The sequence below is a fragment of the Pseudomonas sp. NY15364 genome (genome assembly GCF_048068235.1).
GTDB lineage: Bacteria > Pseudomonadota > Gammaproteobacteria > Pseudomonadales > Pseudomonadaceae > Aquipseudomonas > Aquipseudomonas mendocina_D.
Map to the genome: position 1 here is coordinate 1 of NZ_JBLUPX010000005.1, position 110,440 is coordinate 110,440.

Sequence of the window (110,440 nt, forward strand, 5' to 3'; positions counted from 1 at the left end):
GAAACCGGTAACGAGTCCTATCGCCTGCAACACAGTAGCTTGGCGGCCCAGGCCAAGATCAAATCACGGGAGCGAAAGCGTAAGGGCGGCCAGGAACCGGAGGACGATGAGTCGTTCTGATTTCATGGTGACGACGGCCTGCTGCATGGCTGCATGTGGCAGGTCTTCAACAGCTGAACTGGGACAGCGAGGGAGTGGGTTCAAAAGCAGCTGCGCTGGTAGACTTATCCACAGTTGCTGGTAACAAAATCAGCAATCCGCCCTGGGTCAAATTTCAATCGGCAGGGTGGGTCAATTTTCCATCAGCGCCAACACCATAACCACTCCTTAGTAACTGTTTAGAATGCGACGACTACTCCAACGCCGCAGAGTGCAGATAACATCAACGTGACATCATTGGTCAATAGACGATAGTCGAAAAAGTGTCGAAATCAACGGGCGACAAAGTGCCGCAATGGGCAGTACGCATGAGGCGAAAGCCCCGGTTTTGCTGGCTTTGGGCAACGATGGGCAGCAATGGGCACCAGCAAAAACGGGTTCGATTCCCCCAACAATGAACGAACCCAAACCGCTCAACCATTTCCCCGGAACTTCTGCCCCCCAACGCCACCAGAACCCTATATGTCTTTTTTCTGGAGGCCCCTGGCGATGGAACAGTGGAATATCTGGCTTGAACGCGATGTCTGGCTCAACGTGGCGATTGTCCTGGTCGCCACGGCGCTGATCTACAGCGTGCTGCGCACCCTGGTGAATACCCTGCACAAGCGCCTTAAGGCTGGGTCGGCGGAACAGGAGAGCAGTTGGTCACACTTCATCGCCATGGTCATCGGCCGCACCAGCCGCGTGTTGTTGTTGGCGTTTTCCCTGCTGTTGGCGTTGCGTCTGGCGGACTTGCCGCTCGCCTGGCAAAGCGCGCTGAGCCATACCTGGTTCGTCGCCCTGGCCCTGCAGATAGCGTTGTGGGTCGATACCGGCGTGCGTCTGTGGTCGCGCAGCCTGGTGATGGGCAAGAGCGGCGGCAGCTACAACCCGGTGATGACCACCATCATCAGCATCATGGTGTTGATCGTGGTGTGGTCGGTGATGCTGCTGTCGATCCTGGCCAACCTCGGTGTGGATATCACCGCGCTGGTGGCCAGCCTGGGTGTGGGCGGTATCGCCGTGGCGCTGGCGGTGCAGACGGTGCTCAGCGATGTGTTCGCCTCGCTGTCCATCGGCGTCGACAAGCCGTTCGAGATCGGTGATTTCGTGGTGTTCGGCGAAGTCGCCGGGTCCATCGAGCATATCGGTCTGAAGACCACGCGTATTCGCAGCCTCAGCGGTGAGCAGGTGGTGTGCGCCAACGCCGATCTGCTGCGGCAGATCGTGCACAACTACAAGCGCATGAATACCCGCCGCATCGTCTTCAAGTTCGGCATCAACTACGACACGCCCAGCGCCAAGGTGCGCCAGGTGTCGGAAAAGGTCGGCGATATCATCCGCGCCACGCCCAAGGCCCGCTTCGACCGCGCGCATTTTCTCGGCTTCGATGAAAGCCAGCTGACCTTCGAGGTGGTGTATATCGTGCTGACCTCGGACTACAACCAGTACATGGACATCCAGCAGGAGATCAACCTGCAACTGCTCGATGCCCTGCGCGAGCTGGACGTGCGCTTCGCCCTGCCCCGCCGCGATCTGCGCCTGGTGGGCGAGAGGATGCCGGTACTCAAGGTCGACGGCCTGCCGCAGCCGGCCCAGAGCGAGGGCAACGATTCGGATCAACGCCTGCCAAGGTTCAGCTGACGGCAATGGCGGGAGGGCGCGAGAGCTGCTTGCAGGTTGACGAGCCGAGCAGCAACCAGTGCGCCATCCCGCCCGCCATCAAGGCTTCTTGCCATCACCCAAGCATTTGAAAAACCTGACATTTTCATCTTCACATCGACAGCGGTGACGGCTACTCTGCCGCCCCATGATTCGACGTCTACTGCTCCTGCTCTGCTGTTTCACAGCCCTTTCCCTACACGCCGCACCCGCCACTTTCGCCGAGGCCAAGCGCCTGGCCTGGCCGCTGTATGAGCAGCAATCCACCGAGTTCTATTGCGGCTGCAAGTACAGCGGCAATCGGGTCGATCTGCGCTCCTGTGGCTACACGCCACGCAAGAATGCCAATCGCGCCCAGCGCATCGAGTGGGAACATATCGTCCCGGCCTGGGTGATCGGCCATCAGCGTCAGTGCTGGCAGAAAGGCGGGCGCAAGAACTGCGCGGCCAACGATGCGCAGTTCCGCAAGGCAGAGGCCGACCTGCACAACCTGGTGCCGAGCATCGGCGAAGTGAATGGTGACCGCAGCAACTACAGCTTCGCCTGGCTGCCGCAGAAACCGCATCAGTACGGACGTTGCGAGACGGTGGTGGACTTCAAGGCGCACAAGGTGATGCCGCGCCCGGCCATCCGCGGGATGATCGCGCGCACCTATTTCTACATGTCCGACCGCTACAAGCTGCGCCTGTCGAAACAGGACCGGCAACTCTACGAAGCCTGGAGCAAGGCCTACCCGCCCAAGGTCTGGGAGCAGCAGCGGAACCAGCAGGTGGCTTGCGTGATGGGTTGGGGCAACCCCTATGTGGGCAAGGTGGATATGAGCCGCTGCGCGCGCAAGCGGGCGTAGGCAAACCGGACGCCAGCCACGTAGGGCGGACTCAGGAGCCTAAGCGAACAGTCCGCCGGGCCATGCCGAGTTCGGCACTACAATCCCCCAATTAAGCCCCAACGGCGGCGTAACTTGGCCCAGATGCACAACCGCATCGCGGCTGAAGCCGCTCCTACGGGTTTGCGTCGCGGCGCTCTATGCCAACCGCTGCAACTCGCGACGCACCATGTTGGCAAACTCCGGCGGGCTGAGCTGGTACAGCTCCTGCGCCACCCAGGGCAGCCAGCGTCCTTGCAGCTCGGCCTTGCGCGCCAACAGGCGCTGGGCCTCGGCTTCGGCGCGAGCCTGGCGCTCGCGGTGGTAGTCGGCGCGGCTCGGTTTTTCTGTGCTCACGGTGCAGCCCTTTTCCTCATATCGAGCAGAGCAGGCATAATCGCCGCCTGTTCGCCCATTTCGACCATCATCAATGCGCATCCACGTCAGTTTCATCGACCGCGTCGGCATCACCCAGGAAGTCCTGGCGCTGCTTGGCGGGCGTAATCTGAACCTCGATGCGGTGGAGATGGTACCGCCAAACGTTTATATCGACGCACCGACCTTGAGCGCCGCCGTGCTCGAGGAGCTGCGCGGCGCGCTGCTGCAGGTGCACGGCGTGCAGAGCGTTGAGGTGGTGGACATTCTGCCCGGCCAGCGCCGCCGCCTGCAGCTCGATGCCCTGCTGGCGGCCATGCCCGACCCGGTGCTGGCGGTAGATGACCGCGCCACCGTGCTGCTGGCCAACCCGGCGCTGGTGGACATGTGCAACCGCCCGCCCGAAGGCCTGAGCATCGCCGCGCTGTTCGCCGATGACGCGTTGCAGCAATCGCTGCTTGCCGCCGGTTTTCATCAGCCGCTGCGCGAGGTGCACTTCGCCGGTCAGCCGCTGCTGCTCGATGCCCAACCGATCACCGAAGACGGTCGCCTGACCGGCGGCCTGCTCACCCTGTATGCCCCGAGCCGCATGGGTCAGCGTTTGGCTGCACTGCATCACGACCATGCCGAGGGCTTCGATTCGCTGCTTGGCGAGTCAGCACCAATCCGTGCGCTCAAGGCCCGCGCCCTGCGTGTGGCGTCGCTCGATGCGCCGCTGCTGATCCACGGCGAAACCGGCACCGGCAAGGAGCTGGTGGCGCGCGCCTGTCACACCGTCAGCGTGCGTCGTACTGCACCTTTCCTCGCGTTGAACTGCGCCGCCCTGCCAGAGAACCTGGCCGAGAGCGAGCTGTTCGGCTACGCCCCCGGTGCCTTCACCGGCGCCCAACGTGGCGGCAAGCCAGGGCTGCTGGAGCTGGCCAACCAGGGCACGGTGTTTCTCGACGAAATTGGGGAGATGTCGCCCTATCTGCAGGCCAAGCTGCTGCGCTTTCTCAGCGATGGCAGCTTCCGCCGCGTCGGTGGCGACCGCGAAGTGAAGGTGGACGTGCGCATCCTCAGCGCCACTCACCGCGACCTGGAAAAGATGGTCGCCGAAGGCAGCTTTCGTGAAGACCTGTTCTACCGCCTCAACGTCCTCAACCTGGAAGTGCCGCCGCTGCGCGAGCGCGGCCAGGACATCCTGTTGCTTGCCCAGCACTTCATGGCCCAGGCCTGCGCGCAGATCCAGCGCCTGCCCTGCCGCCTGGCGCCGGCTACCTTCCCGGCACTGCTAGCTGGGCGCTGGCCGGGCAACGTGCGTCAGTTGCAGAACGTGATCTTCCGCGCGGCTGCCATCTGCGACAGCAACTGGGTGGAGATGGACGACCTGGATATCGCCGGCACCGAAGTGGCGCCAAGGGTGGAAGGGGAAGTCGCCAGCCTGGAACAGGCCATGGACGAATACGAGAAGGCGCTGCTGGAAAAGCTCTACGACAGCCACCCTTCCAGCCGCCAACTGGCCGCACGCCTGGGCACCTCGCACACCGCCATCGCCAAACGCCTGCGCAAGTACGGGATACCGGGCAAGCACTGACGCACTCGCTCCGTGGGTTAGGTGCCTGTTTTGAGCCTTGATAACACCGCAGATTCCGACGCGCCGTAACCCACCATCGGCGCAACGCGGAAGATCGCCCGGTGGGTTACGCGGCGCACCACCACCGCGCTGTCAGCTCGCTCATCGATCAGCGCCGCTAACCCACCCGGTTCTCGGCGTTGAATCAGATCGGCGTGGTGCTGGTCGGTACCTTGATCACCCCGCAGGCTACACGCGCCCCACCACCGCCCAGCGGCTGCGGATGATCGGCGTGGTTGTCGCCGCCAGCGTGAATCATCAGCGAACGATTATGCAGGTCTTCCAGACGCTTTAATCGCGGTGCCAGCACCGGCTGGCTGGCGCTGCCATCCTCGGTGACGAGCAACGCCGGTAGATCGCCAAGGTGGGCGTTGTCTTCCCAGGGGAAGCCATGGCGACCGGCGTTCTGCGGGTCCCAGTGGCCACCTGCTGCGCCGGCCGGTGTCAGCTTGCCGTCCACTTCGGCTGCATTGCAGTTGGCCTCGGCGTGTACGTGAAAACCATGCGTACCCGGCTCCAGTCCCTGCAGATCAGGGGTAAACACCAGCCCGTAGGGTGACTGACTAATGGTCAGGGTGCCGACAGATGCACCAGTACCTTTTTCAGTGGCCTGCTCGAGCGTCACCGTAACGGTCTCGCTGGCCTGCAGGCTGGTGGCGCCGAGCAGTGCGAATGCCAGGGGGATCAGGGGTCTCATGGTCGGTCTATCTCCTTGTTTATAAAGCCTCCCAGTTACCGACCCCAATGCCCTTGAGCGGTTCCAGCCAGATGACGTATCGATATCATTACACCGTAACGATTAAGCAACAATCGAGCGAAAGCCGCTCCGCGCCTGGTGTGACTTCGAATTTTCCATTTACGACGCACGGTTTCGTAACGATAACGTTCCGGGTTACTACTAGAGAATATCCAGAATATATTTAAGTCATTGATTTTATTAACATTTTTATCATTGGCACTCACATTGCAATCACCTTTCCACCTGCCCGCCACCTAGAAGCGGACACCTTTACCTCTGAGGATTTGACATGAGCGAGTTGCGTTTCACCGCCGATCACGAATGGCTGCGTCTGGACAACGATGGTCTGGTTACCGTCGGCATCACCCATTACGCCCAGGACGCGCTCGGCGACGTGGTGTATGTGCAACTGCCGGAACCCAAGTCCTACGCCCAGGGCGAGGAAGTGGCCGTGCTGGAGTCGGTGAAGGCCGCCAGCAACATCGCCATGCCGCTGGACGGCGAGATCGTCGAGGTCAACGCTGACCTGGAAGGCAGCCCGGAGCTGGTCAACGAATCGCCGCTGGACAAGGCCTGGTTCTTCCGCATGCGCCTGGCCGACAACGCCGTGCTGGCCGATCTGCTGGACAAGGCCGGCTATGATCGTCTGTTGAACGCCAACGCCGACGCCTGAGTGACCGCCATGACCAAGCTCGATACCCAGAACGAATTCATCGCCCGCCACATCGGCCCGCGCGATGCCGACACCGCAGCCATGCTGCAACTGCTCGGCTATGACTCGGTGGACGCGCTGACCAATGCGGTGATCCCCGAGTCCATCAAGGGCACCAGCATCCTCGGCGAACAGCCGGGCCTGTCGGAAGCCGACGCCCTGGCCAAGATCAAGGCCATCGCCGCCAAGAACCAGCAGTTCAAGAACTACATCGGCCAGGGTTACTACGGCACTCACACGCCGAGCCCGATCCTGCGCAACCTGCTGGAAAACCCGGCCTGGTACACCGCCTACACCCCGTACCAGCCGGAGATTTCCCAGGGCCGCCTGGAAGCGCTGCTGAACTTCCAGACCCTGGTCAGCGACCTCACCGGCATGCAGATCGCCAACGCATCGCTGCTGGATGAAGCCACTGCTGCTGCCGAAGCCATGACCTTCTGCAAGCGTCTGTCGAAGAACAAGGCTGCCAACACCTTCTTCGTTTCCCTGCACTGCCACCCGCAGACCCTCGACGTGCTGCGCACCCGTGCCGAGCCGCTGGGCATCGACATCGAAGTCGGTGACGAAGCCGCCATCACTGACGCCAGCGCCTACTTCGGCGCGCTGCTGCAGTACCCGGCAAGCAACGGCGACATCTTCGACTACCGCGCCCTGGTCGAGCGTTTCCATGCCGCCAACGCCTTGGTCGCCGTAGCTGCCGACCTGCTGGCTCTGACCCTGCTCACCCCGCCGGGCGAGTTCGGCGCCGACGTCGCCCTGGGCAGCGCCCAGCGCTTCGGTGTACCGCTGGGCTTCGGTGGCCCGCACGCTGCCTACTTCGCCACCCGCGACGCGTTCAAGCGCGACATGCCGGGCCGCCTGGTCGGCATGTCGGTCGACCGTTTCGGCAAGCCGGCCCTGCGCCTGGCCATGCAGACCCGCGAGCAGCACATCCGCCGCGAGAAGGCCACCAGTAACATCTGTACCGCCCAGGTGCTGCTGGCCAACATCGCCAGCATGTACGCCGTGTATCACGGCCCGAAAGGCCTGACCGAGATCGCTCAGCGCGTACACAGCTTCACCGCCATCCTCGCCCTGGGCCTGACCAAGCTGGGCCACAGCGTCGAGCAGCAGCACTTCTTCGACACTCTGAGCATCAAGACCGGCGCCAAGACCGCCGAGCTGCATGCCAAGGCCCGTGCTGCCGGCATCAACCTGCGTGAGATCGACGCCGAGCGTCTGGGTCTGTCGCTGGACGAAACCACCGACCAGGCCGCCGTCGAGGCGCTGCTGGCGCTATTCGCCGCTGATCAGGTCGCCCCTGCCGTCAGCGAACTGGCCGCACAGATCGCCAGCCGCCTGCCGCAAGGCCTGCTGCGCCAGTCGGCGATCCTGCAGCACGAAGTGTTCAACCGCTACCACAGCGAAACCGAGCTGATGCGCTACCTGCGCAAGCTGGCCGACAAGGATCTGGCGCTGGATCGCAGCATGATCCCGCTGGGCTCCTGCACCATGAAGCTCAACGCCGCCAGCGAGATGATCCCGGTGACCTGGCCGGAGTTCGGCAATCTGCACCCATTCGCTCCGGTCGAGCAGGCCGCGGGTTACACCCAGCTGACCACTGAGCTGGAAGCCATGCTCTGCGCCGCCACGGGCTACGACGCCGTGTCGCTGCAGCCTAACGCCGGTTCCCAGGGCGAGTACGCCGGCCTGCTGGCCATCCGTGCCTATCACCTGAGCCGTGGCGACGATCAGCGCGACATCTGCCTGATCCCGCAATCGGCCCACGGCACCAACCCGGCGACCGCCTCCATGGCCGGTATGCGCGTGGTGGTGACCGCCTGTGACGCACGCGGCAACGTCGACATCGCTGATCTCAAGGCCAAGGCCGAAGAGCACAAGGATCGTCTGGCTGCGATCATGATCACCTACCCGTCCACCCACGGTGTGTTCGAGGAAGGTATCCGCGAGATCTGCCAGATCATCCACGACAACGGCGGCCAGGTTTACATCGACGGCGCCAACATGAACGCCATGGTCGGCCTCTGCGCCCCAGGCCAGTTCGGCGGTGACGTCTCGCACCTGAACCTGCACAAGACCTTCTGCATCCCGCACGGCGGCGGCGGCCCGGGCGTCGGCCCGATTGGCGTCAAGTCGCACCTGGCGCCGTTCCTGCCGGGCCATGCGCACATGGCACGCAAGGAAGGTGCCGTCAGCGCCGCGCCGTTCGGCAGCGCCAGCATCCTGCCGATCACCTGGATGTACATCACCATGATGGGCGGCAATGGCCTCAAGCGTGCGTCGCAGATGGCCATCCTCAACGCCAACTACATCGCCCGTCGCCTGGAAGAGCACTACCCGGTGCTGTACTCCGGCGAAGGCGGCCTGGTGGCGCACGAGTGCATCCTCGACATCCGCCCGCTCAAGGACAGCAGCGGCATCAGCGTCGACGACGTGGCCAAGCGCCTGATCGACTTCGGCTTCCACGCCCCGACCATGTCCTTCCCGGTGGCCGGCACCCTGATGATCGAGCCGACCGAGAGCGAGTCCAAGGAAGAGCTGGATCGCTTCTGCGATGCCATGATTGCCATCCGTGAGGAAATCCGCGCGGTCGAGCAAGGCCGTCTGGATAAAGACGACAACCCGCTGAAGAACGCCCCGCACACCGCCCTGGAGCTGGTTGGCGAGTGGAACCACGCCTACAGCCGCGAGCAGGCCGTGTACCCGCTGGCGACGCTGATCGAGGCCAAGTACTGGCCGCCGGTTGGCCGCGTGGACAACGTCTACGGCGACCGCAACCTGGTCTGCGCCTGCCCGTCCATCGAGGCGTATCAGGACGCGTAAGCACGGTGAACGTCCCCTCTCCCACTTGCGAGAGAGGGGACGGTTCAGTAGCTAGCCTCCCCTATTTTCGGCTCCCCTTACCGGGGCGAGCCTGTTCATCCCGAGAAAAACGATAAAGAGGGCCTCACCATGTTCAGCAAGCACGACCAACTGCAGGGCTATGACGACGCCCTACTCGCGGCGATCCAGGCCGAAGAACAGCGCCAGGAAGACCATATCGAGCTGATCGCCTCGGAGAACTACTGCAGCCAGCGCGTCATGCAGGCGCAAGGCAGCGGCCTGACCAACAAGTACGCCGAAGGCTATCCGGGCAAGCGCTACTACGGTGGTTGCGAGCATGTGGACAAGGTCGAGGCACTGGCCATCGAGCGCGCCAAGCAGCTGTTCGGCGCCGACTACGCCAACGTCCAGCCGCACTCCGGCTCTTCGGCCAACAGCGCCGTGTACCTCGCACTGCTGAACGCGGGCGACACCATCCTCGGCATGAGCCTGGCCCACGGCGGCCACCTGACCCACGGTGCCAAGGTGTCGTCCTCGGGCAAGCTGTACAACGCCGTGCAGTACGGCATCGACGAGAACGGTCTGATCGATTATGACGAGGTCGAGCGCCTGGCCGTCGAGCACAAGCCGAAGATGATCGTCGCCGGCTTCTCGGCCTACTCGCGCGTGCTGGATTTCCCGCGTTTCCGCGCCATCGCCGACAAGGTCGGCGCACTGCTGTTCGTCGACATGGCTCACGTTGCGGGCCTGGTCGCGGCCGGTCTGTACCCGAGCCCGGTGCCGTTCGCCGATGTGGTTACCACCACCACGCACAAGACCCTGCGCGGCCCGCGTGGCGGCCTGATCCTGGCGCGCAAGAACGAGGAGATCGAGAAGAAGCTCAACTCCGCCGTGTTCCCCGGTGCCCAGGGCGGCCCGCTGATGCACGTGATCGCGGCCAAGGCGGTGTGCTTCAAGGAAGCACTGGAGCCGGGCTTCAAGACCTACCAGCAGCAAGTGATCGACAACGCCCGCGCCATGGCGGCGGTGTTCGTCGAGCGCGGCTATGACGTGGTTTCCGGCGGTACCGACAACCACCTGATGCTGATCAGCCTGGTCAAGCAGGGCCTGACCGGCAAAGCGGCCGACGCGGCGCTGGGCGACGCTCACATCACCGTGAACAAGAACGCCGTGCCGAACGACCCCCAGTCACCGTTCGTCACCTCCGGCATCCGCATCGGTACCCCGGCGGTGACCACCCGCGGCTTCAAGGAAGGCGAATGCCGCACCTTGGCCGGCTGGATCTGCGACATCCTCGACGACCTGGAAAACCCGGCCGTGATCGAGCGCGTGCGCGGCCAGGTCGCCGACCTGTGCACCACCTTCCCGGTCTACGCTGACTGACACACAACGTACAACGGGCCGCACCGCGGCCCCAACCGGTGCGCGCGGCGCACCCAACAGGAAATCGACATGACCACTGAAACTCTCGCCAAGACTCCGCTGCACGCCCTGCACCTCGAACTCGGCGCGCGCATGGTGCCCTTCGCCGGCTATGACATGCCCGTGCAGTACCCGCTGGGCGTGATGAAGGAACACCTGCACACCCGTGAGGCCGCCGGTCTGTTCGACGTCTCGCACATGGGCCAGGTCCTGCTGCGTGGTGAGAACGCTGCACGTGCTCTGGAAACCCTGGTGCCGGTGGATATCATCGATCTGCCGCTGGGTACACAGCGCTACGCCATGTTCACCGACGCCCAGGGCGGCATCCTCGACGACCTGATGGTCGCCAACCTGGGTGACGACACCCTGTACCTGGTGGTCAACGCCGCCTGCAAGGATCAGGACCTGGCCCACCTGCAGAAACACATTGGCGAGCAGTGCCAGATCGAGAGCCTGTTCGAGGAGCGCGCCCTGCTCGCCCTGCAAGGCCCGAAGGCGGCTGAAGTTCTGGCCCGCCTGGCACCGGAAGTGAGCAAGATGACCTTCATGCAGGTTGCCCGCGTGCGTCTGCTGGGCAGCGAGTGCATCGTCAGTCGCAGCGGCTACACAGGTGAAGACGGCTTCGAGATTTCCGTCGCCGTCGATCAGGCCGAAGCCCTGGCGCGCAGCCTGCTGGCCGAAGTGGAAGTCGAGGCCATCGGCCTGGGCGCGCGTGACTCGCTGCGCCTGGAAGCCGGCCTGTGCCTGTACGGCCATGACATGAGTAGCGCCACCACGCCGATCGAAGCCAGCCTGCTGTGGGCGATCTCCAAGGTGCGCCGCGCTGACGGCGAGCGTGCCGGCAACTTCCCGGGCGCCGAGCGCGTATTCGAGCAACAGCAGAAAGGTGTAGCGCGCAAACGTGTCGGCCTGCTGCCGCAGGAGCGCGTGCCGGTGCGTGAAGGTACGGAAATCGTCGATGCCGACGGCACCGTGATCGGCCAGGTAAGCAGCGGCGGCTTCGGTCCGACTCTCGGCGCACCGGTCGCGATGGGCTACGTCAATGCCAGCCACACCGCCATCGACAGCGACGTCTGGGCCGTGGTTCGTGGCAAGCGCATTGCCATGAAGGTCGCCAAGACCCCGTTCGTGCCACAGCGCTACTACCGCGGCTGATTTGCTCACTTTCCCGTTCGAGGGAAAGGGCAATGGCGTAGGGCGGGTGAAACCCGCCGTATGGATCTGGCGGGTTGCACCCGCCCTACGCGCCGCCAATCTCGTAGCCCGAATGCAGTCCGCGGATGCCCTGAAAAGCTCCCCGATTGCCTCCGGGCTGCGTCGTTTCTACCCCCTGATCCGCTCGTAAGGCACCCGCTCGCGCCCGGCACGCAGCGTCTGTGCCCACCAGTTCAACTGCACCAGCGTATGCGCCAACGCCGAGTTGGCGGGCCGTGGTTCGCTCAACTGGCCCTGCTCATCGAACTGCTCCCAGGCATTGGTGAAGCACACCGAGCTACGCACGGTCATCGCATGCAACTCCGCCAGCACCTGACGCAGTTGCTCCACCGCGCGCAGCCCGCCGGACACCCCGCCATAACTGACGAACCCCACCGGCCGCGCTTCCCAGGATGCCGGCACCTCGTCGATGAACTGTTTGAGCGCCGCCGGATAGCCGTGGTTGTACTCCGGGGTGACAATCAGAAAGGCATCGGCGCGCAGCAACTGCTGCAGCGACTGATGGCGTTGCGCGGCGAGCTCCTGCGCCTCGCCGGGCTGGCGAAACATCACGGCCGGGTCGACCAGGCTCAGCTCGAGATGGACGCGCACCGCTCCTTCCACGAACGCCCGCTGACTGTCGGCCAGGTTGCCGAGCGCAGTGGCGTAGCGGTTTCCACGCTGCATTTCTACGAGACCAAGGGGCTGATCCACAGCCAGCGCAATGCTGGCAATCAGCGGCGTTATCGGCGTGATGTGCTGCGCCGCGTCGCGCTCATCAAGGTGGCGCAGCGCCTGCGCATTCCCTTGGCCGATATTGGTTTGGCGCTGAGCACACTGCCTTGCGATCACATGCCCACGGCAGCGGACTGGCAGCAACTGTCGGCACAATGGCAGCGCGATCTGGACGCGCGTATCGAGCAAATGACGCGACTGCGCGACCAGCTCACCGGCTGTATCGGTTGCGGTTGCCTGTCGATGCAGGACTGCCCACTGCGCAACCCCAGCGACGAACTCGGCGCACAGGGTGCTGGCGCGCGTTTGCTCGAAACGGATTAATCGTCCAGGCAGTTGCGCCTGTTGCTGAACACCTCGCGGCGGATGTCGCGCACATCCAGGGAGATCGCCGGTACCTGCGGCAGACGCTCGACCAGTGCGCGCACGACGCGCCGCGACAGCGCCCGCTTGTCGTCATCGCTGCGCCCGGCCAGCACGTAGAAGATCAGGTGCACGAACATTCCCTGCTCGCCGCCGACGCAGTGGTGCTCGTACAAACTCAGACGCACCTTGACCTCGCCGGGTTGGAACAACCCCGTGGCAGCCGCCTGGTCATGCACCAGTTGCACCAGCTCCTGCGGCGCGATCAGCTCACTCACCTCGCGGGCGGCTTCGATCAGGCAATGCGGCATGGATAAACCCTTGATGTAAGTGAACTTGTCATACGTTATCACACAACAAATTCGATACCAGATGGTTTACCCGCTCTGCGCTGAACGCCCTCGGCATAACCGATAGCGCAGCTACACCGGGAAAGACTACTCAGACTTTCGTCTAGCCATACGTTGACAAGCGATAAAAAGGCTGTCGATAATCCAGAAAGTTGTATGACGACATATGACAACGATAACAACAATAATCAGGGCCATAATATGACTGTCCTCGCCTCTCTCTCAGTACAGCAGCCCCTCGCCTGCTCGCCCCCCATCGTTGCCACACGCCACAGCACCGGATTCGCCGGCGGCTGACTTCAGCCACCAGCAATGACCGGCCGCGTTCGGCCGGGCTATCGCCCTCTACGGGGCAAACACAACATTCCCATCATGCAGGTCCTGATGCAGACCGGCAGGGGATGGTTCGTTCAAAAACTGGGAGCACAACAACAATGACCGCACGCAACATCATTCCATTGGCCCTGCTCGGCAGCACGGCTCTGGCCCTGGTTATGCCGACCGCCACGCACGCCGCCGGCTTCGTCGACGACGCCAAAGTCACCCTCGGCCTGCGCAACTACTACTTCAACCGTAACTACCTGAATAACACGGATCCGCGGATCAACGGTGAGCGCCAAGGTCAGGCCTCGGGTTGGACCCAAAGCTTCATCTTAGATGCTCGCTCCGGCTATACCGAAGGCACTGTCGGCTTCGGTCTCGACGTACTCGGCATGTACAGCATGAAACTCGATGGCAATGCCAACAGCAGCAACAGTGGCTTGCTGCCGGAACACGGCCCAGCGACTAACCGCAACGTGCCGGACGAATTCGGGCGCACTGCCGTTGCCGCGAAGGCCAAATTCTCCAAGACTGAACTGAAGGTCGGTGAGTGGTTTGCAGTGCTGCCGGTCCTGCGTGCTGACGACGGCCGTTCTCTGCCGCAAACCTTCCAGGGCGCGCAGATCACCTCCAGCGAGATCGATGGCCTGACCCTGTACGGCGGCCAGTTCTGGAAAAACAGCCAGCGTCACGATGCCAGTCGTGAAGACATGTCCTACAGCGGTGTCGAAGGCGGCGACTTCAACTTCGCCGGCGGTGAGTTCCGCTTCAACGCCAACAACACCATGGTCGGCCTCTGGCATGCTCGCTTGGAAGACATCTACAAGCAAAGCTACCTGCAATTGACTCACAGCCAACCTGTGGGTGACTGGGTACTGGGCGCCAACCTCGGCTACGTGACGGGTAAAGATGAAGGCGCCGCTAAGGCCGGCGACTTGGACAACAAGGTCTATCAGGGCGCGCTCAGCGCCAAGAAAGGCAACAACACCTTCACCGTGACTTACCAGAAAATGGGCGGCGACACCAAGTTCATGCGCGTCGATGGCGCCAGCGGTGGCACCCTGGTCAACGACGGTTTCACCAACGCTTTTGACGCCCCCAACGAGCGCTCCTGGCAGCTGCGCCATGATTACAACTTCGCTGGCCTCGGCGTTCCGGGCCTGACCCTGATGAACCGCTACACCAGCGGCTCCAACATCCACACCAACGGTCGTACCGATGTAGAAGAGTGGGCACGCGAATCCGAGCTGGCCTACACCATCCAAGAAGGCACGCTGAAGAACCTGAGCGTGCGCTGGCGTAACTCCAACCTGCGTCGTGATGGCACCGGCCAGGACTTCCACGAGAACCGTCTGATCATCAACTATCCGCTGTCGATTCTGTAATACCGGACGCTTCACTGCGTCCTATTGACTCCTGTGTGTTAACGGCACTTTACGCCCGTCCTCGTGACGGGCTTTTTTTGCCTGTCTCCCAGGCCCCTCTCGGGCTGGGACCTACGCCGCTGAACGGCTGTAGGGTGCGCCGTGCGCACCGGATTGTTGCGTGAAGAAGCGGTGCGCACAGCGGCTATCAAGCACGACAACCTCCACGCCTGCGCTCCGAGGCGTACTGCTGCGCGAGTACGCCCTACAGGCGTGTACCACTTTTTCGCCTGGCAGGCCGATGCGCACAGCGCACCCTACCTCAGGGTCGCAGCCATCTGCGCCAACACCGTGAGCACATCTCGCCCCAGCTTCTGCGAGCGCGCGCCGTTCCAGCCGGTGCGTGGCTGCGGACTATCGTCATGGTCCTTGAACGGCATCTCGATGGTGAACGACAGACAATCGAAGGCCTCGCCCACCGCATTGCAGGCCAGGGTCAGGTTGGCCTGGCCCGGCTCATCTCGCGGATAACCGAAGCGGGTCTGAAACTCGGCGCCGATAGCAACCAGACGACTGCGGAAGTCTTCTTCCAACGCTGCCAACCGTGGCGTGTAGCCCGGATTGCCTTCGCAACCGGCGGTGAACACATGAGGAATTTCCTCGTCGCCATGAATGTCGAGGAACAGGTCGACGCCAATACGTTGCATATGCTGCAGCACGAACAGCACCTCGGGACTGCGCTCGGAGCTGGCGGACTGCCAGGCACGATTGAGGTCCTGCCCGGCATAGTTGGTGCGCAGGTGACCGCGATAGGCGCCGTCCGGGTTCATGTTCGGCACCAGATAGAACTCGGCCTCGCGCAGCAAGGCGACAACCTCGGCATCCTGCGGGTTCTGCAGGCGCTTGATCAGTCCTTCCATGAACCATTCGGCCATGTGCTCGCCCGGATGTTGTTGGGCGATGATCCATAGTTTGCGCGGCGCGCCCGTCTGGCCAGCGATACGTAGCAACTGGATATCACGGCCTTCCAGGCTTCTGCCGCTGGCCACCAGTTCAGCGCCGCGCTCCAGCGCGTTAACAATCAAACGTTCATGCCGCGCTCGCGGGTAGGGCTCGAAATAAGCGAACCAGACACGTTCATGCTCGGCCTGCAACTCGAAGTGCAGCTGACCGTCCTGGTAACGGGTCGGCACGCGAAACCAGTCCTGCTGGTCGTAACTGGCCACGGCCTGGTAACCGTCCCAGGCGCGGTTGTAGGCCGACTGCCCGGCATTGGTCAGGCTGAAGCCGTGGCGTTGCCCCAGCTGGAGGCCCTCGACCTGAAAGTGAAACCACTGGAAATGGTGGCTGTTGAGGTCCGGGCGCATGGCCAGCAAGACGCGCTGCGGGTCACTGGCGTCGATGACCTGGATGTTGCCACTGTCGAAATCCGCACTGATTTTCATGACTGCCTCGTAAGCGAAATCAGCGCTCAGGATTGCAGTTCATGGCGCGAGTGTGAAGTCGCACCGCGACAGACTGATCAACGACAGCGAACTATGGTGGCAAGGGTCAGCCTAATAGCGACTTGCCCTGTTTCTCGCCTACGGAGTTTCTGCCATGCCCAGCCCGATAAACCTGCGTCACGCCACCACCGCCCTGCTCGCTCTCGCTCTACTGGCGGGCTGCGCCGGGCGTGAACCCGATTCCAGCGCGCCGGAAGAACAGCCGCAGGTCGACCAGCCCATCACCCAGACCGAACAAGACCAACTGCGCCAGCAAGCCCAACGCGGTGATCTGGAAAGCCAGTTCCAGCTCGGCAGCAGCTACTTCGTCGGCCAGCCGGAAAAGAACATCAAGCAAGCCGAGTACTGGTGGAAGCAGGCCGCAGACAAGGGTCACTCCATGGCTGCGGTCAGTCTTGCCTGCCTCTATACCGGGCGTGACGCACCGGAGTTTGCCAACCAGCGCGACATGCTCAAGTACCTCAACCAGTCAGCCGCTGCGGGCAACCCGATGGCGCAGCATGTTCTGGGTAACCTTTACCGACGCGGCGAAGGCGGCGTAGCGCGTGACCCCGACCAGGCCCAGCGCCTGTACCAGAGTGCCTGCCAGCAGAACTACGAGCTCTCCTGCACGGCGCTGGGTCGTCAGTAACGCTGCCGCAGAGCCAACTCGCGCGCGAGCCCTGTTACAACACAGCATGGCCAACGCGCAGCAGGCTTTGAACGGGTTATCAGGGCTGCTAGTCGAACAGCGCATTGCCGCTTTCCATATCGCAAGGCGCGGAGAAGTGCTCGTGAAAGATCAGCCAGCGACTGCCTCGGCGGCGCAGGCACTGAGTCACGCGCATCCAGCAGGTTTCCAGTTCGCCCTTGTCATTGGTGCCGCCGCAGCGCAGCAGGTAATGAGTGACGCCAAGATCGCCCTCGGCGGTGAACGAACGTCGGCTCGTGCGGTTCGAAACGCCCTTCGCCGCTGCACATTTCCATGCAGGCCTGCCAATGCGCCTGGTATGCCGGGCGCCCCTGGAAGCGCAGCGGCCCCACAGCATCGTAGGCGACCACGCCTTCCACGTAGTGACCCATGATGCGTGCCACAGCTTTGCTGCGGCAGGCGTCGGTCCAACTGCTCAGTGCATCTTGCAGTTCATGCTGGCTCATATCGATTTTCCTTCGTGCGTGGATTGGGTGACTCAATGGCCAGCTTGCCGCCACGCATGCGCACCGTGGTGGCGCTCTGCACCGACTGCAACGCCTCGGCTGCAAGCATGCGCCCGCTCTCCCGCACACGCTGGGCGTAGGCGTGGCACTCACTGTCATGGGGGGGCTTTCGGGGGAGCTGTGCAGCTCCTGTTCGTTGGCGTAAACAAGGCAGAGGTATTTAATGGCGCGCTCCAGTTCCTGTGCGGTGGGTACTGGATAGTCGAATGCGACGAAGGTATTTCGACATTGGCCGGAAAAACATCGTCGAGGCCGACGAACGGTCGGGGTCGCCGCGCATCGGACTCCGAACTGCACCCTGCGCAGGGGTGAGTCGAAGCCAGCCCCACCCTATTCTGGGACTTCGACGCTGACGTGAATGGCGTCGTGGCGCCAGAACTCCAGGTCGCAGTCGATGATGCGCCCGTGCTGGTCGCGGTTGACCCGGGTGATGCGCAGCGCCGGACTGCCCGGCGCCACCTTGAGGCTGGCAGCAGCCTCGGCATGTAGCGCGGTGGGCACCATGTCGAAACGCACGCGGCCATAGTGAATGCCGTACTCGCAGGCATAGAGGTCGGTCAGCGAACGCGTCAGGTCGAACTCGAGAATGCCGGGGAAGTAGGCCGGATTCAGATAGTGCTCGACATACAGCACCAGACGCCCATCGATACGCCGTGCGCGGCACACCTGATAGACGCTCGACAACGCCGGCAACTCCAGCACCTGGCAGATCTGCGCGGGGGCCGGCATCAAGCGCGCACTCAGGACGTCGGTAGCCGGCACTCGCCCCTGCTCGGCGACCATGGCATGAAAGTGGGTGCGCACCAGGGGGTTGTAGGCCACCCGCGTAGGTGAAACGAACCAGCCACGACGCTCCTCGCGATAGACCAGCCCCTGCGCCTCCAACTGGCCGAGCGCCTCGCGCAGGGTAATGCGCGTGGTATCGAACAACTCGCTGAGCTTACGCTCGGCCGGCAACTTGCTGCCAGAGGGCAACAAGCCGCGGTCGATCTGCTCCTGCAACGCGCGGCAGATGATGGTGACGGCCCGTGGCGCTTCTTCGCGCATCAAAACTTCCCCTTTTGGACTAGTCCAGCCCCATCACAGGGCAAAAACCGCTCGCTCAGATGGGTTACAAGCCTAGGCAGTCTAGATGACTGATAGATGACAGCCATGCAGCAAGCACGCCGCATGCCACTGCCTGCCCCCCCTTTGCAGCCCGCGAAATCAGCTACTTATCCATGGTCTACGCTTGTGAAGCGCGCCAGCCGCTTACACCTAGACATCTGCCTCACCATGGCTGGACATAAAACTGTCATTGAAGGCGCTTAGATTGGCTCGGGTATTGCTGATCTAGACCAACACTCTCACTGCAAAGGAGTTTCCAATGAAACAACTGCTGCTGGCTTCACTGATGGGTTCGGCCATCGCCCTGGCGACTTCCGCCATGGCCGAAGGCACCGACTTGCAGGCACTGGAACAGGCTGCACGCGCCGAAGGCGTGGTGAATAGCGTGGGTATGCCCGACAGCTGGGCCAACTGGAAAGACACCTGGGCGGATCTGGCCAAGCTCTATGGCCTCAAGCATCAGGACACCGACATGAGCTCGGCACAGGAAATCGCCAAGTTCGCCGCCGAGAAGGACAATGCCACCGCCGATATTGGTGACGTCGGTGCCGCCTTTGGTCCTATCGCCGTGCAGCAGGGCGTGACCCAGCCGTACAAGCCGAGCACCTGGGAGCAGATCCCGAGCTGGGCCAAGGACGCCGATGGCCACTGGATGCTGGCGTACACCGGCTCCATCGCCTTCATCGTCAACAAGCAACTGGTCAAGGACGCTCCGAAATCCTGGGCTGACCTGAAGAACGGCAAGTACCGCGTCGCCATCGGTGACGTCAGCGCTGCAGCCCAGGCCGTCAATGGCGTGCTGGCTGCCGCCATCGCCAATGGCGGTGACGAGAAGAACATCCAACCCGGCCTGGACTTCTTCGCCACCATCGCCGAGCAGGGCCGCCTGTCGCTGTCCAACCCGACTATCCAGACTCTGGAAAAGGGCGAAGTGGAAGTCGGCATCGTCTGGGACTTCAACGGCCTGTCGTACCGCGACCAGATCGACCCCAACCGCTTCGAGGTGCTGATCCCTTCCGATGGTTCGGTGATCTCTGGCTACACCACCATCATCAACAAGTACGCCAAGAACCCCAACGCGGCCAAGCTGGCGCGTGAGTACATCCTCTCCGACGCAGGCCAGATCAACCTGGCCAAAGGCAATGCCCGACCGATCCGCGCCGAGCACCTGACCCTGCCGGCCGAGGTGCAGGCCAAGCTGCTGCCCAACGAGCAGTACGCCAAGGTCAAGCCAATCGCCGACGCGGCTGCCTGGGAGGCCACCTCCAAGGCACTGCCACAGATGTGGCAAGAGAACGTGATCATCAATATGGAATAACCGGGGCTCGGTGGTAGGCGCTTCAGCGGCGACAGTCGCGGCTGAAGCCCCTCCCACAAGCTGCTCCCGCAGCCAATACCTGTAGGAGCGGCTGGGCGGCATACCGCTTCAGCCGCGAAACGCTTCCATCGTTTTCAGGATTCCCCATGCCTTCCAAGGTCATCCTCGTCGTGCTCGACGGCCTCAGCCACTCGGTCGCACAACACGCCATGGGCCATCTGCACGCTTGGTGCGACGCCGGGCGCGCGGCCTTCTACCGCCTCGACTGCGAGCTGCCGGCGCTGTCGCGCCCGCTCTACGAGGCCATCCTCACTGGCGTGCGCCCCATCGACAGCGGCATCGTGCACAACGATGTTTCGCGTCTGTCGCGCGAAAGCAGCCTCTTTCATTACGCCCGCGATGCCGGTCTGAGCACCGCCGCCGCGGCCTATCATTGGGTCAGCGAGCTGTACAACCGCTCGCCCTTCGTCGCCGTGCGCGACCGGCATACCTGCGATGAATCGCTGCCGATCCAGCATGGCCACTTCTATTACGCCGACCACTACCCGGACTCGCACCTGTTCGTCGACGCCGAGAGCCTGCGTTTGCAGCACACGCCAGACCTGCTGCTGGTGCACCCGATGAACATCGACGACGCCGGCCACAAGCACGGCCTGGACAGCTCCCAGTACCGCAACGCCGCGCGGATGGCCGACGTGCTGCTGGCCGACCATCTGCAGAACTGGATCGATGCCGGCTATCAGGTGCTGGTCACCGCCGACCACGGCATGAACGTCGACCGTTCGCACAATGGCCTGCTGCCAGAAGAGCGCCAGGTGCCACTGTTCGTCATCGGTGATGCCTTCAGCCTCGATGCCAATGCGCGCCCACGCCAGCTCGAGCTGTGCGGCAGCATCTGCCAGTTGCTCGGTGTCCCGCACGACAAACCCTACTGCGCGGGGTTGCTGAAATGAGCGCGCCATCCTCCCTGCGACGCTGGCTGCCGCTGTTGTGCCTGCTGCCCTTCACCCTGTTCTTCGTGGTGTTCCAGGTGGCGCCACTGGTGTGGGTGGCGGTCAATAGTCTGAACAGTCCCGCTGGCTGGGGCCTGGGCAATTTCGAGAAGATCTTCGCCTCCAGGTTCTATATGCAGGCGATCAAGCACAGCCTGGAAATCGCCTTCTGGTCGAGCCTGTTCGGCATGGCCATCGCCATCCTCGGCAGCTACTCGCTGCGCCAGGTGGACTCGAAGCTGCGCGACTTCGTCATCGCCTTCTCCAACATGACCAGCAACTTCGCCGGGGTGCCGCTGGCCTTCGCCTTCATCATCCTGCTCGGCTTCAACGGCGCGCTGACCCTGCTGCTGATCCAGCTTGGCCTGATCGAGAGCTTCAACCTCTACTCGAAGAACGGCCTGATCGTGCTCTACACCTACTTCCAGATTCCGCTCGGCGTGCTGCTGCTCTACCCGGCCTTCGACGCCCTGCGTCAGGACTGGCGTGAGTCCGCAGCCTTGCTCGGCGCCGGCACCTGGGACTTCTGGCGCCATATCGGCCTGCCGGTGCTGACGCCTGCGCTGCTCGGCACCTTCGTCATCCTCCTGGCCAATGCTCTGGGCGCCTACGCCACGGTATATTACCTGACCACCGGCAACTTCAACGTACTGCCGATCCGCATCGCGACGATGGTCTCCGGCGACATCTCGCTGGACCCGAACCTGGCCAGCGCCCTGTCGATGATCCTGGTCGGGCTGATGGTGCTGATCACCGCCGTCCACCAGTTGCTGCTGAAAAGGAGCCAGCATGTCACGCGCTAACAGGCCGTTTAAAAACGTAGGCGAGGCCGCCGATGCGAGGCAAAAACAGGCGAAAAAGCGGAGTTTACAAGCTGTAAATGAGCATTTTGAGCCTGGTTTTAACGAAGCAGCGGCAACGCAGGTAGTGTTTAAACCGCCTGTGAAAGCCCCCACCGCCAGCCTTTACCACCGCATCGTGGTCTGGTTGCTGTTCCTCATCCTGCTGCTGCCGCTGGCCGGTACCCTGCTTTACTCGCTATCCACCAGTTGGTCGGCGACCATCCTGCCGGACGGCCTGACGCTGAAGTGGTACGCCGCGCTGTGGAGTGATGAGCGCTTCCTGCGCGCCTTCGGCCAATCGCTGCTGGTGTGCTTCGGCGCCCTGGCGTTGTCGGTGGTGTTGATCCTGCCGCTGATGTTCGTGGTGCATTACCACTTCCCCAAGCTCGACACGCTGATGAACGTACTGATACTGCTGCCGTTCGCCGTGCCGCCGGTGGTGTCCTCGGTGGGCCTGCTGCAGCTCTACGGCTCCGGGCCGCTGGCGATGACCGGCACGCCGTGGATTCTGCTTGGCTGCTACTTCACCATTGCCCTGCCGTTCATGTACCGCGCCATCGCCAACAACCTGCAGGCGATCAACCTGCGCGACCTGATGGACGCCGCTCACCTGCTCGGCGCCAGTACCTGGAAGGCGGCCTTCCTGGTGGTGCTGCCGAACCTGCGCAAGGGCCTGATGGTGTCGTTGTTCCTCTCCTTCAGCTTCCTGTTCGGCGAGTTCGTCTTCGCCAACATGCTGGTGGGCACCCGCTATGAAACCCTGCAGGTGTACCTGAACAACATGCGCAACAGCAGCGGCCACTTCAACAGTGCGCTGGTGATTTCCTACTTCTTCTTCGTCCTGGTATTCACCTGGGCGGCCAACCGTTTGAACAGGGACAAGGCATGAGCTTGCTGAGCATCCAGAACCTGCATAAAAGCTACGGCGACACCCGTATCTTCAGCGACATCAACTGCGAGATCGGCCAGGGCGAGTTCGTCACCCTGCTCGGCCCCTCCGGCTGCGGCAAGTCCACCCTGCTGCGTTGCATCGCCGGGCTGACCGACGTCGACGGCGGGCAGATCAATCTCGGTGGCGAAGACCTGGTGCCCCTGCCGCCGCAAAAACGCGGTATCGGCATGGTGTTCCAGAGCTATGCGCTGTTCCCCAACATGAGCGTGGCGCAGAACGTCGCCTTCGGCCTGCGCATGCAGAAAGTGGCCAGGGACGAAAGCGAGCAGCGCGTGCGCGAGGCACTGGCCATGGTCGAGCTGGGCGACTTCGCCGCACGCTATCCGCACCAGCTCTCCGGCGGCCAATGCCAGCGCGTGGCCCTGGCCCGCTCACTGGTCACCCGCCCGCGCCTGCTGCTGCTCGACGAGCCGTTGTCGGCCCTCGATGCACGTATCCGCAAACACCTGCGCGAACAGATCCGCGCGATCCAGCAGGAACTGAACCTGACCACCATCTTCGTCACTCACGATCAGGAAGAAGCGCTGACCATGAGCGATCGTATTTTCCTGATGAATGCCGGCCAGATCGTCCAGAGCGGCGACGCCGAAACTCTCTACACCGCGCCGGTGGATGCCTTCGCCGCTGGGTTCATCGGCAACTACAACCTGCTCGAGGCCGATGCCGCCAGCCGCCTGCTGCTGCGCCCGGTCAACAGCCGAGTAGCGATCCGCCCGGAGGCAATCCAGATCGGTGGGGTGGGAATCGAAGGCACCATTGTCAGCCACAGCCTGCTGGGTAACGTCGTGCGCTACCGGGTCGAGGCCCGCGGCGTGCAACTGCTGGTGGACGTGCTCAATCGCTCTGCCGCCGACCTGCACCACAATGGCCAGAGTGTCAGCCTGGCCATTGGTGCCGATGCAATCCGGGAGGTGGCGTGATGGCCCTGGCGATTTTCGACCTCGACGAAACCCTGATTCACGGCGATTGCGCCAGCCTGTGGACACAGGAAATGGTCAAGATCGGCTGGGCCGATGGCGACTCCTTCCTGGCCCACGAGCAGGAGCTGATGCGCCAATACGCCGCCGGCACCCTGGCCATGGAGGACTACATGGCCTTCACCCTGTCGCCGCTGGTTGGCCGCACGCCCGAGGAGGTCGCCCATGTGGTCGAGCCCTTCGTCGAGGACGTGATCGAGCCGATCTTCTACAGTGACGCCAGCCGCACCCTGGCCGCGCACCGCGCCGCCGGCGACCGCTTGCTGGTGATCTCCGCCTCGGCGCATTTTCTGGTCAGCGCCATCGCCGAACGCTTCGGCATCGACGAGGTGCTGGCCATCGATTTGGAGCTGCAGCACGGCTTCTACAGTGGTCGCACCGAAGGCGTACTGACCTATCGCGAAGGCAAGGTGACACGTCTGCATGCCTGGCTCGCCGAGCAGAACGAAAGCCTCGTTGGCGCCAGCTTCTACTCCGACTCGCGCAACGACCTGCCGCTGCTGCAGGTGGTCGACAAGCCCTTCACCGTCAATCCCGACCCGACTCTGCGCGCCCATGCCGAGCAGGCTGGCTGGCCGATTCTCAATTGGCGCTGATCCTGTCGTAAGGTGTGGCGGGGCCGCCCAGTTTCAAGGTGCGCATAGCGCACCCTACCCAGCCCCGTGACGCCCTATTGGCTCATGATCCCTTCGCAGGCCTCGATCAACGCCGCCGCCAATTCCCTTGCATAGCCGGGCAACTGGTTGCGCGCATGCAGGGCCACTTCCACCGGCGCAACCGGGGCGAAGCCTTCAGCCTCACCCAGTTCGCGGTGTGCAGCGGTGATCAAGCGGCGCGGCAGCAGGGTCAGGCCCAGGCCACCTTCAGCCGCGGCGCTGACGCCAGGCAAACTGCTGCTGACATAGGCGATACGCCAGGGCTTGCCCATGGCATCCAGCGCGTGGGTCATCTCCAGGCGATACAGGCCGTTGGGTGGGAATACCGCCAGCGGCACGGGGTTGCGCGCCAGTACCGGGCGCGCGCGGCTGTCGAGCCAGGCCACCGGCTCAGCCCAGCTGGCCAGGCCTTTGGCACTGCCGGCGCGCTGCTTGATCAACGCCAGGTCCAGTTCGCCGGCATTGAACGCGCGCCAGACGTCATGACTGAGCCCACTGGTGATCTCCAGGCGAATGCCCGGATGCGCGTCGGCGAAATCGGCCAGATAAGGGGTCAGGCTATTGGCGGCGAAATCGTCCGGCACGCCGAGGCGCACCTCGCCTTCCACCGCACTTTGCCCGAGCGCCAACATGGCTTCGTCCATCAGTGCGACGATGCGGTTGGCGTAACCCAGCAGGCGTTCACCCTCGGTGGTGGTCACCACGTAGCGACCACTGCGGTCGAGCAGCTCAGCGCCGAGCTGCTCTTCCAGGCGCCGCACCTGCTGGCTGACCGTGGACTGGGTCAGGTGCAGGCTGGCAGCGGCGCGGGTAAAGCCACCGGTCTGCACAACGGTCAGAAAACTGCGTAACAACACCGGATCGAGCATAGCGCTACCCATCATGAAATCCACTGACAGGCATTCTACTATTTAATTTCCGAATCAAGCCGCGAATTCCTATAGTGCATGGGAGCCAATTTTCCGCTCAGGGATCGAACCCCGAGCCCTTCACCCGCCGAGGCAACCTCTCGATGAGCAAATCGCCCTACTACTACGCACCGCATGGCGGTCACCCAGGTCAGGATCAACTGCTGACCGACCGCGCCATGTTCACCGAAGCCTACGCCGTGATCCCCAAAGGCGTGATGCGTGACATCGTCACCAGCCACCTGCCGTTCTGGGACAACATGCGCATGTGGGTCATCGCCCGCCCGCTGACCGGCTTCGCCGAGACCTTCTCGCAATACATCGTCGAAGTCGGCCCGAACGGCGGCAGCAACAAGCCTGAGCTGGACCCAACCGCCGAAGGCGTGATCTTTGTCGTCGAAGGCACCTGCGACCTGAGCCTCAACGGCACCCAGCACGCCCTGCGTCCTGGCAGCTACGCCTTCATCCCGCCAGAAAGCGATTGGTCGCTGCGCAACAACGGCAGCGAAGCCGTGCGCTTCCACTGGCTGCGCAAAGCCTACCAACCGGTCGAAGGCGTGCCGTATCCGGAAGCCTTCGTCACCCACGAGCAGGACATCGAGCCAATCGTCATGCCCGGCACCGAAGGCCGCTGGAGCACCACGCGCTTCGTCGAGATCAGCGACATGCGTCATGACATGCACGTCAACATTGTCAACTTCGAGCCGGGCGGCGTGATTCCCTTCGCCGAAACCCACGTCATGGAACACGGCCTGTACGTGCTGGAAGGCAAGGCGGTGTATCGCCTGAACCAGGACTGGGTCGAGGTCGAGGCTGGCGACTTCATGTGGCTGCGCGCCTTCTGCCCGCAGGCCTGCTACGCCGGCGGCCCGAGCCGCTTCCGCTACCTGCTGTACAAGGATGTGAACCGCCAGATGCCGCTGACCCTGGGCGGCCTGAAGCGCTGAGCGCGTCGCCCCAGGGGCGGGGCGTAACTGTGGGAGCGAGTTCTGCTCGCGAATCGCTTGGATTGCGATATTCGCGAGCAGAGCTCGCTCCTACGGATGTCTTAAAACGCAAAGGCCACCCGAAGGTGGCCTTTGTCGTTCCAGCGTTGCGATCAGCTATGGCGGATCAGGTGGTCGAAGGCGGATAACGAAGCCTTCGAGCCCTCGCCCATGGCGATGACGATCTGCTTGTACGGCACGGTGGTCACGTCACCGGCGGCGAACACACCGGGGATGTTGGTAGCGCCCTTGGCATCGATGACGATCTCACCGAAGCGGCTCAGCTCGACGGTGCCCTTGAGCCAGTCGCTGTTGGGCAGCAGACCGATCTGCACGAAGATGCCTTCCAGCTCGACGGTGTGCAGCTCCTCGGTGGTGCGATCCTTGTACACCAGGCCGGTGACCTTCTGGCCGTCACCCTTGACCTCAGTAGTCTGCGCGCTCTTGATCACGGTCACGTTCGGCAGGCTGTTAAGTTTTTTCTGCAGTACGGCGTCGGCACGCAGGGTGTCGGCGAATTCCAGCAGGGTCACGTGAGCGACGATGCCGGCCAGGTCGATGGCTGCTTCGACACCAGAGTTACCGCCGCCGATCACCGCCACGCGCTTGCCCTTGAACAGCGGGCCGTCGCAGTGCGGGCAGAAACACACGCCCTTGGCCTTGTACTCCTGCTCGCCGGGTACACCCATCTCGCGCCAGCGCGCGCCAGTGGAGAGAATTACGGTCTTGGCCTTGAGCGAAGCGCCGTTCTCGAACTTCACTTCGTGCAGGCCGCCTTCGCTGCTGGCCGGCACCAGAGCCGACGCACGTTGCAGATTCATCACGTCGACGTCGTATTCCTTGACGTGTTCTTCCAGCGCACGCACCAGTTTCGGGCCTTCGGTTTCCTTGACCGAGATGAAGTTCTCGATAGCCATGGTGTCCAGCACCTGACCGCCGAAGCGCTCGGCAGCGATAGCGGTGCGAATGCCCTTGCGCGCAGCGTAGATGGCCGCTGCGGCGCCAGCCGGGCCACCGCCGACCACCAGCACGTCGAAGGCTTCCTTGGCACTCATTTTCTCGGCATCGCGATTGGCGGCACCGGTGTCGATCTTGGCGAGGATTTCCTTCACGTCCATGCGACCGGAAGCGAAGACCTCACCGTTCAGGTAGATGCTCGGCACGGCCATGACCTGGCGACGCTCGACTTCTTCCTGGAACAGCGCACCGTCGATGGAGACGTTGCGGATATTGGGGTTGAGCACGGCCATCAGGTTCAGCGCCTGAACCACGTCCGGGCAGTTCTGGCAAGAGAGTGAGAAATAGGTCTCGAACTCGAACTTGCCTTCGATGCTCTTGATCTGCGCGATGGTGTCGGCATCCAGCTTGGAAGGATGGCCGCCCACCTGCAGCAGTGCCAGCACCAACGAGGTGAACTCGTGGCCCATGGGGATACCGGCGAAGGCAACGCCGGTGTCTTCGCCCGGACGATTCAGGGCGAAGGACGGACGGCGCGCATCGTTGCCGTCGGTCTTGAGAGTGATCTTGTCGGTCAGGCCGACGATGTCTTGCAACAGCCCGAGCAGTTCCTGGGATTTTTCGCCGTCATCGAGGGACGCGACGATCTCGAACGGCTGGGTGACCTTTTCCAGGTAGGCCTTCAACTGGGCTTTAAGATTGGCGTCCAACATGGCGGAAATTCCTCAAATATGAAAATTCGGGCAATAAAATGCCCGGACGGATCGCGCCCGGGCATCGGGCACCACAAGGGCCGGTAAATGGCCCAAACAGCGCAAAGTTGGTCCTTTCCAACCTGAGACAGGCCGGAAAGGAAGTCGGCAAATTTAGATCTTGCCAACCAGGTCCAGCGAAGGAGCCAGAGTCTTCTCGCCTTCCTTCCACTTGGCCGGGCAAACCTGACCCGGGTTGGCGGCGGTGTACTGAGCAGCCTTCAGCTTGCGCAGGGTCTCGGAAACGTCACGAGCTATCTCGTTGGAGTGGATTTCCAGAGTCTTGATCTGACCTTCCGGGTTGATGATGAAGGTGCCGCGCAGAGCCAGGCCTTCTTCCGGGATGTGCACGCCGAAAGCGTTGGTCAGCTGGTGGGTCGGGTCACCGATCAGCGGGAACTGAGCCTTGCCAACGGCCGGCGAAGTTTCGTGCCAGACCTTGTGCGAGAAGTGAGTGTCGGTGGTCACGATGTAGACCTCGGCACCAGCCTTCTGGAACTCGGCGTAGTTGTTGGCAGCGTCTTCGATTTCGGTCGGGCAGTTGAAGGTGAAAGCAGCCGGCATGAAAATCAGCACGGACCACTTGCCCTGCAGGCTCTGCTCGGTGACTTCGATGAACTCACCGTTGTGGAAAGCATTGACTTTGAACGGCTGAACTTGAGTATTGATGAGGGACATCTCTGACTCCTTCTGAGGTTTCTGTGAGGGTTGAAATCTACGGTCGCTATATTAGCCACCTAACGGAAAAAAGCTTATTGATTACGGGCATGATATCGATTGAATGCACCAATCGATAGCACAGCCCACGCCAGGCGCGGGCTGCAGCACTGGCTCAGGCCAGGCTGGGGTCAATCAGCAGCGCCAGTTTACCCGCGACCTGGTTACCGGCGAGTGTCTGGAATGCTGTTTCACTGTCTTCGATGGCAAAACTGCGCTCAAGTTGCGGCTTCAGCCGCCCTTCCGCGAACAACGGCCAGACCTGTTGCTGCAGATCGCGCAAGAGGTCAGCCTTGAACTGATCGTCGCGATTGCGCAAGGTCGAACCAGTCAGCTCAATGCGCTTGCCCAGCACCTGGGCCAGGTCCAGCGAGGCCTCGCGCCCGCCCATCAGGCCAATGTTGATCCAGCGTCCGTCCAGCGCCAACAAGGCCAGATTGAGCGCCGCATACTGTCCGCCGACCGGATCGAGAATCACATCGAACGGCCCGAAATCGCGCAGCGCGTGCAGATCCTCACCACGCAGAGCACCGCCCTGAGCACCGAGCGCCTCGCAATAGGCCAGCCGTTCTGGCGAGCCAACGCTGACCCAGCACGGGCTGCCGAATGCCTTGCACAGCTGGATCGCTGCCGAGCCGACACCGCTGGCGCCGGCATGCAGCAGGACTTTTTCACCCGGGCGCAGGGCGCCGAGCTGGAACAGGTTGAGCCAGGCCGTGGCGTAAACCTCCGGCACCACAGCGGCCTCGACCAGGCTCAGCCCCTCGGGCACCGGCATGGCGTGGCGCGCATCGAGCACCACCTCCTCGGCCATACCACCGCCAGCGAGCAGACAGCAGACCCGATCACCCACCTGCCAGGCGCTGCCGGCGCCGACTTCGACAACTACACCCGAACATTCCAACCCGAGCGCCTGGCTCGCGCCTGGAGGCGGCGGATAGAGCCCGGCGCGTTGCAACAGATCAGCCCGATTGAGCCCAGCGGCGGCCACCTTCACGCGAATCTGTCCTGCGTCACAGGTCTGCGCCGGCTGTTCCAGCCACTGTGCACGCCCTTCGACGCCTTGCAATGCCTTCATGCTGCCTCCATAGTGCAAGTGAACCGAGCCCAGCGCTGACCGCTGGGCTTTTGTCTAGCGCCAACGGAACCTGGCGCCCTCAGATACGGCCTAATATGCGTTATCACCTGCCACTACGTCGAATCAGCATGAAGCGATCTCTAGCAAGCACCGCCCTCGCCCTCGTACTCGGCTTCAGTGCCCTGCCGCTGGCGGCCAAGACCACCACAGCGACCAGTTGGGACTACCTGCAGCCGGACCGCGACCAGGTGATTGCCAGCCTCAACGTAGTGGAACTGCTCAAGCGCCACCACTACAACAAGCCACCGCTCAATGACGAGCGTTCGATTCAGATCTATGACAACTACCTGAAGTTGCTCGATCCGTCTCGCAGCTATTTCACCGCAGCTGATATCAGCGAATTCAACCAGTGGCGTACCAAGTTCGATGACCTGCTCAAGAGCGGCGACCTCGAGCCGGGCTTCACCATCTATCGCCGCCACCTGACCCGCATGGAAGAGCGCCTGAACTACGCGCTGGCGGAACTCGGCAAGGGCGTCGACAAGATCGACTTCACTGTCGACGAGCAGTTGCAGGTCGATCGCGAGAAAGCACCCTGGGCCAAAGATCGCGCTGAACTCGACGAGCTGTGGCGCAAACGCGTCAAGGACGAAGTGCTGCGCCTGAAGATCGCCGGCAAGGAAACCAAGGACATTCAGGAGCTGCTGACCAAGCGCTACAAGAATCAGTTGGCGCGTCTCAAGCAGACCCGCGGCGAGGACGTGTTCCAGGCTTACATCAATGCCTTCGCCACCACCTACGACCCGCACACCACTTATCTGTCGCCGGATAACGCAGAAAACTTCGACATCAACATGAGCCTGTCGCTCGAAGGCATCGGTGCCGTCCTGCAAAGCGACAACGAGCACGTCAAGGTAGTACGCCTGGTGCCTGCCGGCCCGGCCGAGAAGAGCAAGCAGATCGCTCCAGCCGACAAGATCGTCGGCGTTGCCCAGGGCAACGACGATATGGTCGACGTGATCGGTTGGCGCCTGGATGAAGTGGTCAAGCTGATTCGTGGCCCGAAAGGTTCCACCGTACGCCTGGAAGTGATCCCGGCCAGCAATCCGCCCAGCGACCAGACCAGCAAGGTGGTCACCATCACCCGTGAAGCGGTCAAGCTGGAAGAGCAAGCCGCCAAGAAAAAGGTCCTGGAACTCAAGCATGATGGTCGTGACTACAAGCTTGGCGTGATCGAACTGCCAGCCTTCTACCTCGACTTCAAGGCTTTCCGCGCTGGCGACCCGAACTACAAGAGCACCACCCGTGACGTCAAACGCCTGCTCGATGAACTGCAGGCCGAGAAGGTCGACGGCGTGGTCATCGACCTGCGCAACAACGGCGGTGGCTCGCTGCAGGAAGCCACCGAGCTGACCAGCCTGTTCATCGAGCAAGGCCCCACCGTACTGGTGCGCAATGCTGACGACCGCGTCGACGTGCTCGCTGACGAGAACAAAGGCATCTACTACACCGGCCCGCTGGCCGTGCTGGTCAACCGCCTATCCGCGTCGGCCTCGGAAATCTTCGCCGGTGCCATGCAGGACTACCACCGCGCGCTGATTCTCGGTGGCCAGACCTTCGGCAAGGGCACCGTGCAGACCATCCAGCCGCTCAACCATGGCGAACTGAAACTGACCCTGGCCAAGTTCTATCGCGTGTCCGGCCAGAGCACCCAGCACCAGGGCGTGATCCCCGACATCCTCTATCCAGACGTCATGGACACCAAGGACATCGGCGAAAGTGCCCTGCCCGCTGCACTGCCCTGGGACAGCATCCGTCCGGCGATCACCCCCGAACTGGACCCGATCAAGCCCTTCCTGACCGAGCTGAAAGCCCGTCACGATCAGCGCACCATCAAGGACCCGGACTTCGTCTTCACCCGCGATCGCCTTACCCTGGCCAAGAAACTGATGGCAGAAACCACCGTCAGCCTCAACGAGCAAGCCCGCCGCGCGCGCCAGGCCGAAGTCGAAGCCAAGCAACTGGCACTGGAGAACAACCGCCGCCAGGCCAAGGGTGAAGAGCCACTCAAGGAACTGGCCAAGGAAGACGAAGATGCACTGCCAGTCGCCGATGAGAAGAGCACGCCGGAAGACGACGCCTACCTCTCGGAAAGTGGGCGCATCCTGCTCGACTACCTGGGTCTGAACCCCTCGTTGGCGCTGCACTGAGACGACTCATCGAGCGTCATCATATCGTCATCGAACTGTCGTGAAATGAAGGGCCGGCCATAAGCCGGCCCTTCGTTTTTCTACAGATCGAGAACATCATGACCGTCACCGAGCAGTTGAGCGCGCTGGGCAACATCCTCGCTCACGGCGACCTCAGTAGCCTGTTCCAGCCTATCGTCTCGCTGTCCGAACAGCGCATCCTCGGCTATGAGGCACTGACCCGTGGTCCTTCCAACAGTCCACTGCACTCGCCATTGACGCTGTTCGCTGTCGCCCGTCACGCAGGGCGCCTGAGCGAGCTGGAAATGGCTTGCCGCAAGAGTGCCTGCAGAGGCTTCAGCGCACAGGGCCTGGACGGCAAGCTGTTTCTCAACGTCTCGCCGGAGTCGCTGCTCGACCCCAGCCACCAACCAGGGCGCACCCTGAAATTGCTGCAGGCTTTCGGCATCCCGCCCAGCCAGGTGGTGATCGAACTCACCGAACAGTCGCCCACCGAAGACTTCGCCCTGCTCGACAACGCCCTGCACCACTACCGCGCCATGGGCTTTTCCATCGCGCTGGACGATCTGGGCGCTGGATACTCCAGCCTGCGCCTGTGGTCGGAACTGCGCCCGGAGTACGTGAAGATCGACCGCCATTTCATCGATGGCATTCATCAGGATGCAGTGAAACGCGAGTTCGTCGGCTCGATCCTGAAAATGGCCGAAGCGTCGCGGGCCCAGGTGATTGCCGAAGGGATCGAGCTGCCCGAAGAACTGGCCGTACTGGCGGAAATGGGGGTCGACCTGGTGCAGGGCTACCTGCTCAGCAGGCCACAGGAAAAACCGCCACGCGATGCTCGCCAACTGCTGCCCCAGGTGCAAAGCAATCAAGCCAGCCTCGGTGAAGACAGCCATGACCTCAGTGCCCTGCTCAACGACCAACCCGCAGTCGACCAGCACACAGCCATCGCCGAGGTATTGGATGTCTTCCGTGCCCAAGCCAACCTCAACTCCCTGGCGGTACTGGATGCGCAGCGTCAGCCGGTGGGTATCGTCCACCGCCACTCGCTGTCCGAGGCGCTGCTCAAGCCCTTCGCCACCGACCTGTTCGCACGCAAACCCATCAGCCGCCTGATGAGCCAGGACTTTCTCGCCGTCGAGCTGACGCAATCGCTGCAGAAGGTCAGCCGCCTGCTCACCAGCCGTGCACGCCAGCGTATCGAGGAAGACTTCATCATCATCCAGAACGGCCGCTATCTGGGCCTGGGCAGGGTTATCGACGTACTCAAACTGATCACCGAGCAAAAGCTGCAGCAGGCGCGTCACGCCAACCCGCTGACCCTGCTGCCAGGCAACGTGCCGATCCAGCAATGCCTGAGTCGCCTGCTGCAACAGCAGCGCGAAGCTGCGGTGTGCTACGTGGATCTCGACAGCTTCAAACCCTTCAACGATCTCTACGGCTACGCCAAGGGCGACGAGGTGTTGCTGTGCCTGGCGCAATGCCTGAACGAGCGAGTCGACCCTGCGCGCGATTTCGTCGGGCATATCGGCGGCGACGACTTCATGCTGGTGCTTGGCTCCCCCGACTGGCGCGAAAAGCTCGGCAAACTGATCGAAGACTTCCAGAATCAGTGCCGACGCTTCTACCGTGACGAGCATCTGCAGGCCGGCTGCTTTATCGCCCACAACCGCCACGGCCAGCGCCAGGAATACGCGCTGCTGTCACTGTCGATCGGCGTGGTACACGTGAGAACGGAAGACTGCGCGCAGCTCGATGCCTCGCGTCTGGCCGAACTGGCTTCCGAAGCCAAGCGCCAGGCCAAGGCCGTGCCTGGGTACAGCCTGCATATCCTCGAAGGCTCAGCGGCCTGAGGGAAGCCCCTGGTTGGTCATGGCGGCATAGCGCTCGGCTGCTTGCGGGTCCGGCTCAAGTCCCGGCGCACCGTCGCGGTAGAGCAGGCTCAGGCGGTTGGCAGCCAGAGGATGACCGGCAGCCAAGGCCATCTCCCACCAACGCACTGCTTGCGAGGCATCCGGCGCCTGCCGTGTGTCGCCCTGTAACGCCTGCACACCTAACTGATAGGCGGCCTTGCCGTCACCGCCATTAGCGGCCAAACGCAGCAACCTCAGCCCCTCCTCGCGCGCGCCAAGACCCTGGCCGCGAAACAGCAGGATATGACCGTAGAAACTCTGCGCAGCGGTGTCACCGAGATTGGCCATGCGCCCGTACTGGCCCTGCATCCATTGCCACAGACGCGGCTGACGCAACGCCGCCGGCCAGTGAAACAGACGCCGTGCCAGCCAGTAGCCTAGTTGCGCGCGCAGTTGCCAGAGCCACCTAGACATCGGCGGGGTAGTCGAACTCGAACACCCTGACCACCTCGGCAGCGTGCCAGGAGGCGGCTGCCACGCCATCGGAGGCGCCGCTGAAACGTCCCAGACGTGTCACGCAGTCGAAGAATCCGGTACGCGGCAGCCGGCTGGCGCCTTGGCTGATCACCAATGAGCTGCGCAGCGGCCGTTCGGCTCGCGCATCCAGTGCAGCCAAGTGCTCCAGAGCGGCAGTCAGGGTCTGCATGGCTGGCGTCGGCAGATCGAGACGCTCGATTAGTGCCCGATAGGTGAGCAGGTGGCGCTGACGACGGGCGTCGTCCAGCTCGGTCAGCAATGCCTGCCAGTGTTGGCGACTGATACGCACGCTCAAGACCAGCCCTCCAGCCCCAGTTCCCAGGCCAGCGAACGCAGAATCGCAGCGTCAGGTTGACGTTCGCCACTTTCGATCATGGCTAGATAGTGAGGGCTGATGCCGACGCTGCGAGCCAGCGCTTCCGCGCTCAGGCCCTTGGCTTCGCGTAACGTTTGCAATTGCGCCAGAGGTGCGCGATTGGCTGAAGGCGTTGGCGATGGCGCAACGGTCGCGGCAACCTCCTGGCGACCTGCTGCTTGCAACAAGGCCTGATAATCGGCCCAGGGCAGCACGGCGTATTCCGGCTCGCCGTCACGGGCAATGATTTGCACACTCATGAGTCTCTCCGTTGGAAAGCAGGGCCGACAGCCTCGACCCCTTCCTTGCATGCGGCCATCTTAACAGGCGTCTGCCGCCGGGGCGTGATCCATGCTGCCAAGGTAGCAAGATGCGGTACTCGCCATGACCGAGTGAGTCGGCAGCCCGCCGGACGCATGGCCCGAAAGACTCAGAGACTCAGCCGGCAGGCCCCGCAATGGCCGAACGAATCATCAGGAATGCAGCGGATCGACCCGCTCCGCAGCCGGTAATTGCTCGATCAGCGCCAGGCGCTCCGGACTCTGCCTGTCGCGCCACGCCTTGAACGCTTCGAGCTCGCCATGCCAGGTGCGCATCACCCAGGCCAGCACGGCCAGGTCATCGACGAAACCGACCCCGACCAGCCAGTCGGGAATGGCATCGAAGGGGGTGATGAAGTACAGCAGAGCAGCCACCACCATCAACAGCGCCTGACTGCTGATCTGCCGGTATTCGCCCTTGAACCAGGCCAGGCTGAGTCCACGCAGCAGTTGCAGGTCCTCTTTGAGGGCGGCGAAGCGTTGTCCTTGCGGCGTGCGCTTGTCTGCCAGGTCGCGGAGCAACTCCGGTAACCGGCCTTCACGCAGAAAGCGGGCAGCCAGCGGCAGGTAACGCGTCAATTTCCAGGGAGTTTTCATTCAGCCTCCTCGGCAAGCCACGCTGTATAAGGGCTTGCCTCGCTTATCCACCGAAGCTGTGGATAAATCTGTGCAAAGTCTTTCGACAAGCTTATCAAAGCCCCGTGCCATGGGGCCTGAGCTCAGATCGGATATTTTTTATACAGCATATAAAATCCATGAAAATCAACAAGTTGCTGATTGACACGAGTACGACTCAGTTGTAGCTCAGACTTGTTAGGAATGTTTCGCATGATGTGCATAAGCGTAACACCCTGCCCAGCACATCCTGGTTTACAGCTCCCCAGAAACGACAACGCCCCGTCAAGACGGGGCGTTGTACGGCAGTACCGAGTGTTACTGCTCGGTCGGCTCGGCGGCGGCCTGATCCTTGATGCCGATCAGTTCCAGATCAAACACCAGTACCGAGTTGGCCGGGATGGCTGGAGACGGGCTCTGCTCGCCGTAGGCCAGCTCGCTGGGGATGTACAGTTTGTACTTCTCGCCAACATGCATCAGTTGCAGACCCTCGACCCAACCCGGGATCACGCCGCCGACCGGCAGGTCGATGGGGCTGCCACGAGCAACGGAACTATCGAACACGCTGCCGTCGGTCAGTTTGCCTTCGTAGTGAACGGTCACTACGTCGCTTTCCTTCGGCTGGGCACCGTCGGTTTTCTTGACTACTTCGTACTGCAGGCCAGAAGCGGTGGTGACAACACCTTCGCGCTTGCCGTTCTCTTCAAGGAATTTCTTGCCGGCTTCAGCGGCTTCCTTGTTCAGCGCAGTCATGCGCTCTTCAGCACGGTTCTGCAGGAAGGAGAAGGCCTCGACCATCTCTTCGTCCTTGATGCGCGGCTCCTTCTTCGCCAGCGCGTCCTCGATACCCTGAGCGACGGCCTTGGAATCCAGATCATCCATGCCTTCCTCGGACAGACTACGCCCCATGTTCAGGCCGATGCCGTAGGAGGCTTTTTGCGCCGGGCTCTTGAGTTCGACTTCGCTGGTTTGCGAATCGCAACCGGCAAGCACCAGGCCCACCAGAGCGACTGCTGCCGCCAAACGATGCTGTTTCATGCTTGTTCCTTGTAGATGCGCCCGAAGGCCGTCGTGTGAAAGCGCGAGCTTAGCAGTACGCCGCGATCACTGGCTACGGCATAGGAGCCGAGCAATGCGCATAAGTTCAAGCAAACAAAGGATTTTTTCGAAGATTTCAGCGGATGCCGAAGAGTTGTCACAGGAGGGGATGAAGCGAGTAGAAGAATGGCGCAGCGGACGGGACTCGAACCCGCGACCCCCGGCGTGACAGGCCGGTATTCTAACCGACTGAACTACCGCTGCGCGTAACTGCGAGATTGGTGGGTGATGACGGGATCGAACCGCCGACCCTCTGCTTGTAAGGCAGATGCTCTCCCGGCTGAGCTAATCACCCTTCACTCTCGAAGTGGGGCGCATTCTAGAGAGCGATCCGGGCCTTGGCAAGCCCTCTTCGCAAAAAAATTTACCGGCGCAGCAAGAACTTAGGCGAGACCAGCGAATTTCCTCAGTGGCTCGTTGTCAGGGTTGGCCTGAGCACGCCAGCGGAGAATAATGCGCGCTCTGTGCCGGCGGACCGATCATGATCCTGTTGATGGCCCGCCACCTTCATCCGTCGCTGCGCGCCGGCTCGAGAGAGCCTAAGGATGGCGCCACCCTGCGACTTCATCATCAATGGAGAATCACCCGCTCATGTGGTTTCGTAACCTGCTGGTTTACCGCCTCACCCAGGACATTCCTTTCGACGCCGAAGCGCTGGAGACCGCACTGTCCAGCAAACCGGCACGTCCCTGCGCCAGCCAGGAGCTGACCACCTACGGCTTCACCGCTCCCTTTGGCAAAGGCGCCGATGCCCCGCTGGTGCATGTCAGCGGCGATTTCCTGCTGATCGGCGCACGCAAGGAAGAACGCATCCTGCCGGGTTCGGTAGTGCGTGATGCGCTGAAGGAGAAGGTCGACGAGATCGAAAACACCCAGATGCGCAAGGTGTACAAGAAGGAGCGCGACCAGATCAAAGACGAGATCGTCCAGACCTTCCTGCCGCGCGCCTTCATCCGTAAATCCGGTACCTTCGCCGCCATCGCGCCGAAACAGGGCCTGATCCTGGTCGACAGCGCCAGCGCCAAGAAAGCTGAAGACCTGCTGTCTACCCTGCGTGAAGCCATCGGCTCGCTACCGGTGCGCCCGCTGTCGGTGAAGATCGCGCCGACCGCCACCCTCACCGACTGGCTGAAGAACCAGAGCGCCGCCGAAGGCTTCTTCGTCCTCGACGAGTGCGAGCTGCGTGACACCCACGAAGATGGCGGCGTGGTGCGCTGCAAGCGCCAGGACCTGACCAGCGAGGAAATCCAGCTGCACCTGTCCACTGGCAAGCAGGTCACCCAACTGTCGCTGGCCTGGCAGGACAAGCTGTCCTTCGTGCTCGACGACAAGCTGACCATCAAGCGCCTGCGCTTCGAAGACGTGCTGCAGGAGCAGGCCGAACAGGATGGCGGTGACGACGCCCTGGCTCAGCAGGACGCCAGCTTCATCCTGATGATGATGACCCTGGTGGAGTTCCTGCCGGAGCTGTTCACCGCGCTGGGCGGCGAAGAGATTCCGCAGGGGATCTGATGACCCGCAGGGTGGATCGGGGCGCGCAGCTGACGACCTTTTCATCCACCGCTCGGATCGACGGTGGACAAGCTTCGCGTTGTCCACCCTACCCGCTCAGACCAGCGACTCGAGGCTCTCGGTAAAGGCACTGGCGCCCTGCTCGGCCGTACTGAAGTTGTGGCGCATGAAGGCGAACAGCTCGCGCCCACAACCACTGGCCGGAGCAGGCCGCGCCGCCGGCTGGCGCGAGGCGAACTCCGCTTCGTCGACCCGCAGCAGCAGTTCACCGTTCTGACCATCGACGCGAATCAGATCGCCATCGCGCACCCGCGCCAGCGGCCCGCCATCGAAGGACTCCGGGCAGACATGAATGGCCGCTGGGATCTTGCCTGAGGCGCCGGACATGCGCCCATCGGTGACCAGCGCCACCTTGAAACCACGATCCTGCAGCACGCCCAGGTATGGCGTCATCTTGTGTAGCTCCGGCATACCGTTGCTGCGCGGCCCCTGAAAACGCACCACAGCGACGAAATCGCGCTCCAGCTTGCCGGCCTTGAACGCTTCGACCAGATCCAGCTGATCCTCGAACACCAGCGCCGGCGCCTCAACCACCTGATGCTCGGGCGCCACCGCGGACACCTTCATCACCCCACGACCGAGATTGCCCTGCATCAGGCGCAGGCCGCCTTCTGCCGAGAACGGTCGCGCCACGGGGCGCAGCACACTTTCCTCCAGGCTCTCGGTCGGCCCGTCGCGCCAGACCAGCTTGCCGTCCTCGAGGAAGGGTTCACGGGTGTAGCGCGACAGACCGCGCCCGGCCACGGTATTGACCTCTTCATGCAGTAATCCGGCGTCGAGCAGCTCGCGGATCAGGAAGGCCATGCCGCCGGCAGCCTGGAAGTGATTGATGTCGGCCTTGCCATTGGGATAGACGTGCGCCAGGGTCGGCACCACTTCGGACAGATCGGCCATGTCCTGCCAGGTCAGCAGAATGCCGGCGGCGCGGGCGATGGCCGGCATGTGCAGGGTATGGTTGGTGGAGCCGCCGGTGGCATGCAGGGCGACGATGGAGTTGACCAGGCAGCGCTCGTCGACAATCTCGCCGATGGGCATGAACTGAACGCTCTGCTTGGTCAGACGCGTGACCTGCCGCGCAGCCTCGCGGGTCAGCGCATCACGCAGCGGCGTGCCCGGATTGATGAAGGATGCGCCCGGCAGATGCAGGCCCATCACCTCCATCAGCAGTTGATTGGTATTGGCCGTGCCGTAGAAAGTACAGGTACCTGGCCCGTGATAGGCGGCCATTTCCGCCGCCAGCAGCTCGTCGCGGGTCGCCTTGCCTTCGGCGTAACGCTGACGCACGTCGGCCTTCTCCTTGTTGGACAGGCCCGAGGTCATCGGCCCGGCCGGCACGAACATCGACGGCAGATGACCAAAACGCAGCGCGCCCATCACCAGACCCGGCACGATCTTGTCGCACACGCCCAGATACAACGCGGCGTCGAACATGTTGTGCGACAGCGCCACCGCGGTAGACATGGCAATCACCTCGCGACTGGCAATGCCCAATTCCATGCCCGGCTCGCCCTGCGTCACGCCATCGCACATGGCCGGTACGCCACCGGCGAACTGGCCTACCGAACCCAGGTCGCGCAGAGCCTGCTTGATCTGCTCGGGAAAGGTTTCGTAGGGCTGATGGGCCGACAACATGTCGTTGTAAGCAGAAACGATGGCCACGTTGGCGGCATCCATCAGGCGCAGGGTCTGCTTGTCGTCACCACTGCAACCGGCGACGCCGTGAGCGAAGTTGGCGCACTGCAGCTTGCCACGCTGCGGCCCTTCGCTGGCGGCGGCACGGATCATCTCCAGGTAGCGCTGGCGCGTGGCGCGGCTGCGCTCGACAAGACGTTCGGTAACTTCAACAACGCGGGGGTGCATGGGGAATCTCCAGGCTAGCTTCTAGCGTCTGTTCGTATTTACAACAAAATACTGCCACTCAGCGGGCTTGATTTCTATAGCAATGGGAATAATCTTGTAATTACAACAACAAATTGACGAGACCCTCACCATGACACTACGAATCGCCATCAATGGCTTCGGCCGTATCGGCCGCAACGTGCTACGCGCACTCTATACCCAGAATTATCGCCAGCACCTGCAGGTCGTGGCCATCAACGACCTGGGCGACAGCGCGATCAATGCCCACCTGCTGCAATATGACAGCGTCCACGGCCATTTCCCTGAAGAAGTTAAAGTCGACGGCGAAAGCCTGTGGATCAAGGGTGATCGCATCGCCGTCAGCGCCATTCGCAACCCGGCAGAGCTGCCCTGGAAAACCCATCAGGTCGATGTGGTGCTGGAATGCACCGGGCTGTTCACCGAGCGAAACAAAGCCGCCGCACACCTCGCAGCCGGGGCGCGCAAGGTGCTGATCTCCGCACCGGCCAAGGGCGCCGACGCCACCGTCGTATATGGCGTCAACGAGAAGGTGCTGACGCCTGACATGCAGATCATCTCCAACGCCTCCTGCACCACCAACTGCCTGGCGCCGGTGGCGCAGGTGCTGCACCGCGAACTGGGCATCGAGCAGGGGCTGATGACCACCATCCACGCCTACACCAATGATCAGAACCTGTCCGACGTTTACCACAGCGACCTGTACCGCGCTCGCTCGGCGACCCAGTCAATGATCCCGACCAAGACCGGCGCCGCCGAAGCCGTAGGTCTGGTGCTGCCGGAGCTGGCTGGCAAGCTCACCGGCATGGCGGTACGGGTGCCGGTGATCAACGTCTCGCTGGTCGACCTGACCCTGCAAGTCAAGCGCGAGACCACCGCCGAGGAGGTCAATGCCCTGCTCAAGGCTGCCAGCGAGCAGTCCCCGGTGCTGGGCTACAACGCGCTGCCGCTGGTGTCCTGCGACTTCAACCACAACCCGCTGTCATCGATCTTCGACGCCAACCACACCAAGCTCAGCGGCAAGCTGCTCAAGGTCATGGCCTGGTATGACAACGAGTGGGGCTTCTCCAACCGCATGCTGGACAACTGCCTGGTCCTGGCCCGCTTGCACTGAACGAGGAGGCTCGATGAGTCGTATCAGCTTCACTCATGCCCAATTGCCGGCGCGCAAGCGTATCGCCCTGGTGGCGCATGACCACTGCAAAGGCTTCCTGCTGGAATGGTGCGAGCGTCAGCGCGACAAGCTGGCGCGCCATGAGCTGCTGGCTACCGGCACCACCGGCCTGCTTCTGAGCAAACGTCTGGATCTGACGGTGGAGAGCATGATCAGCGGACCGCTGGGTGGTGACCAGCAGATCGGCGCACGCATCGCCGAGCAGCGCGTGGACATGCTGGTGTTCTTCTGGGACCCCTTCGAGCCGCAACCACACGACCCGGACATCAAGGCCCTACTGCGCGTGGCGGCGGTGTGGAACATCCCGGTCGCCTGCAACGAGAGCAGTGCCGACTACATGCTCAGCAGCAGGCTGCTGGAACAACAGCACGAGTATCGCATTCCCGACTATCAGGCTTATCTGGCGGCTCGCGGATAGGGTGTCGCAGGGCCGCCCAAACCATCACCATTCAGGTGCGCATGGCGCACCCTACGTGAGGCCGCCGTTATCCTCTAAAAATCCACCTTGCCCCGCCCCGCCTTGATCGCCCCGCGCTTGCTCTTGCCGTCCAGACGACGCTTCTTCGAGCCGAGGGTCGGCTTGGTTGGGCGGCGTTTCTTTTCCACCTTGCCGGCACTACGAATCAACTCGGTCAGGCGCTCGAGGGCGTCGGCGCGATTCTGCTCCTGGGTGCGATACTGTTGCGCCTTGATGATCACCACCCCGTCAGCGGTGATGCGGCTGTCAGCAAGCGTCAGCAAACGCTCCTTGTAGAACGGCGGCAACGACGAGGCCTGGCTGTCGAAGCGCAGGTGCACGGCACTGGACACCTTGTTGACGTTCTGCCCACCGGAGCCCTGGGCGCGGATGGCGGTCAGTTCGATTTCTTCATCGGGAAGGTGAACACTGTTGGAGACGATCAGCATGGCCATGAGTTCTTGGAAAGCATGACCATCAGGATACCCGCCATAGCTGTAATCTTTGCTTGAAATTTCCCCACGGCATTCGCGCGGTGGCTCGGCTAACGTAGCGGCCTGTCTTTTTTCGGAAGCACTCGATGGACTCCATAACCCAGGCGGTACTCGGCGCCAGCATCCAGGGCGCGTTGCTCGGCCGCTGGCAGGGGCGCAAGGCGCTGCTCTACGGCGCGATGCTCGCCACCGTTCCCGACCTGGATGTGGTCATGGAATACGGCGATGCCGTGGCCAACATGACCTACCATCGCGGTTTCAGCCACTCGCTGTTCGTTCTCAGCGGCTTTGCCCTGCTGCTGACCTGGCTGGCCAGGCGCTTTCGCCCTCACCCGGGTTACTCGGCCAATCGTTTATTGCTGACGCTGTGGCTGGTGCTGATCACCCACCCGCTGCTGGACGCCTTCACCAGCTACGGCACCCAGCTGTTCTGGCCGCTAATGCCGACACCTACGGCCTGGTCGAGCCTGTTCATCATCGACCCGCTGTACACCCTGCCGCTGATTGCAGCGGTGCTGATCAGCCTGTTCACCGGGTTGCGCGAACAGAGTTGGCGCGTACCTGCCGTGGCACTGGCGGTCTCGACGCTGTACATCGGTTTCAGCCTGGCCGGCAAATTCATGGCCGAGCAGCGCGTGGAACGCGAGCTGGCGCGCCAGGGCATCCAGGCCGAACAGCTGTTCACCACGCCGACACCACTCAATACGCTGCTGTGGCGCGTCATCGTGCTCGATGGCGAGGACTATCACGAGGCCCTGGTCGGCTGGTTCGACGACCAGCCACCGCAACTGCAACGCCTGCCGCGCGGCACGCACCTGCGCGAGCAGTTGACGGCCTCGCCCATGCACCAGCGGCTGGAGTGGTTCACCGGCGGCGTGCTGCGCTACGACCAGGTCGACGACCGACTGATCGTCACCGACCTGCGCCTGGGCATGACCGGTTTTCATCCTTTCCGCTTCGACTTTGCCCACCTGCAGGACGGCCAGTGGCAGGTGCATGAACGCATCGACCGACTGCCCTTCGAACGCGGCGAGGTCGAACACCTGGCACTGCTGTTCAAACGCATCTGGCAACCGCAGCTGGAGATTCCATTGCTGGCCTGGGCCGGAGAGCTGCAGAAACCGCTTTTAACTGAGACTCGCTTGCAGTAACGGCGTTACTATCGACGTTTACTCTGCCGAGGCAGGACGCCTGCAATGTTGTTTCGCCGCTTCGAATCCCTGATCGACGTCTTCAAACCCAGCCCTGACGTCGCACCGCCCGCCGGCATGCTGCGCTTCTACGGTCACTACCTGAAACAGGTGTGGCCGCTGATGCTGGCCGTGCTGGTGATCGGCTTCTTCGCTGCCCTGATCGAGGTCGCGCTGTTCGCCTTCCTCGGCCAGTTGATCGACATGGCCCAAGCCAGCACGGATGCCAGCAGCTTCTTCAGCGAGCACCAGAACGAGCTGCTGTGGATGCTACTGGTGGCGCTGGTCATCCGCCCCGTGGTGTTCGGCCTGCACAATCTGCTCACGCACCAGGCGGTCAATCCGGGCCTGACCAACCTGATTCGCTGGCAGAACCATCGCTACGTACTCAAGCAGAGCCTGAGCTTCTTCCAGAACGACTTCGCCGGGCGTATTGCCCAGCGCGTGATGCAGACCGGCCCCTCGCTACGCGACTCGGCGATGCAGGTGATCGACGCACTGTGGCATGTGGTGGTCTATGCCGGCAGCGCGCTGTACCTGTTCGCCGCCGCCGATCTGCGCCTGGTGGTGCCGCTGGCGTTGTGGATCGTCGGTTACAGCGCGGCGCTGTGGTACTTCGTGCCGCGCATCAAGGCGCGCTCGGCCGCCGCCTCCTCGGCGCGCTCGAAAGTCATGGGCCGGGTCGTCGATGGCTACAGCAACATCGCCACGCTCAAACTGTTCGCCCACTCGCAGGAAGAGGAAAGCTACGCCCGCGAAGCCATGCAGGACCTGCTCGACAAGTTCCGCCTGCAGTCACGCACCATCACTGCGCTGGACTTTCTCATCACCTGCCTCAATGGCGTGCTGATCGTCGGCACCGGTGCGCTGGCCCTATGGCTGTGGAGCCAGTCGCTGATCACCACCGGCGCCATCGCCCTGGCGCTGGGCCTGGTGATCCGCATCAACAACATGGCCGAGTGGATCATGTGGGTGGTCAACGGCATCTTCGAAAACGTCGGCACCGTGCAGGACGGCATGCAGAGCATCGTGCAGCCACGCCAGGTACTTGACCGCGCCGACGCCAAACCGATCCAGGTGCAGCAGGGCAGCGTGCGCTTCGACGACATCCACTTCCACTACGGTAAGCGCGGCGGCGTGATCGCCGGCCTCAGCATCGATATTCGCCCCGGCGAAAAGATCGGCCTGGTCGGCCCGTCCGGCGCCGGCAAGTCGACCCTGGTCAACCTGCTGCTACGCCTCTATGACCTGGAAAGCGGCCGCATCCTGATCGACGATCAGGATATCGCCACGGTGACTCAGGAGAGCCTGCGCGCCAACATCGGCGTGGTGACCCAGGACACCTCGCTGCTGCACCGCTCGATCCGCGACAACCTGCGTTACGGCAAGCCCGCAGCCAGCGACGAGGAGCTGTGGGAGGCGGTACGCAAGGCCCGCGCCGATGCCTTCATCCCCACCCTCGACGACAGCCAGGGCGGCCGTGGCATGGATGCGCAGGTCGGTGAACGCGGCGTGAAGCTGTCCGGCGGTCAGCGCCAGCGCATCGCCATCGCCCGCGTACTGCTCAAGGACGCGCCGATCCTGGTGCTGGACGAAGCCACCTCGGCACTGGATTCGGAAGTGGAAGCGGCCATTCAGGAAAGCCTGGACAGCCTGATGGAAGGCAAAACGGTGATCGCCATCGCCCACCGCCTGTCGACCATCGCGCGGATGGATCGCCTGGTGGTGATCGACCAGGGCCAGGTTATCGAAACCGGCACCCATGCCGAGCTGATTGCCCACGGCGGTCTGTATGCACGCCTGTGGCAGCATCAGACCGGTGGTTTCGTCGGGGTGGAGTAAAACTGTGGGAGGGGCTTCAGCCGCGACTCGCCGCTATGACTGCATGGATGCAGGAGGTAGAGCGAAGCAGGATGCCAGAGCCGAAAGCGCCTCCCACAACAGCCAGATTACTCCGCAGCCGGCTTCTTGCGCTTGAGCGGCGCGCTGCCATCTTCACTGACCAACGACGATGGCTTGCCAGCCGGTCGTGGGCCGGTCTTGCGCTTGGGTGCGGCGGCCTTCTTCGGGTCTTTCTTCTCGGTCTTTTTCTTCTTGCTGCCGGCAGCCTTGCCGGACGCCTTGAGGTTCTTCGGCCCCTGGTAAACGCCTTTCAGCTCCTTGATGGTGCGACGCTCGAAACGCTGCTTGAGGTAGCGTTCGATGCTCGACATCAGGTTCCAGTCGGTGTGGCAGATCAGCGACACCGCCAGGCCTTCGCCACCGGCGCGGCCGGTACGACCGATGCGGTGCACGTACTCGTCGCCGGAACGCGGCATGTCGAAGTTGATCACCAGATCCAGACCTTCGACGTCCAGGCCACGCGCCGCCACGTCGGTGGCCACCAGCACCTTGACCGCGCCCTGGCGCAGGCGCTCGATGGCCAGCTTGCGATCCTTCTGGTCCTTCTCGCCATGCAGCACGAACGCCTTGACCCCGGCGGTCACCAGCTTGCCGTACAGGCGGTCGGCCTGCACACGGGTGTTGGTGAAGACGATGGCCTTGTCGTAGGCCTCGTTGGTCAGCAACCAGTCGACCAGCTGTTCCTTGTGGTAGTTGTGGTCGGCCGTGATGATCTGCTGGCGGGTACCCTCATTGAGCTGGCTGACGCTGTTGAGCATCAGGTGCTGCGGGTCCTTAAGTACCTTGGCGACCATCTCGCGCAGGCCATTGCCGCCGGTGGTGGCGGAGAACAGCAGGGTCTGGTGCGGCCCGCAAGCCTCGGCCAGACGCTGGGCGTCTTCGGCAAAGCCCATGTCGAGCATGCGGTCAGCCTCGTCGAACACCAGCACTTCGACCTCGTCCAGCGGCAGGTTGCCGGCGTTGGCGTGCTCGATCAGGCGGCCCGGCGTGCCGATCAGGATATCGATCTTGCGCATCATTGCGGCCTGCACCTTGAAGTCCTCGCCACCGGTCACCAGGCCGGCCTTGAGGAAGGTGAACTGGGCAAAGCGCTCGACTTCCTTGAGCGTCTGCTGGGCCAGCTCGCGGGTTGGCAGCAGGATCAGCGCGCGAATGCTCAGGCGCTGCTTGGAGTTGCCATCACCGAGCAGGCGATTGAGCAGCGGCAGAACGAAAGCGGCGGTCTTGCCGCTGCCGGTCTGGGCAATCACCCGTAGGTCCTTGCCCTCCAGCGCAGGCGGAATCGCTGCCGCCTGCACCGGAGTCGGCTCGACGAAATTAAGCTCGGCCACGGCTTTCAGCAGGCGTTCATGCAGGGCGAATTGGGCAAACACGGGGGCACTACCTCAGAGAAATCGACAAAACGGTGCATAGCCTAACGGTTTCCGCCGCCGGGGCCGAATTTCTTTGCATGAAACTCGCGTTCAGGCGACGACGGGCGGCTGCCTGGAGTCACTATCCGGCAGGAGCAGATCGGCCGCGATGTCGTGCTGGTCGCCATCGCGACCGGGATCGTCTACGAAATCCTGCGTAACGTGCTGGACTGATCAGCGAACGCGCCGACGAGTGGCACGACCTCTGCCGAACTTGTTCTGCGGCCATCGATCTATCTCTCAGATAACCCGCGTGCGGAGGCACCATGAACGCTTCGCTGATCTACCACGTCACGTCGAGCCTTGACGGCTATATCGCGCGTCCCGATGGCCGCATCGACTGGTTCGATTCGCCACGGCAGGCCGATGAAGAGTATGCCTTTCAGTACTTCTATTCCGGCATAGATGCCCTGCTGATGGGCCGCGGCACCTACGAGGCGTTGCTCAAACGGGGCGGTCCCTGGCCTTACCCCGGCAAGCCCTGCGTGGTGCTGACTCGCCTCGCGCTACCGCGCGCCGCGGACGAAATACAGCTGACGCACTGCACACCGGCTCAAGCCGTAGCTGCACTGAAGGAGGCCGGTTTCCAGCGCATCTGGCTGGTCGGCGGCAGCCTGCTGGCGGGTAACTGCTACACCGCCGGACTGATCGACGAAGTGGTGATCAACCTGGTACCGCACCTGCTCGGCGCCGGTATTCCACTGCTGGCCACCGGCATCGAACGCAGCCTGACGCTGAGCGAGCAACGCCGCTTCAACAACGTCACGTTGCAAGTGCACTACCAGGTGCAGAAGCAGGCCAGCATACCAACGCAGATCCCCGCGCCGCGAATCAACGCGGCCTGATGTTCTCGCGCTGCTGCTTGCGCAGCAGCCGGGCACTGTCCCAGCCGACCAGCAGCACAGCCGCCCAGATCGGCAGGTAGGTCAACCACTGCCCCGCATCGAAAGTCTCGCCCAGCACCAGTAGCGCCACGGCGAACAACAGCACTGGCTCTACATAGCTGAGAATGCCGAACAGCCCCAGGGGCAGCAGCCGGCTGGACGCGATGTACGCAGCGAAGGCCAGCGTACCGATCAGCGCCATCACCGGCACCAGCAACCACAGCAGCGGCCGCTCAGCGAATGCGCCAACCGGCCCGTAGGCAACGATCAGCCAAATCGCCAACGGCGCCAGCATCAGCATCTCCACCACGAAACCGGATAGCGCATCGAGGCGCATCCAGCGGCGCAGCATGAAGTATGGCGGATACCCCAACGCAGTGATCAGCGTCAGCCAGGAGAACGCCTGGGTGCGCCACAGTTCGTGCAGCACGCCGAGCATGGCGCAGCTCACTGCCAAGCGCTGCAGCGGGCGCAGGCGCTCGCCGTAGAACAGCCGACCAGTCAGCACCATTGCCAACGGCAGCAGGAAGTACCCCATGGACACTTCCAGCATATGCCCGGCCAAGGGCGCCCAGAGAAACAGCCCCCACTGCACGCCGATCAAAGCCGCCGCCAGCGGGCAGGCAGCCAACAACAGCGGCTCGTGGCGCAGACGCACGAAGGTTTCGCGCAGCAAGGTGGTCTGCCCTGCCAGCAGCACCAGCAGCAGCACCAACGGAATCGACCAGAGCACGCGCTGAGCGAATATCTGCACGCCATCGAGCGGCGTCAGCCACTGCACGTAGCCAGGCAGCACGGCAAACAGCATCGAGGCGCCAACCGATAGCGCCACTCCCCGCCCGGACAATTGCATCAGCGCACCTCGGCAGGCGTGCGACGCGTACGCCCCAGATTGACCAGCGGTAGCGACGCCGCAATCACCGCACCGCCCAGAGCCAGGCGCAGCAGATCGGCGTCGTGATTCCAGATCAGCAGATTGACCAGCAAACCGGCCGGCACCAGCGCATTGTTCATCACCGCCAGGGTGCCACCATCGACCAGGCTGGCGCCTTTGTTCCACCAATACAGTCCCAATCCGGACGCCACCACACCAAGCCAGACCAGCACGCTCCACTGCAGTGCGTTGCTAGGCAGACGCTCGCCGTTACCCAGCAGCAGGAACGCGGGCAGCGCAATCAGCAAGGCGCCCAGATAGAAGAAGCCGAAGCGCCGGTACTGCGGCTCGCTCGAGGGGTGTTTGAGCAGCAGATGCTTGTACAGTACCTGCCCGGCAGCGAAGGTGAAGTTGGCGACCTGCAGCAACAGGAAACCGAGCAAAAAGCCGCTGCTGATACCGTCGTAGCGGATGATCCCGGCGCCCAGCACGGCCACCAGAGCGGCGACCAGCGCCCAGGGGTTGAATCGACGATTGAGGGCATCCTCGATCAGCGTCACGTGTAGCGGCGTGAGGATGGTGAACAGCAACACCTCCGGCACCGTCAGCACCGAGAAACTCAGGTACAGGCACACGTAGGTGATGCCGAACTGCAGCGCGCCGATCAGCAGCATGCCGCGCACGAAGGCCGGGGCATGGCCGCGCCAACGGGTCAGCGGCACGAACAGCAGACCGGCGATGACGATGCGCGTCAGCACCGCGAAGTAGCTGTCGACCCGGCCGGCAAGGTACTCACCGATCAGGCTGAAGGAAAACGCCCACAGCAGGGTCACGATCAACAGATAGCGCATGGTCACCTCAGGAACAGGCGGCGACCTTAGCGCGTTCATCGCGGGCGTACAATCGACAGTAGGCGAACCCCACCGGCCTCACGTGCAAGCCGTCGCCACCGGGCAAGAGCTTGTCGCCAGGCCCAGCCGGTCATTGCTTGCGCAATGCCCGGCAGAAGCGCCCAGGAGCCCAGGCGCCAGGAGAGTTTCGGATCAGGCCACTTCAGCCAGCTTGGCTTTGGCCTGGGCCAGGCCTTTTTCGCTGAACTCGGCGCCCAAGTTCAGGCCTTCGGCATGAATGAACTGCACATCGTGGATGCCGATGAAGGCCAACGCCTGACGCAGGTAGGGCTCCTGATGATCCAGGCCGCTGCCGGCGTAGATCCCGCCACGAGCCGTGAGCACGAAGGCACGCTTGCCGGTCAGCAGGCCCTGTGGCCCGGTTTCGGTGTACTTGAAGGTGACGCCAGCGCGCAGCACATGGTCGAGCCAAGCCTTGAGGGTGCTGGGGATGGCGAAGTTGTACATCGGCGCAGCCAGCACCAGCACATCGGCAGCCAGCAGCTCATCGGTCAGTTGATTGGAGCGGGCCAGGGCAGCTTTCTCGGCATCGCTCTGCTGCTCGCTCGGGGTCATCCAGCCACCCAGCAGCGTGGCGTCGAGATGCGGCACCGGCTCGGCCGCCAGATCACGCACCAGGACCTGATCAGCCGGGTGCGCAGCCTGCCAATTGGCGATGAATTGCTGGGTCAGCTCGCGGGAGACCGAACCTTGCTGGCGGGCGCTGCTTTCGATTACGAGAATACGGGACATGTCTGAGGCTCCATCGAGATGAACAAGAGTCGATGGAGCAGAGAATAGAGATGCGACTTTCGATAAAAAAGCGTAAATATCCGCTTACATATATCGACTAATTTGATTTATCGACGGGTCGCATCTAGGCTTCCATCACTTCAGGTTGCAGGTCAGCTTGATCCGCAGACGAATCACGCTACGGGTGAACTTGACCGCCATGTTGTTGCTGGCGCCAGGCGCCAACACGGTACGCCGGATGCGCGGTGCCTCGGGGCCATTTTGGAACACGGCACTGCACTCGGCTTCGCTCTGACCGTAGTTGTAGAGCATCAGAGCCGCCATGTTGTGGTCGATTTCCTGAGTGGTGGCGGAGACCTCGGCGCCGTTGAACTGTTTTTCCACCTCGATGGGGTAGGCATAGGCAGCCAACGGCATACAGGCCAGCAGCAAGCAGATTATTTTTTTCATCGGTGCTCTCCAACATGGGATCGCCAGTGTAGGTGGAGATCGTCGGCGATAACAGCCGACTCAGGCAGGATGATGTGATGAAAGCTCCTCGCGTAACCCTGGATCAATGGCGCACGTTGCAGGCCGTGGTGGATCAGGGCGGCTTCGCCCAGGCCGCCGAGGTGCTGCACCGCTCGCAGTCCTCGGTCAGCTATACCGTGGCACGTATGCAGGAACAGCTCGGTGTACCGCTGCTGCGCATCGACGGTCGCAAGGCCGTGCTCACCGAAGCCGGCGATGTATTGCTGCGCCGCTCACGGCAACTGGTCAAGCAGGCCAGCCAGCTGGAAGACCTGGCCCACCACATGGAACAGGGATGGGAAGCCGAAGTGCGCCTGGTGGTGGATGCCGCCTACCCCACCGCCAACCTCGTCCGAGCCCTGACCGCCTTCATGCCGCAAAGCCGCGGCTGCCGCGTACGCCTGCGCGAGGAAGTGCTGTCCGGCGTCGAGGAAGTGCTGCTCGAAGGCACCGCCGACCTGGCCATCAGTGCGCTGAACATCACCGGTCACCTGGGCATCGAGCTGGGTGAAGTGGAATTCGTCGCCGTCGCCAACCCGGAACACCCACTACATCGCCTGCAACGCGAGCTGAGCTTTCAGGACCTGGAAGGCCAGATGCAGGTGGTCACCCGTGACAGTGGCCGCTTGCAGCCGCGCGACGCCGGCTGGCTGGGCGCAGAACAGCGCTGGACAGTGGGCAGCCTGCCGACCGCACGCACCTTCGTCAGCAGCGGCCTGGGCTTCGCCTGGCTGCCACGCCACCTGATCGTCCGTGAACTGCAGGAAGGCCTGCTGAAACCCTTGCCCCTGACCCAGGGCGGTCTGCGCAAACCGCGCTTCTTCCTCTACAGCAACAAGGAGCGCGTACTCGGTCCGGCTACACAGATTCTCATCGAGCTGATCAAGAACTTCGACGCGGCGCCGCTGGACGCCGCCTTCGCCGCGCCGCAGTCGCCCAACTGAGAGCCCGCCCATGTCCTACTTCGACAACGACGGTTGCCAACTGCATTACGAAGACTACGGTCACGGCACGCCCCTGCTACTGGTGCATGGCCTGGGCTCGAGCACGCGCGACTGGGAATACCAGATCCCGGTGCTCGCCCAGCACTATCGGGTCATCGCCCTCGACGTGCGCGGCCATGGCCGTTCGGACAAGCCGCGCGAGGCTTATCGCATCGCCGATTTTGCCGAGGATGTCGCCGCCCTGATCGACCACCTGCAGCTTGCACCCGTGCATCTGGTGGGCATCTCCATGGGTGGGATGATCGGCTTCCAGCTCGGCGTAGACCGCCCCGAACTGCTGCGCAGCCTGACCATCGTCAACAGCGGTCCAGAGGTGAAGGCCAAGAGCGCACGCGACTGGCTGGAAATCGGTAAACGCTGGACGCTCTCGCGCCTGCTCAGCCTGGACACCATCGCCAAGGCGCTGGGCAAGCTGCTGTTCCCCAAACCGGAGCAGGCCGAACTGCGTCGCAAGGTCGAAGAACGCTGGCCGCAGAACGACAAACGCGCCTACCTCGCCAGCCTTGACGCGATCATCGGCTGGGGCGTGCGTGAACGCCTCGATCGCATCACCTGTCCTACCCTGGTGATCAGCGCCGACCGTGACTACACGCCCATTGAACGCAAGCGCGAATACGTGGCAGAAATGCCCAACGCGCGCCTGCTGATCATCGAAAACTCGCGCCACGCCACACCACTGGATCAACCAGAACGCTTTAATAACGCCCTGCTCGCCTTTCTCGGCGAGACCGCCAACAAGGAAAACTGACCATCATGCTCAAGCAACTCGTTCTCGCCATCGGCGCCCTGCTGCTGTCCTCCAGCCTGCTGGCCGCAGAAAATCCCAAGGTCCTGCTGACCACCAGCCTGGGTGAAGTGGAAGTAGAGCTGGCCGCCGACAAGGCGCCAATCAGCACGCAGAACTTTCTCAAGTACGTCGACAGTGGCTTCTACAACGGCACCCAGTTCCACCGGGTGATTCCGGGCTTCATGGTCCAAGGCGGTGGTTTCGATGCCGACATGCGCCAGAAGGACACCAACGCGCCGCTCAAGAACGAAGCCGACAATGGCCTGCACAACGTGCGCGGCACCCTGGCCATGGCCCGTACTCAGGTACGCGACTCGGCCACCAGCCAGTTCTTCATCAACCACAAGGACAACGCCTTCCTCGACCACAGCTCGCGTGACTTCGGCTACGCCGTATTCGGCAAGGTCACCCGCGGCATGGACGTGGTGGACAAGATCGCCCAGGTCCCCACCGGCAACCGCGGCATGCACCAGAACGTACCGCGCGAGCCAGTGCTGATCATCGACGCCAAGCGTCTGTAAAGTCCCGTAGGGTGCGCCGTGCGCACGGCGCACCCTACAACTGAAACGACAAAGCCGCCCATTGGGCGGCTTTGTCTTTTAACGGAGGCGCTTATTTTTCGACGAAGGCGCGCTCGATCAGGTAATCCCCCGGCTCACGCATGCGCGGGGAAATCTTCAGGCCGAAGCTGTCGAGCACTTCGCTGGTCTCGTCGAGCATGCTCGGGCTGCCGCAGATCATGGCGCGGTCGTCCTGCGGGTTGATCGGCGGCAGGCCGATATCGGCGAACAGTTTGCCGCTGCGCATCAGGTCGGTCAGACGGCCCTGATTCTCGAACGGCTCGCGCGTCACGGTCGGGTAGTAAATCAGCTTGTCCTTCAGCGCATCGCCGAAGAATTCGTTCTGCGGCAGGTGCTCGGTGATGAATTCGCGGTAGGCGACTTCGTTCACGTAGCGCACGCCGTGGACCAGGATCACCTTCTCGAAGCGCTCGTAGGTTTCCGGGTCCTGGATCACGCTCATGAACGGCGCCAGGCCGGTGCCGGTGCTGAGCAGATAGAGGTGCTTGCCGGGGTTGAGGTCATCGAGCACCAGCGTGCCGGTGGGCTTCTTGCTGATGATGATCTCGTCGCCTTCCTTCAAGTGCTGCAGTTGCGAAGTCAGCGGGCCGTCCGGCACCTTGATGCTGAAGAATTCCAGGTGCTCTTCCCAGTTCGGGCTGGCGATGGAGTAGGCGCGCATCAGCGGGCGGCCGCTGTCCTGCTGCAGGCCGATCATCACGAACTGACCATTCTCGAAGCGCAGACCCGGGTCGCGGGTGCACTTGAAGCTGAACAGCGTATCGTTCCAGTGGTGGACGCTGAGCACGCGCTCGACGTTCATATTGCTCATGATGATTTCCTCGAAGAACTTCAGCGCCAAAGGCGCGATTGCGCGGCATTCTATTCGCGGCAACAATATCTGTTAAGTGGATTATCAAGATATAGGTTATCGGTTATATCGATATGCGATTTACTCTCAGACAACTTCAGGTGTTCGTTGCCGTGGCGCAGCATGAAAGCGTCTCGCGCGCCGCGCAATCGCTCGCATTGTCGCAGTCTGCGACCAGCACTTCGCTGACCGAACTGGAACGCCAATCCGACTGCCAGTTGTTCGATCGCGCCGGCAAGCGCCTCGCGCTCAATGCCCTGGGCCGACAGCTACTACCCGAGGCGGTGGCGCTGATCGACCAGGCGCGCGAAATCGAACGCCTGCTGGGTGGCAAGAGCGGTTATGGCTCGCTGAACGTCGGCGCCACCCTGACCGTGGGCAACTATCTGGCCACCCTGCTGATTGGCAGTTTCATGCAGCGCCACCCCGAATGCAGGGTGAAGCTGCAGGTCCACAACACCGCCCATGTGGTGCAGCAAATCGCCCACTACGAGCTGGACCTGGGCTTGATCGAAGGCGACTGTCAGCACCCGGATATCGAGGTGCAACCGTGGGTCGAGGACGAACTGGTGGTGTTCTGCGCGCCGCAACACCCGCTGGCCCAACGCGGCAGTGCCAGCCTGGAAGAGCTGACGCACGAAGCCTGGATTCTGCGTGAGCAAGGGTCGGGCACACGACTGACTTTCGATCAGGCCATGCGTCATCACCCGCGCAATTTGAACATTCGCCTGGAGCTGGAACACACCGAGGCAATCAAGCGCGCCGTGGAATCCGGCCTGGGCATCGGCTGCATCTCACGCCTGGCGCTGCGCGACGCCTTTCGTCGCGGCAGCCTGACGCCAGTGGAAACTCCGGAGCTGGATCTGCGCCGGCAGTTCTACTTCATCTGGCACAAGCAGAAGTACCAGACAGCGGCGATGCGCGAATTTCTTGAACAGTGTCGTGCGCTGACCGCCGGCGTCAGTCGCAGCGATCAGATCGTTCTGCCGCCGATCGTCTGAGCGTCAGCCAAGCAGGATGACTGCCCAGACCGAGGCGATCATGCACAGCGCCACGAACTGCGCGGCGCTGCCCATGTCCTTGGCATTCTTCGACAGCGGATGGCGCTCCAGCGAAATGCGGTCGATGGCTGCCTCGATCGCCGAGTTGAGCAACTCGACGATCAGCGCCAGCAGACAGACGGCCACCATCAGCGCACGCTCACCGCGGCTGACGTCAAGGACGAAAGCCGATGGAATCAGCACCAGATTGAGCAACACCAGCTGGCGAAAGGCTGCTTCGCCGAAGAACGCGGCGCGCAGGCCATCGAGCGAATAGCCGGCAGCGTTGAGGATACGTTTCAGGCCGGTCTGACCCTTGAATGGCGACATGCGCCTCACCCCTTATGGACGAGGCGCGCAGCTTACTGCATCCGCAGCACGAGCACCTATATGCGAGATCGCGAGCTATACGATAGCAAATGAGCCGGCGCAGTTTACGGGCTGTAAATGAGCAGGCCGAGCCTGCTTTCAACGCAGCCCCGATGCGCAGCTCACTGCGCGGGGATCGATTCCATCTGCTGCAACAGCAACGCCGCCTGAGTGCGGGTGCGCACGCCCAGCTTGCGAAAGATCGCCGTCACATGCGCCTTGACCGTCGCCTCGGACACGCTCAGTTCATAGGCAATCTGCTTGTTCAACAGCCCTTCACAGACCATGGTCAAGACGCGGAACTGCTGCGGTGTCAGGCTGGCCAGGCCGGCACTGGCCGCCTTGGCCTCGGCGGAAACCGGCGCCCCCTCCTCGGCCAGCGGCGGCCACCAGGTGTCACCATCGAGTACATGTCGCACCGCTTGCTGCAAGGTTTCCAGTGGGCTGGATTTGGGAATGAAGCCACTGGCCCCGAATTCGCGGGAGCGGTTGACCACGGAGGCTTCTTCCTGAGCGGAGATCATCACCACAGGGATCTGCGGGTACTGCCCACGCAGCAATACCAGACCGGAAAAACCGTAGGCACCGGGCATATTGAGGTCAAGCAGGACCAGGTCCCAATCACTCTTGGCGGCAAGGTGGTTTTCAAGCTCGGCGATACTGGCAGCTTCTACCAGATGCACTTCAGGCCCCAGGCCCAGGGTCAGAGCTTGTTGCAGCGCGCTGCGAAACAGCGGGTGGTCGTCAGCAATCAGGATTTCGTAGGCGGCCATTGGCAGATCCTGTTCTTGTTATAAGTGGCACTGAGGTGAGTATGGCAGTGCTTTTCGCCTGACGACCCGCTCAAGCCTGCTCAATGAGCATCACAGACTCCCCACTCGGACCGACGGCGGCGCTCAGCATGCCGAGCTGTGACGGGGTGGTCAAGCTCAATGCTTTGCGGCAGGATGCGCAACTTTCCCGCCGAGACGCCCCAATGCGAAGCCAAGCCCTGCGCGCCGACCTGTTGATGCTGATTACCGCGATGATTTGGGGCAGCGCCTTCGTCGCCCAGCGTCTGGGCATGGATAACATCGGCCCCTTCCTTTATACCGGCCTGCGCTTCACCCTCGCCTGCCTGGTTCTGTTGCCGGTGCTGGCGTTGCTGCAGCGTCGCCAACAGCGGCCCGCTGCACCACTGAATCGCAACCTGCTGGTGGGTGGTGTGATCATGGGGCTGGCGCTGTCGCTAGGGATCAACCTGCAGCAGGTCGGCCTGCTGTTCACTACGGTGACCAACTCCGGCTTCATCACCGGTTTGTACGTGATCGTGGTACCGATTCTCGGCCTGCTGATCGGCCAGCGCAGCAGCGCCGGCATCTGGTTGGGCGCCAGCCTGGCAGTGGTCGGCATGTTCCTGCTCAGCGTCGGCGAAGGCTTCACCGTGGCCTCGGGCGACTGGCTGCAACTGGCCGGCGCCTTTGTCTGGGGTATTCATGTGCTGCTGGTAGGTTTCTTCGCCGGCCGTCATGACCCGTTGCGCCTGGCCTTCATCCAGTTCGCCACCTGCGCGGTGATCAGCCTGGCCCTGGCCCTGGTGTTCGAGACCGCGACGCTGGACGGCATTGTCAAAGCTGCCCCGGCCATTCTCTATGGCGGCGTATTCGGCGTGGCGATCGGTTTCACCCTGCAGGTGGTGGCGCAGCAACATGCCATCGCCTCGCATGCAGCGATCATTCTCTCGCTGGAGGCGGTGTTCGCTGCCATCGCCGGCGCCCTGTTGCTCGGCGAAGTGCTGGCGCTGCGTGGCTACCTGGGTTGCGCGCTGATGTTTGGCGGGATGTTGCTGGCTCAACTGTGGCCCAAGCCACTGCAAAGTGAACTCAGCGGTACGTCTGCAAACGCTGGTGCAGAGCGTCGTTGAGATCCAGCGGCAAACGCCGTTTGGCGGCCAGATAATGTTGGCTGAACACATCGAGATAATCGTCCAGCGCCTCGCCGGCACGCAGGTCGCCAGCCAGTTCCAGGCACATGGCGGCCACCTCGGCGGTGCACAGGTGCTCACCACGGGTAGAACGACGCAGGCGATAGCGCGATAGTTGCGCTGGCGTCAGGCTCAGCACTGGCAGCGCATCCAGATAGGGGCTCTTGCGAAACATCTTGCGCGCCTCGGTCCAGGTGGCGTCGAGTAACACGAACAGCGGACGCTTGCCGGGCGCAAGCCGCACCTCCTCTACCACGCGCTGTGGCGCCACATATTCGCCGGGAAAGACCAGATACGGCTGCCACTGCGGATCGGCCAAAAGCTCCAGCAGCGCCGGATCGACGGCCGTGCGCGTCCAGCCGAAGGCGTGGGTTTCAGGCACCACATCAGCGATCAGCCAACCGGTATTGCTCGGTTTCAGCGCCTCGATGTCATGCATCACCAGGCACATGGCGGCATTCGCCTCGACCTGCGGGCGCCAGGCACACAGGCAATGGGTCGGCTGCACCCGACAGTGCAGGCAACGCTCGGCACGCGAGCCACGGGCAACGAAGGGTTTGAGGCTGCGCGCCAGGCGCTCTGTGCGCAGGCGGGCGACGGCATGTGGGGCTGGATGAGTCATGGAAGGCGCAACGGCGATTGGGCGCGCGATTCTAACACCTCACCCGCACCGCTGGCGGGCCAGAACCAGTAGACTGCAACCGTCACAGGCCAATGGCCACTGCCGCGAACATTCACGACCGTGGCCTGTCCAAGGCTGTCCACGCTTTCAGGAGTTACATCACATGCTGCGTTACATCCTTCCTGCCCTCGCACTCAGCCTGATGCTTGCCACCGCCCAGGCCGCCTCTCTGAAGGAAATGGAGCTGACTCGTACCCTGGAGCAGGTCGCCCGACAGAGCAGTGAGGGCACGCCACGGGCGATCAACGAGGACATTCTCGATCAGGGCTATACCGTGGAAGGTCACACGCTGATCAACCACCTCAGCGTGCGCCCGGCGCATGCGGCAAACATGCGCGGCAACCCGGACATCGTGCGCAGCCAACTGGCGGCCAGCGTCTGCCGCAATCCGGGCTATCGCAGCCTGCTGGCCCAAGGCGCGCAGCTGCGTTATCAGTTCAGCGAGTACCGCAGCAACCTTCCGGTTACCGTCGAAACCTTCGACAAGGGTGATTGCGGCCTGTAAGTACTGGCCAGGCTCAGCCTCGCTGCGCCCGGCGCTGGGCGTCATCGGCGCGCAACTCGGCGAGCAGGGCCTCCATGTAGCGTGAGCGTCGCCTACCCCCTTCGAGGCGACGCACGCACTCCTCCTGCAGACTCAACTGGTTGATTCGTGCCGCCTCCTGCAGCATGCGATAGAGGTCGGTGTCGAACTCCACAATCAGCCTGGGCATACCTGCCCCTCCCTTGCAATTGCCCCAACCCGATCATTCAGCGCAGGATATTGGGATCTCCCGTGCCGGCCAGCGCGGCCCGTTCCTCGGTAGTAAGCCAGGCATCGACCGCTGTGCCCAGCACCTCGGCGACACTCTGCAACACATGCGCCCAGGTACAGCCGTTGGCGAACAGCATGCCGGCTTCGTCGAAGGTGCCGCCACGGTTGCGATAACCCAGTGCCCGACAGAACGTGCCCTCGCCCAACACCGTGGACAAATGCCCCCGTGCCACCTCCGGGCGCATATGGCTGAGCAATACGCGCCGCCGGTACGCAGCGGGAAACAACGCTTCATGCTCTGCAGGCGTAGCCAGCGCCGGTGCTTCCCAGGCATCACGCGCCCCCCGAAAACGTCCCGGCTCCTGCAAGTAAATCAGACGCCAGGCCACCGCATGCTGACTCAGACGAACGGCAGCACGGCGCATCGCGTGCAACTGGTAACTGCCGCTGGCGATCAGCAGCACCGGCTCGCCCTCGCCCTCGGCAGCCACCAGCAAGGCACCATCACGGGCCAGCTGCTGCGCCTGCGCGGCCGTGAAGCTGCAGGGCTGCTCGCGCTTGGCCACCACCAGGCAAGCCAACCTGCCGCGCTCCTGATAGATGCCTGGCAGCAGCGCCAGCAGCGAATTGTGGTCGGCCGGCAGCAGCACGCGCATGACATCGTGCATCTCGCCCAGCAGCGCCTCACAGAAGGTGGTGTCCTGGTGCGATTGCTGGTTCTTGCCGTTCTCCCAGGTGTGCGAAGTCGCCACCAGCGGCCAACCCAGCCAGCCAGCCGGTCGCCCGGCCTCTTTCTGCTGGCGGGCGAAGATCAGGCTCTGACGCACCGCGCCGAGCATCTTCACGCAGAACGCCTCGTAACTGGCCACCAGGTTCAGACCGCCCTGGTTGGCCAGACAGGCGGAAACCACGGCCTCCTCGTTGAGCGCCGTGATCACCGCGCCATGCACTGATTCCAGCTCGCTTTCCGGCTGGCTGACACGGTGCTTGAGCGCCTTCAGCACGCCACCCAAGCGGTTGCTGGCCAGTTCGTCCGGGTTGCCGACACGGGCACGTAACTGCGGATTGGCCCGTACCAGATCGACAAAGTAGCGATCCAGCGCACTCATGGGCGAACAGGCCTTGTCGTGAAAATGCAGCGCTGGCTGTACCGGCTGCGCGGGTTGACGACGGGCCAGTGGATTGTCTCGTTCAGGCTCACGCCCCTTGCCGGCAGCGAATAGGCTGCAGGCCTCAGCCAATGCCTGGGGCTGCACCCACAACGCCGCCGCATGCTGGTTGAACAGTTCGCGTGCGTGCGCATCGAGCGCCGGGCTGGCCGGTAGCGGCAGGTTGTGCGCGGCATTGCTGCCAGCGCCATAGAAGCCATAGCCCTTGGTGGTTTCGGCAATGCCGTAGGGCATGGGCAGGGGATAGTCGATCAGTTCGCGATTGCGCTCATCGACCCGATGCGCCAGGCGCTGCTCCATTTCCCACAGCGCACAGACGAAAGCTGCCGGGTCACGTCCATCGAAGCTCAGCGGATCGAAACCACAGCCGCGCAGGTGCCGGCGAAAGCCCTCCAGCCCCTCCAGCGTGCCGAGTTCGGTACGCTGCTCGATACGCCGACCGTTGGCGATCATCACCGGCAGCGCCACACCACAATCCTCGGCACGCCACCAGCGCGGCATCCAGTCACTGCCGCGCTGCTCCTCGGCAGCACCGTCGGAGAGGAACGCCACCAATTTTTCGCCCGGCAATGGCAGATGCGCGTACTGCAACTCGGCAAAGCCCAGGTAACCGCCTTCGGCGATGCCACCAGCGGTATGCGGATTGACATGGCTGCCCAGCGGCACGCCAGGGCGGCCGTCCGCTGCCTGCGCATAGCTGTAGAAATCTGCCACCAGGCGGCTCATGCCCGTTTCATCACAGGCATAGCGCTCAGCCTGCTCGGGATGCTGGTTGCCTGTCAGCAGGTTCAGCGCCTCGATTGCCGCCACGCAATGGCCCTGCCCCATCAACCAGCCACGTGTCTCGGCGGTCAGGGCATTGAGTGCCAGGTAACCGGCGTAGGCAGGCACCATGTTCAGTGCGCCACCGGTATGACCTTCCGGCACTGGTTTGAAGTCCTCGGCCTGCAGCGGCTGGCCATCGAGTCGAACGCGCTGGGCATAGGTCATGTGCACCACCAGCCAGAGGCCGGCTGCGGTCAGCGAATCCAGGGCGCGAAACAGGCGGTAGACGCTCGGCAAGTCGGGCTGCAAGCCGCTCTGCACCAGCTGATGGGCCAGACGAAAGACCGCAGCGCTGGTCTGCGGGCTATGCTGAACAGGTCCGTGGCCCGCCTGCCAGTGGGCGAAGCCGGGGTATTGCTGGGCGTGTTGAGCCAGAGTCGCGGCATCGGGCAATAGCTGAGGCATGGGTCATCTCCTGAAAATTCGCTTGCAGTTTAGGCACCCGGAGCCCTACATCGAGTGACCTGCATCAAACCACGCGGCGCTTCAAACCGGCAGACTCGCCACATCATCACAACAAGGATAGAACCATGGCCCTGCTCACTTTTCTCGGTGCAATCCAACAAGTTACCGGCTCCTGCTACCTGGTGGAGAGTCGCGACGGGGCCAAGGTCCTGCTCGAATGCGGCATGCACCAGGGGCGCCGCCAGGAAGAGGACCAGAACCGCAGCGCCTTCCCCTTCGACCCGCGGGAGCTGGATGCGGTGGTGATCTCCCATGCCCACCTCGATCACAGCGGGCTGCTGCCACGCCTGGTCGCCGAGGGTTATCGCGGCCCGATCCACGCCACCGAGGCCAGCAGCGAACTGCTCGAACTGATGCTGCTGGATTCGGCCTTCCTCCAGGAGAAGGACGCCGAGTGGGAGAACCGCTGGCGTGCGCGCCAGGGCAAGCCGGCCATCACGCCGCTCTACACCATCGCCCATGCCGAGCAGGCGCTCAGCCAGCGCCGCGCGCATGCCTACGGCACAACGATCGAGGTGGCCAAGGGCGTGCAGGTCACCTTCCACAATGCCGGCCACATTCTCGGCTCGGCCATCGTCGAAATGCAGGTGCAGGATCACCACCTGCAGCGTCATCTGGTGTTCTCCGGCGACCTGGGCAATACCTGCTCGCCACTGATGCAGGCGCCGACCCAACTGAACAAGGCCGACGTACTGCTGATGGAGTCGACCTACGGCGACCGTGATCATCGCCCCAGTGACGAAACCCTGGAGGAGCTGGCCGAGATTCTGCAGCAGGCGCACAAGGAAGGTGGCAACGTGCTGATCCCCTCTTTCGCCGTCGGCCGCACCCAGGATCTGATCTACTACCTCGGCCGCTTCTATCAGGAAGGCCGCCTGCCGCAGCAGGCGGTATTCCTCGACAGCCCCATGGCCATCCGCGCCAATGCCATCTACAGCCGCTTCCATGATCAGTTCGCCGCCGAAGACCGCGCTGCACTGGCTGCCAAGGGTGTCACCCGGGTAGAGGACTGGCTACCGATCCTGCGCTGCACGCCAACGGCGGAAGAGTCCATGGCGATCAACCGGATCAAGAGCGGCGCGATCATCATTGCCGGCGCCGGCATGTGCAACGGCGGGCGTATCGTCCACCACTTCAAGCACAATCTGTGGCGCGAGAACTGCCATCTGGTGTTCCCCGGTTTCCAGGCCAAGGGCACGCTCGGCCGCCTGATCGTCGACGGCGCAGAAACGGTCAAAGTGCTGCACCAGCGCATTGCGGTGAAAGCCAGGGTGCACACGCTGGGCGGTTTTTCTGCGCACGCCGGTCAGTCGCAGCTGCTCGACTGGGCGAGCCAGTTCGAGCACCACCCCGAGCTGTACCTGGTGCACGGCGAACTGGATAAGATGCAGGCCCTGCAAGCCACCCTGCGCGAACGCCTGAACTGGATCGCCAACATTCCCGAACCCGGTGAGCAGATCGCCCTGTAACCGGCGCTTACGAAAAGCAGGCAGCGAAACGGCAACCTGGCTGTGGCAAGCGTCATGAAACGCCATAATCACTGAACCGGTACGGGCGCGAGCCGCATCAGCCTCTCGCCCGTCTCAGAACAGGAGAGCCTTCATGCCTTACGAAGCGGACGACTATCTGTCGCGCCACGTGCAAACCAGCGAAGTCGACCTGACCCGCAAGGTCGACGAACTGGTGGCACTGGCAGCCCCCGGCAACAGCCCGAACCTGCAGCTGTACCGGGAAATGCTCAGTACCGTGATCCATATGGCCCAGGCGGACCGCAACCGCTGGGACGCCAAGATCATGCTGCAGACCCTGCGCGAGATGGAAAATGCCTTCGGTGTACTGGAACAGCTCAAGCGTCGGCGCAAGGTCACCGTCTTCGGCTCGGCCCGCACGCCAGCCGATCATCCGCTGTACCTGCAGGCTCGTGAACTGGGCGCACGGTTGGCGCAGCGTGACCTGATGGTGATCACCGGCGCAGGCGGCGGCATCATGGCCGCCGCCCATGAAGGCGCCGGCGTGGACAACAGCCTGGGGTTCAACATCACCCTGCCCTTCGAACAAACGGCCAACTCGACGATGCGCGGCAGCAACCACCTGCTGTCATTCCATTTCTTCTTCCTGCGCAAGCTGTTCTTCGTCAAGGAGGCCGACGGTCTGGTGCTTTGCCCCGGCGGTTTCGGCACGCTCGACGAGGCGCTGGAAGTGCTGACCCTGATCCAGACAGGCAAAAGCCCGCTGGTACCGGTGGTATTGCTCGATCAGCCGGGTGGCAGCTACTGGAAGGACGCCCTGGGCTTCATGCGCCGCCAGCTTGAAGACAATGGCTACATCCTGCCCAGCGATCTGAACCTGATGCACCTGGTGTACAGCGCCGAAGAAGCGGTAGATGAAATCGTCCACTTCTATCGCAACTTCCACTCCAGCCGCTGGCTCAAGGATCGCTTCGTGATTCGTCTCAACCACCCGCTCAACGAGCAGACACTCGCTCGACTCGACGAGGAATTCAGCGGACTGTGCAAGAGCGGTGGTTTCACTCAGCAGCCCCATTGCGAGCTGGAAAACGACGAGCCCGAGCTGTGCCACCTAACGCGCCTGGCCTTTGCCTTCAACGGTCGTGACTATGGCCGCCTGCGTGCGCTGCTAGACGTGGTCAACGAGCCGGAGACCTGGGCAAGCTGAAGTAGCCCGGATGCAATCCGGGCTACGTGTTTGCCTCCCCCTCTCCCACTTGCAGGAGAGGGAGCAGGCCGTGCAAGGACAAGGCAAGTCGCTTGCCTAAGCAGGCGCTACAGCGTGTGAGTTGAAGCTGGTCGCTGCTCCTCTCAGGCGTTACCCGCGACCTTCATTCGCGCAGCCTGGGTGAAATCCAGCATACGCTTGAGCGGTTTGATCGCCTTGGGGATCAGTGCCGGATCAACATGAATCTCGCCAGACCCCTGACGCAAGCCGGTCAGCACGCGCTCCAGCGTATTCATCGCCATCCACGGGCAGTGCGCGCAGCTGCGGCAGGCGGCACCGTTACCGGCAGTTGGCGCCTCGATAAAGGTCTTGTCCGGGCACAGCTGCTGCATCTTGTAGAAGATGCCGCGGTCGGTGGCGACGATGAAGGTCGAGTTGGGCAGGGTCTGCGCCGCCTTGATCAACTGGCTGGTGGAACCCACGGCATCGGCCAGCTCCACCACGTTCTGCGGCGACTCCGGGTGCACCAGAATGGCGGCGTCCGGGTACAGGGCTTTCATGTCCAGCAGCTGCTTGGACTTGAACTCCTCGTGCACGATGCAGGCGCCGTCCCACAGCAGCATGTCGGCGCCGGTCTCGCGCTGGATGTAGTTGCCCAGATGCTTGTCTGGCGCCCAGATGATGGTCTCACCGTTGTCCATCAGACTCTCGACGATCTCCAACGCGCAGCTGGAGGTCACCACCCAGTCGGCGCGCGCCTTCACGGCGGCCGAGGTGTTGGCGTAAACCACCACGGTGCGCTCCGGGTGCTGGTCGCAGAAGGCCGAGAACTCATCCACCGGGCAGCCCAGGTCGAGCGAACAGGTCGCCTCCAGGGTCGGCATCAGCACGCGCTTTTCCGGGTTGAGGATCTTCGCCGTCTCGCCCATGAACTTGACCCCGGCTACCACCACAGTCTGTGCCGGGTGCTGATTGCCGAAGCGAGCCATTTCCAGGGAGTCGGAAACGCAGCCACCGGTTTCCTCAGCCAGCGCCTGGATGACCGGATCGCAGTAATAGTGCGCTACCAGCACCGCGTTCTGCTTCTTCAGCTCGGCGGCGATTTCACGGCGATAGAAAGCTTCCTCCTCGGCAGTCAGCGGTTTGGGCTGCTTTGCATCGAGGTGGGCCTGGACCAGAAGGCGTTCGGAAATTTGCGTCATATCATCGAACCTGCGGCGCTCTTGAGCGAGCTGCGAGTATACCCCCTGGCTGCCCATCGCCACAGGCAGGGCAACATCGGCAAGAGGGCTTTTCCGAGAGCAAAAAAAAGCCAGTCTTGCGACTGGCTTTTGCGATCTGGTGGGTCGTGTAGGATTCGAACCTACGACCAATTGGTTAAAAGCCAACTGCTCTACCAACTGAGCTAACGACCCAACGCGAGGCGCATGATACTGATTTAATTCAGGAAATCAACACTTCGCGAAAACTTTTTCACACATAGCGCGTAGCGTCAGGCACACCGGCTGCGGTGAAACCGGCTGCACGCAGGCGACAGCTGTCGCACTTGCCACATGCGCGGCCGTCATCATCGGCCTGGTAGCAAGATACCGTGAGTGCGTAATCCACGCCCAGGCGCATACCGGCCTGGATGATCTCGCCCTTGCTCATCTGCTGCAGCGGTGCGCGAATGACAAAGCCCTGCCCCTCCACACCCGCCTTGGTCGCCAGGTTGGCCATACGCTCGAAGGCGTCGACGAACTCGGGGCGGCAATCCGGGTAGCCCGAGTAATCCACCGCGTTGACGCCAATGAAGATATCGCGCGCCTCGAGCACCTCGGCCCAGCCCAACGCCAGCGCCAGGAACACCGTATTGCGTGCCGGCACGTAGGTGGCGGGAATACCTTCAGAGGGCGATTCGGGCACGGCAATGCTGCTATCGGTCAATGCCGAACCGCCGATGCCGTTAAGGTTCAGGCCGATCACCTTGTGCTCGACCACACCCAGCTGCCGCGCCACACGCTCGGCTGCCTGCAACTCGGCTCGATGGCGCTGCCCGTAATCGAAACTCATGCTGTAGCAGCTGTAGCCTTCGGCCTTGGCCATGGCGACCACGGTGGCCGAGTCCAGGCCACCGGAAAGGAGGATGACCGCTTTCTTCTCGTTCATATTCAGTGTCCCGGCTCGTCGTTCCAGAGAATCTTGTGCAGTTGCAGTTGCAGGCGTACTGGCAGGTTATCGGTCACTATCCAGTCGGCCAGCGCACGTGCATCGACCTGTTTGTGACTGGGCGAGAGCAGCACCTCGCCGGCACGCGCGGCCAGGTCATACTCGATCAGTTTGGATACTGCCCAGTCGTAGTCTTCACGCGAGCAGATGACGAACTTGACCTGGTCATTACGAGTCAGCCACTGGACATTCTCATAGCGATTGCGCTGCACTTCGGCAGAGCCCGGGGTCTTCAGGTCGAGCACCTTGCTGACGCGCGGATCGACTGCCGATACATCGAGCGCGCCACTGGTTTCCAGTGATACCTCGTAACCGGCATTGCACAGATGCGTGAGCAAGGGGATGCAGTTCGGCTGGGCCAGCGGCTCGCCGCCGGTTACGCACACGTAGCGCGGCCGATAGGCAGCCACTTGGTCGAGGATACTGCCCAGGGTGACGACCTCGCCGCCACTGAAGGCGTAGGCGGTATCACAGTACTGACAGCGCAGGGGACAGCCGGTCAGGCGCACGAATACCGTCGGCAAGCCGGCGGTACGCGTTTCCCCCTGCAACGAGTAGAAAATCTCGGTGATGCGCAGGGTTTCTTGCATGGTAGCCACGGGCGTGATGACGAAACAGGCCATCCGCCTCCGTTGCGTGAAAGACAGGAACGCCGGCGTCGACCGACATTCGACAAGGCATGGCGACAAGGACATCAGCCGAGCTGAAACCCCGCCTCGCATGCGAGCGCGCATTCTAATGGATCACGCGAAGCCAGATAAGAAAAACCCGCGACGGGCGCGGGTTTATTCATCGAGTGTCGATCTACAGCCGTTGCAGGTCGCGCTGAGCCAGCTGGGCGGCCGAGCTACCCGGGTACTGCGCGATGACTTGCTGAAGAATGCCACGAGCCTTGTCGTTGTGACCCAGGCGACGTTCGACATCGGCCAGCTTGAACAGTGAATCTGGCACCTTGGCGTGACTCGGATAAGCCTGGCTGACCTTGGCAAAGGCTTGACCGGCTGCCTGCAAGTCACCCTTGGCCAGATTCACCTCACCCAACCAATACTGGGCGTTACCCGCATATTGGCTGCTGGGATAACGGTTGAGAAAGGCGGTGAACGCCTGCGACGCCTTGTCGAAATCCTTGGCCTTGATCAGGTCGAAGGCGGCGTCGTAATAGAGTTTTTCCTTGGCCGGATCACCCGGCTCGGCACTGGCCTGCTGCTGTGCGGCAGGTGGCGTCGGGGTGCCATTGGCGTTTACCGCGCCATCGGCTGAATTCTGTGCGGGAGCTCCACCGGCAGCAGCACCGGAAGAAATGCGTTGATCCAGATCCTGGTAACGCTCCAGGCCTTCCTGCTTGAGGCGCTGGATTTCATTCTGCTGCTCTTCGACCATGCCCCGCAGTTGCGCAATTTCCTGCTGCATCTGCTCGAGTTGGTTGAACAGCATACCCTGCGCAGAAGCAGGTGCTTGCGCACCCGCTCCGGCGGAGGAGCCGGCCGTACCATAACCCGCCGGTGGATAGCTGCTGCCCTGTTGCATGGAGCTGCTTTCCAGTACGGGAACCTCCGCCATCGCCGCGAGCGGCAAGGCGAGTGTCAGAAGGGTCAGGATACGGCGGCAATCTCGCATGGCAGCTTACTTACGCAGCTCTACGCGACGGTTCTGAGCCCAGGACTGCTCGTCGTTGCCAGTGGCAACCGGACGCTCTTCGCCGTAGGAAACCAGTTCCAGCTGAGCCGGGGAAACGCCCTGCAGAACCAAGTAGCGTTGAACGGCCTTGGCACGACGCTCGCCCAGAGCCATGTTGTACTCACGGGTACCGCGCTCGTCAGCGTGGCCTTCCAGAACGACGCGAGCGCCGTTACCTTTCAGATCCTTGGCGTGTACGTCCAGAGCGCGCATGGCTTCGGCTTTCAGGTCGGAGCTGTCGTACTCGAAGTAGAAGGTGGTGATAGCGCGCAGAGCAGCTTCTTCGCTCAGGCTGCCATCAACAGCGCCAGTGTTGGCACCGTAGCCAGCGTTCGGGTCAACAGCGCCTTCGCCAGCAGCGTCGCCGCCTTTGGAGGAGCAACCTACAGCAACGGCGAGAGCCAGGGACAGTGCAGCGAACTTACCGAATTTCAGCATTTCCATCATATAACTCCTAATGAACCCCAGTTGTGTTAAGCAAAAAGGTGTAGCGCCGCATCAGTTCAGGTAAGGGGACCAAGAAGGCTCTCGAACTTCGCCTTGAGCGGTAGGAAGAGGGAGCCTCACACGTCCATTGGTGGACGCTAACATCAAGACTCCCCGGCCCTGCTGGCGGGTGGCGTAGATTAGCATGGTGCCATTGGGCGCAACAGTGGGCGACTCATCCAAACTTGTGTCTGAAAGTATGCGCAAACGGTTGGTTTCCAGGTCCTGTGCAGCCACCTTGAACACGGTAAAACCATCCTGGCGATGAATCATCACCAGGGTCTTCTCATCAGCCGACAATTTCGGGTTGGCGTTGTAGTTACCGACGAAGGTCACACGCTCCACTGCCCCGCTATTGATATTTGTCTTGTAGATCTGCGGACGTCCCGCACGATCCGAAGTGAAGTAAAGGGTCTGACCGTCCTTGCCCCAGAAGGGTTCGGTATCAATGGCGTAATGGTTGGTAATGCGGCGCATCTGCCGGCTGCCCATGTCCATCACATAGATTTCCGGGTTGCCATCGCGAGACAGCACGAAGGCCAGGCGGTTGCCGTCTGGCGACCACGCCGGCGCACCGTTGAGGCCTTCGAAGTTGGTGATTTGCTCACGACGACCGGTGTCGATGTGCTGCACGAAGATGCGCGGGCGACGCTGCTCGAACGACACGTAAGCGATACGGCGGCCATCCGGCGCGAACGACGGCGACAGGATCGGCTCACGCGATTGCAGCAGGGTTACCGCACGGGCACCGTCGTAGTCGGAGCGCTGCAGGGTGTAACGGGTGTTGTTGGTGCCCATGCGCTCGGCAGTGACGTACAGCAGGCGCGTGGAGAATGCTCCCTTGACGCCGGTGAGCTTCTCGAACGACTGATCGGCGATATGGTGCGCCATGTCGCGCAACTGATCGGTACCACCACCGACATTACCGGTCATAACCTGCTGCTCGGTGTTGACGTTGAACAGCGCGTACTGAATCTGCAACCGGCCACCGTTGGGCACGATGTTACCGACCAGCACGTACTGGGCGCCCAGTGCTTTCCAGTCACGGTAAATGACTTCGCTGGCCTGGGTCGGCAAGCTGATCATGTTCTGCCGCGGGATGGGCTCGAAGTAGCCGGAGTTGCGCAGGTCGTTGCCGATGATCTGCGACATGTCCTCGGGCAGCACCGAACCACCCTGCCAGCCGAACGGCACGACGGCGATGGGGGTCGCACGGTCAGCGCCTTGGGAAATCACCAGCGGATCGGCCGCCTGGACACTTCCGACCAGCATGACCAGCCCCAGCAGGGCGATACGAATCAGGGTATTCACAGAGCTCAATCCTCCGGTTTGAAAATGACACGACGCTGCCTGTACCGACTGTCGAAGGTAGCGCGATCCAATTGTTGCATCTCGGGAATACGCCCGACGTTACGTACAGCTGCAACGGCCGAGTTGTCGAACGGCGCATCGCCACTGGAGCGCGATACACTGGCGTTGGTCACGGTGCCGTCGGGCAGCATCTGGATCAACAACTCGACACTCATGCCACGGCGCGCCGACATCGGTCGCTGCCAGTTCTCGGTAATCAGCTTGATGATCAGATCATCGAGGTTACCGGCCACCTGATCCCCATGGGTTTCGGCCAGCGCCTGCTGGTTCTGTACGTTGTCCGACAGCAACTCGGCCAACGCTGCCGCTTTCTGGTCTTCGGCCGCCTTGCGTCGGGCATCTTCAGCCTTGCGCTTGGCATCCTCGGCAGCCTTCTTCTTAGCAGCTTCGGCAGCAGCCTTTTTCTTCGCCTCTTCAGCCGCTTTCTTTTTCGCTTCCTCGGCAGCCTTCTTCTTGGCGTCCTCTGCGGCTTTCTTCTTCGCCTCTTCCTCGGCGCGCTTCTTGGCGATATCGGCCTGGCGCTTCTGCTCAGCGGCCTTCTCGGCTTCGGCTTTCTTCGCCGCTTCGGCCTTTCGAGCTTCTTCGGCTTGCTTTTGTTCCTCGGCTTTCTTGGCCGCGGCTACCTTCTGCGCTTCGGCCTGGGCCTGCTTCTGCTCTTCGGCTTTCTTCTGTTCCAGTCTTTCGGTCTCGAACTGCGGCGCCGAAGTCTTCTGCGCTTCACCCGCAACCTTCTGCGTGGTTTGCGTAGTGGCCTGACTCTGCGACTGCAATTGATACAGCGTAGCCTGTACCACCGGGCGCGCCGGCGGCAGTTCCGGGGTGAAGGCGAAGCTGACGAACAGCATGGCGAACATCAGGACGTGCAGACCTACAGCCCAGACGATAGGCCAGAAGTAGCTTTCCGATTGCGAACGCTCGGCTTGCTGCATCAGGGAGCCTCGGTAATCAATCCGACGTTACCGACGTCGGCCTGCTGCAAGCCGCCCATGGCAGCCATCACGGTGCCATAGTCCACCGATTTGTCGCCGCGCACGAACACCTGCACCTGCTTACCCTGACGGCGGTTCTCGGCAATGATCGCCGACACGGCCTGAGTCATCTGCTCGAGGGTCGAAGCACGCTCCTGCTCGGTATCGACGTCGACCTCGCTGCCCATATTCCAGTAGTAGGTCTTGTCGGCCTTGATGGAAATGGTCAACACCTGAGCGTCGTTGTCCTGCGGCAGCGCTTCACTGCTGACCTTGGGCAGATCGACCTTGACGCCCTGATTAAGCATCGGCGCGGTGACCATGAAGATGACCAGCAGTACCAACATCACGTCGATGTAGGGCACCACGTTCATCTCGGCGACCGGTTTGCGTCTGTTGCGAATTCTCGCCATGGTTAAAACCTGTCCTCTTCGCTCGCCTTAGTCTTCCGAGGTGTGCACTTTACGGTGCAGGATGGCCTGGAACTCGTCGGCGAAGGTGTAGTAACGACCGATCAGCATCTCGCCACGGGCCGAGAAACGGTTGTAGGCGATGACCGCCGGGATTGCTGCGAACAGGCCGATGGCGGTAGCGATCAGCGCTTCTGCAATGCCCGGTGCCACGGTAGCCAGAGTGGCTTGCTGCACCTGAGCCAGACCGCGGAAGGAGTTCATGATGCCCCATACGGTGCCGAACAGGCCGATATAGGGGCTGGTGGAACCGACGGTTGCCAGGAACGGCAGAGCGGTCTCCAATTTTTCCTCTTCACGGGAGATAGCCACGCGCATGGCACGGGCCACGCCGTCCATCACCGCATCCGGGTCGACGCCCTGCTGCTGACGCAGACGGGAGAACTCCTTGAAGCCGGCACGGAAGATCTGCTCCAGACCGGAATCCGGATCGGGGTTGCTGCCGGCCTGGCGATACAGTTTGGACAGGTCGATGCCGGACCAGAAGCGGTCCTCGAAATTGTCCAGCGCGCGCTTGGCGGCGCGGATGGCATTACTGCGCTGGAAGATCATCACCCAGGAAATGACCGAGGCGGCCACCAGAGTCAGCATGACCAGCTGAACCACAAAGCTGGCGTTACTGATCAGACTCCACATCGACATATGGTCAACGGCGTTAGCTTCCACGCTTACTCTCCTGCTGCAATTAAACCCGGCGCCTGCGTCCCGGCGAACGCATGTCGCAGGGTTTCGGGGATAGCCCGGGGTTTCAAGTTGTCGGCGCGCACACAGGCCACCAGAAACTGCCCTTCGCAGAGCAGCACATCATCCGTAGCCCGCCTGACCTGTTGACGAAAGCGCAGGCTGGCACGGTTCAATTCGATCACATCGGCGCTGATCACCAGCTCATCATCCAGTCGCGCCGGCGCGTGGTAACGCGCTTCGGTCGAGTGCACGACGAACAACAGGCCCTCACCGGCAAGCGTCGACTGGGCATAACCCAGCTCACGCAGGCGCTCGGTGCGAGCCCGCTCCATGAATTTGAGATAGTTGACGTAGTAGACGATGCCGCCTGCATCGGTGTCTTCGTAATAGACCCGGCAATGGTGGCTGAACGGCTGGACTCCGTTTTGCGCGCGCATACTCTAGTCCCCGGCCTGCTGCTTGCCAATCCGGGCTGGTAACAATTTTTTCGTCATTCGTCACCTGCCGCGAAAAGATCGCCAGCGACCTGCTCGCCAGCGCGCTTGGGGATGTTCAGCCCGAAGTGCAGATAGGCATGACGAGTGACCACGCGCCCGCGCGGCGTGCGCATCATGTAACCCTGCTGAATCAGATAGGGTTCGAGCACGTCCTCGATGGTATGGCGCTCTTCACCTATCGCTGCCGCCAGGCTATCGAGCCCCACCGGACCGCCGTCGAACTTCTCGATCATGGCCAGCAGCAAGCGGCGATCGGAATGATCGAAACCGCGTTCGTCGATATCCAGCAAATTCAGCGCCTGATCGGCGATCAACTGCGTGATATGGCCGTTACCACGCACTTCGGCGAAGTCGCGCACACGGCGCAACAGACGGTTGGCGATACGTGGGGTGCCACGCGCACGACGGGCTATCTCATAGGCGCCCTTGGCTTCGATAGGCAGGCCGAGAATCCCCGCAGAGCGCGAGACGATAGTGGCCAAGTCGTCGATACCGTAGAACTCCAGGCGCTGGACGATACCGAAGCGGTCCCGCAGCGGATTGGTCAGCATGCCGGCACGGGTGGTGGCGCCAACCAGGGTGAAGGGTGGCAGATCCAGCTTGATCGAGCGGGCCGCTGGGCCTTCGCCAATCATGATGTCGAGCTGGAAATCCTCCATCGCCGGATACAGCACTTCTTCGACCACTGGCGACAGGCGGTGAATCTCGTCGATGAACAGTACATCGCCGCTTTCCAGATTGGTCAGCAGCGCAGCCAGATCGCCCGGGCGTTCGAGCACCGGGCCGGAGGTGCTCTTGATCGAGCTGCCCATTTCTTCAGCGATGATATTGGCCAGGGTGGTCTTGCCCAGCCCTGGCGGGCCGAAGATCAGCGTGTGGTCAAGCGCTTCGGCCCTACCCCGCGCGGCCTGAATGAACAGCGCCATCTGTTCACGCACGACGGGCTGACCGATGTAATCGGCCAGGCGCAGCGGGCGAATGGCCCGGTCCTGCTGTTCTTCGCGCTCACGTGGGCTGGCGGTAATCAGGCGATCGGCTTCGATCATCAATAGGGTTCCACTAAACCATGCCGCGCAGGGCGCGCCGGATCAAATCTTCACTGTTCATGCCATCTTCCTTGACGGCAGCAACGGCTCGACTGGCTTCCTGCGGTTTGTAACCGAGGGAGATCAGGGCGCTGACGGCGTCATTCTCCGCGCTTGAGACTGCCTGAGCCAGTTGAGGTTCAACCACCAAGGGCGCAATGGACGGGATCGACTCCCAGGCCTTGAAGCGATCCTTGAGCTCGACCAGCAGGCGCTCTGCGGTTTTCTTGCCGACTCCAGGCACCTTGACCAGCGCCGCGGTGTCCTGAGCCTGTACGCAACGCACCAACTCATCCACCTCCAGCCCCGACATCAATGCAAGCGCCAGCTTGGGGCCGACACCATTGAGACGAATCAGCTCGCGAAACAGCTCACGCTCGCGCTTTTCGAAGAAGCCATACAACAAATGCGCATCTTCACGCACGACAAGGTGGGCATGCAGGGTTACCGGCTCGCCCACCGCAGGCAGACGATAAAGGGTCGTCATCGGTACTTCCAGCTCATAACCGACGCCATTCACATCCAGAAGCAAATGCGGCGGCTGCTTCTCCGCCAGGGTGCCGCGCAAACGTCCGATCACCGCTGTTTCCTTTGATTCGATTACAAACGAAGGCGACCACCGCGCCGCTTGGCGCCGGCCAGCCCATGAGGAATGAGACTCTGTCGATGGTGCGCATGGCACAAGGCGATACCCAGGGCATCGGAAGCGTCGATCTGCGGCTTCTGCACCAGTTTGAGCAGGTGCATGACCATCATCTGCACCTGCTGCTTGTCCGCTGCCCCGGTGCCGACCACAGCCTGCTTGACCTGAGTGGCGGTGTATTCGCTGATTTCCAGCCCAGCCTCCACTGCGGCGACGATAGCGGCACCTCGCGCCTGTCCCAACTTGAGCGCCGAGTCGGCATTGCGCGCCATGAACACCTGCTCAATGCCCATGGTCACCGGGCCATGGGTGCGAATAACTTCGCTGACGCCGCGAAAGACGATCTGCAGGCGCTCGGCCAGCGGCCCGTTGCCGGTACGAATGCAACCCGACGCCACGTACTCGCAACCGCGCCCGGTATCACGCACCACGCCATAGCCGGTAATACGCGAACCCGGGTCGATGCCTAGAATCAGGGTCATATCAGCAACTGTCTATTTATCCAGTTGGTGAGTATACGGAGGTCCTAATGCGCCGTCACTCGTGACGCACTGGTGAAACCAGAGAAAACCGCAGGCTGGGCTGGGCGGTGATCCGCTTCAGCCCAACATGTAGCGCGCCCCTGGCGTGCTGAGGCCCACCCTACGCATCCGGCGATAAGCTGCTTAGCTCAGCTGCTCCATGATCTCGTCGGCCACTTCGGCGTTGTGGTAGACGTTCTGCACATCGTCCAGATCTTCGAGCATGTCGATCAGCTTGAATACCTTCTGCGCGGTTTCCAGATCGGCGATCGGCGCACTGATCGAAGGGATCATGGCGATTTCCGCTTCCTCGGCCTTGAAACCAGCTGCGCTCAGCGCTTCGTTGACGGCATGAAACTCGGTGAAGCTGGTCGACACCAGGCCTGAACCGTCTTCGCCCATTTCCACGTCGTCAGCACCAGCCTCCAACGCAGCCTCCATCAGGGCATCCTCATCGACGCCCGGCGCGAAGCCGATCTGACCCTTGCGGTCGAACATGTAGGCGACCGAACCATCAGTGCCCAGGTTGCCACCGCACTTGGTAAAGGCATGGCGCACTTCGGCGGCAGTACGATTGCGGTTATCGGTCATCACCTCGACGATGATCGCCACGCCGCTTGGCGCGTAACCTTCGTAACTGAACTCGACGACGTTGTCGGCCTCGTTGTTGCCGGCACCGCGAGCGATGGCGCGGTCGATCACGTCACGCGACATGTTATTGGTCAGCGCCTTGTCCACGGCCAGGCGCAGACGCGGGTTGTCCGCCGGGATCGGGCCACCATGCTTGGCCGCGACCGTCAGCTCACGAATCAGCTTGGTGAAGATCTTGCCGCGCTTGGCGTCTTGACGCCCTTTGCGGTGCTTGATGTTGGCCCATTTGGAATGACCAGCCATAACTCACTCCATCTATAAGGTTTCACGATTACCAGGGCGTAAGTGCTTGAGTCTCTGCGCCCCATAACGAAGAAGCCTGGAATCTCCAGGCTTCTCGGGCAGGCTTATTCGGCCTTGGGTTGCTCGCGCAGGCGAATGTGCAGCTCGCGCAGCGACTTGTTGTCGACGATACCCGGCGCCTGAGTCATGACACAGGCCGCGCTCTGGGTTTTCGGGAAGGCAATCACTTCGCGGATCGACTGTGCGCCAGTCATCAGCATCACCAGGCGATCCAGGCCAAAGGCCAGACCACCATGGGGCGGCGCGCCGTACTTGAGGGCATCGAGGAGGAAGCCGAACTTCTCCTGCTGCTCCTCTTCGCTGATGCCGAGCACGCGGAACACGGTCTGCTGCATGGCCTTGTCGTGGATACGGATCGAACCGCCACCCAACTCGGTGCCGTTGAGCACCATGTCATAGGCACGCGACAACGCGGCGGCCGGGTTGGCTTCCAGTTCCTCGGGGCTGCAGCTCGGCGAGGTGAATGGGTGGTGCATAGCGGTCAGGCTGCCGTCGTCGTTTTCCTCGAACATCGGGAAGTCGACGACCCACAGCGGCGCCCACTCAGAGGTCAGCAGGTTCAGATCATGACCCAGCTTGATACGCAGCGCGCCCAGGGCCTCGCTGACGATCTTGGCCTTGTCGGCGCCGAAGAACACGATATCGCCATCGACAGCGCCAACGCGATCGAGGATGACATTGATGTTGTCCAGCGGGATGTTCTTGACGATCGGCGACTGCAAACCGTCAACGCCAGCAGCACGCTCGTTGACCTTGATGTAGGCCAGGCCCTTGGCACCGTAGATGCCGACGAATTTGGTGTAGTCGTCGATCTGCTTGCGCGGCATGCTCGCCCCGCCCGGAACGCGCAGCGCGGTGACGCGGCATTTCGGGTCGTTGGCCGGGCCGGCGAAGACCTTGAATTCGACGTCCTTGAGCTGATCTTCCACATCCACCAGTTCCAGCGGAATGCGCAGGTCCGGTTTGTCCGAACCAAAGCGGCGCATGGCTTCGGCCAGGGTCATGTGTGGCAGTTCGCCGAATTCGACGTCCAGCACTTCCTTGAACAGGTTGCGCACCATGGTCTCGGTGATGTCCATGATGTCTTTTTCATCGAGGAAGCTGGTCTCGATGTCGATCTGGGTGAATTCCGGCTGGCGGTCGGCACGCAGGTCTTCGTCGCGGAAGCACTTGGCGATCTGGTAGTAACGATCGAAGCCCGCGACCATCAACAACTGCTTGAACAGCTGCGGCGACTGCGGCAGGGCGAAGAAACTGCCGGCGTGGGTGCGGCTCGGTACCAGATAGTCGCGCGCACCTTCAGGAGTAGCGCGGGTCAGGATCGGCGTTTCGACGTCAAGGAAGCCGTTGTCGTCGAGGTAGCGACGGATGCTCGAAGTGATGCGCGAGCGCAGCTTGAGCTTCTCGGCCATTTCCGGACGACGCAGATCGATGAAGCGATAGCGCAGGCGGGTTTCTTCACCGACGTCGGTGTATTCGTTGAGCGGGAACGGCGGGGTTTCCGCCTCATTGAGCACTTCCAGCTCGTAGCCCAGCACTTCGATGGCACCGCTGGCCATGTTGGCGTTGCGCGCGCCTTCCGGACGCAGGCGCACCTTGCCGGTGATCTTGACTACATATTCGCTACGTACACGGTCGGCCTTGGCGAAGGTCTCGGCACGATCAGGATCGAATACCACCTGAGCCAGGCCTTCACGATCACGGATATCGAGGAAAATCACCCCGCCATGGTCACGGCGACGGTGTACCCAGCCGCAAAGGGTGATTTCCTGGCCATCCAGGCTCTCGTTCAACTGGCCGCAATAGTGGCTGCGCATCATGATCGTGTTTCGCTTCTCTGAGGTCTTGGATAGGTCAGGCAGCCCCCAACGCCCTGGGCAGGAGCTACACCGCAGCGAACGTCCAACCGCACGCCGCGCTTCGATAAAGAGCGGGATTATATAGCGTAAATCGTCATGACGCAGCCGCCCGGCAGATGCCTTCTATAAATGAAGAGCGCCTCTCGCCTAGAGAAAGACCATGGACCAAGCCCCTCGCAACGAGCAGCCCCAGCGCTCTGCAGGAGGATTTACGCCCTGCCCCAGCCAAGCAGTTTCAGCGCAGCAAGCATTTTGCCGCACACAAGATTGACGCCCAGCCAGGGACAAGCTTTATTGGCCCCAGCTGAACCGTCCGCTATCAATAGCCTCTAATCATCGCTTTCATTGATATAAGCCAAGATCACCCCGACGCCCTGCGTGTTAAGCTCTCGTCAACATTTCGGGATAGACACCCTGGGCTCACCTGAAAGGAGAAAAGCCATGGAAATCAATATCGGAATCGCCGAACAGGATCGCGCCGCCATCGCCGAAGGTCTCTCGCGCCTGCTGGCTGACACCTACACCCTGTATCTGAAGACCCATAACTTCCACTGGAACGTCACCGGTCCGATGTTCAACACCCTGCACCTGATGTTCGAAGGTCAGTACACCGAGCTGGCGCTCGCGGTTGACGCTATCGCCGAACGGATCCGGGCACTGGGCTTCCCGGCGCCGGGCACCTACGCCGCCTACGCCCGCCTGTCCTCGATCAAGGAAGAGGAAGGCGTACCCAGCGCCGACGATATGATCAAGCAGTTGGTACAAGGCCAAGAGGCTGTCGTACGCACTGCGCGCGGCATTTTCCCGCTACTGGACAAGGTCAGCGACGAGCCGACTGCCGACCTGCTGACCCAACGCATGCAGGTGCACGAGAAAACTGCGTGGATGCTGCGCAGCCTGCTCGCTGCTTGAGATGCTCAGAGGCCCGGTAATCCGGGCCTTTTCTTAGGCATGCAGCCCTGCCCTGATCTATGCTCTGGCCAATCGTCATTGAGTTTCCGACATTCATGAGCCAGCCAGCCAAACCGCCCAGCATCATCGACTTGTACCCGGAGGAAACCCGCGAAGCGGCGGAACTCCTGAAGCAAGCCGTGCCATTGATGATGCGTCACGACATCCCACCAAACCCGGTGCACTATGCGCTGTGGTACACCTACAGCAGAGGCAGTGAACCCGAGCTCAACCGCCGCCTGGACAAGGTGGTCGAAGACTTCGACGTGTTCCCGCCGGAAACCGCCAGCCGGCTGTTCCGCGACTACATTATCCGCGGCGAGCTGGAAGTAGCTCGCGCAGGCCAGCAGCAGGTAATCGAGCTGGTCGATGACATCGAAGGCGACGTCTCACGCAGCGTGATCGGCGGCCAGCATTACCAGCAGAGCCTGAGCCATGGCCTGAGCGCACTGCAGGAGCCCATCATCGATGACCTACCCAGCGTGCTCAGCGAACTGCAGGAAAGCACCCAGCTGATGCAGGACCAGCAGGAAAAATTCCTCTATCGCCTGCGCTCCGCACAGCAAGAAATCACTCACCTGCGCAGCCAGTTGGAGCGCGCCCATCTTGCGGCAACGCTCGACAGCCTGACCCGCGTATTCAACCGCCATGCCTTTACCCGCTTACTGGAACGCGCACTGGACGAATCACAACAGGGCCTGGCTCTGGTGATTCTGGATATCGACCATTTCAAACAGTTCAACGACCAGTACGGCCACCCACTGGGTGACCGCGTACTGCAACACGTCGGACAATTATTGCGCGATCTGCTGCCACCGCAGGCCTTTGCCGCACGCTACGGTGGCGAAGAGTTCTGCGTGGTGCTGCGCAACTGCGCCAACCTCAATGAGGTTCTCAATTTCGCTGAGCAACTGCGCCACAAGATTCAGTCGCTGAGAATCAAGGTCAGGCGCACAGACCAGGTCCTGGACAGCATCACGGCCTCCTTCGGCTGCGCCATGGCCGCCGAAGGCGACACATTCGAATCGCTGCTCACCCGCGCCGATGACGCCCTCTATCAGGCCAAACGCGCCGGGCGCAATCAGGTTCACCCGATTACCAGCGAAACGATGCTAAGCGCTTGATTTGAGAAGCCCTCGGCTTTGCTGTTAAATAGCCTCGCGCGCCGCGTTACCATCCTGCGGCGCCACCAACCTTGTTTACAGGCGCGCCACGGCCGTTCAGCTGGCCATTAGCAACGTGCGCTCTCTCCGTAGCACCGTGAGTCATCATTCGATCAGTGAGTTCATCAAAGATGTTGAAGATTGCCCATCTCGTGACAGGGTTCGCCGCCCTACTGCTGTCTGCCGTACCCGGTTTGTCCACTTCCTTTCTTACCACGCCGGATGCCATCTATCTGGCCCTGACCGGCTTGCTCAACCTGCTTGCCGCATCGCAGCAACAGACTCTCCCCACCGCTCGCCAACAACTACTGGGGCTGTCCTCGGCTCTATTGATATTGGCTGCCGTGGTACAGAGCTTGATCCTGCTTGCCCCGCTGCCCAGCATCGGCAGCCAGCCCGCCATCTGGCTGCCGCTGCTGACCCTGGTTATCGCCGTGGCGCTGAGCCTCGCAGCACAACTGAGCAGGCAGCCGCGTAGCGCAGAGCAACGCCCGGCCGCACCACAAGCTAGCGCCAGCACCAGCGCTCCCCAGGATGATCGCGAGACCGGCACGGTCAAGTGGTTCAATACCTCCAAGGGCTTCGGCTTCATTTCCCGCGACTCGGGTGACGATATCTTCGTTCACTTTCGCGCCATTCGTGGCGAGGGCCACCGCGTCCTGGTCGAAGGCCAACGCGTGGAGTTCTCGGTCATGCAGCGCGACAAAGGTCTGCAGGCGGAAGACGTGATCGCAGCAGCCCCTTCGCGGCGCTGAGCGGTACGCAAAGAAAAGCCCGGGAAACCGGGCTTTTTCATATCAGTAGTGCGGCGGCGGCGCTTCGTCTTCGGCAATACCCGCCTGGCCACTCAGCTCTTCCTGGCGTCGCGCCAGAACAGTCAACTGCAACTGCATCCGCTCGATGCGCTTGCTCTGCTCAACCAGTTCATCGTTAAGCGCCTGAATGGTGTCATCCTGAAAAGCCAGACGACTCTCCAGCTCCATGATTCGCGATTCGAGGCTCATGCAAAGGCTCCGGCGAACTGAAAGTCCTCAGCCAACACCGAGCGCAGCTTATCGACGACCTGACCCGCCTGCTGCTCACTGTAAGGCTGCGCCGGATGCCGCCCCCATACCGGAGCAGGCCAGGAAGCATCCTCCCGCCGACGCACGATCACATGCATATGTAACTGACTGACGACATTGCCAAGCGTGGCGACGTTCATCTTGTCGGCCGCAAAGATGTCCTTCAGCGTTTCGGCCAGAAGCGTGGTTTCCTGCCACAGTTGTCGCTGATCATCAGCGTCTAGCTGAAACAACTCACTGACCTCCTCACGCCGAGGAACAAGGATGAACCAAGGGTAATTGGCGTCATTCATCAGCAGCAAACCACACAGGGGAAAGTCCCCGATCACCAGACAATCCTGCTGAAGGCGTGAATCCAGAGCGAACATGACGATCCTCCTTATTAATAGAGCGTAACCCCAGAGGGAGGGGAGCAATGGCGCGCAGCATACGCTGGCTCAGCCGAGAGTTCACCCGACGACCACGCACCAACCCAAGGCAGCTTGAACACATACGCACCGTAGGCGTGCACCATTTTGTTTCTTCCCGTAATGGACAATGCCAAGCGTTACCGGTTAATGCGCAGGCAATAAGCTAACGGCACCTGCTGACAGCTAACCGCAGGCCTCGACAACCCCTGACGAATCAGCACCAAAAGCAGCGCCGGCGCTACCACGAGCGCTGCCCTGCGCCTAAAAATCAAGGTTTTAGCAAGACAAGCAGGTTTTGAGCACGACTTTTGCTAACTGTAAAAGCAATGCCCGGCAAGCCGTGCAGTCGATCAATCAAGCGGTCCCAGGCCCCTCAGAACCGCAAAAGCGTCGGTGCGACGAGACGCAAGTGCAGAACTATAGATTTGCGACATTTTTCTTCACGCGATGCGACACAAGCATGAACGAAGTCGTAACGAATAGACTGCAACTATCGCCAATATTGGCTGCGTGCTATAAGTTATCGCCGACACAAAAAGAAAGAGCTGTCCATATAACAAAACAGTGGGCAGCGCAACTCTTCTAAACCCAAGGAGCAATCACGATGCAAGTGATGAAGTGGAGCGTAATCGCCCTGGCAGTAGCCGCGGGCACCAGCCAAATGGCCGTGGCGTCCAGCCAGTCCGAGTCCAACGGCTTTATCGAAGACAGCAGTTTCAACATCTTCAATCGCGTTCTGTACATGAACCGCGATTTCCGTAATGGTCCGAACGGCGCAAGCACCTCCGCCAACCCGGCTGGCTACCGTGAAGAAACCGGCCTGGGCATCCGCCTGCTGTACGAGTCCGGCTTCACCCAAGGCACTGTAGGCGTCGGCGTGGACGCTCACTCGCTGAGCAGCATCAAGATCGACAGCGGTCGTGGTCGCTACGGCACTGGCCAGTTCGCTCAGACTGACGACGGTCGTGGCGATGACACCCAGAGCGAAGTTGGCGGCGCCATCAAGTTCCGTATCTCGGACACCGTACTCAAATACGGTAACCAGTTCGTTGCCAGCCCCGTATTCTCCACCGACGACAGCCGCATCCTGCCGGAAGTCGCTACCGGTACTTACCTGGTCAGCAACGAAATCGACGGCCTGGAGCTGAGCGCTGGTCGCTTCACCGCCATGAGCAGCCAGACCGGAACCAGCCGCGACGATATCAATGGTAAGGGCGAAGCTGGCCTGAAGTATGCCAATATCGTGGGCGCTTCCTACTCCTTCACCGACGACCTGAGCGCAGCTTTCCACGCATCCGATGTGGAAGATTACTGGAAAAAGTACTACGGCAACGTCAACTACAACTTGGCGCTGGCTGAAGAACAAGCTCTGAACTTCGACTTCAATATCTACAAGACCGACTATGACAAGCAGTACACCAACACTGCTAGCGACGAAGACAACACCATCTGGAGCCTTGCAGGTGCCTACTCGCTGGGCGCTCACACCTTCACCCTGGCCCACCAACGTGCGTCCGGCGACCGTGGTTACGACTACGGTGTAGACGGTGGCGGCACCATTTGGCTGGCCAACTCGGTTCAGTACTCCGACTTCAACCAGAAAGACGAGAAATCCTGGCAAGCTCGCTACGACATCAACATGGCATCCTACGGCGTACCGGGCCTGAGCTTCATGACCCGCTACATCCGTGGTACTGCTGCTGATAGCTACACCGAGCGCGAGCTGGATATCGAAGCCAAGTACGTGATCCAGGAAGGTGCGGCCAAGGATCTGTCCTTCCGTATTCGTAACGCCTTCTACCGCGACAACGCTCAAGGCGACGTGAACGACTTCCGCCTGATCGTCGAATACCCGCTGAGCGTTCTGTAACTTCAGCGCTACTCGATAGCGGTATAAAAGAAACCCGGCCCAGGCCGGGTTTCTTTATTTAAGTCTCGGTACTTTAAAGGGGCAAAGCATAAGTCCCCGTCACATGTGCCACCAATTCACTCTCATTACCAAGCGAATATAACGAGACTTCGCAAACTGCCTGGCGCCGGCTCAAGCGCAGTATTCGCGCCTCTGCCAACAAATCCACCGGTTTGGGTTTGACCAGAAAGTTGATATTGAGATTGGACGTCACTGCCATCTCCACGCGGCCGAGACGCCCCAGCACCACCGCATACATCGCCGCATCTCCCAACGCCATGATGGTCGGTCCGGAAAGCGTGCCGCCCGGACGCACCAATTTGGCATGAAAAGGCACGCGTGCCAGCACACCCTCCTCGTCCAGCCGGTCGATCCGCAGATCGATATCCTCGGCCATCGGCAGCCCCATACGAATCAGGTTCTGAACCTCAAGTGCAGTCAATCCCACTCTTTACTCCTCCCGGCACGCGCAGTAGCACTTTCGCGCCTGCGCCCGTCCTGTACGCCACTGTATAGGCACCGTACAATGCCGGCCTACTCCAAGCCCTCGCAACCGACAGAACGGCCAAACATGCGTACCAGTCAGTTCCTGCTCTCGACCCTGAAAGAAACCCCCTCCGATGCCGTGGTGATCAGCCACCAGCTGATGCTGCGTGCCGGCATGATCCGCAAGCTGGCCTCCGGCCTGTACACCTGGCTGCCGATGGGCCTGCGCGTGCTGCGCAAGGTCGAGACCGTGGTGCGCGAAGAAATGAACGCAGCCGGCGCACTGGAAGTGCTGATGCCAGCCATCCAGCCTGCCGAACTGTGGCAAGAGTCCGGTCGCTGGGTGCAGTACGGCCCCGAGCTGCTGCGGGTAAAGGATCGTCATGATCGTGAGTTCTGCGTCGGCCCGACCCACGAAGAAGTGATCACCGATCTGGCCCGCAACGAGCTGAACAGCTACAAACAGCTGCCGATCAACATGTACCAGATCCAGACCAAGTTCCGTGACGAGATCCGTCCGCGCTTCGGCCTGATGCGTGGCCGCGAGTTCATCATGAAGGACGCCTACTCCTTCCATGCCGACCAGGCTTCCCTGCAGGAAACCTATGACCGCATGCACCAGGCCTACTGCAACGTATTCAGCCGCCTGGGCCTGAACTTCCGCCCGGTACAGGCCGATACCGGCTCCATCGGCGGCACCGGCTCGCACGAATTCCACGTACTGGCCGACTCCGGCGAAGACGATATCGCCTTCAGCAATGTCTCCGACTACGCTGCTAACATCGAGAAGGCCGAAGCCATCCCGCGTGAGACAGCGCGCGGCGCGGCGACCGAAGACATGCGCCTGGTCGATACGCCCGACACCAAGACCATCGACGCACTGGTTCAGGGTTTTGGCCTGGCCATCGAGAAGACCATCAAGACCCTGGTGGTGCAAGCTGCCGAGGAAGGCAAGCTGATCGCCCTGATCGTGCGTGGCGACCACGAACTGAACGAGATCAAGGCCGCCAACCTGGAACAGGTGGCCAGCCCGCTACAGATGGCCAGCGAAACCGAGATTCGCGCAGCCATCGGCGCCGGCCCCGGCTCGCTGGGCCCGGTCAACCTGCCGATTCCCTGCATCATCGACCGCAGCGTAGCGCTGATGAGCGATTTCGCCGCAGGTGCCAACATCGAAGACAAGCACTATTTCGGCGTCAACTGGGAGCGTGACCTGCCGCTGCCTGAGGTTGCCGACCTGCGCAATGTCGTCGCTGGCGACCCTAGCCCGGATGGCCAGGGCACCCTGGAAATCAAGCGCGGCATCGAAGTCGGTCACATCTTCCAGCTCGGCACCAAGTACAGCGAGGCCATGAACTGCCAGGTGCTCGGCGAGAACGGCAAGCCGGTGACCCTGACCATGGGCTGCTACGGCATCGGTGTATCGCGCGTGGTGGCTGCTGCCATCGAGCAGAACTTCGACGAGCGCGGCATTCGCTGGAACGACGCACTGGCGCCCTTCCAGATCGCCCTGGTGCCGCTGCGCTATGAAACCGAGCAGGTTCGCGAAGCCACCGACAAGCTGTATGCCGAGCTGACTGCCGCCGGTTACGAAGTGCTGCTGGATGATCGCGACAAGAAAACCAGCCCCGGCATCAAGTTCGCCGACATGGAGCTGATCGGCATTCCGCACCGCGTGGTCGTCAGCGACCGTGGCCTGGCCGAGGGTAACCTCGAGTACAAGAGCCGCGCCGAAACCGAAGCGCAAGCGGTGCCGCTGGCCGACATTCTGTCCTTCCTGCAAGCCCGTATCAGCCGCTGATAACGCCTTACCGAGACATCATGCACACGAGCAACAACCTTCGCCTCATCGGCGCCGCCCTGTGCGGCGCCCTCTTTCTCAGCGGCTGCGCCAACCAGCTGCCGCAGCGTAGCGAGCATGAGGAGCGCGTCGAGCGCAAGCTGCTGGATCACCAACTGCAGATCGATGCCGGCGAACCCAAGGTTCTGGAGCTACCGCAGCGCCGCGTGCGTGTGCATGACCAGAAGAGCTACGAGGTCACAGCTTTCGAAGTGACCCGTCGTTACGACCGCTACACGCCTTACCAACCCTGGCGCGAGATCTATGAAGTGCCGATGGGGGCAGTCGCGGTGGTGGCCGGCGTGGGCGCCAACATACTCAACGTGGTGTTGCTCGGCAGCCTGCCGGAAACCGCGACCCGTGACTGGATCAGCTACGGCATGGCCGGCCTCAACCCGTTCATGAACGTCGAGTCCAACGGCCGCGCGGAACAGAACCTGGCAAGTATCGATGAGCTGCAGCGCGACCGTCGCATGGAATACACCAACCTGCCCTGGTCCGAGCGTCCTGTGCAGGTCAAGGCAGGTGATCAGCAGTTCGAGCTGCTCACCGACAGCAGCGGCGTGCTGCGCCTCAATCTGCTGGACAGCCCCTTCACCGAACAAGACATCACGCGCCTGAACACACTGCAGCTAAGCGTCGAAGACCGCCTCGGTGACGATGTCGCACGCGCCGAAACGACCCTCATGGTCAGTCACACCTTGCGCGGCAAGCTGCGTGAAGCGCATGACCTGATCTTCGACGACCTCGAGGGAGACGACGTCGCCCAGTGGGTACACCGGGTCAAGCGCCTCTCCGATCTTGGCCTGGAGGAGGAAGCCAGCGAGCTGGAACAGAGCCTGATCGAGCTGACGCGCAACGATCCCGAATTGCAGGACGCCTTCCTCAAGGCTCTGCTCAAGGACGCCGGACGCTTGGCCGCCGATCCGGCCAACTGATTCCGAACGACACGCCTCGGCCGATTGGTCAGTGATGGCCTTTCAGACCATCTCCAGCGGCTGCTTGCCACGTGGTGGCGCAAAGACCTCATCCAGCAGGTTCAAATCATCCACATTCAACGCGATGGCAGCCGCTGCAGCGTTATCGCGTAAATGCGCGCTGCTTGCGGCCTTGGGAATGGCAATCACACCGTCCTGCCTGAGTGTCCAGGCCAACGCTATCTGGGCAGCGGTAGCCCCATGTCGCTCAGCCACCTGCCGCATTACCGGCTCATGCAACAAGGCACCCGCCTGACTTAGCGGACAGTAGGCCATCAGCGGCATGCCGGCACGCTGTTGCCAAGGCAGCAGGTCATACTCGATGCCTCGCGCCTCCAGGTTGTACAGCACCTGATTGGCCTGGCATGCCGGCTGATCCAGCTCCAGCAGATCGTCCAGGTCGAAGTTGGAAACGCCCCAGGCGCCGATCTTGCCCTGCGCTCGCAGCCGCTCGAAACCTTCGACCGTCTCGGCAAGCGGATAGCGCCCACGCCAGTGCAGCAGGTAGAGGTCGATACGCTCGCATCCCAGGCGCTTCAGGCTGCGCTCACAGGCGGCCTGAACACCCTGCAGACTGGCGTTGTGCGGGTAAACCTTGCTGACCAGGAACACCTCGTCACGACGACCGGCGATGGCCTCCCCCACCACCTGCTCCGCGCCACCCTCGCCATACATTTCGGCGGTGTCAATCAGGCTCAAGCCCAGGTCCAGCCCTTCACGTAGCACTGCCACCTCACGCGCGTGCTGGTGCCGGTCTTCGCCCATGCGCCAGGTCCCCTGGCCTATCACCGGCACCTGTATGCCGGCTAACTCAATTCTGCGCATCGATTTCTCCCGTCAGCTGCATGATCACAGCGGCTTGAGCAACAGCAGCAGGGACACCGGCTGAACACTCTCGGGGTGCAGCGGCTCCTGCAGCCATTCGAGACGCCAGCCGGTTTCAGCGATCAGCGTCAGCCAGGATTGCAGAGTGCGGAAGAACCAAGGCATGGGCGCCTGAAAGCCCTCTCCGAAGCCGACGAAGTCCTCCACCCGCCAACCGTCCAGGTAAGGCTCGCCATGACTGGCACGCCACGGGTGCAGGGTCTGGATCAGCAAGCTGCCGCCAGGCGCGAGGAACCCGCGCAGACTACGCAGAATAGGCTGTAGCGGCTCTTCGAGCAGGGCGAAGTTGCAGACCAATACCTCGAAACGTCCAAGTTGCTCGGCGTGTTCTTCCAGTTCGGCATAGCCACAGACGCGATACTGACTACGCCCATCGCACGCAGCGCGAGCCGCCTCGATCAGCGGCGCCGAAGCGTCCACACCGACCGGTTCGATACCATGTTCGGCCAGCCCGCGGCACAGCCAACCCTCGCCGCAACCGATATCCAGCACGCGCTTGGGTTGCAGCGCCAGCACAGCCTGGATTATCGCGGCATCGGTTACCAGGCGTCGACTTTCGATGCGCTGTTCACGCACTGCGGCAGCCCAGGCATCGGCATTGGCCTGCCAGCTTTGCTGGAGCTGTTCTCGGTGGTCGCGCTGCATGCCGATACCCTGCATTTGTGGGTTGCAGCGAGTCTAGCAGGCCAGTCCATCATCCAGGTACAACCCAGGCAATGAGTGGAAACGGCCAGCCAGACGGCGCGCAAGGGTCTAAGCTGATAACAAGACAGACGAGACAACCGCAGCCCAGCCGGCCCAAGGTCAGCATCCGGCAAGAGGCAATCTCGCGGCTTCGAATGATGCTGACAGGCCAGGCCGGTGATTTATGGGCGCATCATGGCAACGTAATCCACAGCAACCTGACCTCACCACCTCGGCGAGCACGCAGGACAGGACGAAGTCGGCCAATGTTGGAAGGCATCACTGGCGCCTGACACTCTATCTGTTACTGGTCCTGCTGGTGCTCGCGGTTACCGCCCTGCTGGTGTTCGAGTCACGCAGCGCCCACTTTCAGTCACGCGAGCTCAGTCGCTATGCTGCTGACCTCACGTACAAGGTCGAACCAGGCCCCAGCGAGCGGATCATCTACCCGACCGATGGTCCCTTCGACAAACGCCAGGGCTATGCCTACCTGCCACTGATGCTGGAGCGCCTGCAGCAGCGCGATTATCAGGTCACCGAGCAGTCGCGCTTCTCCGAACAATTGATGGCCTACAGTCGCCGCGGCCTATTCCCGCCGTTTACCGAGAAGAGCCAGAGTGGCCTGAGCATTAGCGATTGTCGCGGTACGCCGTTCTACGAATTTCGCTACCCGCAACAGGGTTATGCCGACTTCGCCAGCATCCCGCCGCTGGTGGTCAGCAGCCTGCTGTTCATCGAGAACCGTCAGTTGCTCGACCCCGCGCAACCGCTGGCCAACCCGGCGGTGGACTGGCCGCGCTTCGCCATGGCGGCGCTGTCGCAGCTTGGCAAGATGCTCGACGTGCAGGATCAGTCTGCCGGAGGGAGCACTCTGGCCACGCAACTGGAGAAATACCGCCACTCCCCGGATGGGCTGACGCTGTCAGCCGGGGAAAAGTTGCGGCAGATGATTTCCGCCAGCGTGCGCGCTTATCAGCACGGCCCGGAAACGCTCGAAGCGCGTCAACGCATCGTCCGCGACTACCTCAATAGTGTGCCGCTGTCTGCAGCACCCGGTCATGGTGAGGTGAACGGCCTGGCTGATGGCCTGCGCATCTGGTACGGCGCCGACTTCGAGCGCAGTAACGCCCTGCTCGATCCGCGTCGCTCGCCCGACGCCAGCCTTGCCGAGCGCGGCCTGGCACTGCGGCAGATGCTGTCATTGATGATCGCCCAACGCCGGCCCTCCTACTACCTCGCACAAGGGCGCCGTGACATGGAGGCGCTGACCGAAAGCCACATACGCCTGCTCGCCAGCGGTGGTCTGATCGATGCTGACCTGCGCGATGCCGCTCTCACACAGAAACTGCAGTACCGCGACTGGCAGCAGGAGCCCAACCTTCGCGCCGTGGAAAGCGACAAAGGCATCAGCGTGGCGCGCTCGCGTCTGTCCAATCTGCTGGGTATGCCACTCTACGATCTTGATCGCCTCGACCTGTCCGCACGCAGCACCCTGCAACGCGACCTGCAGCAGCAGACCAGCACCTACCTGCTGAACCTGGCCGATCCGGAGTTCGCCGGCAAGATCGGCCTGTTCGGCGAGCGCCTGCTGTCACCGGAGAAAACCGCGGAAGTGCGCTACAGCTTCACCCTGTTCGAACGCACCCCAACCGGCAGCCGGGTACGGGTGCAGACCGACAGCACCGACCAACCCTTCGACATCAACGAGGGCAGCAAGCTGGAGCTTGGTTCCACCGCTAAACTTCGCGTATTGGCCACCTATCTGGAGATCATCGCCGAGCTGCATCAGCGCCACGCGAACAAGAGCCCAGCCGAGTTGCGCCAAGTGGACATCGCCGAGCAGGACTACCTGAGCCGCTGGGCCGTGGGCTACCTACAAGCCAACCCGGGGGCGGACCTGGCCAGCATGCTCGACGCCGCGCTGGAGCGGCGCTACTCGGCCACCCCGAACGAGCGCTTCTTCACTGGCGGCGGACTGCACACGTTCGGCAACTTCCGCCGCGAGGACAACGGCCGTAACCCGACCCTGCGCGAATCCCTGCGCGAGTCGATCAACCTGCCCTTTGTACGCCTGATGCGTGACCTGGTGCGCTACAGCACCTACCAGAACAGCGCCGAACTGCTCAAGGACGACAAAGACCCACGCCGCCAGGAATACCTGCAGCGTTTTGCTGATCAGGAAGGACGCACCTTCCTTCTGCGCTTCTGGCGCAAGTATCAAGGCCAGCCGGAGCCGCAGCGCCTGGAGACGTTCATCAGCGGCCTACGGCAGACCTCGGTACGCCTGAGCGCCGTGCACCGTTACCTGTTGCCGCAGGCTGACGAAGCCACCTTTGCTGCTTTTCTACGGGCGCAACTGCCACAGGAAAAACTCACCGACCAACGCATCGCGCGCCTGTATCAGGACTATGGCCCGGGCGCTTACAGCCTGCCGGATCAGGGCTATATCGCCCGCGTCCACCCGCTGGAACTCTGGCTGCTGGGCTACCTGATCAGCAACCCGCAGGCGACCTTCAGCGACGCTGTAGCCGCCAGCATCGACGAGCGCCAGGAAGTCTATGGTTGGTTGTTCCGTAGTCGACACAAGAGTGCCCGCGACAGCCGCATCCGTATCATGCTGGAGGTCGAAGCCTTCTCCGACATTCATCGGCGCTGGCAGAACCTGGGTTATCCCTTCCAATATCTGGTGCCCTCGCTGGCCACCGCACTGGGCAGCTCCGGCGACCGGCCCGCGGCGCTGGCCGAGCTGATGGGCATCATCCAGAACGACGGTATTCGCCAGCCAGTGCTGCGCATTGACGAACTGCATTTCGCTGCCAATACGCCTTATGAGACACGAGTCGAACGGGATATCCACGTCGGCAAACGGGTGATGCAGTCCGAAGTGGCTGCGGCATTGCGCAATGCCCTTTCACAAGTGGTGGAAGGCGGGACCGCGCGGCGTTTGCAAGGCACTTTCCAGTTACAGGACGGCCATAGCCTGACGCTGGGCGGCAAGACCGGCACCGGCGACAACCGCATCGAGAGCGTGGGGGCGGGCGGCCGGGTAATCAGCTCCAGGGCGATGAACCGTACGGCGACCTTCGTGTTCTTTCTCGGTCCGCGGCACTACGGCACCCTGACCGCGTTCGTGCCAGGACGCGAGGCCGAACGCTTCACCTTCACCTCGGCGTTGCCGGTACAGGTGCTCAAGGGCATGGCGCCGATCCTTGCGCCCTACCTCGAACCCGGCAGCGCCACCCTGTGTGATACGCCGATGAGCCCACCACAGATCAGCCGGCGGTAATACCTGGTAACCACAGCGGCCGGCCCCTGGCGAAACCCGGCATCGGATATGCAGTCCATGGCTGCATTATCCGTTGCCGTTCATGAGTACGCCGATGCCCTCACCCTGGTTAGCCCTGCTGCGCCGTCGTCGCCTGAGCCTGATGTTTCTGGGCTGCCTACTGGTATTGCTGCCGATAGGCTGCGCCAAACTGGAGCAGACCGAGCGCGAGCTGGTGTTTCGCATCGAGCCCGGCACCGCCCGCTGGTTCAGCGGCCTGCCTGCAGGCGTCGAGGACGTGCAACTGCAATCGCCCGATCTCACTGCCGAGGAGAGCCTGCACGCCTGGTGGTGGCCGGCCCCCCGCAAGGATGCCCCGACGCTGCTCTATCTGCATGGTTCACGCTGGAACCTGACCGGCCAGCTGTTTCGCATCGAACAGCTGCATGCCATGGGCTTCTCGGTCTTGGCGGTGGACTACCGCGGCTTCGGCGAAAGCCGTGGCGCCTTGCCCTCCGAGCGTAGCGTCTACCAGGACGCCCTGATCGCCTGGCAGCATCTGGTGCGCCTACAGCCCGAGGCGAACAAACGCTTCATCTATGGTCATTCACTGGGTGGCGCCGTAGCCGTCAACCTGGCGCACGAACTGGCCAGTGAAGAGGAAGCCGAGCAGGCCGCCGGCCTGATCGTCGAATCCAGTTTCACCAATCTGGGCGACGTGGCGGCCGCGGTTACCAACACCTCGCTGCCGGTGCGCTGGCTGCTGTCGCAGGAGTTCGATTCACTGAGCAAGATCGGCGATGTCGGCATCCCGGTGCTGATCGCTCATGGTCGCGATGACCGCTACGTACCGTCACGCTTCAGCCAGGCGCTGTTCGACGCGGCCAGCGAGCCGAAGCAGTTACTGCTGATCGACGGCGCCAACCACAACAACAGCCTGCGCATGGCCGGTAACAGCTACCGCCAGGCCCTACAGGCTTTGGGGCTCGAACTTAACTGAACGTTCAGGGCTTGAAGTGCTGCAGATAGAGCTGCTCCACCTTGGCCCGTGCCCAAGGCGTCTTGCGCAGGAAGGTCAGACTCGACTTGATGCTCGGCTCATGTTTGAAACAGCGCACGTCGACCTGATGGGCAAGGCCATCCCAACCGATGCGGTCCACCAGGGCGGTGAGAATCGCCTGCAAGGTCAGGCCATGGAGCGGGTCATTGCTGGTCATGAGAGCATCCGTTAACAAAAGTGCGCCTATCTTAGAGCCAGAAACGAAAAAGGCGATGACTGCCTAACAATCATCGCCTTCGGTTCAAGCCAGCAAGCTTACGCCGACTTGTACTCGCTCTCGGCCTTGTCGAAGCGGCTCAGCATCGACTGGCTCGGCGCCTGACCGATACGGCTGAAGATGACGATGGCCAGGGTGGCGAGGACGAAGCCCGGAATGATCTCGTACAGGCCCAGACCGATCCAGTTCTTCCATACGATCACGGTGGCAGCACCGACCAGCATACCGGCCAGGGCGCCGTTGCGGGTCATGCCCTTCCACAGCAGGGAAAGGATCACCACCGGACCGAACGCAGCGCCGAAGCCGGCCCAGGCGTAGGACACCAGGCCCAATACGCGGTTTTCCGGGTTCGCCGCCAGAGCGATGGCGATCAGTGCGACCAGCAGCACCATGGCGCGGCCAACCCAAACCAGTTCGGTCTGCGAAGCGTCTTTACGCAGGAAGGCCTTGTAGAAGTCTTCGGTCAGCGCACTGGAGCACACCAGCAACTGGCAGCTCAGGGTGCTCATCACCGCCGCCAGGATGGCGGACAGCAGGATACCGGCGATCCACGGGTTGAACAGCAGCTTGGCCAGCTCGATGAACACGCGCTCCGGGTTTTCAGCGACCGGGCCGGCGACTTCAGGGTGCGCCGCGAAGTAGGCGATACCGAAGAAACCGACAGCAACAGCGCCAGCCAGGGTCAGGATCATCCAGGTCATGGAGATGCGGCGGGCAGCCGGGATCGACTTCACCGAATCAGCGGCCATGAAGCGCGCCAGGATGTGCGGTTGGCCGAAATAGCCCAGGCCCCAGGCCATCAGCGAGATCACGCCGACGAAGGTCGCGCCCTTGAGCATGTCGAAGTTGGTCGCGTCGACCGCCTCGATGGCGACCATGGCCGGATCGAAACCGCCGGTGGCGATCATCACCACGACCGGGGTGAGGATCAGCGCGAAGATCATCAGGGTGGCCTGTACGGTATCGGTCCAGCTCACTGCCAGGAAGCCGCCGATGAAGGTGTAGGCGATGGTCGCAGCAGCACCGGCCCACAGCGCGGTCTCGTAGGACATGCCGAAGGTGCTCTCGAACAGGCGAGCACCGGCCACCACGCCGGAGGCGCAGTAGATGGTGAAGAACACCAGGATCACCAGCGCCGAAAAGATGCGCAGGATGCGGCTGTTGTCTTCGAAACGGTTGGTGAAGTAGTCCGGCAGGGTCAGGGCGTTACCGTTGTGCTCGGTCTGCACGCGCAGACGGCCGGCAACGAACAACCAGTTGAGGTAGGCGCCGATGACCAGACCGATGGCGATCCAGCTTTCGGAGATGCCAGCGACGAAGATCGCGCCAGGCAGGCCCATCAGCAACCAGCCACTCATGTCGGAAGCGCCGGCGGACAGTGCGGTCACGAAGCTACCGAGACTGCGGCCACCGAGGATGTAGTCGGAAAGGTTCTTAGTACGCAGATAGGCGATCAAGCCGATCAGCACCATGGCTGCGATGTACACCACGAAGGTGACGAGCATTGGAGTACTAGCTGTCATTTGGGGGGCTCCCCTCTCGTTTGTTGTTCTTGGGCACCGTGCCCAGCTTGGCAAAGCGCACCCGTTTTTGCGGATGCGGGCTCCGGTCTCTCTTCCTCGTCACACCGATGTCTGATGAGCACGTTCAGGGACAGATACCGGCGCAGTGAATTCTCCACCACTTCGTCACAGCATCGGCACGTGCCTGAGCACTTTCCCTGACCTCCCTGGCTTGCACCTGCGGCCACCGAATCGCGTTACCACCCTACTTCGGCTGCATGCACTTCTATTATCGGTCTAGCCCAGCAAAGCTGGTCTGACCAATCGGCGCAGACAAAAACGGTCGTAACGAAAGTGAAGGGCGGAATTTAGTGGCAGACGTGAGCGGGCTTCTTGCTGAAAGCTCTGGAGTTTTTATAGAAATCTCCGACACGGGGAACTTCCGGCAAACAGCTGTTTCGGCCTCGCGCCGAGCACCTGATCGCTCGATCAGCCCCCGCTGGCCTGGCGAAAAGGCAGATAACTGCGCGCCTCCTCAGCGTAAACCCGCACGCCAGAGCGCTCCTGCTCGAGAAACTCGGCAACCGCAGCATGCAGCCCAGGATGGCAGAGATAATGCCAGGAGCGAGTGATGACCGGCTCGAAACCGCGAATCAGCTTGTGCTCACCCTGCGCGCCAGCATCGAAGCGTTGCAGACCTTCGGCGATGGCCAACTCCATGCCCTGATAGAAGCAGGTTTCGAAATGCAGCCGGTCGAATTCGGCCAGGCAGCCCCAATAGCGGCCATAAAAGGTATCGCCATCGACCAGACTGAAAGCCATCGCCAGCGCACGACCATGCTGCGTGGCGAACACCACACGAATCATCTCGGGCATGCGTTCGGCCAGCAGGCTGAAGAAATCCCGCGTCAGATAAGGCGCCTGGCCGCGCACGTGGTAGGTGTTGGCGTAGCAGTGATAGACGAAATCCCAGTCCGCCTCGCCCAGCTCATGACCCAGGCGCCTGTCGAATTCGATGCCCTGCCCCGCCACCTGCTCCCGTTCCTTGCGCATCTGCTTGCGTTTACGCGAACTGAGCGTATCGAGAAAGTCCTGAAAATCACGATAACCACGGTTGTGCCAGTGAAACTGACAACCGATGCGCTCCAACCAGCCTTGCCGTTGCATCAGCACAGTGTCGCAAGCCGGGCTGGTGAAATTGATATGCAGGCTCGACGAGCCTTCATCGCTCAATTCGGCTGCCAACGCATCGAGCAGCTCGGCAGCCGCACCGGCGTCGCCGAGCAAACGCGCTCCGGTCACCGGAGAGAACGGTACGGCGCCCAGCAGTTTGGGGTAGTAGGCGATACCGGCGCGCCGACAGGCGTCAGCCCAGCCGTGATCGAAGACGTATTCGCCGTAAGAATGCTGTTTCACATAAGCCGGCAACGCTGCCTGCACCTTGCCGTGCTCGTCGCACCAGAGCCGGTGCGAGGGCTGCCAACCACTGCGACCGCCAACGCTGCCGCTGTCCTCCAGCGCACTGAGGAAGGCATGACGCAGGAACGGCTGTTGTTGCGGTAACAGAGCATCCCAGGTCTCTGCTGACACTGCGTGAAGGGAGTCGATGATGGTGACGGACATGAGCTGAGTTCCAGAAGCCAGACTGCAATATATCTCTAACAATGCACCTGCAATATGAGAAGGCCAACCCTTATAACTTTGAGCTCTGTAAAGGAGTTAACCATGCAAAAGTCCCTTCTCGCCCTCGGAATCGCGTTATTGCTCGGCAGCGGTACGGCCATCGCCCAGCAGTCGATTACTCATCCTTTTCACGCGACCCAGGCAGAAGATGCACCGAACAACGTACACATGGCGGTGGAAATTCCAGCAGGCAGCTTCACCAAGTACGAGATCAACGAAGAAGGTCTGGTTTTCGTCGACCGCTTCCAGTCCATGCCTGTTGTCTACCCTGCCAACTATGGTTCGCTGTCCCGCACGCTGGGTGGCGACAACGACCCATTGGACGGCCTGGTGCTAACTCGCGAGCCTCTTCATCCAGGCGTCCTTATCAAGTTCCGTCCAATCGGCTATCTGAAGATGATCGACGGCGGTGAAGCGGATGAAAAGATCATTGGCGTGCCCAGCAGCGATATCGATCCGACTTACGACAACATCAAGGACATCGATGACCTACCCTTGATCGAGCGCCAGCGCATCGAGGCTTTTTTCCGCGTTTACAAGCAACTGCCAGAAGGCCGCAAGAAAGTCGAACTCAACGGCTATGGCAGCGCCGCCGAAGCTCGCCAGATGATCCAGATGGCCCTGGACAACTACAAAAAGAACAACTGACAAACCGCGAAAAGGCCCAGCCAAGTGCTGGGCCTTTTCAATCACAGCCTTCAACTTTTCCCGGCCAGAGCCTTCTTGTAGCTGGTGGCGTAGTTCAGCTTGCGGCCGGCCACCTTGTTCAACTCCTTGCGGTCCATCGACGAATAAACACCCAACTCACGGGCCTTGAATCCACTGCTGCCGACTTCGTCTTCCGGCGCGAGCGCCACCATCTTCTTCGCAGCCGCTTCGACAGCTTCGCGGTAATCGCCACGGTCACTTAGGTCATATGTATCCAGCGACATCACCGAACGCAGCCAGTTGCCCCAATAGAACTCCAGAAACTCAGGGGCCACTTCGCCAGAACGCGGCTTGTCGTAACCCACCTCGCGAGTGAAGTACACCAGCGCTCGATAGGGGTCGTTGGCCAGATGCTGCAAACCGAGCTGGCTCGGTATCTGTTGAGGATCGATGACCTGGCCGTTGCCGTCCTTGAGCCAGACCTTGCGCGCCTGCGCCATGCGCTGCCAGAAGCTGGCCATGTCAGCGCTGTCGCTGAAGTTGTCAGTTACCCGCACCCACATGTTCAGGTTTTCGCCGCCCTTGGGATGCTCCACAAGCACGGTGAAAGTGTGATGACCATCAGTAAGGAACAACTTGCCTTCGGGACCAATGACCACGGTTTTCATCTCGCTGCTACGAGCACCGACCTTATCCTGGCAGGTGAAACTTTCCGGTTTCCGCAGGTCGGCGTCACCTGGCACATTGGCACTCTCGCCCTGCCCGTTGGCCTCGCAATATTCGTCGAACAGTTTATTGCGCTCTTGCGCGAAGCGGCCGAGCTTGTAGTAGATCTGGTCATACCCAACCGCAGCCTGGGTCGGGTGCAACGCTTGCAGCGGCACCTGAAGCAACTCACCGGGCTTGGCTGCACTGTAATCCTGGGCCAGGACGGTCGAACTCAGGCCGAGCGCAACCAGTATCAAAGTGATTTGACGCATCGAAACATCTCCAAAGGACTTGGCGATAAAAAAGCCCCGCCATTGGCGGGGCTCAATCAGGAGCAACAGATGAAGGTATTGCTTAGAACACGTACTGCAGGCGACCTACGATTGCCTTGCCGTCATCCTGCACGCTCTTGCCACCAACCTGATTAGAGGTGTTGATGTTGTCCACCTGATAATCGATGTAGTTCAGGCTGGTACGGACGGACGGGGTCACGAAGTAGTTCACACCCACTACCATGGCCTTGGTCTCGAACTCGTCGTTCACGTCGTCAGCCACGATACCGGCCAGACCCAGGTTGCCGGGAATGGCACCCGCATCGGAATCGATTGTGGTGCTTTCGTAACGGGCGAAGACTTCCCAGGAACCTTTCATGTTGTCCGGCTTGTCCCACTTACCGTCAGCAGCCTTGTACTGGCGCACGCCGTTGAACATGTAGGAAACCTGAGCGTAGTAGCCGCTGAGGTCAACATCGGATTTCGCACCAGCCAGAGTCTCACCACTGATCTGACGCTGGAAGTACTCAGCCTGCGCACGGAAAGCACCGAACTGAGCACCGGACTCCAGCACCCATTCAACATCCTTGTCAGCCACGCGCACGTCGCCAAAGGTCAGGCGGAAGTCGTTGTCGCTACGAATCCCCATGCGGGTACGAGCGCGGGCACGGTTATCGTCGGACTCGCTGTTGTGGTAGTTGGCAGCGAGGTGAATGACGTCAGTGCCATTGAGGTAGGGAGCCCAGTGAGCGCGCAGGGTATAGCCGTACAGCTCGTCGTTGTCCTCACTCTTGTAGTTGTTGTCACCTTCGTAGGTGGCAACCTGAGCCATCAGGCCATAGTTATCGCCAGAGTGCTTGAAGTTCACGCCGAACTGGGTGTCTTCGTCCCCATTGAGGAAGTCGTACATGAACGGACGCTCGATGGCGGTGATCCAGGACGAGCTGGTTGTACCTTCCAGACCATAATCAACACCGAAGCGACCTACGGTGAAGGTGCCGATATCCAGCCCGGTGTAGGCGATGAAGGCACGGTCGACGCTGGTGTCGTCAGCTTCGTCATAGCTCAGGCGCAGGCCCCAGTCCCAATCGCTGTAGGCGGTACCCTCAAGGCCGAACTCACCGCGACGGATGAAGGTATTGAACGTATCGTCGAACGGCTTGTTCTGGTCAGCGGCCATCAGGCCATCGAACTGAGTAGCATCCCACTGCAGTTTGCCGCTCAGCTTGAAGCTGAACGCCTTGTCGGTAGTGGCGACTTCCAGGCCGCCTTTGGTCTTGATCACGAGGTCAGCGCCGTCAGTGGTGACGGTACCGGCGAAAGCCTGGGCGGAGACGGCCAGAGCCAGGGCGCTGGCTGCGAAACCGGCGAAGTGCTTACGGATCATCGAGGATTCCCCTGTTGGACTTTAAGTGTTGAAAACACCCGAGCAATGGGCTCGTTCGTGTTGGGGGGAATCTTGGCGAGGGGTTATTTCAGCGCAGTTGCCGATATATAAAGATTTGATGACAGCGGAACTTTTTACTTCCGATGCTTATAAGCAGTTCAGGATGAGTGCAGCCGCGGTCCCAGCAGGATGATCAAAGCACCCGCCAGACACAGCGCAGCGCCCAACCAGTCGCTGAGCATTGGCCGGGTCTTCTCGATCAACGCCAGCCACACCAGCGAAGCGACGATATACACACCGCCATAGGCGGCATAAGCGCGGCCGGCGAAGGAGGCTTCGACGCGGGTCAGGATCAGCGCGAACAGCGCCAGGCTTAGCAGCCCGGGAGCGATCCACCAGGCGCTGCGATCAAGCCGCAGCCACATCCAGAAGGCATAGCAACCGGCGATCTCGAACAGGGCCGCCAACAGAAACCATAGATAGTTGATCATTCTCGCCTCCTAACCGCGCAAGGCACCTTCGCGCTCCCAGGCGCAACGCACGCGTAACCCACCTTCCTGCGGACTATGAAAGCCGCTATCGGACTCCCAGCGAAAGGTATGCATACCGTTGAGTTCGGTTTCCAGGTGCACCACTGCGCTGGCCCAGTACAGACGCTTGAGCAGCGCCTCGAAGGCTTCGATCCACAGGTTCCATTCGTATTCGATCGCGCCATAGCTGGCGCCGAAGTGGATCACCTGGGTCTGGTAAAGGCCGGCACCGAGTTGGTCACAGAAGGAGAACATTTCACGACCAAGAAACGGCCAGAGCTCGCCGGCCGGCAATTCGGCCAGCACGCCATGATTGGTTTCACGGCGCAGGCGACGTTGCTCGGGGTCATCCGAGGGCCAGTCGCGGATACAGCCATAGACGATGGATTCGGACTCCACACCGGCACTCCTGAAAAAGCAGAACGCCTTCTAACACAGCACGCCTGGGCAAGAAAGGAACTGCTGCCAATTCTTCAGCGAGGCTGACGCCTGCTACGCCCCAGCAACCAGGCCACCAGCGTCATCACCAGCGCCAGCGCAGTGAGCACTGCAAACGGCAGACGGTAGCTGCCGGACAGGTCGCGCGCCAAGCCGGTGAGAATGGGCGTCAGGCAACCCAGGCTGTAACCGGTGAACAGCATCATCGCCGTCCAGCGGCTGACGGCCATCGGCGAGCCGGCTTCGTACAGCGGCAGCACCAGCGACAAGGCGAAGGAGCCACCCAGCGAAAAGCCCAAGATCACCGCCCACAATTCGGGAACGAAGCGCGGCATGAAGGTGACCATCGCCAGGCAGCCGCATGTGACCGCACCGCAAGCCAACAGTAGCGGATAACGCGCGTTGTAGCGCTGCGCCAGCCAGGGCAGCAGGAACGAACTGGGCAGCCCCATGAGCATGGCCAGACTGAGCAGCGAGTTGCTGCGCAGCATGCTCAGCCCCGCTTCGTGATAACGCGCCACAGCCCAGGTCGCGATGGCATAGAACAAGCCCGCTTGAATGGCGAAGAAGCAACTGATCAGCCACGCGCGCGGCTGCCGCCAGGGCAGGCCACCGCTTTCCTGCTCATTGGCAGCACCCGCCTGGTTGGGCAGCCACAGCCAGAGCATGACCCCGAACAGCGCAGGCGCCGCCCATACCGCCAGGCCCAGGTGCCAGGCGTCACCGAACAACGCGGTGGCCGGCGCGGTGAGCACTGCGCCACCGGCTCCACCCATAGCCATACCCAGTGAATACCAGCCCACCACGCGCCCCATCTGGCTGGCGAAGTGACGCTTGATGAATCCCGACAATAACGGCCCGGCGACCGCGATGGCAGCGCCGAGGGCAATGGCGCTGCCGATCAACACCGCACTTTGGTGCGCGGCCAGACGTGCCAGCAGCGCCAGGCCGATCAGCCCAAGGCAGAGCACTATGGTGCGTTCGAGCCCCCAGCGCATGGCCAGGCGCGGCGCCAGCGGCGCGAGCAGGCCCATGCACAACACCGGCAAAGCCGTGGTCAGGCTGATGAAGCTGCGACTCAGCGACAGCTCTGCAGCGATGTGTTCGATCAGCGGTGCAAGGGAGGTGATGCCGGGGCGCAAATTGATCGCCGCCAGCACCAGGGCCACTAACAGTAGGGCCCGAGGGACTGGTTTCACGAGGTATCCGAAGTCATTACGGCAGGCAGGCCAGGGCGGCCACCCTACCCCCGGTGGCCACACCAGGCAAGCCTGCCGGCGAAAATAGCTGACCCTGTGGTCAGCTGATCGACTTGACCTTGCCGCGCATTTTTTCGGCCATGCTGGCCATCTCGTCGTACAGCGCCTGCGGATTCTTCTGCTTCAGTGCCCAGGCCATACGGCCCATCTCATGCGGCAGAATCAGGAAGCTGCCCTTGGCCACTTCGTCATGAATGTAAGTGGCGATATCTGCCGCGCTGATCGGCGAGCTTTCCAGCAGCTTGCCGACCTGAGCCTTCATCGCCGGAGTCGGGCCACGGAAGGAGTCCAGCAGGTTGGTCTGGAAGAAGGATGGGCAGACCACGTGCACGCCGATCTCCAGTTGACGCAGCTCTACCAGCAGACTTTCCGACAGCGCCACCACACCGGCCTTGGCGACGTTGTAGTTACTCATGCCCGGCCCCTGCATCAGCGCCGCCATCGAGGCGATGTTGACGATCTTGCCCTTGCTCTTTTCCAGCAGCGGCAGGAATGCCTTGCAACCCTTGACCACGCCCATCAGGTTGATCGAGATCTGCCAGTCCCAGTCCTCCAGCGACAGTTCGCTGAAAAAGCCGCCAGAGGCGACACCGGCGTTGTTGACGATGATGTCGATACCACCGAACTGCTCCTCGCAGGCCTGCGCCAGAGCGGTCAGCTGGCTGTAGTCACGCACGTCGCAACGTCGGGTGAAGCCATCACCGCCAGCCTCACGGACCAGTTTCAATGTTTCCGCCAGGCCGGCCTCGTTGACGTCAGCCAGCGCCAGTCGCCAGCCCTCGCGTGCCCAACGCAGGGCAATTTCGCGTCCCAGGCCGGAGCCCGCGCCAGTGATCATCATGCGGTTTTGCATAGCAGCCCTGCCTTCAATGTTTGGTTGCAATCGCTGCCAGTGTAGCGAAGGCAATAAAGCACCCGCGCCTTCATCAGACTTATGAATAGGGAGGGCAAATCGCGATCAAGCCTTATTGCGCCAGCGCCAGATCAGCCAGGCGTATACGCTCAGGTTGACCAACACCACGATCGCGCCCAGGTAGAGCTGGATTTTTGGCGTGAGCCCGGCCGGATAAATCAGCGGTATCAGGTAGTGCTCGATAAAGCCGCCGTCATAGCCGGCCTGCCCGGCCGCACGGCGTAACTGGTTTTCCCAGGGCGTCAGCGGACACCCCAGATGCAAACACTCCACCACGATGCCCCAGGCCACTGCAGGTATATGCAGCCAGATCAGACGCGGCCAGCGCAGCAGCAACAAGCCACCTAGTAGCACGAACAGGATGAAACCCAGGTGCACCAGCACCAGGGCATCGGCAGCCATGCGCCAAAGCATTGCGGCTCAGTCCACCACGAACAGGCGTGCGCCAGACATCGTCGATGAACGATGAGCCTCGGCCCCATCAGCCACCTGATAACTCATACCAGGCTTGAGCACGAATTCCCGGCCATCCTCAAGCTCGGTGGTCAGCTCTCCCTCCAGGCACAACAGCACATGCCCTTTTCGGCACCAGTGGTCGGCCAGGTAGCCCGGTGAATACTCGACCATGCGTACCCGCAGAGTACCGAACTGGCAGGTGCGCCAGCGCGCTACGCCACGCTCACCCGGATGCTCGGTCGCTGGTATCGCAGCCCAGTCCGTTACGCCAAAGGGAATATCACTGATCTGCATCGCCCAACTCCACCGCAAGAGAGCGCCACCTTAACGCAGACACCCCGAGGCAAAATAAATAGAAAGAGACTTTCTAAGAATAGAAATCAATTGACCAATGCTATCAAGGCCATGCAAAGGCCACATTTCACGACACTGACGAACAGGACTAGCCTCTCTTACATAACGAAATGATTCTCAACGAGGTGCATCATGCTCAAGACCCTGACCTTCACCATCATGCACTTCTGCATCGCCTTCGCCGTTACCTATGCCCTGACTGGCAGTGTCGCAGCCAGCGGCATGGTGGCGGCCATCGAGCCCCTGTGCAACTCGGTGGGCTTCTACTTCCACGAGAAGGTCTGGCAGCGTTTCGAGCGCCGTCGTCAGCCTGCGGCAGAGCGCCCAAAGCATGCCTGGCTGCACCACCACGCCTGATTGAAAAAGCCTGAAGTCAGTGGTCGCGCGCCTCTTGTTGCGGCTACGCATGTTTCCTTGAGATAAGGCAGGATAGTCTGGCACTTTGCCCCGCTTGCTGCTGTCATAAGCCAGCTGCTCAACCCAGACGTTCTCTTATTCAAAGGGGCTTAATACATGCCCAGCCTTGCCCGACTCGCCGCCTTGCTCGGCGGCCTGGTCTTCTGTGCCTCCGCGATGGCCGCCGACGTGGATGCCGAAAGCTACGGCTACCCACTGGCCAACCCTTTCGAGGCGACCATCGCCACCACGCCGCCGGAGCTGCGCCCGACGCTGCCGGCCGATGGCGACATCCGGCAACGCGACTACTCGGTACGCCTGCGGCCGGATCGTGAGTTTGAATTGCTGGACAACTTCTGGCCGGTGACCAAGCTGCGTTACCGCCTGGCCCAGCAGAACGGTCGTGCGCCGCTGATTTTCATCATCTCCGGCACCGGCGCGCACTACGCCAGCGGCACCACCGAGTACCTGAAGAAGCTGTTCTACGGCGCAGGCTTCCATGTCGTGCAGCTGTCGTCGCCGACCAGCTACGACTTCATGGCCGCTGCCTCGCGCTCGGCCACGCCAGGCTACAGCCCGGATGATGCCGACGATCTGTACCGCGCCATGCAGGCCGTGCGTGCTCAGCATCCAAAGCTGGAGGTCAGCGAGTTCCTGCTGACCGGCTACAGCCTGGGGGCGCTGCATGCCGCCTTCGTCAGCCAGTTGGACGAAACCCGCCGAGCCTTCGATTTCAAACGCGTGCTGCTGCTCAACCCGCCGGTCAACCTCTACACCTCTGTCAGCAACCTGGACAAGCTGGTGCAGACCAAGGTGCAAGGCATCGACAACAGCACCAATTTCTATGACCTGGTGCTGGGCAAGCTGACTCGCTACTTCAACGACAAGGGCTACCTCGATATCAACGAGGCCATGCTCTACGACTTCCAACAATCCAAGGAAAAGCTCTCCGACGAGCAGATGGCAATGCTGATCGGCACCTCGTTCCGCTTCTCGTCGGCCGATATCGTCTTCACTTCGGACCTGCTCAACCGCCGTGGCCTGATCACTCCGCGCGACTACCGCATCACCGAGAGCACCAGCCTCACGCCATTCTTCCAGATGGCCCTGCGCTGCGACTTCGATTGCTACATCGCCGAACAGTTGATGCCCATGTGGCGTGCGCGCTATGACGGCGGCAGCCTCAACCAGTTGATCGACAAGAGCAGCCTCTATGCCCTGGAGGACTACCTCAAAGGCAGCGACAAGGTCTCGGTGATGCACAATGCCGACGACCTGATCCTCGGCCCAGGCGATATCGGCTTCCTGCGCCGCACCTTTGGCGAGCGCCTGACCCTTTACCCGCGTGGCGGGCACTGCGGCAACCTCAACTATCGCGTCAACAGCGACGCCATGCTGGAGTTCTTCCGTGGTTAAGCACAGTACCCTTATCCTCGCCCTGCTGCTGGCCAGCGGGCAGACACTGGCCGAAGGCCAGGTCGACGCAGACGGCTTCACCAATCCGCTGCAGAACCTGCAATTCAACCCTGGGTTGGATCAACAGGAGTTCGAACGCGCCTCCAGCGACGCCCTGCAGGTCTATGACCCACTGGAGTCGTGGAACCGCCGCGTCTACCACTTCAACTACCGTTTCGATCAGTGGGTGTTCCTGCCCGTGGTCGACGGCTACCGCTACGTCACGCCCAATCTGGTGCAGACCGGCGTGCACAACTTCTTCAACAACCTCGGCGAGATCCCCACGCTGGCCAACAGCGTGCTGCAGCTCAAGGGCAAGCGGGCGATGAATAGCACCGCGCGCTTGCTGTTCAACACCATACTCGGAGTGGGCGGCGTCTGGGACCCGGCGACGAAGATGGGCCTGCCGCGCCTGAGCGAAGACTTCGGCCAGACGCTGGGTTACTACGGCGTGCCTGCCGGCCCGTACCTGATGCTGCCGCTGCTAGGCCCGTCGAACCTGCGCGATACCGGTGGACTGGTGGCGGATTACAGCCTGGAGAATGCGGTCAACTACCTTGATGTGGCCGACGCCAGCCGCAGCAACCCAGGCATTACCGTGCTGCGCGTGGTCGATACCCGCGCCAACACCGGTTTCCGCTACGGCCAGCTGAACTCGCCATTCGAGTACGAAAAGCTGCGCTTCTTTTATCACGAGTCGCGCAAGTTGAAGATCGCCGACTGAGCAAGGGTTATGCATCGACTTTATCGATGCATAACCCGTAAATTTTCCACCCAAATATCGATTCAATGCGACTAGCATGGCGTCATGCCTACCATTCAAGGAGCTCGCCATGACCTCGCAACGCCGCGTCATCAGCATCCAGTCCGGCCAACCCGCCTCCGACGGCGCCGGTGTGCGCCTCAACCGCGTGATCGGCGGCCCCGGCCTGGAGCGCTTCGATCCGTTTCTGATGCTCGACGAGTTTTCTACCGACAATCCCGACGACTACATCGCCGGCTTCCCGCCGCACCCGCATCGTGGCTTCGAGACCATCACCTACATGCTCGAGGGGCGCATGCGCCATGAGGATCACCTGGGCAACGTCGGTCTGCTCGGCAGCGGCGGCGTACAGTGGATGACTGCTGCGCGCGGCATCATCCACAGCGAGATGCCCGAGCAGGAGTCCGGAGCCATGCGCGGCTTCCAGCTGTGGCTTAACCTGCCAGCCAAGGACAAGCTGGGCGAAGCGGGTTATCGCGACATTCCAGCCAGCGAGATCCCGCGCATCAACACCGCGTCCGGTGCCGAGGTGGTGGTGATCGCCGGTGAGTTCGATGACGGCGATATCCGCCAGGCTGGCGCCGTGCAACGTCCGCACACCCAGCCTCAGCTGTTCGACCTGAATCTGCCAGCCGGCAGCCAGATCTCACCGCGCCTGGCCGATGGTCAGCGGGTGATGCTCTACGTCTACCAGGGTTTGCTGGAGCTGCCTGGGGCCAGCGCTCAACCGGTCAGTGCCGGGCACCTGGTGCGCCTGTCCGACGAGGGTGAGCTGCACCTGGCCAGCGCCCAGGGTGCGCGAGTGCTGCTGATCGCCGGCACACCGCTGAACGAGCCCATCGTGCAGTACGGGCCGTTCGTGATGAACAGCCGCGAGGAAATCGAACAGGCCCTGCGCGATTTTCGTGATGGCGTGCTGGCCTGAGCTGAATCAGGCGGACTGGACGACTTCGGTCAAGCCGAGAAAACGGCAGAGGTCGGCCTTGCGCGTCATCGCGTCCTGGTAGCCTAGTTCGATCAGTTCGTTGCAATAGCCAGGCTCGAACAGCAGGTAACTGAGCACGCCCGCCCCACCCGCCTTGGTCGCACCCGGCCCACGCAGAAACAGTCGCAGCGCCTTGGGCAGCTCACGCTGATGGCGCGCGGCGATCTGATCCAGCGGCTGGCTCGGCGCGATCACCAGCACATCCACCGGATTCAAGCCCAAACCGCGCGGGCGCCGCTCAGGCGGCACCAGCGCGCTCATCTGGTTGAGTCGCTCGAGCAGCTCGATATCGGTTTCCAGGTTGTCGATGAAGGTGCTGTTGAGCATATGCCCACCGATCTGCGCTAGGCTCGGCGGGCGGTTGGCAGGGTTGACCGGAGCAGGCACTTGCGGATCACCGTGCGCGTTGCCACTGACTCCAATCACCAGCACGCGGCTGGCGCCAAGGTGCAGCGCGGGGCTGATCGGGGCTGCCTGGCGCACCGCACCGTCACCGAAATATTCGCGGTTGATCTTTACCGGCGGAAAGATCAGCGGGATCGACGCGCTAGCCAGCAGGTGGTCGAGTTGCAACCGCGCCGGCACACCCACGCGGCGGTGGCGGAACCAGGGGTCGATGGTGGCGCGGCCTTGGTAGAAGGTCATTGCCTGCCCGCTTTCGTAGCCGAAGGCCGTCACCGCCACGGCACGCAGCTGGCGATGACGCACCGCCGCCGCGATACCAGAGAAATCCAGCTCGCGCTCCAGCAACTCGCGCAATGGCGAACTGTCGAGCAAGGCCACCGGCACATCGCGCCCCAGACCGAGCAAGCTGTGGCCAACGAAGCGTGCCGCCTGGCGCAGCACGCCCGGCCAATCGCTGCGGTACACCATGTGGGTATGAAAGCCTTGCCAGACCGAGGTCAGGCGCCGTACCGCCTCGCCGAACTGCAGTGCGCCACAGCCCAGGCTGACGGCATTGATCGCCCCGGCCGAGGTGCCAACTATCACCGGAAAGGGGTTGTGCGAGGCGTCCGGCAGCAGGTCGGCAATGGCCGACAGCACGCCCACCTGATAGGCCGCCCGTGCCCCACCACCAGAGAGGATCAACCCGGTAACGGGCGCATCGGGACTGGCAATCACGGTCATCGGGCGATCCTGTTTTTCGTTGCAGTATAGATGGGCTACGCGCGCTTTCCGTACAGCTTCGGCTCGCCCTCGGGACGCGTCTTGAAGCGACGATGCGCCCACAGGTACTGCTCCGGGCAGGCGCTCACCACCTGCTCGATCCACTGATTGATGCGCAGGCAATCGGCCTCTTCGCTGTCACCCGGGAAGCCTTCAAGCGGCGGATGGATCACCAGGCGATAACCGCTGCCGTCGGCCAAACGCTGCTGGGTGAAGGGCACCACGCGCGCCTTGCCCAGGCGAGCGAACTTGGTGGTGGCGGTAACCGTCGCCGCCTGGATACCGAACAACGGCACGAAGATGCTCTGCTTGCGCCCATAGTCCTGATCCGGCGCATACCAGATGGCGCGACCGGCACGCAGCACCTTGAGCATCGCTCGAATATCCTCACGCTCGATGGCGGTGGCATCGAGGTTGTGGCGCTCGCGGCCACGGCGCTGGATGTAGTCGAACAGCGGGTTGTCGTGCTCGCGGTACATGCCGTCGATGGTGTGCAACTGACCGAGCAGAGCGGCGCCAATCTCCAGGGTGGTGAAATGCACGGCCATGAGGATCACGCCCTGCCCCTCGGCCTGCGCCCGCTGCAGATGCTCGAGGCCCTCGACATGCGCCAGGCGAGCCAGGCGCGCCTTGGGCCACCACCAGCTCATGGCCATCTCGAAGAAGGCGATACCGGTGGAGGCGAAATTCTCCTTCAACAGACGTTCGCGCTCGGCAGCACTCTTGCCTGGGAAACACAGCTCCAAATTGCGCGCGGCAATCTGCCGGCGCGAGCTCGCCGTGCGATACATCAGCCAGCCCAGTGCCCGCCCCAGCTTCAGTTGCAGCGCGTAAGGCAGCTGCACCACCAGCCACAGCAACCCGAACCCCAGCCACAGTGGCCAGAAGCGCGGATGAAGAAAATAGGCGCGAAAGCGGGGGCGATCCATGAGGCGTTTCCGATCACATACAAAGCCGCGCATTCTAACGCAGTTTTCCCCCTCGCTCGGCGGCTTCGCTGCGAGCCATGCTGGTCACGGCGACCGCCCAGCGGCGGGACAGCTTCGCCTCCGGTCGGACTCGTCTGCTCAGGCGGCTTGCGGCATGCGGGCTATCTCGTTATAAGTCCGGGCATCTTTCGACTCGCCAGAAGGCCCATCGCATCACCATGAGCCAAGCCGACCTCCTCGCCCAAGACCCCGTATTCCAGCTCAAGGGCAGCATGCTCGCCATCACTGTGATGGAACTGGCGCACAACGATCTCGAACGCCTCGATGCGCAACTGACGGAAAAAGTCGCCCAGGCCCCGGCCTTCTTCAGCAATACGCCGCTGGTACTGGCCCTGGACAAACTGCCGGAAGGCGAAGGCGAGTTGGACCTGGCCGAGCTGATGGCGGTCTGCCGCCGCCACGGCCTGCGTACCCTGGCCATCCGAGCCTCTCGCGAAAGCGATGTCGCCGCAGCCGAAGCCATGGATCTGCCAGTACTGCCGCCATCCGGCGCACGCGAACGCCCTCTCGATCCTGCGCCGAAAAAAATTGTAGAAAAGCCCGCCGAACCCGAGCACAAACCCAGCCGCATCATCACCAGCCCGGTGCGCGGCGGGCAGCAGGTCTATGCCCAGGGTGGCGATCTGATCGTGCTGGCGCCGGTCAGCGCCGGGGCGGAACTTCTCGCCGATGGCAACATCCATGTTTACGCGCCCATGCGCGGCCGCGCTCTGGCGGGCATCAAGGGCAACACCAAGGCACGGATTTTCTGTCAGCAAATGGGCGCCGAAATGCTGTCGATCGCCGGCCATTACAAGGTCGCCGAAGACCTGCGCCGCGACCCGCTGTGGGGCGATGCGGTACATGTCAGCCTGTCGGGTGACGTGTTGAACATCACCCGCCTTTAACGGATACTGCGGCCACTTTTTTACGGACACAAAAAGGCATCTGGAAGCCTCAATTGGCTGACGGATTCCCGCGTTTTATTCATTTTTAGGGTGAATCACCTTGGCCAAGATCCTCGTAGTCACTTCCGGCAAGGGTGGCGTCGGTAAAACCACCACCAGCGCCGCCATCGGTACCGGCCTCGCCCTGCGCGGCCACAAGACCGTCATCGTCGACTTCGACGTCGGCCTGCGTAACCTCGACCTGATCATGGGCTGCGAACGCCGCGTGGTGTACGACTTCGTCAACGTGGTCAACGGCGAAGCCACCCTCACTCAGGCCCTGATCAAGGACAAGCGTCTCGAGAACCTCTACGTGCTGGCCGCCAGCCAGACCCGTGACAAGGACGCGCTGACCCTCGAAGGCGTCGAGAAAGTCATCAATGAGCTGTCGCAGAATTTCGAATACGTGGTCTGCGACTCGCCTGCTGGTATCGAGAAGGGTGCACACCTAGCGATGTATTTCGCCGACGAAGCCATCGTCGTGACCAACCCGGAAGTGTCCTCGGTACGTGACTCCGACCGCATGCTCGGCCTACTGGCGAGCAAATCGCGCCGCGCCGAGAAAGGCGAAGACCCTATCAAGGAACACCTGCTGCTGACCCGCTACAACCCCGAGCGCGTCACCAAGGGCGAAATGCTCGGCGTCGAAGACGTCGAGGAAATCCTCGCCATCCGCCTGCTCGGCGTGATCCCCGAATCCCAGGCCGTACTCAAGGCATCCAACCAGGGCATCCCGGTCATCCTCGATGACCAAAGCGATGCCGGCCAGGCCTACAGCGACGCTGTTGATCGCCTGCTTGGCAAGGAAGTCGCGCACCGCTTCCTGGATGTGAAGAAGCAGGGGTTCCTGCAGCGCCTGTTTGGAGGTCGAGAATGAATATTTTTGACTTCTTGCGTTCGCGCAAGAAGGAAACCACCGCATCCATCGCCAAAGAGCGCCTGCAGATCATCGTTGCCCACGAACGTGGCCAGCGTACTCAGCCGGACTACCTGCCTGCCCTGCAGCAGGAGTTGGTGGAAGTGATCCGCAAGTACGTCAACATCGACTCTGACCAGGTACAGGTTGCACTGGAAAACCAGGGCAGCTGCTCGATTCTGGAGTTGAACATCACTCTGCCGGATCGTTAATCGAGTACAGTTGCGCTCACGGCGGCTTCGGCCGCCGTGTTCGTTTGTAGCCCTCGATAGCCCGTAGGAGCGAGCTCTGCTCGCGAATATCGGTGACCTGCATTTTTCGCGAGCAGAGCTCGCTCCTACCAGACCGTTGCGAACGCCCCATGCCGCTTAGCCAGATCGAAATTCTCCACCAGGACGCCGCCTTGCTGGTGATCAACAAGCCCACCCTACTGCTGTCGGTGCCCGGCCGCGCCGATGACAACAAGGATTGCCTGGTCACCCGCCTACAGGAAAACGGCTACCCCGAGGCGCGCATCGTCCATCGGCTGGACTGGGAAACATCCGGCATCATCGTCCTGGCCCGCGATGCCGACAGCCACCGCGAGCTGTCGCG

111 protein-coding genes, 3 tRNA genes and 4 pseudogenes (1 of these 118 cut by a window edge) are annotated in these 110,440 nt (G+C 62.0%); 52 read left to right on the forward strand and 66 right to left on the reverse strand.

The window, feature by feature from the left end; genetic code table 11:
* From ACNFCJ_RS05945 to ACNFCJ_RS05955, 3 genes and pseudogenes are all read left to right on the forward strand, one after another.
* Positions 1-120, forward strand: a pseudogene (locus ACNFCJ_RS05945) (AAA family ATPase); the annotation flags it as partial.
* A 528-nt stretch (positions 121-648) separates the two neighbouring features.
* The gene (locus tag ACNFCJ_RS05950; protein WP_416770353.1) at positions 649-1,782 is read left to right on the forward strand and encodes a mechanosensitive ion channel family protein; all 1,134 of its coding nucleotides are present in this window, start codon (positions 649-651) and stop codon (positions 1,780-1,782) included.
* 166 nt (positions 1,783-1,948) lie between these two features.
* Positions 1,949-2,647, forward strand: coding sequence for an endonuclease (locus ACNFCJ_RS05955; RefSeq protein ID WP_416770355.1), 699 nt, complete (start codon positions 1,949-1,951; stop codon positions 2,645-2,647).
* A 177-nt stretch (positions 2,648-2,824) separates the two neighbouring features.
* On the opposite strand, the gene ACNFCJ_RS05960 is transcribed toward ACNFCJ_RS05955, so the two are convergent.
* A complete protein-coding gene (locus ACNFCJ_RS05960) occupies positions 2,825-3,022 on the reverse strand; it encodes a hypothetical protein (protein ID WP_416770356.1) in 198 nt (65 codons plus the stop codon).
* A 73-nt stretch (positions 3,023-3,095) separates the two neighbouring features.
* Here ACNFCJ_RS05960 and ACNFCJ_RS05965 point away from each other — a divergent pair, with 73 nt between their 5' ends.
* Complete coding sequence (locus tag ACNFCJ_RS05965; protein WP_104727324.1) at positions 3,096-4,616, forward strand: sigma-54-dependent transcriptional regulator; 1,521 nt, start codon at positions 3,096-3,098, stop codon at positions 4,614-4,616.
* A 184-nt stretch (positions 4,617-4,800) separates the two neighbouring features.
* On the opposite strand, the gene sodC is transcribed toward ACNFCJ_RS05965, so the two are convergent.
* A complete protein-coding gene (gene sodC, locus ACNFCJ_RS05970) occupies positions 4,801-5,352 on the reverse strand; it encodes a superoxide dismutase [Cu-Zn] SodC (protein WP_416770358.1) in 552 nt (183 codons plus the stop codon).
* 331 nt (positions 5,353-5,683) lie between these two features.
* On the opposite strand from sodC, the gene gcvH reads away from it, so the two are divergent.
* From gcvH to gcvT, 4 genes are all read left to right on the forward strand, one after another.
* A complete protein-coding gene (gene gcvH, locus ACNFCJ_RS05975) occupies positions 5,684-6,067 on the forward strand; it encodes a glycine cleavage system protein GcvH (RefSeq protein WP_416770360.1) in 384 nt (127 codons plus the stop codon).
* Positions 6,068-6,076: 9 nt separating this feature from the next.
* Positions 6,077-8,929, forward strand: a complete 2,853-nt coding sequence (gene gcvP, locus ACNFCJ_RS05980; protein ID WP_416770362.1) for an aminomethyl-transferring glycine dehydrogenase — start codon at positions 6,077-6,079, stop codon at positions 8,927-8,929.
* Positions 8,930-9,058: 129 nt separating this feature from the next.
* Positions 9,059-10,312, forward strand: coding sequence for a serine hydroxymethyltransferase (gene glyA / locus ACNFCJ_RS05985; protein WP_416770363.1), 1,254 nt, complete (start codon positions 9,059-9,061; stop codon positions 10,310-10,312).
* Positions 10,313-10,381: 69 nt separating this feature from the next.
* On the forward strand, positions 10,382-11,506 hold the full coding sequence (gene gcvT, locus ACNFCJ_RS05990; protein ID WP_416770365.1) for a glycine cleavage system aminomethyltransferase GcvT: 1,125 nt from the start codon (positions 10,382-10,384) through the stop codon (positions 11,504-11,506).
* Between the two features lie 168 nt (positions 11,507-11,674).
* On the opposite strand, the gene ACNFCJ_RS05995 is transcribed toward gcvT, so the two are convergent.
* Positions 11,675-12,157: an NADPH-dependent FMN reductase gene (locus tag ACNFCJ_RS05995; RefSeq protein ID WP_416770367.1), complete on the reverse strand. Its 483-nt coding sequence runs from the start codon at positions 12,155-12,157 to the stop codon at positions 11,675-11,677.
* Between ACNFCJ_RS05995 and soxR the strand changes: the two genes are divergently transcribed.
* Positions 12,146-12,604 carry a redox-sensitive transcriptional activator SoxR gene (gene soxR, locus ACNFCJ_RS06000; RefSeq protein ID WP_416770369.1) on the forward strand — a complete coding sequence of 153 codons (459 nt, stop codon included), beginning with the start codon at positions 12,146-12,148 and terminating at the stop codon, positions 12,602-12,604. The genes ACNFCJ_RS05995 and soxR overlap by 12 nt on opposite strands.
* Here the strand turns inward: soxR and ACNFCJ_RS06005 are convergent.
* Complete coding sequence (locus ACNFCJ_RS06005) at positions 12,601-12,954, reverse strand: 5-carboxymethyl-2-hydroxymuconate Delta-isomerase (protein ID WP_125833911.1); 354 nt, start codon at positions 12,952-12,954, stop codon at positions 12,601-12,603. The genes soxR and ACNFCJ_RS06005 overlap by 4 nt on opposite strands.
* A 473-nt stretch (positions 12,955-13,427) precedes the next feature.
* On the opposite strand from ACNFCJ_RS06005, the gene ACNFCJ_RS06010 reads away from it, so the two are divergent.
* Positions 13,428-14,699 (forward strand): OprD family porin, encoded by a 1,272-nt coding sequence (locus tag ACNFCJ_RS06010; RefSeq protein WP_106733038.1) that lies wholly within the window; start codon positions 13,428-13,430, stop codon positions 14,697-14,699.
* Positions 14,700-14,995: 296 nt separating this feature from the next.
* On the opposite strand, the gene ACNFCJ_RS06015 is transcribed toward ACNFCJ_RS06010, so the two are convergent.
* The gene (locus tag ACNFCJ_RS06015) at positions 14,996-16,123 is read right to left on the reverse strand and encodes a M14-type cytosolic carboxypeptidase (protein WP_416770372.1); all 1,128 of its coding nucleotides are present in this window, start codon (positions 16,121-16,123) and stop codon (positions 14,996-14,998) included.
* Positions 16,124-16,277: 154 nt separating this feature from the next.
* Here ACNFCJ_RS06015 and ACNFCJ_RS06020 point away from each other — a divergent pair, with 154 nt between their 5' ends.
* Positions 16,278-16,814: a tetratricopeptide repeat protein gene (locus tag ACNFCJ_RS06020; RefSeq protein ID WP_416770373.1), complete on the forward strand. Its 537-nt coding sequence runs from the start codon at positions 16,278-16,280 to the stop codon at positions 16,812-16,814.
* Positions 16,815-16,902: 88 nt separating this feature from the next.
* Here the strand turns inward: ACNFCJ_RS06020 and ACNFCJ_RS06025 are convergent, their stop codons facing one another.
* The 3 genes and pseudogenes from ACNFCJ_RS06025 to ACNFCJ_RS06035 all read right to left on the reverse strand — a co-directional run bounded on the left by ACNFCJ_RS06025 (position 16,903) and on the right by ACNFCJ_RS06035 (position 18,427).
* Positions 16,903-17,211, reverse strand: coding sequence for a YybH family protein (locus tag ACNFCJ_RS06025; protein WP_416770375.1), 309 nt, complete (start codon positions 17,209-17,211; stop codon positions 16,903-16,905).
* Positions 17,212-17,327: 116 nt separating this feature from the next.
* A pseudogene (locus ACNFCJ_RS06030) lies at positions 17,328-17,545 on the reverse strand (YciI family protein); the annotation flags it as partial.
* Between the two features lie 165 nt (positions 17,546-17,710).
* Complete coding sequence (locus tag ACNFCJ_RS06035; protein WP_416770376.1) at positions 17,711-18,427, reverse strand: UTRA domain-containing protein; 717 nt, start codon at positions 18,425-18,427, stop codon at positions 17,711-17,713.
* A 319-nt stretch (positions 18,428-18,746) separates the two neighbouring features.
* On the opposite strand from ACNFCJ_RS06035, the gene ACNFCJ_RS06040 reads away from it, so the two are divergent.
* The 6 genes from ACNFCJ_RS06040 to ACNFCJ_RS06065 all read left to right on the forward strand — a co-directional run bounded on the left by ACNFCJ_RS06040 (position 18,747) and on the right by ACNFCJ_RS06065 (position 24,164).
* The gene (locus ACNFCJ_RS06040) at positions 18,747-19,805 is read left to right on the forward strand and encodes an ABC transporter substrate-binding protein (protein ID WP_416770378.1); all 1,059 of its coding nucleotides are present in this window, start codon (positions 18,747-18,749) and stop codon (positions 19,803-19,805) included.
* Positions 19,806-19,951: 146 nt separating this feature from the next.
* Positions 19,952-20,758, forward strand: coding sequence for an alkaline phosphatase family protein (locus ACNFCJ_RS06045; protein ID WP_416770379.1), 807 nt, complete (start codon positions 19,952-19,954; stop codon positions 20,756-20,758).
* The gene (locus tag ACNFCJ_RS06050) at positions 20,755-21,600 is read left to right on the forward strand and encodes an ABC transporter permease (RefSeq protein ID WP_416770380.1); all 846 of its coding nucleotides are present in this window, start codon (positions 20,755-20,757) and stop codon (positions 21,598-21,600) included. The genes ACNFCJ_RS06045 and ACNFCJ_RS06050 overlap by 4 nt, the downstream gene beginning before the upstream one ends.
* 139 nt (positions 21,601-21,739) lie before the next feature.
* Positions 21,740-22,528, forward strand: coding sequence for an ABC transporter permease (locus ACNFCJ_RS06055; RefSeq protein ID WP_106733047.1), 789 nt, complete (start codon positions 21,740-21,742; stop codon positions 22,526-22,528).
* Complete coding sequence (locus ACNFCJ_RS06060) at positions 22,525-23,511, forward strand: ABC transporter ATP-binding protein (protein ID WP_416770382.1); 987 nt, start codon at positions 22,525-22,527, stop codon at positions 23,509-23,511. Before ACNFCJ_RS06055 ends, ACNFCJ_RS06060 begins: the two co-directional genes overlap by 4 nt.
* Complete coding sequence (locus ACNFCJ_RS06065; RefSeq protein WP_416770383.1) at positions 23,511-24,164, forward strand: HAD family hydrolase; 654 nt, start codon at positions 23,511-23,513, stop codon at positions 24,162-24,164. The genes ACNFCJ_RS06060 and ACNFCJ_RS06065 overlap by 1 nt, the downstream gene beginning before the upstream one ends.
* A 74-nt stretch (positions 24,165-24,238) precedes the next feature.
* On the opposite strand, the gene ACNFCJ_RS06070 is transcribed toward ACNFCJ_RS06065, so the two are convergent.
* Positions 24,239-25,093, reverse strand: coding sequence for a LysR substrate-binding domain-containing protein (locus tag ACNFCJ_RS06070; RefSeq protein WP_099522951.1), 855 nt, complete (start codon positions 25,091-25,093; stop codon positions 24,239-24,241).
* 143 nt (positions 25,094-25,236) lie between these two features.
* On the opposite strand from ACNFCJ_RS06070, the gene ACNFCJ_RS06075 reads away from it, so the two are divergent.
* Complete coding sequence (locus tag ACNFCJ_RS06075; protein WP_343350693.1) at positions 25,237-26,079, forward strand: bifunctional allantoicase/(S)-ureidoglycine aminohydrolase; 843 nt, start codon at positions 25,237-25,239, stop codon at positions 26,077-26,079.
* 152 nt (positions 26,080-26,231) lie between these two features.
* Here the strand turns inward: ACNFCJ_RS06075 and ahpF are convergent, their stop codons facing one another.
* From ahpF to ACNFCJ_RS06090, 3 genes are all read right to left on the reverse strand, one after another.
* Entirely contained in the window at positions 26,232-27,788 is a 1,557-nt protein-coding gene (gene ahpF, locus ACNFCJ_RS06080) for an alkyl hydroperoxide reductase subunit F (RefSeq protein ID WP_143506104.1), read from the reverse strand.
* Between the two features lie 153 nt (positions 27,789-27,941).
* The gene (gene ahpC / locus ACNFCJ_RS06085) at positions 27,942-28,505 is read right to left on the reverse strand and encodes an alkyl hydroperoxide reductase subunit C (RefSeq protein WP_013714489.1); all 564 of its coding nucleotides are present in this window, start codon (positions 28,503-28,505) and stop codon (positions 27,942-27,944) included.
* 154 nt (positions 28,506-28,659) lie between these two features.
* Positions 28,660-29,622, reverse strand: a complete 963-nt coding sequence (locus ACNFCJ_RS06090) for a zinc-binding dehydrogenase (protein WP_416770386.1) — start codon at positions 29,620-29,622, stop codon at positions 28,660-28,662.
* Positions 29,623-29,750: 128 nt separating this feature from the next.
* Here ACNFCJ_RS06090 and ACNFCJ_RS06095 point away from each other — a divergent pair, with 128 nt between their 5' ends.
* A complete protein-coding gene (locus tag ACNFCJ_RS06095) occupies positions 29,751-31,832 on the forward strand; it encodes a carboxy terminal-processing peptidase (protein WP_416770387.1) in 2,082 nt (693 codons plus the stop codon).
* 98 nt (positions 31,833-31,930) lie between these two features.
* Positions 31,931-33,685: a bifunctional diguanylate cyclase/phosphodiesterase gene (locus ACNFCJ_RS06100; protein WP_125833938.1), complete on the forward strand. Its 1,755-nt coding sequence runs from the start codon at positions 31,931-31,933 to the stop codon at positions 33,683-33,685.
* On the opposite strand, the gene ACNFCJ_RS06105 is transcribed toward ACNFCJ_RS06100, so the two are convergent.
* The 7 genes from ACNFCJ_RS06105 to ACNFCJ_RS06135 form a co-directional block, all read right to left on the reverse strand.
* The gene (locus ACNFCJ_RS06105) at positions 33,674-34,159 is read right to left on the reverse strand and encodes a tetratricopeptide repeat protein (protein ID WP_416770388.1); all 486 of its coding nucleotides are present in this window, start codon (positions 34,157-34,159) and stop codon (positions 33,674-33,676) included. The two genes, ACNFCJ_RS06100 and ACNFCJ_RS06105, sit on opposite strands and share 12 nt — an antisense overlap.
* The gene (locus ACNFCJ_RS06110) at positions 34,152-34,517 is read right to left on the reverse strand and encodes a hypothetical protein (protein WP_099522169.1); all 366 of its coding nucleotides are present in this window, start codon (positions 34,515-34,517) and stop codon (positions 34,152-34,154) included. The genes ACNFCJ_RS06105 and ACNFCJ_RS06110 overlap by 8 nt, the downstream gene beginning before the upstream one ends.
* Positions 34,514-34,837, reverse strand: a complete 324-nt coding sequence (locus ACNFCJ_RS06115; protein ID WP_416770389.1) for a helix-turn-helix domain-containing protein — start codon at positions 34,835-34,837, stop codon at positions 34,514-34,516. The genes ACNFCJ_RS06110 and ACNFCJ_RS06115 overlap by 4 nt, the downstream gene beginning before the upstream one ends.
* Before the next feature lie 213 nt (positions 34,838-35,050).
* On the reverse strand, positions 35,051-35,494 hold the full coding sequence (locus ACNFCJ_RS06120) for a YkvA family protein (RefSeq protein ID WP_416770390.1): 444 nt from the start codon (positions 35,492-35,494) through the stop codon (positions 35,051-35,053).
* A 336-nt stretch (positions 35,495-35,830) separates the two neighbouring features.
* Complete coding sequence (locus ACNFCJ_RS06125) at positions 35,831-36,550, reverse strand: FKBP-type peptidyl-prolyl cis-trans isomerase (protein ID WP_143506097.1); 720 nt, start codon at positions 36,548-36,550, stop codon at positions 35,831-35,833.
* A gap of 187 nt (positions 36,551-36,737) precedes the next feature.
* Positions 36,738-36,814 (reverse strand) — tRNA-Asp (locus tag ACNFCJ_RS06130).
* Positions 36,815-36,829: 15 nt separating this feature from the next.
* A tRNA-Val gene (locus tag ACNFCJ_RS06135) sits at positions 36,830-36,905 on the reverse strand.
* A gap of 296 nt (positions 36,906-37,201) precedes the next feature.
* Here ACNFCJ_RS06135 and rdgC point away from each other — a divergent pair.
* Positions 37,202-38,122: a recombination-associated protein RdgC gene (gene rdgC, locus ACNFCJ_RS06140; protein ID WP_099522173.1), complete on the forward strand. Its 921-nt coding sequence runs from the start codon at positions 37,202-37,204 to the stop codon at positions 38,120-38,122.
* A gap of 96 nt (positions 38,123-38,218) precedes the next feature.
* Here the strand turns inward: rdgC and edd are convergent, their stop codons facing one another.
* A complete protein-coding gene (gene edd / locus ACNFCJ_RS06145; protein ID WP_416770391.1) occupies positions 38,219-40,042 on the reverse strand; it encodes a phosphogluconate dehydratase in 1,824 nt (607 codons plus the stop codon).
* Positions 40,043-40,172: 130 nt separating this feature from the next.
* On the opposite strand from edd, the gene gap reads away from it, so the two are divergent.
* Positions 40,173-41,174: a type I glyceraldehyde-3-phosphate dehydrogenase gene (gap, locus tag ACNFCJ_RS06150; RefSeq protein WP_416770392.1), complete on the forward strand. Its 1,002-nt coding sequence runs from the start codon at positions 40,173-40,175 to the stop codon at positions 41,172-41,174.
* 13 nt (positions 41,175-41,187) lie between these two features.
* The gene (locus ACNFCJ_RS06155) at positions 41,188-41,652 is read left to right on the forward strand and encodes a methylglyoxal synthase (protein ID WP_416770393.1); all 465 of its coding nucleotides are present in this window, start codon (positions 41,188-41,190) and stop codon (positions 41,650-41,652) included.
* A gap of 74 nt (positions 41,653-41,726) precedes the next feature.
* On the opposite strand, the gene arfB is transcribed toward ACNFCJ_RS06155, so the two are convergent.
* Positions 41,727-42,140: an alternative ribosome rescue aminoacyl-tRNA hydrolase ArfB gene (gene arfB, locus ACNFCJ_RS06160; RefSeq protein ID WP_416770395.1), complete on the reverse strand. Its 414-nt coding sequence runs from the start codon at positions 42,138-42,140 to the stop codon at positions 41,727-41,729.
* Between the two features lie 131 nt (positions 42,141-42,271).
* On the opposite strand from arfB, the gene ACNFCJ_RS06165 reads away from it, so the two are divergent.
* Positions 42,272-43,336 (forward strand): metal-dependent hydrolase, encoded by a 1,065-nt coding sequence (locus ACNFCJ_RS06165; protein ID WP_416770397.1) that lies wholly within the window; start codon positions 42,272-42,274, stop codon positions 43,334-43,336.
* A 45-nt stretch (positions 43,337-43,381) separates the two neighbouring features.
* Positions 43,382-45,217, forward strand: a complete 1,836-nt coding sequence (locus ACNFCJ_RS06170; RefSeq protein ID WP_416770399.1) for an ABC transporter ATP-binding protein — start codon at positions 43,382-43,384, stop codon at positions 45,215-45,217.
* Positions 45,218-45,324: 107 nt separating this feature from the next.
* On the opposite strand, the gene ACNFCJ_RS06175 is transcribed toward ACNFCJ_RS06170, so the two are convergent.
* Positions 45,325-46,650 carry a DEAD/DEAH box helicase gene (locus ACNFCJ_RS06175; protein ID WP_416770401.1) on the reverse strand — a complete coding sequence of 442 codons (1,326 nt, stop codon included), beginning with the start codon at positions 46,648-46,650 and terminating at the stop codon, positions 45,325-45,327.
* Between the two features lie 305 nt (positions 46,651-46,955).
* Here ACNFCJ_RS06175 and ACNFCJ_RS06180 point away from each other — a divergent pair, with 305 nt between their 5' ends.
* Positions 46,956-47,534 carry a dihydrofolate reductase family protein gene (locus tag ACNFCJ_RS06180; RefSeq protein ID WP_416770403.1) on the forward strand — a complete coding sequence of 193 codons (579 nt, stop codon included), beginning with the start codon at positions 46,956-46,958 and terminating at the stop codon, positions 47,532-47,534.
* On the opposite strand, the gene rarD is transcribed toward ACNFCJ_RS06180, so the two are convergent.
* The 4 genes from rarD to ACNFCJ_RS06200 form a co-directional block, all read right to left on the reverse strand.
* A complete protein-coding gene (gene rarD / locus ACNFCJ_RS06185; RefSeq protein ID WP_416770404.1) occupies positions 47,521-48,426 on the reverse strand; it encodes an EamA family transporter RarD in 906 nt (301 codons plus the stop codon). The two genes, ACNFCJ_RS06180 and rarD, sit on opposite strands and share 14 nt — an antisense overlap.
* Positions 48,426-49,298, reverse strand: a complete 873-nt coding sequence (locus ACNFCJ_RS06190; RefSeq protein WP_125833957.1) for a carboxylate/amino acid/amine transporter — start codon at positions 49,296-49,298, stop codon at positions 48,426-48,428. Before ACNFCJ_RS06190 ends, rarD begins: the two co-directional genes overlap by 1 nt.
* 192 nt (positions 49,299-49,490) lie before the next feature.
* Positions 49,491-50,090 carry an FMN-dependent NADH-azoreductase gene (locus tag ACNFCJ_RS06195; RefSeq protein ID WP_416770407.1) on the reverse strand — a complete coding sequence of 200 codons (600 nt, stop codon included), beginning with the start codon at positions 50,088-50,090 and terminating at the stop codon, positions 49,491-49,493.
* Between the two features lie 135 nt (positions 50,091-50,225).
* Positions 50,226-50,540, reverse strand: a complete 315-nt coding sequence (locus ACNFCJ_RS06200; protein WP_106733068.1) for a 3-phosphoglycerate kinase — start codon at positions 50,538-50,540, stop codon at positions 50,226-50,228.
* A 77-nt stretch (positions 50,541-50,617) separates the two neighbouring features.
* Between ACNFCJ_RS06200 and ACNFCJ_RS06205 the strand changes: the two genes are divergently transcribed.
* The 3 genes from ACNFCJ_RS06205 to ACNFCJ_RS06215 are packed head-to-tail and all read left to right on the forward strand — an operon-like array spanning position 50,618 to position 52,912.
* Positions 50,618-51,544 carry a LysR family transcriptional regulator gene (locus ACNFCJ_RS06205; RefSeq protein WP_125833959.1) on the forward strand — a complete coding sequence of 309 codons (927 nt, stop codon included), beginning with the start codon at positions 50,618-50,620 and terminating at the stop codon, positions 51,542-51,544.
* A 10-nt stretch (positions 51,545-51,554) separates the two neighbouring features.
* Positions 51,555-52,352, forward strand: a complete 798-nt coding sequence (locus ACNFCJ_RS06210) for an alpha/beta fold hydrolase (RefSeq protein ID WP_416770410.1) — start codon at positions 51,555-51,557, stop codon at positions 52,350-52,352.
* Between the two features lie 5 nt (positions 52,353-52,357).
* Positions 52,358-52,912 carry a peptidylprolyl isomerase gene (locus ACNFCJ_RS06215; protein WP_416770411.1) on the forward strand — a complete coding sequence of 185 codons (555 nt, stop codon included), beginning with the start codon at positions 52,358-52,360 and terminating at the stop codon, positions 52,910-52,912.
* A gap of 91 nt (positions 52,913-53,003) precedes the next feature.
* Here ACNFCJ_RS06215 and fpr read toward each other — a convergent pair whose 3' ends face one another.
* Positions 53,004-53,783 (reverse strand): ferredoxin-NADP reductase, encoded by a 780-nt coding sequence (gene fpr, locus ACNFCJ_RS06220; protein ID WP_037005020.1) that lies wholly within the window; start codon positions 53,781-53,783, stop codon positions 53,004-53,006.
* 113 nt (positions 53,784-53,896) lie between these two features.
* Between fpr and ACNFCJ_RS06225 the strand changes: the two genes are divergently transcribed.
* Positions 53,897-54,823 (forward strand): LysR family transcriptional regulator, encoded by a 927-nt coding sequence (locus ACNFCJ_RS06225; protein ID WP_416770413.1) that lies wholly within the window; start codon positions 53,897-53,899, stop codon positions 54,821-54,823.
* A gap of 3 nt (positions 54,824-54,826) precedes the next feature.
* On the opposite strand, the gene ACNFCJ_RS06230 is transcribed toward ACNFCJ_RS06225, so the two are convergent.
* Both ACNFCJ_RS06230 and erdR read right to left on the reverse strand, forming a co-directional pair.
* Positions 54,827-55,192 carry a diacylglycerol kinase gene (locus ACNFCJ_RS06230; RefSeq protein ID WP_416770415.1) on the reverse strand — a complete coding sequence of 122 codons (366 nt, stop codon included), beginning with the start codon at positions 55,190-55,192 and terminating at the stop codon, positions 54,827-54,829.
* 161 nt (positions 55,193-55,353) lie between these two features.
* Positions 55,354-56,004 (reverse strand): response regulator transcription factor ErdR, encoded by a 651-nt coding sequence (erdR, locus tag ACNFCJ_RS06235; protein WP_099522188.1) that lies wholly within the window; start codon positions 56,002-56,004, stop codon positions 55,354-55,356.
* Between the two features lie 203 nt (positions 56,005-56,207).
* Between erdR and ACNFCJ_RS06240 the strand changes: the two genes are divergently transcribed.
* On the forward strand, positions 56,208-57,134 hold the full coding sequence (locus ACNFCJ_RS06240; protein ID WP_416770417.1) for a DMT family transporter: 927 nt from the start codon (positions 56,208-56,210) through the stop codon (positions 57,132-57,134).
* On the opposite strand, the gene ACNFCJ_RS06245 is transcribed toward ACNFCJ_RS06240, so the two are convergent.
* Positions 57,094-57,816 (reverse strand): tRNA-uridine aminocarboxypropyltransferase, encoded by a 723-nt coding sequence (locus ACNFCJ_RS06245; RefSeq protein WP_143506085.1) that lies wholly within the window; start codon positions 57,814-57,816, stop codon positions 57,094-57,096. The two genes, ACNFCJ_RS06240 and ACNFCJ_RS06245, sit on opposite strands and share 41 nt — an antisense overlap.
* 163 nt (positions 57,817-57,979) lie before the next feature.
* On the opposite strand from ACNFCJ_RS06245, the gene ACNFCJ_RS06250 reads away from it, so the two are divergent.
* The gene (locus ACNFCJ_RS06250; RefSeq protein ID WP_256833730.1) at positions 57,980-58,381 is read left to right on the forward strand and encodes a quorum-sensing-regulated virulence factor family protein; all 402 of its coding nucleotides are present in this window, start codon (positions 57,980-57,982) and stop codon (positions 58,379-58,381) included.
* Between the two features lie 13 nt (positions 58,382-58,394).
* On the opposite strand, the gene ACNFCJ_RS06255 is transcribed toward ACNFCJ_RS06250, so the two are convergent.
* Together ACNFCJ_RS06255 and ACNFCJ_RS06260 are read right to left on the reverse strand one after the other, a co-directional pair.
* Entirely contained in the window at positions 58,395-58,589 is a 195-nt protein-coding gene (locus ACNFCJ_RS06255; protein WP_416770419.1) for a hypothetical protein, read from the reverse strand.
* 37 nt (positions 58,590-58,626) lie between these two features.
* Positions 58,627-61,029, reverse strand: a complete 2,403-nt coding sequence (locus ACNFCJ_RS06260; protein WP_416770421.1) for a xylulose 5-phosphate 3-epimerase — start codon at positions 61,027-61,029, stop codon at positions 58,627-58,629.
* Positions 61,030-61,154: 125 nt separating this feature from the next.
* Between ACNFCJ_RS06260 and ACNFCJ_RS06265 the strand changes: the two genes are divergently transcribed.
* Entirely contained in the window at positions 61,155-62,558 is a 1,404-nt protein-coding gene (locus tag ACNFCJ_RS06265) for an MBL fold metallo-hydrolase RNA specificity domain-containing protein (RefSeq protein ID WP_416770422.1), read from the forward strand.
* A 133-nt stretch (positions 62,559-62,691) separates the two neighbouring features.
* Positions 62,692-63,765, forward strand: a complete 1,074-nt coding sequence (locus ACNFCJ_RS06270; RefSeq protein WP_416770423.1) for an LOG family protein — start codon at positions 62,692-62,694, stop codon at positions 63,763-63,765.
* Positions 63,766-63,908: 143 nt separating this feature from the next.
* Here the strand turns inward: ACNFCJ_RS06270 and nadA are convergent, their stop codons facing one another.
* The 16 genes from nadA to aspS all read right to left on the reverse strand — a co-directional run bounded on the left by nadA (position 63,909) and on the right by aspS (position 77,149).
* On the reverse strand, positions 63,909-64,967 hold the full coding sequence (gene nadA, locus ACNFCJ_RS06275) for a quinolinate synthase NadA (RefSeq protein ID WP_003241694.1): 1,059 nt from the start codon (positions 64,965-64,967) through the stop codon (positions 63,909-63,911).
* Positions 64,968-65,104: 137 nt separating this feature from the next.
* Positions 65,105-65,180 (reverse strand) — tRNA-Lys (locus ACNFCJ_RS06280).
* A 58-nt stretch (positions 65,181-65,238) separates the two neighbouring features.
* Positions 65,239-65,913, reverse strand: a complete 675-nt coding sequence (queC, locus tag ACNFCJ_RS06285; RefSeq protein WP_416770425.1) for a 7-cyano-7-deazaguanine synthase QueC — start codon at positions 65,911-65,913, stop codon at positions 65,239-65,241.
* A gap of 2 nt (positions 65,914-65,915) precedes the next feature.
* Positions 65,916-66,563 (reverse strand): 7-carboxy-7-deazaguanine synthase QueE, encoded by a 648-nt coding sequence (queE, locus tag ACNFCJ_RS06290; RefSeq protein ID WP_416770427.1) that lies wholly within the window; start codon positions 66,561-66,563, stop codon positions 65,916-65,918.
* Between the two features lie 214 nt (positions 66,564-66,777).
* Positions 66,778-67,590 carry a tol-pal system protein YbgF gene (gene ybgF, locus ACNFCJ_RS06295; RefSeq protein ID WP_416770428.1) on the reverse strand — a complete coding sequence of 271 codons (813 nt, stop codon included), beginning with the start codon at positions 67,588-67,590 and terminating at the stop codon, positions 66,778-66,780.
* A gap of 6 nt (positions 67,591-67,596) precedes the next feature.
* Entirely contained in the window at positions 67,597-68,094 is a 498-nt protein-coding gene (pal, locus tag ACNFCJ_RS06300; RefSeq protein ID WP_003241687.1) for a peptidoglycan-associated lipoprotein Pal, read from the reverse strand.
* A 54-nt stretch (positions 68,095-68,148) separates the two neighbouring features.
* Positions 68,149-69,447: a Tol-Pal system beta propeller repeat protein TolB gene (tolB, locus tag ACNFCJ_RS06305; protein ID WP_099522199.1), complete on the reverse strand. Its 1,299-nt coding sequence runs from the start codon at positions 69,445-69,447 to the stop codon at positions 68,149-68,151.
* A gap of 5 nt (positions 69,448-69,452) precedes the next feature.
* Positions 69,453-70,439: a cell envelope integrity protein TolA gene (tolA, locus tag ACNFCJ_RS06310; RefSeq protein WP_143506076.1), complete on the reverse strand. Its 987-nt coding sequence runs from the start codon at positions 70,437-70,439 to the stop codon at positions 69,453-69,455.
* Positions 70,436-70,888 (reverse strand): protein TolR, encoded by a 453-nt coding sequence (gene tolR / locus ACNFCJ_RS06315; protein WP_125879513.1) that lies wholly within the window; start codon positions 70,886-70,888, stop codon positions 70,436-70,438. Before tolR ends, tolA begins: the two co-directional genes overlap by 4 nt.
* 27 nt (positions 70,889-70,915) lie before the next feature.
* Entirely contained in the window at positions 70,916-71,611 is a 696-nt protein-coding gene (tolQ, locus tag ACNFCJ_RS06320; RefSeq protein ID WP_106733080.1) for a protein TolQ, read from the reverse strand.
* A gap of 2 nt (positions 71,612-71,613) precedes the next feature.
* Positions 71,614-72,066: a tol-pal system-associated acyl-CoA thioesterase gene (ybgC, locus tag ACNFCJ_RS06325; protein WP_416770430.1), complete on the reverse strand. Its 453-nt coding sequence runs from the start codon at positions 72,064-72,066 to the stop codon at positions 71,614-71,616.
* 53 nt (positions 72,067-72,119) lie between these two features.
* Entirely contained in the window at positions 72,120-73,172 is a 1,053-nt protein-coding gene (ruvB, locus tag ACNFCJ_RS06330; protein ID WP_106733081.1) for a Holliday junction branch migration DNA helicase RuvB, read from the reverse strand.
* A gap of 13 nt (positions 73,173-73,185) precedes the next feature.
* Positions 73,186-73,791 (reverse strand): Holliday junction branch migration protein RuvA, encoded by a 606-nt coding sequence (gene ruvA / locus ACNFCJ_RS06335; protein WP_143506074.1) that lies wholly within the window; start codon positions 73,789-73,791, stop codon positions 73,186-73,188.
* A 20-nt stretch (positions 73,792-73,811) separates the two neighbouring features.
* Positions 73,812-74,336 carry a crossover junction endodeoxyribonuclease RuvC gene (ruvC, locus tag ACNFCJ_RS06340; protein ID WP_072422771.1) on the reverse strand — a complete coding sequence of 175 codons (525 nt, stop codon included), beginning with the start codon at positions 74,334-74,336 and terminating at the stop codon, positions 73,812-73,814.
* 183 nt (positions 74,337-74,519) lie between these two features.
* The gene (locus ACNFCJ_RS06345) at positions 74,520-75,269 is read right to left on the reverse strand and encodes a YebC/PmpR family DNA-binding transcriptional regulator (RefSeq protein WP_416770432.1); all 750 of its coding nucleotides are present in this window, start codon (positions 75,267-75,269) and stop codon (positions 74,520-74,522) included.
* Positions 75,270-75,373: 104 nt separating this feature from the next.
* Complete coding sequence (gene aspS / locus ACNFCJ_RS06350) at positions 75,374-77,149, reverse strand: aspartate--tRNA ligase (RefSeq protein ID WP_416770433.1); 1,776 nt, start codon at positions 77,147-77,149, stop codon at positions 75,374-75,376.
* A 480-nt stretch (positions 77,150-77,629) separates the two neighbouring features.
* Between aspS and ACNFCJ_RS06355 the strand changes: the two genes are divergently transcribed.
* The 4 genes and pseudogenes from ACNFCJ_RS06355 to ACNFCJ_RS06370 all read left to right on the forward strand — a co-directional run.
* Complete coding sequence (locus ACNFCJ_RS06355; RefSeq protein WP_013714439.1) at positions 77,630-78,100, forward strand: Dps family protein; 471 nt, start codon at positions 77,630-77,632, stop codon at positions 78,098-78,100.
* A gap of 95 nt (positions 78,101-78,195) precedes the next feature.
* The gene (locus ACNFCJ_RS06360; protein ID WP_416770435.1) at positions 78,196-79,263 is read left to right on the forward strand and encodes a GGDEF domain-containing protein; all 1,068 of its coding nucleotides are present in this window, start codon (positions 78,196-78,198) and stop codon (positions 79,261-79,263) included.
* A gap of 170 nt (positions 79,264-79,433) precedes the next feature.
* Positions 79,434-79,694, forward strand: a pseudogene (locus ACNFCJ_RS06365) (cold shock domain-containing protein membrane protein); the annotation flags it as partial.
* A 144-nt stretch (positions 79,695-79,838) separates the two neighbouring features.
* Positions 79,839-80,057 (forward strand): annotated as a pseudogene (locus ACNFCJ_RS06370) (cold-shock protein); the annotation flags it as partial.
* Positions 80,058-80,099: 42 nt separating this feature from the next.
* Here the strand turns inward: ACNFCJ_RS06370 and ACNFCJ_RS06375 are convergent.
* Both ACNFCJ_RS06375 and ACNFCJ_RS06380 read right to left on the reverse strand, forming a co-directional pair.
* The gene (locus ACNFCJ_RS06375; protein WP_143506070.1) at positions 80,100-80,306 is read right to left on the reverse strand and encodes a SlyX family protein; all 207 of its coding nucleotides are present in this window, start codon (positions 80,304-80,306) and stop codon (positions 80,100-80,102) included.
* Complete coding sequence (locus ACNFCJ_RS06380) at positions 80,303-80,734, reverse strand: HIT family protein (protein ID WP_416770437.1); 432 nt, start codon at positions 80,732-80,734, stop codon at positions 80,303-80,305. The genes ACNFCJ_RS06375 and ACNFCJ_RS06380 overlap by 4 nt, the downstream gene beginning before the upstream one ends.
* 646 nt (positions 80,735-81,380) lie before the next feature.
* Here ACNFCJ_RS06380 and ACNFCJ_RS06385 point away from each other — a divergent pair.
* Complete coding sequence (locus ACNFCJ_RS06385) at positions 81,381-82,646, forward strand: OprD family porin (RefSeq protein ID WP_143506068.1); 1,266 nt, start codon at positions 81,381-81,383, stop codon at positions 82,644-82,646.
* Positions 82,647-82,719: 73 nt separating this feature from the next.
* Here the strand turns inward: ACNFCJ_RS06385 and ACNFCJ_RS06390 are convergent, their stop codons facing one another.
* Positions 82,720-83,127, reverse strand: a complete 408-nt coding sequence (locus ACNFCJ_RS06390) for a PaaI family thioesterase (RefSeq protein ID WP_143506130.1) — start codon at positions 83,125-83,127, stop codon at positions 82,720-82,722.
* Between the two features lie 129 nt (positions 83,128-83,256).
* On the opposite strand from ACNFCJ_RS06390, the gene ACNFCJ_RS06395 reads away from it, so the two are divergent.
* Complete coding sequence (locus ACNFCJ_RS06395; RefSeq protein WP_143506067.1) at positions 83,257-84,972, forward strand: proline--tRNA ligase; 1,716 nt, start codon at positions 83,257-83,259, stop codon at positions 84,970-84,972.
* A 20-nt stretch (positions 84,973-84,992) separates the two neighbouring features.
* Entirely contained in the window at positions 84,993-85,949 is a 957-nt protein-coding gene (locus tag ACNFCJ_RS06400) for a hypothetical protein (RefSeq protein WP_416770439.1), read from the forward strand.
* Positions 85,950-85,991: 42 nt separating this feature from the next.
* Here ACNFCJ_RS06400 and ACNFCJ_RS06405 read toward each other — a convergent pair whose 3' ends face one another.
* Positions 85,992-86,813: an aldo/keto reductase gene (locus ACNFCJ_RS06405; RefSeq protein ID WP_416770440.1), complete on the reverse strand. Its 822-nt coding sequence runs from the start codon at positions 86,811-86,813 to the stop codon at positions 85,992-85,994.
* Positions 86,814-86,837: 24 nt separating this feature from the next.
* Positions 86,838-87,518: a class I SAM-dependent methyltransferase gene (locus ACNFCJ_RS06410; RefSeq protein WP_416770442.1), complete on the reverse strand. Its 681-nt coding sequence runs from the start codon at positions 87,516-87,518 to the stop codon at positions 86,838-86,840.
* Between the two features lie 223 nt (positions 87,519-87,741).
* On the opposite strand from ACNFCJ_RS06410, the gene ACNFCJ_RS06415 reads away from it, so the two are divergent.
* Both ACNFCJ_RS06415 and ACNFCJ_RS06420 read left to right on the forward strand, forming a co-directional pair.
* A complete protein-coding gene (locus ACNFCJ_RS06415) occupies positions 87,742-90,843 on the forward strand; it encodes a transglycosylase domain-containing protein (protein ID WP_416770444.1) in 3,102 nt (1,033 codons plus the stop codon).
* Between the two features lie 94 nt (positions 90,844-90,937).
* Positions 90,938-91,822, forward strand: a complete 885-nt coding sequence (locus tag ACNFCJ_RS06420; RefSeq protein WP_416770445.1) for an alpha/beta hydrolase — start codon at positions 90,938-90,940, stop codon at positions 91,820-91,822.
* Between the two features lie 4 nt (positions 91,823-91,826).
* Here the strand turns inward: ACNFCJ_RS06420 and ACNFCJ_RS06425 are convergent, their stop codons facing one another.
* The 3 genes from ACNFCJ_RS06425 to ACNFCJ_RS06435 form a co-directional block, all read right to left on the reverse strand.
* Positions 91,827-92,039: a VF530 family DNA-binding protein gene (locus ACNFCJ_RS06425; protein ID WP_125833985.1), complete on the reverse strand. Its 213-nt coding sequence runs from the start codon at positions 92,037-92,039 to the stop codon at positions 91,827-91,829.
* 98 nt (positions 92,040-92,137) lie between these two features.
* Complete coding sequence (gene putP / locus ACNFCJ_RS06430) at positions 92,138-93,622, reverse strand: sodium/proline symporter PutP (RefSeq protein ID WP_416770446.1); 1,485 nt, start codon at positions 93,620-93,622, stop codon at positions 92,138-92,140.
* A 468-nt stretch (positions 93,623-94,090) separates the two neighbouring features.
* Positions 94,091-95,224, reverse strand: a complete 1,134-nt coding sequence (locus ACNFCJ_RS06435; protein ID WP_416770448.1) for a GNAT family N-acetyltransferase — start codon at positions 95,222-95,224, stop codon at positions 94,091-94,093.
* 102 nt (positions 95,225-95,326) lie between these two features.
* Between ACNFCJ_RS06435 and ACNFCJ_RS06440 the strand changes: the two genes are divergently transcribed.
* On the forward strand, positions 95,327-95,932 hold the full coding sequence (locus tag ACNFCJ_RS06440) for an inorganic diphosphatase (protein ID WP_099522221.1): 606 nt from the start codon (positions 95,327-95,329) through the stop codon (positions 95,930-95,932).
* Between the two features lie 50 nt (positions 95,933-95,982).
* On the opposite strand, the gene ACNFCJ_RS06445 is transcribed toward ACNFCJ_RS06440, so the two are convergent.
* The 8 genes from ACNFCJ_RS06445 to ACNFCJ_RS06480 all read right to left on the reverse strand — a co-directional run bounded on the left by ACNFCJ_RS06445 (position 95,983) and on the right by ACNFCJ_RS06480 (position 102,189).
* Positions 95,983-96,912: a ParB/Srx family N-terminal domain-containing protein gene (locus tag ACNFCJ_RS06445; RefSeq protein WP_416770449.1), complete on the reverse strand. Its 930-nt coding sequence runs from the start codon at positions 96,910-96,912 to the stop codon at positions 95,983-95,985.
* 82 nt (positions 96,913-96,994) lie between these two features.
* Positions 96,995-98,299, reverse strand: coding sequence for an OprO/OprP family phosphate-selective porin (locus tag ACNFCJ_RS06450; RefSeq protein WP_125879528.1), 1,305 nt, complete (start codon positions 98,297-98,299; stop codon positions 96,995-96,997).
* A gap of 158 nt (positions 98,300-98,457) precedes the next feature.
* A complete protein-coding gene (locus ACNFCJ_RS06455) occupies positions 98,458-98,790 on the reverse strand; it encodes a YnfA family protein (RefSeq protein WP_017677981.1) in 333 nt (110 codons plus the stop codon).
* 9 nt (positions 98,791-98,799) lie between these two features.
* A complete protein-coding gene (locus ACNFCJ_RS06460; protein ID WP_416770450.1) occupies positions 98,800-99,228 on the reverse strand; it encodes a hypothetical protein in 429 nt (142 codons plus the stop codon).
* A 74-nt stretch (positions 99,229-99,302) separates the two neighbouring features.
* A complete protein-coding gene (locus tag ACNFCJ_RS06465) occupies positions 99,303-100,466 on the reverse strand; it encodes a CynX/NimT family MFS transporter (protein ID WP_416770452.1) in 1,164 nt (387 codons plus the stop codon).
* A 100-nt stretch (positions 100,467-100,566) separates the two neighbouring features.
* Positions 100,567-101,379 carry an SDR family oxidoreductase gene (locus ACNFCJ_RS06470; protein WP_017677984.1) on the reverse strand — a complete coding sequence of 271 codons (813 nt, stop codon included), beginning with the start codon at positions 101,377-101,379 and terminating at the stop codon, positions 100,567-100,569.
* Positions 101,380-101,484: 105 nt separating this feature from the next.
* Positions 101,485-101,853, reverse strand: coding sequence for a DUF2784 domain-containing protein (locus ACNFCJ_RS06475; RefSeq protein WP_343350735.1), 369 nt, complete (start codon positions 101,851-101,853; stop codon positions 101,485-101,487).
* Between the two features lie 6 nt (positions 101,854-101,859).
* Positions 101,860-102,189 carry a DHCW motif cupin fold protein gene (locus tag ACNFCJ_RS06480; RefSeq protein WP_416770453.1) on the reverse strand — a complete coding sequence of 110 codons (330 nt, stop codon included), beginning with the start codon at positions 102,187-102,189 and terminating at the stop codon, positions 101,860-101,862.
* Positions 102,190-102,381: 192 nt separating this feature from the next.
* On the opposite strand from ACNFCJ_RS06480, the gene ACNFCJ_RS06485 reads away from it, so the two are divergent.
* The 4 genes from ACNFCJ_RS06485 to ACNFCJ_RS06500 all read left to right on the forward strand — a co-directional run bounded on the left by ACNFCJ_RS06485 (position 102,382) and on the right by ACNFCJ_RS06500 (position 105,788).
* Positions 102,382-102,606, forward strand: coding sequence for a DUF2061 domain-containing protein (locus ACNFCJ_RS06485; protein WP_099522227.1), 225 nt, complete (start codon positions 102,382-102,384; stop codon positions 102,604-102,606).
* 156 nt (positions 102,607-102,762) lie between these two features.
* Entirely contained in the window at positions 102,763-104,061 is a 1,299-nt protein-coding gene (locus ACNFCJ_RS06490; protein WP_416770454.1) for a serine/threonine protein kinase, read from the forward strand.
* Positions 104,054-104,824: a VacJ family lipoprotein gene (locus ACNFCJ_RS06495; protein WP_143506055.1), complete on the forward strand. Its 771-nt coding sequence runs from the start codon at positions 104,054-104,056 to the stop codon at positions 104,822-104,824. The genes ACNFCJ_RS06490 and ACNFCJ_RS06495 overlap by 8 nt, the downstream gene beginning before the upstream one ends.
* Before the next feature lie 109 nt (positions 104,825-104,933).
* Positions 104,934-105,788: a pirin family protein gene (locus ACNFCJ_RS06500; protein WP_416770456.1), complete on the forward strand. Its 855-nt coding sequence runs from the start codon at positions 104,934-104,936 to the stop codon at positions 105,786-105,788.
* Positions 105,789-105,794: 6 nt separating this feature from the next.
* Here the strand turns inward: ACNFCJ_RS06500 and ACNFCJ_RS06505 are convergent, their stop codons facing one another.
* Both ACNFCJ_RS06505 and ACNFCJ_RS06510 read right to left on the reverse strand, forming a co-directional pair.
* On the reverse strand, positions 105,795-106,976 hold the full coding sequence (locus tag ACNFCJ_RS06505) for a patatin-like phospholipase family protein (RefSeq protein WP_416770457.1): 1,182 nt from the start codon (positions 106,974-106,976) through the stop codon (positions 105,795-105,797).
* Positions 106,977-107,011: 35 nt separating this feature from the next.
* Positions 107,012-107,944: a lipid A biosynthesis lauroyl acyltransferase gene (locus ACNFCJ_RS06510; RefSeq protein WP_416770458.1), complete on the reverse strand. Its 933-nt coding sequence runs from the start codon at positions 107,942-107,944 to the stop codon at positions 107,012-107,014.
* A 218-nt stretch (positions 107,945-108,162) separates the two neighbouring features.
* Here ACNFCJ_RS06510 and minC point away from each other — a divergent pair, with 218 nt between their 5' ends.
* The 4 genes from minC to ACNFCJ_RS06530 all read left to right on the forward strand — a co-directional run.
* Entirely contained in the window at positions 108,163-108,891 is a 729-nt protein-coding gene (gene minC, locus ACNFCJ_RS06515) for a septum site-determining protein MinC (RefSeq protein ID WP_143506051.1), read from the forward strand.
* Between the two features lie 100 nt (positions 108,892-108,991).
* A complete protein-coding gene (gene minD / locus ACNFCJ_RS06520; RefSeq protein ID WP_084341516.1) occupies positions 108,992-109,807 on the forward strand; it encodes a septum site-determining protein MinD in 816 nt (271 codons plus the stop codon).
* The gene (gene minE, locus ACNFCJ_RS06525; RefSeq protein WP_004423407.1) at positions 109,804-110,058 is read left to right on the forward strand and encodes a cell division topological specificity factor MinE; all 255 of its coding nucleotides are present in this window, start codon (positions 109,804-109,806) and stop codon (positions 110,056-110,058) included. Before minD ends, minE begins: the two co-directional genes overlap by 4 nt.
* Positions 110,059-110,207: 149 nt before the next feature.
* Positions 110,208-110,440, forward strand: the beginning of a protein-coding gene (locus ACNFCJ_RS06530) for an RluA family pseudouridine synthase (protein ID WP_143506050.1). The gene runs 403 nt beyond the window's last position; 233 of the gene's 636 nt are visible here — the first part of the coding sequence; it begins with the start codon at positions 110,208-110,210; its stop codon lies beyond the right edge, outside the window.

What these genes read in the sequence shown, in the direction of transcription:
- ACNFCJ_RS06010 (WP_106733038.1), top strand. Translation starts at nt 13,428, where the DNA reads ATGACCGCACGCAACATCATTCCATTGGCCCTGCTCGGCAGCACGGCT.
- ACNFCJ_RS06250 (WP_256833730.1), top strand. Translation starts at nt 57,980, where the DNA reads ATGCTGCGTTACATCCTTCCTGCCCTCGCACTCAGCCTGATGCTTGCC.
- ACNFCJ_RS06385 (WP_143506068.1), top strand. Translation starts at nt 81,381, where the DNA reads ATGCAAGTGATGAAGTGGAGCGTAATCGCCCTGGCAGTAGCCGCGGGC.
- erdR (WP_099522188.1), bottom strand. Translation starts at nt 56,004, where the DNA reads ATGGCCGCCTACGAAATCCTGATTGCTGACGACCACCCGCTGTTTCGC.
- ACNFCJ_RS06455 (WP_017677981.1), bottom strand. Translation starts at nt 98,790, where the DNA reads ATGATCAACTATCTATGGTTTCTGTTGGCGGCCCTGTTCGAGATCGCC.
- ACNFCJ_RS06270 (WP_416770423.1), top strand. Translation starts at nt 62,692, where the DNA reads ATGCCTTACGAAGCGGACGACTATCTGTCGCGCCACGTGCAAACCAGC.
- ACNFCJ_RS06245 (WP_143506085.1), bottom strand. Translation starts at nt 57,816, where the DNA reads ATGACTCATCCAGCCCCACATGCCGTCGCCCGCCTGCGCACAGAGCGC.
- ACNFCJ_RS06020 (WP_416770373.1), top strand. Translation starts at nt 16,278, where the DNA reads ATGCCCAGCCCGATAAACCTGCGTCACGCCACCACCGCCCTGCTCGCT.
- ACNFCJ_RS06400 (WP_416770439.1), top strand. Translation starts at nt 84,993, where the DNA reads ATGCACACGAGCAACAACCTTCGCCTCATCGGCGCCGCCCTGTGCGGC.
- ACNFCJ_RS06105 (WP_416770388.1), bottom strand. Translation starts at nt 34,159, where the DNA reads ATGTCTAGGTGGCTCTGGCAACTGCGCGCGCAACTAGGCTACTGGCTG.
- ACNFCJ_RS06125 (WP_143506097.1), bottom strand. Translation starts at nt 36,550, where the DNA reads ATGAAACAGCATCGTTTGGCGGCAGCAGTCGCTCTGGTGGGCCTGGTG.
- gcvT (WP_416770365.1), top strand. Translation starts at nt 10,382, where the DNA reads ATGACCACTGAAACTCTCGCCAAGACTCCGCTGCACGCCCTGCACCTC.
- ACNFCJ_RS06260 (WP_416770421.1), bottom strand. Translation starts at nt 61,029, where the DNA reads ATGCCTCAGCTATTGCCCGATGCCGCGACTCTGGCTCAACACGCCCAG.
- tolR (WP_125879513.1), bottom strand. Translation starts at nt 70,888, where the DNA reads ATGGCGAGAATTCGCAACAGACGCAAACCGGTCGCCGAGATGAACGTG.
- rarD (WP_416770404.1), bottom strand. Translation starts at nt 48,426, where the DNA reads ATGCAATTGTCCGGGCGGGGAGTGGCGCTATCGGTTGGCGCCTCGATG.
- ACNFCJ_RS06120 (WP_416770390.1), bottom strand. Translation starts at nt 35,494, where the DNA reads ATGAAAACTCCCTGGAAATTGACGCGTTACCTGCCGCTGGCTGCCCGC.
- ACNFCJ_RS06505 (WP_416770457.1), bottom strand. Translation starts at nt 106,976, where the DNA reads ATGACCGTGATTGCCAGTCCCGATGCGCCCGTTACCGGGTTGATCCTC.
- ACNFCJ_RS06225 (WP_416770413.1), top strand. Translation starts at nt 53,897, where the DNA reads ATGCGATTTACTCTCAGACAACTTCAGGTGTTCGTTGCCGTGGCGCAG.
- ACNFCJ_RS06440 (WP_099522221.1), top strand. Translation starts at nt 95,327, where the DNA reads ATGCAAAAGTCCCTTCTCGCCCTCGGAATCGCGTTATTGCTCGGCAGC.
- ACNFCJ_RS06265 (WP_416770422.1), top strand. Translation starts at nt 61,155, where the DNA reads ATGGCCCTGCTCACTTTTCTCGGTGCAATCCAACAAGTTACCGGCTCC.
- minC (WP_143506051.1), top strand. Translation starts at nt 108,163, where the DNA reads ATGAGCCAAGCCGACCTCCTCGCCCAAGACCCCGTATTCCAGCTCAAG.
- ACNFCJ_RS06420 (WP_416770445.1), top strand. Translation starts at nt 90,938, where the DNA reads ATGCCCTCACCCTGGTTAGCCCTGCTGCGCCGTCGTCGCCTGAGCCTG.
- ACNFCJ_RS06060 (WP_416770382.1), top strand. Translation starts at nt 22,525, where the DNA reads ATGAGCTTGCTGAGCATCCAGAACCTGCATAAAAGCTACGGCGACACC.
- ACNFCJ_RS06415 (WP_416770444.1), top strand. Translation starts at nt 87,742, where the DNA reads ATGGGCGCATCATGGCAACGTAATCCACAGCAACCTGACCTCACCACC.
- ahpF (WP_143506104.1), bottom strand. Translation starts at nt 27,788, where the DNA reads ATGTTGGACGCCAATCTTAAAGCCCAGTTGAAGGCCTACCTGGAAAAG.
- ACNFCJ_RS06215 (WP_416770411.1), top strand. Translation starts at nt 52,358, where the DNA reads ATGCTCAAGCAACTCGTTCTCGCCATCGGCGCCCTGCTGCTGTCCTCC.
- ACNFCJ_RS06240 (WP_416770417.1), top strand. Translation starts at nt 56,208, where the DNA reads ATGCGAAGCCAAGCCCTGCGCGCCGACCTGTTGATGCTGATTACCGCG.
- ACNFCJ_RS06050 (WP_416770380.1), top strand. Translation starts at nt 20,755, where the DNA reads ATGAGCGCGCCATCCTCCCTGCGACGCTGGCTGCCGCTGTTGTGCCTG.
- edd (WP_416770391.1), bottom strand. Translation starts at nt 40,042, where the DNA reads ATGCACCCCCGCGTTGTTGAAGTTACCGAACGTCTTGTCGAGCGCAGC.
- ybgF (WP_416770428.1), bottom strand. Translation starts at nt 67,590, where the DNA reads ATGCGAGATTGCCGCCGTATCCTGACCCTTCTGACACTCGCCTTGCCG.
- ACNFCJ_RS06100 (WP_125833938.1), top strand. Translation starts at nt 31,931, where the DNA reads ATGACCGTCACCGAGCAGTTGAGCGCGCTGGGCAACATCCTCGCTCAC.
- ACNFCJ_RS05965 (WP_104727324.1), top strand. Translation starts at nt 3,096, where the DNA reads ATGCGCATCCACGTCAGTTTCATCGACCGCGTCGGCATCACCCAGGAA.
- ruvB (WP_106733081.1), bottom strand. Translation starts at nt 73,172, where the DNA reads ATGATCGAAGCCGATCGCCTGATTACCGCCAGCCCACGTGAGCGCGAA.
- ACNFCJ_RS06095 (WP_416770387.1), top strand. Translation starts at nt 29,751, where the DNA reads ATGAAGCGATCTCTAGCAAGCACCGCCCTCGCCCTCGTACTCGGCTTC.
- ACNFCJ_RS06075 (WP_343350693.1), top strand. Translation starts at nt 25,237, where the DNA reads ATGAGCAAATCGCCCTACTACTACGCACCGCATGGCGGTCACCCAGGT.
- ybgC (WP_416770430.1), bottom strand. Translation starts at nt 72,066, where the DNA reads ATGCGCGCGCAAAACGGAGTCCAGCCGTTCAGCCACCATTGCCGGGTC.
- ACNFCJ_RS06045 (WP_416770379.1), top strand. Translation starts at nt 19,952, where the DNA reads ATGCCTTCCAAGGTCATCCTCGTCGTGCTCGACGGCCTCAGCCACTCG.
- minE (WP_004423407.1), top strand. Translation starts at nt 109,804, where the DNA reads ATGAATATTTTTGACTTCTTGCGTTCGCGCAAGAAGGAAACCACCGCA.
- putP (WP_416770446.1), bottom strand. Translation starts at nt 93,622, where the DNA reads ATGACAGCTAGTACTCCAATGCTCGTCACCTTCGTGGTGTACATCGCA.
- ACNFCJ_RS06480 (WP_416770453.1), bottom strand. Translation starts at nt 102,189, where the DNA reads ATGCAGATCAGTGATATTCCCTTTGGCGTAACGGACTGGGCTGCGATA.
- ACNFCJ_RS06500 (WP_416770456.1), top strand. Translation starts at nt 104,934, where the DNA reads ATGACCTCGCAACGCCGCGTCATCAGCATCCAGTCCGGCCAACCCGCC.
- queE (WP_416770427.1), bottom strand. Translation starts at nt 66,563, where the DNA reads ATGCAAGAAACCCTGCGCATCACCGAGATTTTCTACTCGTTGCAGGGG.
- sodC (WP_416770358.1), bottom strand. Translation starts at nt 5,352, where the DNA reads ATGAGACCCCTGATCCCCCTGGCATTCGCACTGCTCGGCGCCACCAGC.
- ACNFCJ_RS06445 (WP_416770449.1), bottom strand. Translation starts at nt 96,912, where the DNA reads ATGCGTCAAATCACTTTGATACTGGTTGCGCTCGGCCTGAGTTCGACC.
- ruvC (WP_072422771.1), bottom strand. Translation starts at nt 74,336, where the DNA reads ATGACCCTGATTCTAGGCATCGACCCGGGTTCGCGTATTACCGGCTAT.
- ACNFCJ_RS05955 (WP_416770355.1), top strand. Translation starts at nt 1,949, where the DNA reads ATGATTCGACGTCTACTGCTCCTGCTCTGCTGTTTCACAGCCCTTTCC.
- ACNFCJ_RS06230 (WP_416770415.1), bottom strand. Translation starts at nt 55,192, where the DNA reads ATGTCGCCATTCAAGGGTCAGACCGGCCTGAAACGTATCCTCAACGCT.
- ACNFCJ_RS06090 (WP_416770386.1), bottom strand. Translation starts at nt 29,622, where the DNA reads ATGAAGGCATTGCAAGGCGTCGAAGGGCGTGCACAGTGGCTGGAACAG.
- gcvP (WP_416770362.1), top strand. Translation starts at nt 6,077, where the DNA reads ATGACCAAGCTCGATACCCAGAACGAATTCATCGCCCGCCACATCGGC.
- ACNFCJ_RS06345 (WP_416770432.1), bottom strand. Translation starts at nt 75,269, where the DNA reads ATGGCTGGTCATTCCAAATGGGCCAACATCAAGCACCGCAAAGGGCGT.
- ACNFCJ_RS06210 (WP_416770410.1), top strand. Translation starts at nt 51,555, where the DNA reads ATGTCCTACTTCGACAACGACGGTTGCCAACTGCATTACGAAGACTAC.
- fpr (WP_037005020.1), bottom strand. Translation starts at nt 53,783, where the DNA reads ATGAGCAATATGAACGTCGAGCGCGTGCTCAGCGTCCACCACTGGAAC.
- ahpC (WP_013714489.1), bottom strand. Translation starts at nt 28,505, where the DNA reads ATGTCCCTCATCAATACTCAAGTTCAGCCGTTCAAAGTCAATGCTTTC.
- arfB (WP_416770395.1), bottom strand. Translation starts at nt 42,140, where the DNA reads ATGCTGATCGTCTCCAACAGTGTTCACCTTCCCGATGAAGAAATCGAA.
- pal (WP_003241687.1), bottom strand. Translation starts at nt 68,094, where the DNA reads ATGGAAATGCTGAAATTCGGTAAGTTCGCTGCACTGTCCCTGGCTCTC.
- ACNFCJ_RS06180 (WP_416770403.1), top strand. Translation starts at nt 46,956, where the DNA reads ATGAACGCTTCGCTGATCTACCACGTCACGTCGAGCCTTGACGGCTAT.
- ACNFCJ_RS06170 (WP_416770399.1), top strand. Translation starts at nt 43,382, where the DNA reads ATGTTGTTTCGCCGCTTCGAATCCCTGATCGACGTCTTCAAACCCAGC.
- ACNFCJ_RS06485 (WP_099522227.1), top strand. Translation starts at nt 102,382, where the DNA reads ATGCTCAAGACCCTGACCTTCACCATCATGCACTTCTGCATCGCCTTC.
- ACNFCJ_RS06015 (WP_416770372.1), bottom strand. Translation starts at nt 16,123, where the DNA reads ATGAAAATCAGTGCGGATTTCGACAGTGGCAACATCCAGGTCATCGAC.
- ACNFCJ_RS05950 (WP_416770353.1), top strand. Translation starts at nt 649, where the DNA reads ATGGAACAGTGGAATATCTGGCTTGAACGCGATGTCTGGCTCAACGTG.
- glyA (WP_416770363.1), top strand. Translation starts at nt 9,059, where the DNA reads ATGTTCAGCAAGCACGACCAACTGCAGGGCTATGACGACGCCCTACTC.
- ACNFCJ_RS06470 (WP_017677984.1), bottom strand. Translation starts at nt 101,379, where the DNA reads ATGCAAAACCGCATGATGATCACTGGCGCGGGCTCCGGCCTGGGACGC.
- ACNFCJ_RS06425 (WP_125833985.1), bottom strand. Translation starts at nt 92,039, where the DNA reads ATGACCAGCAATGACCCGCTCCATGGCCTGACCTTGCAGGCGATTCTC.
- ACNFCJ_RS06435 (WP_416770448.1), bottom strand. Translation starts at nt 95,224, where the DNA reads ATGTCCGTCACCATCATCGACTCCCTTCACGCAGTGTCAGCAGAGACC.
- ACNFCJ_RS06065 (WP_416770383.1), top strand. Translation starts at nt 23,511, where the DNA reads ATGGCCCTGGCGATTTTCGACCTCGACGAAACCCTGATTCACGGCGAT.
- gcvH (WP_416770360.1), top strand. Translation starts at nt 5,684, where the DNA reads ATGAGCGAGTTGCGTTTCACCGCCGATCACGAATGGCTGCGTCTGGAC.
- gap (WP_416770392.1), top strand. Translation starts at nt 40,173, where the DNA reads ATGACACTACGAATCGCCATCAATGGCTTCGGCCGTATCGGCCGCAAC.
- ACNFCJ_RS06115 (WP_416770389.1), bottom strand. Translation starts at nt 34,837, where the DNA reads ATGAGTGTGCAAATCATTGCCCGTGACGGCGAGCCGGAATACGCCGTG.
- ACNFCJ_RS06405 (WP_416770440.1), bottom strand. Translation starts at nt 86,813, where the DNA reads ATGCGCAGAATTGAGTTAGCCGGCATACAGGTGCCGGTGATAGGCCAG.
- ACNFCJ_RS06395 (WP_143506067.1), top strand. Translation starts at nt 83,257, where the DNA reads ATGCGTACCAGTCAGTTCCTGCTCTCGACCCTGAAAGAAACCCCCTCC.
- ACNFCJ_RS06070 (WP_099522951.1), bottom strand. Translation starts at nt 25,093, where the DNA reads ATGCTCGATCCGGTGTTGTTACGCAGTTTTCTGACCGTTGTGCAGACC.
- ACNFCJ_RS06475 (WP_343350735.1), bottom strand. Translation starts at nt 101,853, where the DNA reads ATGCTTTGGCGCATGGCTGCCGATGCCCTGGTGCTGGTGCACCTGGGT.
- ACNFCJ_RS06190 (WP_125833957.1), bottom strand. Translation starts at nt 49,298, where the DNA reads ATGCGCTATCTGTTGATCGTGACCCTGCTGTGGGCGTTTTCCTTCAGC.
- ACNFCJ_RS06410 (WP_416770442.1), bottom strand. Translation starts at nt 87,518, where the DNA reads ATGCAGCGCGACCACCGAGAACAGCTCCAGCAAAGCTGGCAGGCCAAT.
- ACNFCJ_RS06200 (WP_106733068.1), bottom strand. Translation starts at nt 50,540, where the DNA reads ATGAAAAAAATAATCTGCTTGCTGCTGGCCTGTATGCCGTTGGCTGCC.
- ACNFCJ_RS06205 (WP_125833959.1), top strand. Translation starts at nt 50,618, where the DNA reads ATGAAAGCTCCTCGCGTAACCCTGGATCAATGGCGCACGTTGCAGGCC.
- ACNFCJ_RS06510 (WP_416770458.1), bottom strand. Translation starts at nt 107,944, where the DNA reads ATGGATCGCCCCCGCTTTCGCGCCTATTTTCTTCATCCGCGCTTCTGG.
- nadA (WP_003241694.1), bottom strand. Translation starts at nt 64,967, where the DNA reads ATGACGCAAATTTCCGAACGCCTTCTGGTCCAGGCCCACCTCGATGCA.
- ACNFCJ_RS06025 (WP_416770375.1), bottom strand. Translation starts at nt 17,211, where the DNA reads ATGCTGTGGGGCCGCTGCGCTTCCAGGGGCGCCCGGCATACCAGGCGC.
- ACNFCJ_RS06155 (WP_416770393.1), top strand. Translation starts at nt 41,188, where the DNA reads ATGAGTCGTATCAGCTTCACTCATGCCCAATTGCCGGCGCGCAAGCGT.
- queC (WP_416770425.1), bottom strand. Translation starts at nt 65,913, where the DNA reads ATGAACGAGAAGAAAGCGGTCATCCTCCTTTCCGGTGGCCTGGACTCG.
- ACNFCJ_RS06165 (WP_416770397.1), top strand. Translation starts at nt 42,272, where the DNA reads ATGGACTCCATAACCCAGGCGGTACTCGGCGCCAGCATCCAGGGCGCG.
- ACNFCJ_RS06375 (WP_143506070.1), bottom strand. Translation starts at nt 80,306, where the DNA reads ATGAGCCTCGAATCGCGAATCATGGAGCTGGAGAGTCGTCTGGCTTTT.
- soxR (WP_416770369.1), top strand. Translation starts at nt 12,146, where the DNA reads ATGGACGCGCACCGCTCCTTCCACGAACGCCCGCTGACTGTCGGCCAG.
- ACNFCJ_RS06040 (WP_416770378.1), top strand. Translation starts at nt 18,747, where the DNA reads ATGAAACAACTGCTGCTGGCTTCACTGATGGGTTCGGCCATCGCCCTG.
- ACNFCJ_RS06035 (WP_416770376.1), bottom strand. Translation starts at nt 18,427, where the DNA reads ATGCGCGAAGAAGCGCCACGGGCCGTCACCATCATCTGCCGCGCGTTG.
- ACNFCJ_RS06255 (WP_416770419.1), bottom strand. Translation starts at nt 58,589, where the DNA reads ATGCCCAGGCTGATTGTGGAGTTCGACACCGACCTCTATCGCATGCTG.
- aspS (WP_416770433.1), bottom strand. Translation starts at nt 77,149, where the DNA reads ATGATGCGCAGCCACTATTGCGGCCAGTTGAACGAGAGCCTGGATGGC.
- ACNFCJ_RS06360 (WP_416770435.1), top strand. Translation starts at nt 78,196, where the DNA reads ATGAGCCAGCCAGCCAAACCGCCCAGCATCATCGACTTGTACCCGGAG.
- ACNFCJ_RS06450 (WP_125879528.1), bottom strand. Translation starts at nt 98,299, where the DNA reads ATGATCCGTAAGCACTTCGCCGGTTTCGCAGCCAGCGCCCTGGCTCTG.
- ACNFCJ_RS06490 (WP_416770454.1), top strand. Translation starts at nt 102,763, where the DNA reads ATGCCCAGCCTTGCCCGACTCGCCGCCTTGCTCGGCGGCCTGGTCTTC.
- ACNFCJ_RS06195 (WP_416770407.1), bottom strand. Translation starts at nt 50,090, where the DNA reads ATGTCCCGTATTCTCGTAATCGAAAGCAGCGCCCGCCAGCAAGGTTCG.
- rdgC (WP_099522173.1), top strand. Translation starts at nt 37,202, where the DNA reads ATGTGGTTTCGTAACCTGCTGGTTTACCGCCTCACCCAGGACATTCCT.
- ACNFCJ_RS06355 (WP_013714439.1), top strand. Translation starts at nt 77,630, where the DNA reads ATGGAAATCAATATCGGAATCGCCGAACAGGATCGCGCCGCCATCGCC.
- ACNFCJ_RS06380 (WP_416770437.1), bottom strand. Translation starts at nt 80,734, where the DNA reads ATGTTCGCTCTGGATTCACGCCTTCAGCAGGATTGTCTGGTGATCGGG.
- ACNFCJ_RS06005 (WP_125833911.1), bottom strand. Translation starts at nt 12,954, where the DNA reads ATGCCGCATTGCCTGATCGAAGCCGCCCGCGAGGTGAGTGAGCTGATC.